Source organism: Candidatus Accumulibacter sp. ACC012, from assembly GCF_907163155.1.
Lineage (GTDB): Bacteria > Pseudomonadota > Gammaproteobacteria > Burkholderiales > Rhodocyclaceae > Accumulibacter > Accumulibacter delftensis.
In genome coordinates this window covers 113455-228797 of record NZ_CAJQUC010000022.1, presented here as the reverse complement: position 1 = coordinate 228797, position 115343 = coordinate 113455, and the positions used below count along the sequence as shown (strand labels likewise).

Sequence of the window (115343 nt, the reverse complement as noted above, 5' to 3'; positions counted from 1 at the left end):
TCGCATTTCGGTGGCACGGCCCAGGGCGTGGCCATGTCCTGGCCCGGCCATATCGGCGATCCGGGCGGCATCCGTCGCCAGTTCCACCACGTCATCGACATCGTTCCGACGATCCTCGAGGCGACCGGCATTCCGGCACCAGAGACGATCAAGGGCATCAAGCAGTTGCCGATTGAAGGCACGAGCATGGCCTACACCTGGAACCAGGCCAATGCCGGCGTGCCCACCCGGCACACGACGCAGTACTTCGAGATGCTCGGCAATCGCGCCATCTATCATGATGGCTGGGTTGCGGCCACCACCCCGGCGACGCGCCCCTGGGAGCTGAGCAGCGCGAAACCGCCGGATGTGATCACCGGCTACCGCTGGGAGCTGTACAACGTCATCGAGGATCCGACGCAGAACAACGACCTGGCGGCGACGATGCCCGATAAGCTCAAGCAGATGCAGGGCATCTTCTACGTCGAGGCGGCGAAGTACAACGTGCTGCCGCTCGACAACACGACGCTGACGCGCTGGAATACGCCGCGGCCGAGCCTGAAGGCAGGGCGCACTGAGTTCAGCTATGCGGGCGGCCTGACCGGCGTGCCGGCCAGCACTGCGCCGAGCATCATTGACAAGTCCTACACCATCACCGCCGAAGTCACCATTCCCGAGGGCGGCGCGGAAGGCATGATCGTCACCCAGGGCGGCCGCTTCGGCGGCTATGGCCTGTTCCTGAGCAAGGGTGACTTCGGCGTCGGCCGGGGCAAGGTGGTATTCCTCTACAACCTGCTCGATCTCAAGCGCACGACCTGGGAAGGACCCGAGCTGGCTGCCGGCAAGCACACCATCGTCTTCGACTTCAAGTCGGATGGTCCGGGCCTGGCCAAGGGCGGCACGGGTGTTCTCTCGGTGGACGGCAAGGAAGTGGCCAGGAATTCCATGGAACACACCGTCCCGATCACCTTCCCGGAGGACGAAACCTTCGACGTCGGCGAGGACACGCGCACGCCGCTGGCCCTCATCGAGTATCGCTACGACACGCCGTTCAAGTTCACCGGCACTATCGACAAGCTGACCGTCAAGCTCGAACCTTTCCCGCCGGAAGAGAGCGCAAAGCCCAGCGCGGCTGCTCAAGCCGCGCCTGCCGCGGTCGCGCCGGCGGCGGCAGCGGCAGCGGCGGCCGCACCGGCCAGCGATGCGCAGAAGCGCTAAGGATCGGCGCTTACGCAAAACGAGTCGCGTGAGCGAGCTGCGCAGCCAGGGCCAGGCCGGGCCATGAGATCGGCACTGGCCTTCGCCGCGGTGGGAGAAATCGCCACCGGCCTGGCCTTGCTGATCCTCCCATCGCTCGTTGGGCGCCTGTTATTGGGCGAGGAGCTGACGGGCATCGCCATACCCGTCGCCCGCGTCGCCGGCATTGCCCTGATCGCCCTTGGGCTCGCCTGCTGGCCCGGCCCGCCGCGGCTCGGCATGTTGGTCTACGGCGCAGCGGTCACGCTGTACCTCGCCTATCTTGGCTTCACCGGCATTTCGACGGGCATCCTGCTGTGGCCCGCGGTCGTCCTGCACGCCCTTCTGACCGCGCTGCTGATTCGGGAGCAGGCACTGGACAAGGTGAACGGCAGATAGGGACAACATCGGGCGAAAACGAGCCTGGCCTTTTTTTGTTTCGGTTTCCTTTTTCCGACCAGCGGCCAGCCGCGGGTAGCCCGCAGCACAGCCCGCACCAGTCCGCTGGATTTCAGGCAAGGCGCATCGATTGTGTTACGTATTGGCATAGACCTTGGCGGCAGCAAGATCGAGCTCATCGCGCTCGACGACGCCGGCCGCGTCTTGCTGCGGCGGCGCTGTCCGACGCCGCAGGGCGATTACCGGGGCACGCTCAGGACGGTCAGCGAGCTGATCGAAGCTGCGGAAAGCGAGCTTGGCGAGTCCGGCAGCGTCGGCATCGGCGTGCCTGGCGCGGAATCGACCGTTGATGGCCGCATAAAAAACGCCAACTCGACCTGCCTGATCGGCGAAGCGCTGCGCGAAGACCTGCAGGTGCTCTTACGGCGTGAAATACGCCTGGCCAACGACGCCAACTGCTTTGCTCTTTCGGAAGCCATCGACGGCGCCGGCGAAGGCGCGGAAGTCGTTTTCGGGGTGATTCTCGGCACCGGCGTCGGCGGCGGCATCGTCGTCAATCAAGGCGTGTTGAACGGAGCCAGCCGCATTGCCGGCGAATGGGGGCATAACCCCTTGCCGCTGCCGGAAGAAGAGAACCTGCCGCCGCCGCGCTGCTATTGCGGGCGCTCTGGCTGCGTGGAAACCTGGTTGTCGGGGCCGGCGCTTTGTGCCGACCACCAGCGACACGGTGGCGAAGCGCTTGCTGCCGAGCAAATCTGCGCGGCTGCCGCAGCCGGTGACCTGAGCTGCGAACAGACCCTGGCGCGCTACGAGCGTCGCCTGGCCAAGTCGCTGGCGCAGGTGGTCAACATCCTCGATCCGCAGGTCATCGTGCTCGGCGGCGGCCTTTCAAATATCCAGCGTCTGTATGACGCGGTGCCGCACCTGTGGGCCAGGCACATCTTTTCCGATGTCATTCGCACGCGGCTGTTGCGTAACGTGCATGGCGACTCTTCCGGCGTTCGCGGCGCCGCCTGGCTATGGAACGAGAGATGACGGAAATCGTGCTGTTCAGCGGCGGCTTGACGAGGATCGAGGAACACGGACAGTCGACCGGGATCTACAAGAAACCGGTCATTGGCCCGGTGGAGCTGAGCCTTGCAGGTCTGGCCGGAGACATCCAGGCCGACCGGCGGGTCCACGGCGGGCCAGAGAAAGCCCTGCATCAGTACGCCGTGGACAGCTATCGGCGTCTGGCCGAGCAGTTACCGGCGATTGCAGCGCAACTGCTCGTCGGCAGTATCGGCGAGAACATTTCGGCCGCCGCGGTCGACGAAAGCACGGTCTTCATCGGCGACATCTTCAGCCTCGGGCGCGCCCGGGTTCAGGTCAGCCAGCCGCGCAGCCCGTGCTGGAAGATCGACCATCGCTACGCTCACGATGGCGTCGCACGGCTGATCGCCGAGACCGGTCTGACTGGCTGGTACTACCGTGTGCTCGAAGGAGCGACGATCAGCAGCGGCGACCGGCTCGAATTGATCGAGCGTCTGCCGGGCGCAGTTTCTCTTGCCGAGCTATGGCAAATCTGGCGCGAACACCGACCCGATCCGGCGATCCTGGAACGTTTGTCAGCAGCGCCCGGCTTGACGCCCAGCTGGCAGAAGAAGCTGCAAGACCGCCTGAACTGGCTACGCGCCAACAGTGGCACGCCGGAAGTCGCACGGACGCTGTTTCATCCCCGCCAAGGCTGAAGCGAGTCACAGAGAGAAGCATTGCCGCAGCTTCCCGGCTGTTCTGGCCGGGCCAGTGCTCAGCGATACAGGGGTAGTGCGGCCACCCGCGCCTCGATGTCGGCGCTCACTTGCCGATAGGCAGGGTTATCCTGGCCACCGTAGCGGCGCTCGAACTGGGCTGCCGACAGATACTCGGGGAGCCCGCCCAGCGGCGGTGCCAGATCGCTGTCGCGCAGAGACCCGCGCAGGGCGGCGTTGACGCGCGCTGGGTCGTCCAGCAGCAATTCCCCGAAGCGGGTCCCGGCGCGATCGGCGGCCAGGTCGGCAAACGAGAATCCGCTGCCGCGGCGAGAGTCGTCGATTTCCTTGTACACGCCTATGGCGTTGGCCGCCGGTTCGCCGGCCCAGACCGCCAGAGCGGCCGAAATGGCGAAATGCTGCGCGCTGTCGTAGCGCCCCAGCAACTCGAGCTTCAGGCGCCGTGGACGCGGCCAGTCGCTGGCTTGTGGAAAAAGAGCGTCGAGGCTTTTTCCCGACTCATAGGCGGCCAGGACGAGCAGCGCCGCGCGTCGTTTCTGCAGCGTTTCTTCACCCTCAGGACCGGCCAGCAAGGGAGGCAGAACCTCGCTCAGGGGCACGCGGGCGTTGACCGGGTAGTTCATTAGCAGGCTGGCCAGCGCGCGCTGCGCGGCCTCGACACGCTGGTTATCGGCCGGAGTAAAGGCGAGGGCGCGGGCACGATCGAGCAGGCCCGGCTCCCAGACGTAGGTAAAAGCGACCGCGCTGCGCGCTGGCACGAAGTCGAGGCGACGAAAAGCTTTCCGCAACAGCTGCCACTGCTCGCCAAGACCGGCAATCTCGATCACCGAAACGCTCAGCCACTCGAACAGGCGCGGTGGTATCGACAGCGATCCCAGCGACGCGGATGCCAGCTGCGCTTGCCCACGCCCACCTCCGGCGTGAAAAACGGCGCGCAGATTCAGATAGCGAGCGCCGCTTAGACCGGGAAGCTGGACGGGAACGCAAAAGCGGAACTCACCCGTCTCGTCGACCAGGGCAAATGCGCCGCGTCCGTGCAGGCTGCGGGTGGCCAGATGGTTGAAGGCCTCGTCGATCAGCGCCACCGGAATCTGCGCCGTTCGTTGTTCGCCACGGCGCAGTCGGCGCGGGTCGTTGCTGAGCAAAAGCCCACGAGCTTCGGCGACCGACGCGGGAGAAATGCTTGCGCTGCGGCTGACCAGCGGCGCCGTCTCGAGGCCGGCCAGAAAAAGGACTGCGGCGGCGAGCAGCGGCAGGAGCAGGAAGATGCGTATCACCGGCGCGGCGCACGGATCGTCGGGCGGCCAGCACAAGGCCACTGCGCCGGCAACACCCCGGCAGCAAGCTGCCGCGGCACAGCGCTACGGCCCGGCTGGCTGTTCATGGCGCGGCCGGCGTGGCCGAGGTCGCTGGCGTCAGCTTGCTGTCGGGGCTACCCAGCCGCAAGGCGAAACCCGCCTTGCGCAGCAGGCGCGCTTCGTTTTGCAGGTCGGCGCGGGTCAGCGGATGCTCTTCAAGCCAGGCAGGCGGGAAGCGCAGCTCAAGCTGTCCCCGGTCGACGCGTAGCCCAATGGCCGGCAAGGGCACGCTGCTGCGGCTACGGTGCAGCACCACCGCCAGGCGCAGGAGGACGCACAGGCGCGGCGCCATGCGCGCCCAGTCGCTCGGCAAATGCGCGAAGGCCTTGCTCGGGAAAGAGCGGCGGTGGCGCCTGACCAGCGCCGACAACAGCAGTTGATCGTCGCGCGAATAGCCGGGCAAATCGGCATGTTCAAGCACGTAAGCGCCATGTTTGTGGTGCTGGTCGTGGGTCAGCAGGAGACCCGTTTCATGCAGGCGAGCGGCGCGTTCGAGCACCGGCGCCGCCGCTTCGTCGGCGAGCCGCCATTTGCTGCTGACCTGCCGCAGCAGAGCCTGTGCGGTCGCACAGACGCGGCCCGCCTGGCCTTCGTCCAGGTTGAAGCGGCTGATGACTTCGGCGATGGTTCGGTCGCGCACGTCCTCGTGGCGGATACGGCCCAGCAAGTCATAGATCAGGCCTTCGCGCAGGGCACCTTCGGAGACCTCGAGTTCCTCGATGGCGAGCGCCTCGCAGAGCCCGTGCAGGACAACGAAGCCGCCGACAAAGACCCGCGCCCGCGCCGGGTCGAGTTGCCAGCGGCCGGCAATCGCCGCCGTGTCGCGCATTTCAAGCAGCTCGGCACGCAGCCGGCGCAAGGCTTCGCAAGTGATTCCCTCGCGGCTCCAGCCTTCGCTGATGAGCACGTCCTGGATCGCCTTGATCGAGCCCGACGCGCCGGTGACCACGCCCCAGCCACGCGCCAGATATTCCTGGCGCACCGGCTCCAGGGTCAGTTGCACCAGAAGTTCGGCCTCGCGCAGGCGGCTCGCGGTCAAGCGCCCATCGCCAAAGCAGGCACGGCTCAAGCTGACGCAACCCATCTTCAAGCTGGCCAGGTGCAGGGGATCGAATTTTTCTCCGATGATCAGCTCGGTGCTGCCGCCGCCAATATCGATCACCAGGCGCTGCCCGGAGACATCGCCGACACTGTGCGCCACGCCCAGGTAGATCAGGCGTGCTTCTTCCTGGCCGCGGACGATCTCCACTTTGTGGCCGAGAACCTGTTCTGCGCGCGCCACGAACTCGGCACTGTTGCGTGCCTGGCGCAGGGTATTGGTACCGACAATGCGCAACTGCTCGGGCGGAATGTCACGCAGCCGTTGGCCAAAGCGTGCGAGGCATTCGAGGGCGCGTTTTTGCGATTCCTGCGACAGGCGGTTGCGCGCATCGAGACCGCCCGCCAACTGGACCATCTCGCGCAAACGGTCATGAACCTGCACCTGCCCATTGACCAGGCGGGCGACGATCATATGGAAGCTGTTAGACCCGAGGTCAATCGCCGCTACGAATTCGGAAGGCATGTCAGGACTCCTTGCCGCTACTGGGAAAAAAAGCGCCGACGGGGTAGTCCGCTGCGCGCTGTGTCTGCTTTCCGCTGGCAGCCCGTCACGCCCAGCACCTTGTTCGTCGTTTTCATCGCATTCATCATATTCATCATATTCATCATGTTCGACGGCGGCGGGCACACGGCAGCGCTTGGCGCCGGGAAACGGGCTCCGGCTGACTTTGACTGCCCCGCCAGCTGGCGGCAGGCGCAGTGGATGACAGCGCGCAACTCATTCCCCGGCAAACGGAAAGATAGCCGATGTGCTCGCTGACCGGCGTGACATGGATCACGCCACAGGACCGCTAACCGGCATGCAGGCAGAGTATCCCTGCCACTGTGGTCGTCGTCAATCAATCACCGCGGCGGTCATCACTGCGCCGCGCCGCTTGCAGCGAGTGCAACCCCCCTCTCCCCACAAGGGTGGAGGGGAGCAGGGCCTTGGCCAGCCATTTCATCTCCGCAAGAGCGGCGCGTGACAAATCCCGGCAAGCCATAGCCCATCCCCCGCATCAGAACTCCAGCGGATCGACTTCCAGGTGCCAGCGCAGCCGTGATGGCGCTTTGATTGCTTCCAGCTGCGGCAGCCAGTCGGCAAGAAAGCGCTGCAGCACTCGCCGTGCGGGCGACTCGACGAGCAACTGGCCACGTTCGAAACTGGCGCGGCGGGCCAGGCGCATCGGCACCGGGTCGTAGAAGGTCACCGAATGTTCGCTGCCCACGGCCGGGCAAGTACGCGCACTTTTCAGAAAACCGAGGGCGTCGGCCATCAGCGGCGCTTCGGCACGCAGCATGGCCTGGTGCGCATAGGGAGGGAAGCCGGCCTGTTGCCGCTCGCTGAGCTGTTCGGCGGCGAAGGCGGGAAAATCATGGTGGACGAGCGCGGCGTAGAGCGGATGCTCGGGGAACTGCGTCTGAATCAGAAACTCACCTGGACGTTCGGCGCGGCCGGCGCGGCCGGCGACCTGCATCAACTGCGCGAAGAGACGCTCGGGCGCGCGCCAGTCGGCGGCAAACAAGGCGGCATCGGGAGCAATGGCGCCGACCAGGGTGAGCTTGGGGAAATCGTGCCCTTTGGCGAGCATCTGGGTGCCGACCAGAATGTCGGCGTCGCCGCTGTAAATCCTCGCCACCAGCACTTCCCACTGCTTGCGGCTGCGCGCCACATCACGATCGACGCGCAGCACGCGAGCCTCGGGAAAGTGCTCGGCGAGCACCGCTTCCAGGCGTTGCGTGCCGCGCCCGAAGGCGCTCAGGTCCTGGTTGCCACAGGTCGGGCAGCCTTTCGGCAAGCGCGTTTCGAAGCCGCAGTGATGGCAGCGCAGGCGGCGGTCGACCAGATGCAGCACCAGATTGGCGGCGCAGCGATGGCAGTGCGAGGTCCAGCCGCAAGCGGCACAGGCCAGCACCGGTGCGTAGCCCCGGCGATTGAGGAAGAGCAGGCTTTGCTCGCCGCGCGCCAGGCACTCCTCGACGGCGCGTAACAAGACACGACTAAGCCCGTCCCGGGGCTTGTCGAGGCGGGTGTCGATACGCTGCACGCTCGGCAGTCGAGCACCTTCAACCGCCCGCTCACTCAGCCGCAGCAGGTGATAGCGACCGCGTCCAGCCTCGGCGGTGGCGTTGGCCCAGCTTTCGAGCGAAGGCGTCGCCGAACCGAGGATGATTTTTATGGCGCGCTGGCGGGCACGGAAGACAGCCAGGTCGCGCGCCGAATAGCGGATGCCGTCCTGCTGTTTGAAGGAGGGGTCGTGCTCCTCGTCGACGATGATCAAGCCAAGCTCGGGCAGCGGAGTGAAGATCGCCAGGCGGGTGCCGAGCACGATGCGCGCTTCGCCGGTCAAGGCGGCGCGCCAGTTGCGGCTACGCGCGGCCTCGCCGAGCTCGCTGTGCAGACTGACCAGCCCGGCGGCGGGAAAACGCGCTGCGACGCGAGCTTCAAGCTGTGGGGTCAGATTGATTTCCGGGACCAGCAGCAGCGACTGCTGTCCATCGGCCAGGGCCCGCTCAATGAGCCGGAGATAGATTTCGGTCTTGCCACTGCCGGTCACGCCGTGCAAAAGGTAGGCGTGGAAGCCGGCGCCAAGCTCGGCGATGGAGTCTAGCGCCGCCTGCTGCTCGCCAGTCAGTTCTGGCGCCGCCACGGCCGCGCCTGGCGAAGCCTGCCGCGGCGCTCTGGGCTTGACGGGCTTGAGGGCGCGCAAGCCGGCCGGCAAGGTCGACAGCATCACCTGGCCGAGCGCTACGTGATAGTAGGCAGCACAGAACTCGCTAAGGCGAAACCAGTCTGCGGGCAAAGGCGGCAAGTCGCGAAAGACCTCGCCAAGGACTTTGAGTTGCTCCAGCGGAAGATCGCTTGCCGCCGGCAGCTCGACCAGAATGCCGATTTTTTCGTTGCGACCGAAGGGCACACGTACGCGGTAGCCGATATCGCCCGCCGACAGCGACTCGCCATCGGCGACGCGGTAGTCGAAGAGGCGGCGCAGCGGAACATCAAGGGCGACGCGGGCAATCTGCGGCAAGGACATCAGGTCGGAGAGCCATTGACAGTCGGGAGGAGAAAACGATCGCTAGTTAGCAGCGGAAGCTCGCGCCACTTCTCGTAGTACGGCATAAGATCTTCTGTTACTTAAGGTTTCTAGCTCATTCACAGTTTCTGTGGATAACTCTGTGGATGAGGGTGCTGAGAAACCCCGCAAGAGCCCGTCCTGACAGGGTTTCAGAGCCGTTGCCGGAAAAACAGGCTACTAAAAACGTTTTATAAATCAGCAACTTATAACTACAAGTCTGATTTACAAGGAAGTTTCCACCGTGCCAGAAACTCGGAAGTCTGTTCTGTGAACAAGTCAAGCACTAATCGCAGACTCAACGCCCTTTTTGGCGCAGAATCCGACTGTGCTGGTGCACCGCATCAAGCAGCGCTTTGACATTGTCCGGCGGCGTGAACTGCGAGATGCCGTGGCCAAGGTTGAAAACGTGCCCGGTGTCCCCCGGGCCGTAGGCGTCGAGCACTTTCCTGGCCTCGCTGGCAATCGTTTCGGGTGCGGCAAAGAGTACCGCCGGGTCGATATTGCCCTGCAAGGAAACCTTGTCACCGACGCGTCGGCGGGCTTCGCCGATGTCGATCGTCCAGTCCAGGCCGACCGCGTCACAGCCGATCTCGGCGATCGCTTCCAGCCACAGGCCACCACCTTTTGTAAACACGATCGATGGCACGCGCTCGCCGTCCTTGTTCTTGATCAATTGGGCAACGATTCGCTGCATGTACGCAAGGGAGAACTCGCGATACGCTGCGGGCGACAGGGAGCCGCCCCAGGAATCAAAGATCATCACCGCCTGGGCACCGGATTCAATCTGCGCGTTGAGGTAGGCAACCACGGCGTCGGCAGTGACGGAAAGAATGCGATGCAAGAGGTCCGGTCGGTCGTAGAGCATGCCCTTGACACGGCGGTAATCGGTGCTCGAGGCGCCTTCGACCATGTAGCAGGCGAGGGTGTAAGGACTCCCGGAAAAGCCGATCAGCGGCACCGAGTTGTTCAGTGCGCGCCGGATTTCCACCACCGCATCCATCACATAACGCAGGTGATCCCAGGGATCGGGGGCGCTGAGGTCGCGAATCGCCCATTCTTCGCGCAGGGGACGTTCGAAGCGCGGCCCTTCGCCGTCGGTGAAATACAGTCCGAGGCCCATCGCGTCGGGGATGGTCAGGATGTCCGAGAAGAGAATCGCGGCGTCGAGATCGAAGCGCGCCAGGGGCTGCAGAGTCACCTCGCAAGCCAGGCCAGGGTTGGTACACAACTGCATGAAGCTGCCCGCGCGGGCACGCGTTTCACGATACTCGGGCAGGTAGCGACCAGCCTGACGCATCAACCAGACCGGCGTGTGCGTGGTCGGCTCCTTGAGCAGCGCGCGCAGAAAAGTATCGTTGGATGGGCGGGTCACGGCAAACTCCGGCGGCGAGCGAAAGGTGCTCGGAAAGCGCGATTATCCCCTTTCCACGCTACTTCCGCCAGAAAGCCGGTGTCATCACGACCAGCAGGGTGAAAATCTCGAGGCGGCCGAGGAGCATGGCGAAGGTGCACACCCAGATCTGAAAGTCGCTCAGTCCGGCGTAATTGCTGGCCGGCCCGACCTGGCCCAATCCCGGCCCGGTGTTGTTGATGCTGGCGACGACTGCCGAAAAGGCGGTGATGATCTCCAACCCGGACAAGGAAAGAAGCAGGGTCATGCCGGCGATGCAGACCATGTACACAAAGCCGAAAGCGAGCACGGCGAAGAGAATGTTGGATTGCACGATGTCACCGCCGACTTTTACCGGATGAACGGCGCTGGGGTGCATGGCACGGGTCAGTTCGCGATACACCTGCTTGTAGAGTACCAGCGCGCGAATCATCTTGATGCCGCCACCGGTCGAGCCGGCGCTGGTCGCAAAACTGCACAGAAACAACATCCACAGCGGCGCGAAGAACGGCCACAGCGCATAATCGGTGCTCGCGAAGCCGGTCGTCGTGGCAATGGAGACAACGTTGAAGGCGGCATCGCGCAGGGCTTCGTGGAAACTTGCATAGACATCGTGGAAGACGAGAAAGGCGGCGATGCCAACGACACTGCCGAGAGTCACCAGCAAAAACCAGCCGGCTTCCGGGTCGGAGACGTAGGGACGCAGCGAACGCCCGGAGAGAACAACGAAGTGGGTCGCGAAGTTCATCCCGGCGAAGAGCATGAAAACGATAGCCACCACTTCGATGGTCGGTGAGGCGAAATAGGCAAAGCTCGCGTCGTGACTCGAAAAACCGCCGAGTCCCATGGTGGCGAACATGTGCATGAGCGCATCCAGCCCACTCATTCCTGCCCAATAATAGGCCAGTGCGCAGCAGATGGAGGCCAGCGAATAGACGGTCCACAGGCCCTTCGCCGTTTCGGCGATGCGTGGCGTCATCTTGGTGTCCTTCATCGGCCCCGGCGTCTCGGCCTTGAACATCTGTCGGCCGCCGATCCCCAGCAAGGGCAGAATGGCCACCGCGAGAACGATCAGGCCCATGCCGCCAAGCCAGACCATCTGCGTTCGCCAGACGTTGATCGACACCGGTAGCTGGTCGAGGCCGGTGAGAACGGTCGCGCCAGTGGTCGTCAGCCCGGACACGGCTTCGAAATAGGCGTCGGTAAAACTGAGCTTAAGTTCGAGGACCAGCGGCAAGGCCGCGTAGATCGGCAGCAGGGTCCACACCAGCGCAACCATCAGAAAACCGTCACGAATCGTCAGATCGCGGGTTTCCTTGCGGGTGACGTACCACAGGCCGGCGCCAGTAGCGACGGTAAGCACAAACGCTTCGTCAAAGGACGCCAAAGCACCGTCGTCGAGAAACCACGAAACTGACAAGGGAAAGAGCATGGTCAACCCGAACATCAGGATCACCAGCGAGAGCACCCGGACCACGGGGTAGAAGCGTTTCATGCCTGCAGATCAAAAGAAGTGGAAGCCAACCGCGAATAGTTTCTCAACCTGCTTGACGACCTTCTTGTCGATGCAGAAGATGATCACGTGGTCACCAGTCTCGATGACGACGTCCTTGTGGGCGATGAGCACCTGCCCGGTCTGCTTCTTCGCTCCCAGGCGGAAGAAGTTGAAGTCTTCAGTTTCGCCGAGGTCGCGCACGATGGCGGCGATGAAGGCGCCGTGAATGACCGGCAATTCGCCGACGCGGCGGCCGACAGCACGTGAATTTTTCTTGTCGCCATGGGCGACGATCTCGAGTGCTTCGGCAGCGCCGCGACGCAGGCTGTGTACCTGCACCACGTCACCATGGCGAACGTAGGTCAGCAAGGTGCCGATCGACACCTGTGCCGGCGAAATGGCGATGTCGATGGGCCCGCCCTGTACCAGTTCAGCGTAGGCGCGCCGGTTGATCAAGGCCACCACGCGCTGACAACCCATGCGCTTGGCCAGCGACGCGCCCATGATGTTGTCTTCGTCGTCGTTGCTCAGGGCAAGGAAGAGTTCCATCTCTTCAATGCCCTCCTGTTGCAGCAACTCCTCGTCGGTGGCGTCACCATTGAGCACCAGCACCGATTTCAGCGAGTTGGCAACGAACTCGGCCCGGCGGCGATCGACCTCGATCAGTTTGACCTCGCACTTGCCCTCCAGAGCCTGTGCAACACGGTGGCCAATGTTGCCGCCGCCGGCAATCATCACGCGCCGCACCGGCTCCATCGAGCGGCGCAGCTCGCGCATGACGATGCGGATGTGTTCGTCGGCAGCGAGAACGAAGACCTCGTCGCCGTCGGCGATGATCGTCTCGCCGGTCGGCGTGATTGCTCCGCCATGGCGATAGATGGCAGCGATGCGCCCGTCGATCTCGGGTGGCAGGTGGTTGCGCATCTCGGAAATCGGGCTACCGACCAGCAAACCGCCGGCGTAAGCGCGCAGGCCGACCAGTGCCAGGCGTCCGCGAGCAAAACTGAGTACTTGCAGCGCTTCAGGAAAGTCGATCAGGCGCGCGATGTACTCGGTGATCACCTGTTCCGGGCACAAGGCGTAATCGACGGCGAAATTTTCGGGCAAGAGCAGTGTTTCGCTGTCCAGGAAATCACGCGCGCGCAACCTGGCAATGCGGGCGGGGACGTTGAAGACGCTGTGCGCCACTTTGCAGGCGACGAGATTGGTTTCGTCACTCTGCGTCACGGCGATCAGCAGGTCGGCATCTTCGAGGCCTGCATTGGCCAGTACGGAGGGGTAGGAGGCATTACCGATCACGGTCCGCAGGTCGAGGCGATCCTGCAGGAACGCCAGGCGCTCGTGATCGCTGTCGACAACGGTGATATCGTTATTCTCGGAGACGAGACTTTCCGCAACGCTGGCACCGACCTGGCCGGCGCCCAGAATGACGATCCTCATTTACTTTTCCCTCCCTCAGCAGCATGCGGCGAGAGTTTACTCGCGCTCGTCGCCGCGCCGGCCGATATTGAGACCAAGCTGCCTCAACTTTCGATACAGGTGGGTGCGTTCGAGGCCCGTTTTCTCGGCCAGACGCGTCATATTACCGCGTTCGCCAGCCAGATGATATTCGAAATACATTCGCTCGAAGGCTTCTCTGGCTTCACGCAGCGGTTGATCGAGAAAGAGCGCCGGCAGCGGCGAGGTCGCGCTGCCAGACTCGCTCCGCAAGAGGCGTTCGACGTCGTCAGCGGCGATTTCTTCGTCAAGCGCCGAGAGCGCGAGATTCTTTACAGCGGCCAGCAGTTCCGCCCATTCGCCCTGCCAATGATGCAGCCGCAGGGCATTACGCGCACCGCTCGAAAACACGCGCAGGGGCACTTCACCGCGCTCGGCAAGATGGGCGAGCAGCAAGGAGGCAATCTCGGGAACGTCGTCGGCGTGCCCGGAAATCTGCGGCAGCGCGACCCAGACTTCGCCGAGCCGATTGACCAGCAGAGGATCCCAGCCCGCGTCGACCAGAGCCGGCAGCAAGCGACTGGAAGCGGCGACCATTTGCAGATTGTGTCGCTCGAGACGTTCGAGCGCGAAAACAAGATTCATCTGCTGCAGCTTGCCGAGCTGCGCCAGGTCGGCGATGAAGACCAGGCCGCCGCTGGCGTTGTGCAGCATCTCCTGGGTCAGGGGCGTACTCGCCGTCGACAGATCCAGCCACGGCGTGCGGTGCGTCTGCAGGGTACGCGCGCAAATTTCCGCGATGCTGCCCGAGGCACTTTTCAGCAGCAGCACCGAGGTCTTGGCTGCGGCCTGTTCGAGACGTCTCTTGAGGTCCTTGAGCAGTGGCGAGCGTGCAAAGGCGTCGAGCGTCAGCGGCTTCTTCTGCAACACCGTTTCGTGCTTGAGCGCTTTCTTTACCGTGGCCAGCAGCTTCTGCAGAGCGATCGGCTTCTCGAGGAAGTCGGAGGCGCCGATGCGCGTGGCTTCGACCGCCGAATCGATCGTTCCATGTCCGGACATCATCACCACCGGCATGGTCAGCAGGCCGCTCGCCGCCCACTCCTTGAGCAGCGATATACCATCCGTATCGGGCATCCAGATGTCCAGGAGGACTAGATCGGGGCGCATATCGGCGCGTACCTTGCGCGCCGCGGCGGCATTTTCGGCGAGCGTGATCGAATGTCCTTCGTCGGCAAGAATTTCGGAAAGCAGCTCGCGAATGCCCATTTCGTCATCGACGATCAGTATTTGCGCCATGTCAGGCCTCGGAGGAAAGTTTGTGCGAGCGATGTCCGCTAGTCGGCAGCGCTGCCAGCGGCAGGGTAATGCTGACCATTGCGCCGACCGCCTGGCGGTTGTTGACCTTGATGCGGCCCTGGTGTTCGTCGACGATCTTCTTGACGATCGCCAGACCGAGGCCGGTGCCACGCGCCTTGGTGGTCACGTAGGGCTCCAGGACACGCGCCATGACTTCAGGCGGGAAGCCCGGCCCGCGGTCGCTGACCACGATCTCGGCCATGTTATCTAGGGGCAGGGTGCTGATCGTGATACGCGGCGAATCGACCATTTCCTGCGCATCCTCGGCGTTGCGCAAGAGATTGTGGATGACTTGCCGCAGCTGCGTGGCGTCACCCCAGACGGGCGGCAAGTCGCCCGCGAGCTTGAGCTTGATCGCCGCTCGCGAAGTCTCGTAGAGGCCAAGCACTTCGCGAATCAGCGCGTTGAGGTCCAGGGCGGCGAGCTCGGGAGCCGGCAGGCGCGCGTAGTCGCTGAAATCATTGACCATCCGCTTCATCGCCTCGACCTGTCTGATGATGGTTTGTGTCGAGCGAGCGAGCATGTCGGCGTCGGTGCCGAAGAGCCGGTCAGCCAGCTTCATCTGCAAGCGCTCGGCCGAGAGCTGGATCGGCGTCAGCGGATTCTTGATTTCGTGTGCCAATCGGCGTGCGACTTCGCCCCAGGCGGCACTGCGCTGAGCGGCAATCAGCCGCGTCACGTCGTCGAACACCACCACGTAGCCACCCAAGGATTCACCCGGCAATTTGGTGCCGCGCAGCAGCAGGATCTGCTGCGGCAAGCTGCCCAGCGCAGCGAGCTCGATCTGTTCCTGCCATTCGCTGCTGTCGTGTTCGGCAAAGGCATCGAGAATGGCCTCGCCGAGCGCCTGCTGGCGCGGCCAATCGGCTGCCGCGACGCCGAGCAGCACACTGAAGTCATCGGCCAGAATGGTCAGCGCACCTTCGTTGACGGTGCGCAAGACGAAGCGTGCATCGAAAACCAGCACCCCGGCGGAGAGGTTGGCGAGAATCGATTCCAGATAAGCGCGCGCCGCTTCCAGCTCGGCGCGTTGGCGCTCGTTATCACGACGAGCGTCGTTGAGTTGGCTGGTCATCTGCTTGAAGGAGCGCGTCAGCACGCCCAGCTCGTCGCCGCTGTAGACCTCCTGGCGAGGCGTGTAATCGCCAGCAGTGACCGCCTGCGTCCCCTCGGCGAGAATTGACAGCGGCGCCGACAAGCGACGGGCAAGCACGAAAGCCAGCGCGATCGCCGTGAACAACGCCAGGAGCACGGTCAGTGTCAGCGTCATGGCGTAGATCCGCGTCAGTCCCTCGCGACCCAGCGACAGCTCTTGATAGTCCGCATAGACGGTCTGTACGCTATCGGCGTTAAGCGCCAGGGCGGCCGGCACCGGGTCGCTCAACTGCAGGATGCGCGTCTCGCCGCCGAGGCCCGGCGGCGTCACCGCGACAAGAACCCGCAAGGACAGGTCTTTTTCGCCGTGGCTTTCGAGAAGCGCCAAGCGGCGCTCGCTAAGTACTCTGCGTAACTCGTCGCCTGCCGGCTTTTTCGGCAGCAGCGTCGCCAGTTCACCGGTGGCTGTCGCCAGCAATTCGCCGTTGGTCGCAAACAGCGCCGCCGATTGCAAGCCGTACTGCTCGCGCAAGCGATTGAGCTCCAGGCGACGCTGCGTTTCGGAACGTTCGCTGAGCTCCATGGCCATCGTCTGCGCCTTGGCTGCTAGATCTTCAAGCAGGGAATCGAGTGCGCTACGGCCAAGGTTCAGCCCTGCCTCCAGCGCCTTCTCGACGCGGACGTCGAACCAGGTTTCGATGCTCTTGGTGACGAACTGTACCGACACGGCGTAGATCAAGACGCCCGGCAGCACGGCCATCAGGCCGAACATCAACATCAGGCGCAGCTTCAGGCGGGAACCGAAGACCTTGGCCTGATGCTCCGCCCACAGCGAGCGCAACTGCCAGCTGATCAGCGCCAGAAGCGACAAGGCAACGATGACGTTCAATGCCAGCAGCCACGCGTAGTTGCTGGCAAAGAGCGCGGTATTGGCGCTCGCCGAGGCCAACAAGAAAAGCAGGATGGCGCCAAACGATGCGGCGGCGACGATCAGAATCTTCATTTGCCATCACCACTCGATGGCGCCGCCGGCAGGTGCGCGGGTGGCGCCACCGGCACGACCTGCGTGCCCGTTCCCCCCGGCTGCACGGCGTCGCCCGGCGTAAAGGTCCACCGAGCCCAGTCCGACGAGAGGTTCCAGTCCCGGTTGGCCAAGGCGTTGACCTGCAAGGTCTTCGGCATCTGGCTCAGGTCGAGGCGCATGCGCACCGCGGCAAGATAGGTTTGATCCGCTTCCACGACGCTGGCGTCGAAGACTAGCCAGTTGCGCAGGCGCGACAAGATGCGCAAGGCCTCTTCGAGCGAGGCAAAGCTCTGATGCAATGTGCCGCTGGACAAACGATACTGGCGGGTCAGGGCATGATAGGAAAGCTGTAGCGACTGGCTGCGGCTGGCAAGTTGTTCGTCGAGCCAGTACCAGCGCGAGCGGCTGAGCTCGAAATCGATGACGAAGTACAGCCCGACGCCCCTGGCAACGGCATCTTCGAGGCGCGCATTCAGACTGACGCTGAAGTCGGCAGACAGGACATAACCTTCATCAGCGAGCGCGAGCAAGGGATTGCGGGCGCTGATGTCTGTTGCCTGCACGCCGGCTGAGGCGAACAGCAGCCACAGCAAGAAAAAAGCCGCGCTAAGCCGCTTTCTGCAACAAGGCATAAAAGAACCCGTCATGTTCAGGCTGCGGCAGGAGTTCTTCTTCGGCCAGGCGCCGAGCCTCGGGCTGGCGAAAGACGAAGGCATCGATCTGCGCACGGTTCTCTTCCGGAAAAACGGAACAGGTGGCATAGAGCAGCCTGCCGCCCGGTCTTAATAGCGGCCAGAGGCGGTCCAGAATTTCCGCCTGAACGCGAACAAAGCCTCTGATGTCACTCTCCCGGCGCAAGTACTTGATATCCGGATGGCGACGAACGACGCCGGACGCGGAGCAGGGCACGTCGGCCAGAATCGCATCGAACAACTGGCCATCCCACCATCGCTCGGGAGCTCGGCAGTCAGCAGGCTTGACCGTCGCCGTCAGACCCAGTCGGCGCAGGTTGTCCTCGACGCGACGCGTACGACTGGCATCGATATCGATGGCCAGCAGATCGAGGTCGGCCGCTTCAAGCAGGTGCGCGGTCTTGCCGCCAGGCGCCGCGCAGGCGTCGAGCACGCGCTGGCCCGCAGTCGACGCCAGCAGCTCGGCAGCACGCTGGGCGCCAGCGTCCTGAATCGATACCAGTCCGTCGGCAAAGCCCGGCAAGCCATCGACCGGCATGGGTTTGTCGAGGAGCAAGGCCTGACCGCCAAGCGGGCGCGCGGACAAGCCCGCCGCCTGCAGGCGGGCAAGGTAGTCAGCGACAGTGATCCGGCGCTGATTGACGCGCAGAGTCATCGGCGGCTGCGCGTTGCCGGCAGCGACGATTGCCGGCCAGCGATCCGGATAAGCACGACGCAGGCGGGCCAACCACCAGCGCGGGTGCTGCTGCGTCGCTTCGTCGTCGTCGGCCATGGCCGCATGCAAGGCATGACTCTGCCGCTGGTAGTTGCGCAGTACGCCATTCACCAAGCCCTTGAAGGCCCCGCCCGCGAGCTCGGCAGCCGCCGCGACGGCCTGGTCGACGACCATGTACGCCGAATCAGGGCGGGTCTGCAAACGGTATAGGGCGCCCAGCAGCAGCGCTTCAATTTCGGGATGCGGCAAGGCGCGCGTCAGCAAGCGCCCGAGGAGAAACTCGCCACAAGCGTAGCGACGCAGGCTGCCGTAGGCGACGTCCTGAGCAGCAGCGCGCGCTTCCGAATGTTCGCTGCTGAGCGTGCTCAGTACCTGCGTCAGGCTTTGCCCGCCGCGAACCGCAGCGATTACCCGCGCCGCCAGCAAGAGGCTAAGTGCCAGCGAATCGGCCGCCAACGCCGAAGCGGCCGACGCGCTAGCGCGCCCGACCGCCGCCTGCTGCTCTTTGGCGGGCTTGCGTATGCGCACCGTACGCGCGGACGGCGATGGGGAGGGAGGTGAAGTGGACACGACGACGGATGCTTTTCTTTAGGGTGTGTGCCGAGTTTAGCACGATGCCTGGCGATGGCGGCCTGGTCGCCGGGGGGCGATAATAGCCACATGCCCTCGCCCTCGCCGTCGCCCTCCTTAAAACCCTACATCTGGCTTTCCATCGCCGCAGCACTGGTGACAATTGCTCTCAAAGCACTTGCCTGGCTGCTCACCGGCTCGGTCGGTCTGCTCTCCGATGCGCTCGAATCGCTGGTCAATCTGGCCGGCGCCTGCATGGCGCTGGCCATGCTCTCGATTGCCGAACGACCGGAGGACGCGGGGCATGGCTTTGGACACGGCAAGGCCGAGTACTTCTCGAGCGGCTTCGAAGGTCTGCTGATCCTTTTCGCCGCTATCGCCATGGCCATGGCTGCCGGCGAACGCCTGCTCAACCCACAGCCATTAGAGGCCGTTGGCGCCGGCCTCGCGGTGTCGGCAGTCGCCGCGCTGATCAATCTACTCGTCGGACGGGTCCTGCTGCTCACCGGGCGACGACAGCGCTCGATCACCCTGGAAGCGGATGCCCATCATCTGCTGACCGATGTGTGGACCTCGCTCGGGGTCATTATTGGCGTCGGCGCCGTCGCGCTGACCGGCTGGCTATGGCTGGACCCGATCCTGGCCCTGCTGGTCGCCAGCAACATCGTCTGGACCGGCTGGCGGCTGCTGCGCCGCTCAGCCAATGGGCTGATGGATGCTAGCCTGCCGCCCGAACAACAGGCTCAGATTCTCGAGGTCCTCAAGAGTTATCGCCGCCAGGGGATCGACTTCCATGCCTTGCGCAGCCGCGAGGCGGGTGCCCGCAGCTTCATTTCGCTACATGTTCTCGTCCCGGGCGCGTGGACCGTAATGCGAGCGCATCAACTCGTCGAAGAGCTCGAAAGCGAGCTGCGCCGGGAACTGCCGCACGCCAGCGTGTTCATCCACATCGAGCCGCTCGAAGACCCGGCCTCGCATCAGGACCTCGGCCTTGACCGCTAGGCCAGGTGCCGCGTCTGCGCGACGAGGCTTGCTGCTTCGGCCAGGGTTTGTGGCCACAGCCCTACTCCTGCTGCTACTGCTTGTCCCGTCACCGGCGTCCGCCTGGAACGCCGCTGGCCATCGCATCACCGCCTTGATCGCCTGGGAAAAACTAGATCAGCGCAGCAAATCTGCGCTGTCTGCCTTGCTGCGCAAGCACCCCGACTTCGAACGCTGGCAGGAACGCTCCAAAGACCCTGATGCGGACCGCGCAGCGTTTCTCGAAGCCTCGACCTGGCCGGACGACATTCGCCGCGACCGGCGCTTCTACACCGCCGGACGTGCGCAGCCAACGCCAACGCTGAAAGGCTTTCCGGACATGGAACGTCGACTCGGCTGGCACTATGTCGATCGCCCTTTGCATCCCAAGCGCAGGTCGTCGCGCTCATCGCCAGGAACGCTGGACCGCCAATTGACTGCGCTAGCGACGGTCCTGTGCGACGCGAGACGCAGCGACACTGAGCGCGCTTATGCGCTGCCCTGGCTGATCCATCTGGTCGGCGACGCGCATCAGCCACTGCACGCGGCCAGCCGCAATCGCCCGAACGGCAAAGATGATAGCGGTGGCAACGCGCAGCGGATTATCAACCCTTTCCAGCCGAAGCATCAGTTCACAAACCTGCACAACTATTGGGACGATCTCCCGGGCAAGCCATGGCTACGCGACAAGCGCCTGGAGAGCACCGTCAAGGCACTGACAAGTCTCTACCCAGAAGCGGCGCCAGCGGGAGAACCCGCGCAATGGCTCGAGGAAAGCTGGCAGCTCGCACAGCGGGCAGCCTACCCACCGGGCAACGACGCCGTACTCACGATCAGTGCCCAGTTCCACGCCAGCGCGCTGGAGATTGCCGGCCGCCGCCTTGTCGAAGCCGGCTATCGCCTGGCTGAGCAACTGCGGCGCCTGTTTGGAAAAGCAGGAGCACGGCAGTGTTCCACGTGAAACATTGCCGCCGAACCAGCCCCGCACTAGTCCATGGAATCAGCCGCAGAGCCGCTCAAGTGCGCGCCAAGGCGCGCAGACGCGCGACGCGTTCCTCGGTCGCCGGATGCGTGCTGAACAGGCCCTTGATACCACCGCCCGAGAGGGGATTGATGATCATCATCTGTGCCGTTTCAGGATGCGCGTCGGCTGGCGCCAGGTGAATGCCGCGCGCGTAAGCATCGATTTTGGTCAGTGCATCGGCCAAGGCATTCGCGTCGCCGGAAATCTCCGCACCACCACGATCAGCCTCGAACTCGCGTGCCCGCGAAATGGCCATCTGAATCAGGGAGGCGGCCAACGGCGCAAGCAGGGCGACCAGGATGCCCGCCACAGGATTTGAGCGGCCCTCCGAATCACGCCCACCAAAGAACATCGCGAAGTTGGCGAGTGCGGAGATTGCTCCGGCCATGGTCGCCGAGATCGTCGAAATGAGAATGTCGCGGTGCCGGACATGCGCCAGTTCGTGCGCCATCACGCCCCGGATTTCGCGTGCCGACAACAACTGCAGAATCCCGGTTGTCGCCGCAACCGCAGCATTGTCCGGATTGCGACCGGTGGCAAAGGCATTCGGCTGCGCTTCATCGATCAGATACACCTTCGGCATTGGTAACTCGGCCCGTTGCGCGAGCTCGCGAACCATGCCGTAGAACTGCGGCGCCGACGCCTCGTCAACCTCGCGCGCCTGATACATCTTGAGCACCATCTTGTCCGAGTACCAGTAGGCGAAGACATTCATCGCGCCGCCAAAAAGCAGCGCCAGCAACATCCCCGTCTGGCCACCGACCATCGCCCCAATGGCGCCAAACAGCGCCACAATGGCAGCCATCAGAAGCGAAGTTTTTACCCAATTACCGAACATTGCAGAAACCTCCGAGAAAACAGCAGTGCACCAAGCAGTTGGTAGGGCAACTCAGGTGGTGCCGAGCAGCGCAAATTTCAAGCACGCCACACCGCGCACGCGCGCGGGCTGTCGCCCTTGATCCAGTCTCGGACTGCGGGCACTCAGGTGGCGGGCAAAGCACACCGCGAACCCGCGACAACAGGTGTTCCCAACAGGAACTGAGCCGCCGGCAGACGCTTGCCGCCGGCTTTCTGAAGCTCCTCGAGCTGCAGAGCGCCGTCCCCACAAGCAACGACGACAACATCGCGGTCGGCAACGAGGATCTCGCCAGGCCAGCCATTGCCGGCGATCGCCCTGGCGCGCCAAACCTTGAGCAGAGTGCCGTCGACCACGCAAGAAGCTCCAGGAAAAGGGTTAAAGGCTCTGACACGGCGGGCCAGCTGCGCGGCCGGCAGACGCCAGTCGAGGGGCGCTTCGGCCTTGTCGATCTTGGCCGCGTAAGTGGCGCCCGTCTCGGCTTGCGCTTGCGGGGGCAGCGGCAGACGAGCCAGAGCATCGACGATCAAGCGAGCACCGAGCAAGGCGAGGCGGTCGGTGAGCGCCGCTGCCGTATCGTCGCCATTGATCGGCAAACGCTCGCAAAGCAGCACCGGGCCGCTATCCAGCCCGGCCTCCATCTGCATGATGCACACCCCGCTCTCCGCATCGCCAGCGAGAATCGCCCGCTGCACGGGTGCCGCACCGCGCCAGCGCGGCAAAAGCGACGCATGGATGTTGATGCAGCCAAAAGCGGGGATATCCAGCACCGCCTGCGGAAGAATCAGCCCATAGGCGGCGACAACCATTGCTTCGGCAGCAAACGCGCGTAGCTGTTCCTGCGTGGCAAGGGCCCTCAAGCTCGATGGCTGCAGGACCTCGATCCCGGACGCCAGGGCCAGCTGTTTGACGGGCGAAGCTCGCTGCGCCATGCCGCGCCCCGATGCACGGTCGGGCTGCGTCAGGACCACAGCCACCTCATGACCGGCCGCGATGATCGACTGCAAGGCAAGGCGTGCGAAGTCGGGGGTACCGGCGAAAATCAGCTTCACGCGGTGATTTTCGCCTGCTTGGCGAGCTTGTTCCTGATCCGCAACTGTTTGAGCGGCGAAAGGTGCTCGACAAAGACCTGCCCCTGCAGATGATCAATTTCGTGCTGCAGACAAACGGCCAGCAAACCCACGGCTTCGACAGTCTGCTCCTCGCCAGCAAGGTCAAGATAGCGGACCACGACGTGTTCGGCGCGCGCAACCTTGTCGTAAATCCCGGGCACCGACAAGCAACCTTCTTCGCAAACCTGCAGACCGTTCTGCTCGAGGATCACCGGGTTGATCAACGTCAGCAGTTGATCTCTCGTTTCCGAGGCATCAATGACGATCAACTGCTGGTGGATGTCCACCTGGGTCGCGGCGAGACCGATTCCCGGCGCTTCGTACATCGTCTCGGCCATGTCGCGCGCCAACCGGCGAAGCTTGTCATCGATGCATTCGACGCGCGCGGCGACCTGCTTCAGACGAGGATCGGGAAAGCGGAGTATCGGTAGTAGAGGCATAAAAGGCTTGATCGAAGAAATAACTACGTGCAGAATCTAATGTACTGTCTCGGGTATTCCGACGCTTGTTGCGCCGGGCGCAGGATGACTTCGGCCATACGCGACTTAAACAGCGAAACAGGGCGAACCCCGCAGCCGAAACGTGATGCGGCGACGCCGCTATCCCGCCCCACCGCCATGTACGAAGGCTCGTACGAGGATAACACGATGATCCGCATTATATCCGCGTTCATTCTGGCCATGGTCAGCGCGCTCAGTTTCGCTGCCGGGCAAGCTCTCCAACTGGCGGATAGCGCCCCCACACAGCACGTGGTCGTGCCCGGTGACACGCTCTGGGGAATCTCCGGAACCTTCCTCAAGGAACCCTGGCGCTGGCCGGAAATCTGGCGGATGAATCGGCAGGAAATCAGGAACCCACACTGGATCTATCCGGGTGACGTAATCGTCCTCGATCGCGACGCGCAAGGCAACGCCATGCTGCGTCTGCAGCGCGGCCGACTCAACCCACAGATTCATTCCGAAATGAACGAACAGGCTATCCCCGCGATTCCACCCAACGTCATCCGGCCTTTCCTCTCCGACCCGTTGGTCGTGGACGCGAATGCGCTCGACAACGTGGCGCGCATCGTCGCCACCCAGCTCGATCGGGTGTTCCTCGGCAACGGCGACCTGGCCTACGTTGCCAATGCCGATCCCGCGCCTCGTGACTGGCATATCTATCGCAACGGCAAGCCCTTGCGGGACCCCCAAAGCGACGACATCCTCGGCTATGAAGCCTTCTACCTGGGCACTGCGAAGCAGGTCGAAGCGGGCAATCCGGCCACCTTCGAGGTGCTCACAGCCACGCAGGAAGTCGGCTTTGGCGACCGCCTGCTGCCCGCCAACCCGCCCCCGCTGATCGCCTACGTTCCCCACAAACCGGACTTTGACGTCGATGGGCGCGTGGTTTCGGTTTATGGCGGCGTCGACGCGGCCGGCCGCGGCTCGATCATCTCGATCAACCGCGGCACAGCCGACGGGATCGAGATCGGACACGTCCTGGCCCTCGAGCGCAATCGCGTCATTCATGAACGCGACGAGCAGGGCCACAAGGCGGTGATCGACATTCCGCCCTCGCGCATCGGCCTACTCTTCGTCTTTCGTACCTTCGATCGGATTTCCTACGGCTTGGTCGTGCAGTCCGAAGGCACCGTAGACGTCAACGACTTCGTCCGTACACCCTAGAGATGGGCGCAGCGGAGTCGCTGGCTGCCTGGCTACGACTGACGCTGATTCCAGGGATTGGCGGCAAGACCCAACGTAAACTCCTTGAGGCCTTCGGACCTCCAGAGGCCATCTTCGCAGCTGGTCGCGCCACCATCGCCGGCGTCATCGGCAGCCAGGCGGCAAGCCTGCTGCTCGATACCGACAATCGCGCAGTCATTGCAAGAGCCCTGGCCTGGTCTGCAGCCCCAGGCCAACAGCTGCTCACTCTCGCCGACGCGGAGTACCCGCAGGCGCTGCTGCAAATTGCCGATCCGCCGACCCTGCTCTACGTCCGCGGTCGCCTCGACCTGCTCAATGAACCAGCGCTGGCTGTCGTTGGCAGTCGCAACCCGACTCCGCAAGGACTCAACAACGCCGAGCGCTTCGCCGCCGCCCTGGCTGAGGCTGGACTGACCATCGCCAGCGGCCTGGCCCTGGGCATCGACGCCGCCGCCCATCGCGGCGCCTTGCGAACTTCGTCAAACACCGTGGCTTTCATCGGCACCGGGATCGATCGCCTCTACCCGGCTGCCAACCAACAGCTGGCCCTGGATATAAGCGCCAGAGGGGCAATCGTTTCGGAGTTTCCCCTTGGCGTACCGCCCGCCGCCGCCAACTTCCCGCGCCGCAACCGCCTGATCTCGGGTTTCTCGCACGGCACCCTGGTCGTCGAGGCCAGCGTCGATAGCGGTTCGCTGATTACCGCGCGCCTCGCCGCCGAACAGGGACGCGAGGTTTTCGCCATTCCCGGATCGATTCATTCGCCGCATTCGCGCGGCTGCCACAAGTTGATCAAAGACGGTGCCAAGCTGGTAGAAACGGTTCAGGATGTCCTCGACGAACTCTCCTGCCCACTGCGGCCACTACTTTCGGCTGCGACGCCGGCGCAACCCGGTGACGCCCGTCCGCAAGACAACGGACTACTGCCGGCTATGGGATTCGATCCCTGCAGCCTGGACGAGCTCGTGCAGCGGAGCGGCTTGACGGCTGACGTCGTTTCGGTGATGCTCCTCCACTTGGAATTGGATGGTCAGGTCGCCACTTTGCCGGGCGGTCGCTATCAACGAATTTCCCAAGCCTGAGAGCCCTTTCTGATGATCGACATTCTGGTCTACCTTTTCGAGAACTATCACGACTTCAGCGCCCGCCCCAAGACCAAGACGCTCAAGCGGCGCTTGAGCGCCGTCGGCTTCGAGCAAGAGGCGATCAGTACCGCCCTGCGCTGGCTCGACGGTCTGAAAGCAACGCCCGTGATCGAGCATCCCTGCGATCAACGTGCGCTGCGCATCTACCTGCCGGAAGAACAGCGCAAGCTGGGCTTCGAGTGCCTCGCTTTCATCGCCTTTCTTGAGGCGGCTGACATGTTGGCACCCGCTTTGCGCGAACTGGTCGTCGAAGGTGCGATGCTGCTCGCTGACAACCCGGTGCCTCTGGCCAAGTTCAAGATCATCGTCTTGATGATTCTCTGGAGTCGCGATCAGGCACTTGAGCCCCTGATCGTCGAGGAACTCCTCGACGACGGCGACCATCGACTGCTGCACTGAGTATCGATCCCCTTCGCTGTCATGAGGCTGCCGGGACTCCGGCTACAGCAGGTCAGGCAACCCTTTCGGCGACTTTGCGAAAGCAATCCTGCTGCCCGCCTTGCTTGCCAAGCGCGGCAGAGTACTCTTATCATGGCCCGCCCAAGCCTGTAAGCTTGCGCCATCCCGCCAGCACTATTGTGCCCATTTTCCCGGACTGATGAAGACCCCATGAGCAAGAAACTGATCATCGCCGAGAAACCCTCCGTAGCCGCTGACCTTGCACGCGCGCTCGGCGGCTTCGTTCGGCACGAGGACTATTTCGAGAGTGACGACTACGTCCTCTCCTCAGCCGTCGGACATTTGCTTGAACTGGCCTGTCCAGAGGAGTACGAGGTCAAGCGCGGCAAGTGGTCTTTCGCCCACCTGCCGGTAATACCGCCGCACTTCGCGCTGCAGCCGATTCTGAAAACCGAGTCGCGCCTCAAATTGCTGGTCCGTCTGCTCAAACGCAAGGATGTCGTCAGCCTGGTCAACGCCTGCGACGCCGGCCGCGAGGGTGAGCTGATTTTCAACTACATCGTTCAGCACGCCAAGAATACGAAACCGGTCGAACGCCTGTGGCTGCAGTCGATGACCCAACAGGCGATCAGAGACGGCTTCTCGCGCCTGCGCAACGGCACCGATATGCACGGCCTTGGTGACGCTGCCGTCTGCCGCTCGGAGTCGGACTGGTTGGTCGGCATCAATGGTACGCGCGCGATGACTGCCTTCAACTCGAAAACGGGTGGCTTCCACCTGACCACCGTCGGCCGCGTCCAGACGCCAACGCTGGCGCTGATGGTCGACCGCGAAGACCGCATTCGCAAGTTCAAACCGCGCGCCTACTGGGAAGTCGAGGGGCTCTTCGTTTGTGCCGCCGGCGACTACCGCGGCAAGTGGTTCGATGAGAAGTACAAGGGCAAGGACCACGACGAGCACGCGCGCGCGGACCGCTTGTGGGACGAAGCGCGTGCCATCGCCCTGCAGCAGAAATGCGCCGGCAAGGACGGCGAAGTCAGCGAAGAGGCCAAACCCTCGACGCAGCTGTCGCCGCTGCTCTACGATCTGACCAGCCTGCAACGCGAAGCTAACGGCCGCTTCGGCTTCTCCGCGAAAGCAACGCTTGGCCTGGCGCAAGCGCTCTACGAAAAGCACAAGGTATTGACCTACCCACGGACCGATGCTCGCGCCCTGCCCGAGGATTACCGCGATACCGTACAAGCGACCTTGTCGATGCTCACCGGCGAAGGGGCGGCAAAAGGCACTGACGAAGCCACCCTGGCCCGCTATGCGCCTTTCGCCGCAAACATCCTGGCTCGTCAGTGGGTGGTACCCAATAAGCGCGTCTTCAACAACGCCAAGATCTCCGATCACTTCGCCATCATCCCGACGCTGCAGGCGCCCAAGCACCTGTCCGAACCGGAGATGAAACTCTACGACATGGTCGTCAAGCGTTTCCTCGCCGTCTTCTACCCAGCTGCCGAATCGCTGATCACAACGCGCATCACGCGCGTCGAGGGCGAGCCCTTCAAGACCGAAGGCAAAGTGCTGGTCAATCCCGGCTGGCTGGCGGTCTACGGCCGTGACGCACAGGAGGGCAGCGAGGGCAATCTGGTCGCCGTACAGCCCAAGGAAGTCGTGAATGCCGAGGAGGTGCTCCTCAACGCACATGAAACCAAGCCGCCACCGCGCTACTCGGAAGCAACGCTACTGACCGCCATGGAGGGCGCCGGCAAGACGATGGACGACGAGGAACTGCGCGCGGCGATGGCTGGACGTGGCCTCGGCACGCCGGCAACACGTGCGCAGATCATCGAGAACCTGATCGCCGAACAGTATCTTCACCGCGACGGCCGCGAACTGCAGCCGACCGCCAAGGCTTTCTCGCTGATGACCCTGCTCAACGGCCTGGGCATTCCGGAGCTGACGGCTCCGGAGTTGACCGGAGAATGGGAATGGAAGCTCGCGCGCATGGAACGTGGCGAGATGTCGCGCAAGGAATTCATGAGCGAGATCGCGGCGATGACCGAGCGCATCGTTGCTCGTGCCAAGAGCTACGATAGCGACACCATCCCCGGTGATTTCGGCGAACTGAAAACACCTTGTCCGAAGTGCGGCGGCCTGATCAAGGAAACCTACAAGAAGTTTCAGTGCCAGGCCTGCGATTTCTCCCTCTGGAAAATTGTCGCCGGCCGTCAGTTCGAAGACCGCGAGATTGATGAACTGCTCACCGAGCGTAAGATCGGACCACTGACCGGCTTCCGCAACAAGATGGGACGCCCCTTCAACGCGATCATCAAACTAAACGCCGACAACGCACCTGAGTTTGACTTTGGCCAGGGAAGTGCCGGCGACGCCGCCGAAGAAGTCGACTTCTCGCAGAGCGAAGCCCAGGGTGCCTGCCCGAAGTGCGCTGCCCGCGTATTCCCGCACGGCATGGCCTACGTTTGCGAGAAATCGCAAGGGCCCAACAAGAGCTGTGACTTCCGTTCGGGGACGATCATTCTCCAGCAGCCGATCGAGCCCGAACAGATGCAAAAGCTATTGAGTACCGGGCGGACCGACCTACTACGCGGCTTCGTTTCGGCGCGTACGCGCCGCAAGTTCTCCGCCTTTCTGGTACGCGGCAGCGATGGAAAAGTCGGCTTCGAGTTCGAGAAACGGGAACCAAAAGCCACCAGCAAAAAGCCAGCCGCCACCAAGACCGACACTGACACGCCAGAAACAGGAAAGAAACCCAGCCCTCGCAAAAAGGTGGCCAGCTAGTACCAGCAGCCGCTCACTCACGGGCAACCCCGCACGCTGCTGTTTCACGTGAAACAGCAGCGCGGCGCAGCGCCGCAAGCAGCACTCGTCAGCCCGCAAGCACGCCGGGCGGCGGGGCGTCCAGGATCGCCGCGCGCAAGACGTCAATCGCCTGCGGCCGCGGGAAACTCGCCCGCCAAGCGATCACCACCTTGCGCACCGGCACCGGATCACTGAACTCGCGAAACTCCAACAGCTCGTCGCGCGGCCACGCAGCCGCCGCCGAGGCCGGCACTACCGAGAGACCTGCGCCACTGGCAACCATGTAACGCACCGTCTCCAGCGAGCTTCCCTCAAGCGCGCCGTCGGTACCGCCCACTGCCGAAAGCTTGGGGCACGCCTGCACCACTTGATCACGGAAGCAGTTGCCGTTGCCGAGCAGCAGCAGATTCTCCGAAGCGACCTGATCCGGGTCGATCAGGGCCTGCCGCGTCAGCGGATGCCCGTTCGGCAAGACCATGCAAAACGGCTCTTCGTAAACCACCCGCGAAACGATGCCTGCCTCATCGAATGGCAAGGCGACAACAATCACATCCAGTTCGCCGCGACGCAACTGCGCACTCAGATTCACCGTGAAGTTCTCGTGCAGAAAGAGCGGCATCCGCGGCGCACGCGCATGCAGGGCGGGAATCAGACGCGGCAGCAAGTAGGGTGCGATGGTGTAGATGACCCCCAAGCGCAAGGGCCCCAACAAGGGATCTTTTCCCTGCTCGACGAGTTCCTTCAGTCTACCCGCCTCCTCCAGAACCCGTTCAGCCTGAACGGCCATCTGCTCACCCAGCATCGTCAAGCGCACCTCGGCAGACGATCGCTCGAAGAGAATCACGCCGTAGCGCTGCTCGAACTTCTTCAAGGCCACCGACAAGGTCGGTTGGCTGACGTGACATTTCTCCGCCGCCCGACCAAAATGCTTCTCACGAGCAAGCATCGCGATGTAGCGTAACTCGGTCAAGGTCATCGGCGATCCTCTCGTTTCAGAAGGTGCTGACCTTGTCGGCAGCGAGCAGCTCCAACTCCGGCGCCTCCAGCCACATCCACTTCCCCACCTCGAGCGATGCTGGCAACACGAAACCACCGATGCTGATCCGATGCAGCGCCTCCACCCGATTCCCGGCGGCGGCGAGCATGCGCTTGACCAGATGATAGCGACCCTCGGTCACCGTCAGGCACAGGCAGCGCGGACCGAGAAGGACACAGTCCTGCGCAGCAACCGGCCTGGGGTCGTCGTTTAGCACCACGCCAGCGAGCAGGGCGGCAATCTGTGGCGCGTCAACGACATGTCGCGTCGTCACCTCATAGACCTTGGGCACCGCTTTTTTCGGTGAGGTATAGCGATGTATGAACTGCCCGTCGTCGGTCAGCAGCAAGAGCCCGGTGCTGTCTTCGTCGAGCCGTCCAACTGCCTGCACACCGCGGGTCAGCAAGGGATCGGGAAGAAGCGAGTAGACACTGGGATGGTGTAACGGGCGTTGTGAGCATTCGTAGCCCGCCGGCTTGTGTAGTGCAAGATACGCGAAGCGCCGATACAGCCAGGCAACACCGTCCACCGTGAAGCTCAGGCCGTCCGCCTCGAAGCGTGCAAAGGGATTCTCGCAGAGCTGCCCGGCAACGCCGACGCTGCCCGAGCGAACCAGCGCCCGGCAGTCGGCTCTGCTGCCAAAGCCCTGCGATCGCAACAAACGTTCCAGCTCGATCATCATTGCTCCCCAGGAAAAGCGGTGAAACGCACGCAGCTACTCGGCGGCCGACAGTACTCTTGTTGCTCAAGGTTTGAACTCATCAGCGCAGTGTACACGACCTGCACCGCGAGCATTCGCAGGAAGCGCAGCGATTGCAACGCTTGCCCAGCGCCGGCTATTGTCCTCGGCTGCGCCAGCGACGACAATAGACAGCACCCTACTCAACGTCAAGGAAAGCCGAGCATGCTGGTCAAATTCAACTCGAGCACCTCCGGACAGATGATGATGTTCGCACCTGCCGCCCGCCAACTCCTCGAAATCCTTCACAAGGACTGCACTGCGCGCGGCGTGATTACCACCGAGCAACTACCCGAAGCCATCGAACGCCTGCGAACAGCCGTGGTCGGTGGCAGGCGCAGCGTCCCCGAAGCACTTCCCACGCCGTCCACCGCCCCCGAAAACAATAAAGGTAGCGACGGTGATCATCCAGAAGATGGCCCGCCCATCGGATTGGCTCAGCGCGCCTTCCCACTGATCGAACTCCTGGAGTGGACGCAGAAGGAGGACGGATTCATTCTCTGGGAAGCGGCCAAGGATTTCTAGAGTGCGTTGGACCCTATCCTGTCGCGGCGTCATCTATCAGCGCTTCGATTTCCGCAGCTTGACGACGATCGTCGTCAGCGGCGTCCTCGCCTTGCCAGCAAGCCCTGTCGACGCAAGCGAGGTAGCGGTCGACGCCGGTCACACGCTGGCTGCCCACGGCGCAAGCAGTGCGCGTGGTCGCCGTGAATTCGATTTCAACCGTGTGCTCGCGCAACGGGTGAGCCACGAACTCGGCTTACGCCACCTGGCCGTCCGACCCATCAACTTCGACGGCAAGATAGAAAGTCTGGCCGCCCGCCCCGAACAGGCCGCCGGGAGCGACTTCTTTATTTCAATCCACCATGATTCAGTGCACGCCGATCTACTGCAGAAATGGGATTGGCAGGGAATCCCGCAGACCTACAGCGATGACTACAGCGGCTTCGCGCTCTTCGTTTCACATGACAGCCCTGATCTGGCGACCAGCCTGCGCTGTGCGTCAGCAATCGGCGCCCGCCTGCGGCGGATGGGTTTCCTGCCGGCCCGCCATCATGCCAATCCGCCCTCCGGAACACCGCGCGAGGTGGCCGACGCAGCCAACGCGGTGCACTACTACGACAAGCTTGTCGTCCTCTACCGCACGACGCTACCGGCGGTACTCTTCGAAGCCGGAGTGATCAAGAACCGTGACGAGGAGTTGTCGCTGCTCGACGCCAAACGCCAGGCACGCATGGCCGACGGCATCGCCACCGGTATCGCCGCCTGCCTGTACGCTGGCCAGAGCGCGAACGGCAAGCCGCAGAAGGACACGCCAACAGCGGCCGCGCGCCCCTGAGCGGCAAGCAAGGCCCGCTGCCGGCGCTGAAGCCCCGCGTTCAGACCTTTCGATACACCTCTGCACCGGCCTTCACGAACTCGATCGCCTTCGCCTCCATCCCCTTGCTCAGCGCCTGTGCCTCACTGACTCCCTGTGCCGCGGCAAACTCGCGGACTTCCTGGGTGATCTTCATCGAACAGAAATGCGGGCCGCACATCGAGCAGAAGTGCGCCACCTTGGCCGACTCCTTGGGCAGGGTCTCATCGTGAAACTCGCGCGCCTTGTCGGGGTCCAGGCCGAGGTTGAACTGATCATCCCAGCGAAACTCGAAGCGCGCCTTCGACAGCGCGTTGTCGCGAATCTGCGCACCCGGGTGGCCTTTCGCCAGATCGGCAGCGTGTGCCGCCAATTTGTAGGTAATGATGCCCACTTTCACATCGTCCTTGTCCGGCAGCCCGAGGTGCTCTTTTGGCGTCACGTAGCAGAGCATGGCGGTACCGAACCAACCTATCATCGCCGCACCGATACCGCTGGTGATATGGTCGTAGCCGGGAGCGATATCGGTGGTCAAGGGGCCAAGGGTGTAAAACGGCGCTTCCTTGCATTGCTCGAGCTGCAGGTCCATGTTCTCCTTGATCATGTGCATCGGCACATGGCCCGGACCCTCGATCATCACCTGCACGTCGTGCTTCCAGGCGATGTCGGTCAGCTCGCCGAGCGTTGCCAGCTCGCCTAGTTGGGCGGCGTCGTTGGCATCGTAGATAGATCCCGGACGCAAGCCATCACCGAGGCTGAAAGCCACGTCGTAGGCTTTCATGATCGCGCAGATCTCTTCGAAGTGGGTGTATAGGAAACTCTCCTTGTGGTGCGCGAGACACCACTTGGCCATGATCGAACCACCGCGCGAGACGATGCCGGTCAGCCGGCTGGCAGTCAGCGGCACGTAACGCAACAACACGCCGGCGTGAATCGTGAAGTAGTCGACGCCCTGCTCGGCCTGCTCGATCAAGGTATCGCGGAAGATCTCCCAGGTCAGGTCTTCGGCCTTGCCATTGACCTTCTCGAGCGCCTGGTAGATCGGCACCGTGCCGATCGGCACCGGGCTGTTGCGAATGATCCACTCGCGCGTTTCGTGAATGTTCTTTCCGGTCGATAGATCCATCACTGTGTCGCCGCCCCAGCGGATCGACCAGGTCATCTTCTCGACCTCTTCCTGGATGCTTGAACCGAGCGCCGAATTGCCGATATTGGCGTTGATCTTGGTCAGGAAGTTACGACCGATGATCATCGGTTCGCTTTCCGGGTGATTAATATTGCAGGGAATGATCGCGCGCCCACGAGCGACTTCCGAGCGTACGAACTCCGGCGTGATCTCCTCCGGAATACTGGCGCCGAAGCTGTTGCCCGGATGCTGACGGCAGAGAATCTCGGCGAAGCGTTCGCCCTGGGGCCCCGAAGCATGCAGTTGCTCGATGTAGGCGCGGCGATTGTTGTTCTCGCGAATGGCGACGTATTCCATTTCCGGGGTGATCATGCCGCGCCGCGCGTAATGCATCTGGCTGACGTTGGCGCCGCTCCTGGCACGCAGCGGGCGGCGCTGCAGGCCGGGAAAACGCAAGTCATCGAGCGCCGCGTCGGCGGCGCGAACACGCCCGAAATCGGAACTCAGGCCGCCGAGTGCCTCGCTATCGCCACGCTCGGCAATCCACTGCGCGCGCAGCGCCGGCAAGCCCTGACGGATATCGATCGTCGCCTGCGGATCGGAGTACAGTCCCGAGCAGTCGTAAACGTAAATCGGCGGGTTTTTCTCGCCGCCAAAAGCGGTATCGGTATCGGCTTGAGAAATTTCGCGCATCGGCACGCGCAGATCAGCGCGGCTACCGGTGATGTAGATCTTGCGCGAATTCGGCAATGGCTGGATGGCAGCCTGGTCGACGTGAGCGTCAGCGGCGATGAACTTCTCGTTAGCGTTCATGGTGTTTCCTTGCAGAGGGGTAAGGCAAAAGCGCTACGCAAACGTGCAGCGTGCAAGGGGTCAGCAAGACGAGCGAGACGGAGTGAAGGCTATCACCCTGCGCACAAAGCAAACATGGTGCGCTCCGCTTCCCTACGACGGCATGACCCGTACAGGTTCGAAGGGACTCTCTCAGCCACACCCGAGCAGCGCGGCACCCCCAACGTGAGCACCCAAGTTACTGGAATCGCAGGACTTTAGCAAGAATATTGATATCTTTCGGCGGCGCTCGCTGCTACGGAAAGGCACTCCGCGGACACCGTCTATTTGGCGATCGTCGGACAACTGTCGAGTCAATGGCGACGCACTGACCATCGTAAGCTATGGATTTGGCACCAAAAACCGAGCACGCGATGGCTGCCCCGGTTTCCCGGTATGTGGCAAGCGAAGCCACGATCGTGCGCGGCGCCTGCAAGAACTGCAGTAGCGCTGGCGTCCCCACGGGGATTCGAACCCCGGTACCTACCGTGAAAGGGTAGTGTCCTAGGCCTCTAGACGATGGGGACCCGGAACTGACATCTTTCGACTCGCTGGTGGAGGTACGCGGGATCGAACCGCGGACCTCTTGCATGCCATGCAAGCGCTCTCCCAGCTGAGCTATACCCCCCGCGAAAGAAGCGCGCATTATAGGGTTCGAGGCCTGCCTTGTAAAGCGCCGTTCATAACCACCGAGTAATTCACCCAGTCGCTCTCTCCGTCGATGCCCTGCAAGCGGCGCAGGTTGCGCGCGCGTAGCTGCTTGCTCAGCGAGCGCGGCCCAATGCGCGCGTCGGAAATATCGATCAGCCCGAATTCCTGATCGGGCGTGTAAACCACGTTGCCGAGATGCAAGGAGCGAAAATACACCCCGGCTTCATGCAAACGAATGATGAAATCCGTGAACGCCGCTTTCAAGCCCGGCTCGATCGCCGGGTCGAGGCCCTCGCGCAGCATTTCACGCAGCGTCTTCCCGGCCAGCGGCTGGTAGTGCACAGCGTCACGCCCAAGCGAAGGAATTCGCCACACAGCGATGATCACCGGCGCCGGAATGTGGCGCTGGTGGAGAGCCTCGGCATGGTCGGCAAAGCGTTGTGCATAGGGCGACCAGGCTGCCGACGAGAACAGGCGCTTGCGGCGAAAAAGCTTGAGGATCGTCCCGTCAGCAAGCCGCAGGACCTTGTCGCCAAAACCGTCTGCCTCAAGAACGGCCGCCCCGGCGCGCATGGCAAGGTAGACGTCGTGCTCCAGTGTCTTCAAGCTGCCTCCGTACTCAAAAGACTCAGAGTCTACCTTTTTCGCCGAAGGCAAGGCAGGATCGCCGCCATCTGATCGAGTCGTGGCCGTTAGAATGCAGTTTTTCTTACCAGCGATGATCACCCGATGAACTTCATGCACGCCCTCAACGCCGCCTGGCAGGACCGCAATAGCCTGCTGTGCGTCGGCCTCGACCCCGACCCAGCGCGCTTCCCGGCCCACTTGCGCGGCCAGCCTGACGCCATTTTCACTTTCTGCAAAGCAATCGTCGACGCCACCGCCGATCTGGTCTGCTCCTTCAAGCCGCAGATCGCCTATTTCGCCGCACAACGCGCCGAAGAACAGCTGCAAGCACTGATCGCCCACATCCACAGCGCTCACCCGACGATACCGGTAATCCTCGATGCCAAGCGCGGCGACATTGGCAGTACCGCCGAGCAATACGCCATCGAAGCCTTCGAACGCTTCAAAGCGGACGCGCTGACGGTCAACCCCTACCTGGGGCGAGACTCCATCGAACCCTATCTGGCTTACGGCGACAAAGGGATTATCCTGCTCTGCCGAACCTCGAACCCCGGCGGCAGCGACCTGCAATTCCTCGACGTCGGTGGCGAAAAGCTCTACGAGCGCCTCGCCCGCATGGTCTGCGGCGACTGGAACCAGAGCGGCCAGTGCGCGCTCGTCGTCGGCGCCACCTTCCCGGGAGAAATCGCTCGCGTCCGCGAGCTCACCGGCAACATGCCCCTGCTCGTGCCGGGAATCGGTGCCCAGGGCGGCGACATCGAAGCCACCGTCCGCGCCGGTTGTACGGCAACTGGCAATGGCCTGCTGATCAACTCCTCGCGCGCCATCCTCTACGCCGGAAAAGGCGAAGACTTCGCCGACGCCGCGCGGCGCGTGGCGGTGGACACTCGCGACGCCATCAATGCCTGTCGCCACCCGGCTTAAAGGCGGCGAGCGGCATCCAAAGCTTCCTTCCTCGGGCGCGCCACGGCCTCCATGACCGGCCGCAAATCGAGCCACCATTGCTCCGTCGGCCGCCGATGCTGCAGATCGACCTCGTCGTGCATGCGCTTGATCGGGGAGATCGTCACTCTGCCTTCGACCAAGCCAATATAGGCCCCGGTCGCAGAACCCCGATCCAGTTCTCGGGTCAGGAAATCGATACAGTGTGCAGCCAGGCGAGTCGCCAGCACACGGTCAAACGGCGAGGGATTGCCGCCCTGCTGAACGTGACCCAGGATCGCCTGACGCACGTCGAAAAGGCCGTGGCCTTCTTCCTCGAACAGCCGGCACATGAAATCGGTGGTGTACTGCGCGTTTGCGCGCTCGTTGCGAATCGTGAGATAGAAACGCCGACCGCCCTGAAAGCCCTCGATCATCCGTTCCACATCGGCTTGCAGGTCCTTGAGGGAAACCCCTTCCTCGGGCAGATAGATGCGCTCAGCGCCGCTTCCAAGACCGCTCATCAGCGCCAGATAGCCGCAATAGCGGCCCATGACTTCGACCACGAAGCAACGCCGAGCGGCCATCGCCGACTGCTTGATCCGGTCGAGGGCCTCAACGATGGCATTGAGCGCGGTGTCGGCGCCTATGCTCAACTCGGAGCCGGGCAGGTTATTGTCGATACTCGCCGGCAGGCAAATGATCGGAATCTTGAAGGCCGGATAGCGCTCCCGCTCGCTGTACAGATTGTGGGCGACCCTGTAGGCCAGCCAGCCACCGATGATCAGCAAACCGTCTATCTGGTGCGTTTCCAGGGCGCGTGCGACTGCGTAGAGCTGTTCGACGGTCGGCGCCTGCCGCGTCGTCCCCAGTTCGGCGCCGCCCATCGCCGCCCACCCTTCGACGTCGCCCCAGCTCAACTCCTCGATCCGGCCGGCAAGCAGACCCTCGAAACTGCCACGTACTCCGAGCATGGTGTGGCCACGATCCAGTCCCAGCCGAACAGCGGCGCGAGCCGCGGTATTCATGCCTGGCGCAAGCCCGCCGCCGTGCAACACGGCGAGCCGGCGCGGGCGCGCCGGCGGTATGACACTCGGCGGCGCGCCGGCCATGGCCTTGAAGGTCTGAAACATCTCGCTGAAACTGCTGCCACGCAACTCCATCGCTTTCGCATAATCATGCTCAGCGATCCTGCGCGCCACGGCGTGAGTTTGCTCGACGCATTCCATCAACGGTGCGTGTCGTACCCGGTTATAGCGCATGCCGACCATCTGCGGTTCGCTGTCCACGGTGGCCGCCAACAGCTCCTGGACGGCGGCATGGCCGACCAGGGTGCTCATGCAACGGTCGAAGGCGCTCGGCTTGCCGCCGCGCTGCACGTGGCCGAGGATGGTCACGCGCGTGTCCTCCCCAAGCCGGTCTTGCAGCACCTGCCGCACCTGGTCGCTGCTGATCCCCTTGCCCTCCTTGTCGCAGGCCCCCTCAGCGACGACGACGATGCTATCGCGCCGACCCGCCGCCCGACCGCTGCGCAGACGCTCGCACATCTCCTGCTGCCAGTCTTCTGGCGGTGCGCTTTCCGGGATCAGGACGTAGTCCGCACCGCCGGCGATGGCGCTCATCAGCGCCAGATAGCCGCAGTGGCGGCCCATCACCTCGACCACGAAGGTGCGCTGGTGGCTGGCGGCGGTGCTGGTAATGGCGTCGATGGCCTCGACGATCCGGTGCAGCGCAGTATCGGCACCAATGGTCATGTCCGTGCCGACCATGTCGTTGTCGATCGAACCCACCAAACCGGTAATCATCAGCGCCGGGTGCCTTTGCGCGGTCAGCGCGTCAATATCGCCGCGCTCGACCAGCTCCGCCAGGAGGCTAGGCCACTCCTGGCGAAACAGGTTGGCACCGGTCAAGCTGCCATCGCCGCCGATCACCACCAGCCGGTCGATCCCGTGCTGGAGCAGGTTTCGGGCGGCAATCAGGCGACCTTCCCGCTCGCGAAACGCTGGGCAGCGGGCCGTCCCGATGATCGTTCCACCGCGGTTCAAAATGCTTCCGACATCATCCCAGGACAGGGAGCGAATGCGCTCACCGCCATCCACCATCCCCTGATAGCCCTCCAGAATGGCGTGCACGCCGACGCCCCGGTTCAGCGCCGAGCGAACCACCGCGCGCACTGCGGCGTTCATGCCTTGGGCATCACCGCCGCTAGTCAGTACGCCAATGGTGCTTGAGAGATTGCTGACCATCGATACGACCTTCCTTCAACTGTTGTTGTGAGAGTCGCCTGCGCGACTCCCCTATCTCGCTTCTCCCCAATGCGCGCGTTGGGGTCAGAGATTGGCCGAACGCCACCAGTTGCTGTGTTCCTTGCGCAGCACCTCGTGCGAGAGCATCGGATAATGGACGAGCTGCTCGCCAATACCCAGATAGAAACCTTCCTTGACCATTCGATAGGGGAACTGAAGCGAGTGCACGCGGTGTACGAGCTTGTTCTGCTTTGACCCTGGCTGCAGTTCCAGCAAGGCCTCGCGCAGGTGCAACAGGAAGGTATAGGGGAGATCGCCTTCCTGGCCGTTCTCCGGATCGCGAGCCAGCGGGCCGAGTCCGAGTTCGACGAAACACATCCCGGGAAAGCTAAAAAACTTCGATGGCTGGGTGGTCACGTCCGCGTAATACTTTGCCGGCTCGAGCACGCTGACCACCAGACTGTTGATCGGTGCCAGATCCTGGAACATGTGCCGTTCCTGGTCCGGCTGAGGCAGCCCGCCCGCACGCTTCAAACCCAGGGTCGCGCCCATCGCGGTGGTCAGGTAGAGCTTGCCGATGGCAGCCATCGATAGATGCTCCATGACCCGATACATCGAGATGTAGACGGAGTTCTTCGGCGTACCATCCGCTTTCGCCAAACAGCGTGCGAATGCGCCGTCGATATCGAAATATTCATGACGGAAGGACGGGTCGATCTCGAAGAACAAGGCCTGCCCCTTCGACTTGAACTTGTGGCCAGTCGCATAGTATTGCCCGAACTGCTCGGGTTCCAGCATCGATGCTATCAATGCTTCGGGAATCAGCGAAAAGTAGAGATGCATGGCCATATTTGAATCCTCCCTGAAATAGTCGAGCTTGTTCGACATTCTTGTTGAGCGCCACGTCGGTGCTACCCCGCGAAGCCCTCCTCCCTGGCCTCCCGCGTAGCACCCACGCGGTGTACGGCTAGGCGGCAGCCTTTTTGGCGAGGATGCGCATGCCGTAGAAGCTGCGAAAGACGAAAACGAGGTTAACAACCAGGAACAGGGCGGCCAGCGCAAATACTACTCCCTGCTGTCCCTGTGCCTGAAGCCCGACCGCCATCTCGACAGCCAGCAGACCAAAAAGCGTGGTGAACTTGATAATCGGGTTCATGGCCACCGAGGCGGTATCCTTGAATGGGTCGCCGACGGTGTCGCCAACCACCGACGCCGTGTGCAGATCAGTCCCCTTGGCGTGCATTTCGGTTTCGACGATCTTCTTGGCATTGTCCCAGGCACCCCCGGCGTTGGCCATGAAGACCGCCTGGTAGAGACCGATGATCGCCAGCGAGATCAGATAGCCAATGAAGAAGAACGGTTCGATGAAGGCGCAGGCCAGGGTCCCGAAAAACACCGCCATGAAAATGTTGAACATCCCCTTCTGGGCATAGATCGTACAGATTTCGACGACCTTCTTGCTGTCCTTGTGCGACGCCTTGACCACTGCATCGAGTCGGATGTGGGTGCTGATGAACTCCACGGCCCGGTAGGCACCGGTCGATACGGCCTGGGTGCTGGCACCGGAAAACCAGAAGATCGTTGCGCCACCAGCGACCAGGCCGAGCAGGAACGGTGGGTGCAACAAAGAGAGCTTGTCGAGGTTTTCCATCAAGCCACCAGTGAGCAGCATGACGATCGAAAAGACCATGGTCGTCGCGCCGACGACGGCGGTGCCGATCAACACCGGTTTTGCGGTGGCCTTGAAAGTGTTGCCAGCCCCATCGTTCTCCTCGAGCAGGAACTTCGCCGCAGCAAAGTCCACATCGACGCCGTAATCCTTCTTGATTTCAGCCGCGACACCGGGAACCTGCTCGATCATCGACAGCTCATAGACCGATTGCGCATTGTCGGTGACCGGACCGTAGCTATCGACAGCAATCGTCACCGGGCCCATTCCCAGGAAGCCGAAGGCGACCAATCCGAAAGAGAAGACCGCAGCCATCATCGCCGCCTTGGCGGAATCGGGATTGATCACCGCTGTCAGCTCGTGCTGCGAGAGAAGGTAGGAAGCGGACATCAGGCCGACGATGATCACGCCGATCCAGAATGCCGAGAAGTAGCCGGCGACAAGGCCGGAGAGGATATTGAGGCTGGCGCCTCCGGCCTCGGAGGCGGTCACCACTTCGCGAACGTGCTTGGAGTTGGTCGAGGTGAATACCTTCACCACCTCCGGAATGATCGCACCCGCCAGCGTGCCGAGGGTGATGATCAGCGAAAGCTGCCACCACAGGTCGGGGTAGGCGGTCCCGTTGGCGCTGAAGTTTCCAATCAGCAGATCGGACACAATGAAGGTGATGATCAGGGAAACTACCGATGTAATCCATACCAGCGAGGTCAGCGGTGCTTCGAAATTGAAGCGTTGTTTTTCGCCATACAGGCGCCGCGCGATCATCTGGTTGCCGACGTATGAAATGCCCGAGGCGACGATCATCATCACCCGCATGGCAAACAGCCACACCAGCAGCTGAACCTGAACGGCAGGTTCCGGCACGGCGAGCATGATGAAGGTGATCAGTGCCACACCGGTGACGCCGTAGGTCTCGAAGCCGTCGGCGGTCGGGCCAACCGAATCGCCGGCGTTGTCGCCGGCACAGTCCGCAATCACACCGGGGTTGCGCGCGTCGTCCTCCTGGATGCCGAATTCTATTTTCATCAAATCGGAACCAATGTCCGCGATCTTGGTGAAGATGCCGCCGGCGATGCGCAGTGCAGCGGCGCCCAGAGACTCACCGATGGCAAATCCGATGAAGCACTTGCCGGCCAGTGAAGCCGGGACGAAGAGCATGATACAAAGCATGATCAGCAACTCGGTCGAGATCAGCAGCATGCCGATGGAGATTCCCGAGGTGATCGGAATCGAATAAATCTGATAGGGCTTCGCCACCAGCGAGGCGAATGCCGTACGGCTGTTGGCTAGAGTATTGATGCGTATGCCGAACCAGGCCACGCCGAAAGAGCCGGCAATACCAATCACCGAAAACGCCAGGATCGTAGCGACGTCGGAAACCGGCAGTTGCTGGACGAAATAAAAATAGCCGATCATGATCACCGCGGTAAGGCCCTGCAAAATCAGCAGAAACTTGCCCTGAGTAATCATGTAAGTCTTGCAGGTTTCGTAGATCAGTTCGCTGATTTCAGCCATCGAGCGATGCACTGGCAGGCTACGAATCCGGCGGTAGATAACGGCACCGAAAAAAAGGCCGCCAATGGCGACCACGAGCCCGTAGGAAAGCAGTGTCGAGCCGGACATCCCACCGAGAAAGCTTACCAGCAAACTATCCGCAAGATCCGGCAGAACCAGGTTGACTTCGGAAACATGGCCCGCCGTGCTTGCGAGAGCTGGCAATGACGTCACGCCAAGAACCAGAAGTGAGGCCAGGACGAGGTAGCGTACGAAACTGGCGCACGGAGGCGGCAGCGGATTTTGCGCGAATGTCATAATTTTGGAGTCCAAATGGAGTAAATATCTTCTCGCTATATCCTTCCAAGTGTCCGATTGGCAGGGCAGGAGGACTCGAGATTCAATACCGCCGCGGCGAGTATCTTCGCCCGCATCAGCCGTGTCAAGCGCATGAAGCGGTGACTAGCGGAGCCTATTTTCGTGAGAAATGCTTGCTTCTGGAAGACAGGCTACGAGCGTCACCTAATTGTTACCACCAAGCTGTTTTCACTGACAAATCAAGGCAATGAGTGCCCTGCGTGGAGACCGGGGTACGCACCTGCTGCTAGTACAAGTGCATGTCGTCGCTCTGGTGAAGCGATTTTTCAGGTGACAATTTGGAATCCGTTTACGCCCCTTTAAAGCTCATCCAGCATATTCGCTGCCAATGCGTCGCCGGCTTGAGAATAGAGGGCTCAGGTGGCCATACTTGGCATGACCGATAGCGGAGCATAATCCATGAAAAATTCAATTCGCATTCTTTCGAATGGGAATCAACTATTTTTCTGTCTGCCAGAATTGCGTCTACCAAAGACGCCATGCATGCACGCTGCTGCGCTCCGGCAAGATCCGGAGAACGACGAAGGTGCTGCGAGAAGAGAGTGGCGAGGTCATCGGAAATTCGCCGTCATCAGGACATCCGTGCGTGACGCGCAGTGTGAGGCTGGCCACAAGCAGCAGCGCTAGACCAGCGGCGAGCTCGTCGCCTTTCCTCGCACCGACACGACAATCTGCAGTGCCGTGCTCCCCCGCCGACAGGCTAACCCAACCAATCGAGAGGCGTAGCTGCCGCTCGCGCCAAAAAAAAAGCCGGGACAGTCTTCCTCCCGGCTCCCTTAATTCCTCCTATCACCACCCACCCCTTCATCCGCAAGGAGAGACGAGAGTTTCGCGAGTCGCTTACGCGATCTTCACATCAACAGCAGCGCTTACAAATTGCAGGAGCGCCACCAGTGGCTGTGGTTCTGTCGCAAGGCCTCATGCGAAGGCATTTCGTAGAAGGCGAGATCAGGGCCGTTACCGACATAAATACCGTTCTTGATCATCCGGTACGGGAACTCAAGTGAGTGCACCCGGTGCACCAGCTTGCTTTGCTTGCCGCTGGGATCTACTTCCAGCAAGGCCTCGCGCAGGTGGTGCACAAACGAGTACGGGAGATCGCCGATGGCACCGGCACCGGGATCCGTCGCTAGTGCGCCCAGGCCCAATTCGACAAAACACAGCCCGGGAAAGCGAATGAACTTGTTCGGCTGGCTGGTAACTTTTTCATAGTAAGTCTGCGGGTCTTGCGCACTGACCACCAGGCTGTTGACCGGTGCCAGGTCCTGATACATGTGCAAACCCTTCCCTTTCTCTGGGAACGCATCGGTGCGGCTCAAGGCGAGGGTCTGGCCGTAGGCGGTGCTCAGGTAGAGCTTGCCAAGAGCGCTGACCGGAATGTGCTCCAGCACCCGGTAGACAGAGATATACACCGAGTTCTTGGGCGTGCCATCGGGGTGCGCAACACAGCGCTCCAAGCCCTCATCGATGTTGAAGAACTCATGACGGAAGTCTGCATCGACCTCGAAAAAAATCGCTTGTCCTTTGGACTTGTAGCTGTGGCCAGTTGAGTAGTATTGCCCGAACTCCTCCGGTTCCAGCATCGAGGCGATCAGGGCTTCGGGAACCAGCGAAAAGTAGAGATGTATCGTCATGATTGTGTACTTTCTCCAAGATGAGATTGTCTGGACAAGGTGCCATCGTCAACAAACCGACGACGCTTACCCTTAGACCAATGCGATTTTCATGCTGCGGCCACGACTCTTGTTTCGGAATTATACGAGGTGTGGCTTACGGCGCCTAGCCGCTTGAAGATACTTTGTTAGTTCGCCGGGTAAGTCTCGAGTCTTACCCATCCGACAATACTCAAACGTCAATATTTCTCGCCGCCAGAGCGTTTGACTCGATGAAGTTACGCCGCGGTTCGACCAACTCACCCATCAAGGTCGTGAAGATCTCGTCGGCACGAATCGCGTCCTCTATCTGAACTTTCAGCAAGCGCCGCACTTTCGGGTCCATGGTCGTTTCCCAAAGCTGATCAGGGTTCATTTCACCAAGCCCTTTGTAGCGCTGCTTGCTGACCGTACGCTCGACTTCATTGAGTAGCCACTTCATCGTTTCGGCAAAACTGCCGACTGCCTGCTGCTTTTCACCGCGGACCACGACGCCCCCAGGGCCAAACAGGCCAGCCAGGAGTTCGGCGGTCTTGCGCAGTTGCGTGTAATCGCCGCTGACCAGGAGATCCTCATCGATGACACCAACTCTGAGATTGCCATGCAGCACCTTTTCGAGGCGTAGTTGCCAGCGCTCCTCGGCGTCATCGTAACGCGCGTAGATCTTGATCCCCAGCTTGTCGCCGACGGCTGCCATCAGAGCCACTGCGGTCGCTGTTGCCGACGCCTCGTCGCTGACGTCAATCTTCAGATTGGCATCGATCAAAGCGTGCAGCACCTCGGGGTTTATCAGGTGCGACAGACGGTTGATGACCGCTTCGGCGAGCAGATACTCGCGCGCCAGCTCTTCCAGAGCAGCCCCGGAAATCTCCAGCGCAGCGCTCTTCGGTGTGAGCACGGAACCCTCCAGCGCCAGAGTAAGCAGAAACTGCTTGAGCGCTTGATCGTCCTTGATGTAGCGCTCGGTCTTGCCGTGCTTGACCTTGTACAGCGGTGGCTGCGCAATGTACATGTGCCCATTCTCGATCAACTCGGGCATCTGACGATAAAAGAAGGTCAGCAGCAGGGTACGAATGTGCGCACCATCGACATCAGCATCGGTCATGATGATCAGGCGGTGATAACGCAGCTTCTCCGGCTTGTACTCATCCTTGCCGATACCGGTGCCAAGCGCGGTTATCAGGGTGACGATCTCTTGCGAAGAAATAAGCTTGTCGAAGCGCGCTTTCTCGACGTTGAGGATCTTTCCCTTCAACGGCAGGATGGCCTGGAACTTTCGGTCGCGACCCTGTTTCGCAGAACCGCCAGCGGAATCTCCTTCGACCAGGTATAGCTCGCAAAGCGCCGGGTCTTTCTCCTGGCAATCGGCTAGCTTGCCGGGCAAGCCGACGCCGTCGAGCAAACCCTTGCGGCGCGTCATCTCCCTGGCTTTTCTGGCTGCGTCGCGAGCCCGCGCCGCTTCGACGATTTTGCCGGTAATCACCTTGGCGTCAAGCGGCCGCTCCTGAAGAAACTCGCTCAGCTTGGCCGCCACCACCTCTTCGACCGCCGGCCGCGCTTCCGATGAAACCAGTTTCATCTTCGTCTGCGAAGCAAACTTCGGATCGGGCATTTTCACCGACAGCACGCAGGCCAGGCCTTCACGCATATCGTCGCCGGCGATATCGACCTTGGCCTTCTTGGCAATCTCGTTTTCTTCGATATAGCGATTGATGACCCGCGTCATCGCCGCCCGCAGACCGGTCATGTGCGTTCCACCGTCAGCCTGCGGGATGTTGTTGGTGAAGCACAGAACCTGTTCGGCGTAGCTGTCGTTCCATTGCATGGCCACTTCGACGCTGATCGGGCCATTGGCACTCAGCGATTCCCCTTCGGCATGGAAAATATTCGGATGCAGTACCGACTTGCTGCGATTGATGTATTCGACGAAACCCTGAACACCGCCCAGAAAAGCAAAGTCTTCTTCCTTGCCGTTGCGCTGATCGATCAGGCGGATCTTCACGCCATTGTTGAGGAACGACAGCTCGCGCAAACGCTTGGCTATGATTTCGTAGTGAAACTCGACCTCGCCGAAGATCTCCTCGTCGGCCATGAAGTGCAGTTCGGTGCCACGTTTCTCTGTGTGGCCAAGGATCCTCGTCGGTGATACCTCCACTCCCCGTTGCATTTCGAGTGGACGGTCGACGACCTTGCCACGGTTGAACTCGATGAAATGCTTCTGACCATCTCGGCGGATGGTCAACCGCAGCCACTTGGACAAGGCGTTAACGCAGGAAACGCCAACTCCGTGCAAACCTCCAGAAACCTTGTACGAATTCTGGTTGAACTTGCCACCCGCGTGCAGCACGCACATCACGATCTCCGCGGCCGACCGCTTCGGCTCGTTACGGTCATCGAACTTGACACCGGTCGGGATTCCACGCCCGTTGTCGGTCACCGAAATCGAATTATCAGCATGAATGGTAATGACAATGTCGTCACAGTGACCGGCCAGCGCCTCGTCAATGGCATTATCGACGACCTCGAAAACCATGTGGTGCAAACCCGTCCCATCAGAGGTGTCACCGATGTACATCCCCGGGCGCTTGCGCACCGCCTCCAGGCCTTCCAGCTGCAGGATGCTCGTTTCGTCGTAGGCGGGTTGCTCGTTTTCTTCACTCATTCTTTGATCCAAACTATCTGTCGTCGGTTTAAGCACTGGTGTTGCTGTTCGGCCCGCGCATCCCCTCAGATGCGCATTGGCATAACCACGTAGCGGAATCGCGCGTTGCCAGGAATGGTCAACAGCGCACTTGAATTAGCGTCGTTGAAGCCCCATTCGATGGTTTCCTCCGAGCGGTTGTTCAACACGTCGAGCAGGTAGGCGACATTAAAACCGACGTCGAGTGCTTCTCCATCGTACTCGACTTCGATCTCTTCCAGCGCTTCTTCCTGCTCGGCGTTGGCAGCCATGATCTTGAGTGAGCCCTCCGCAAGCATCAGACGAACGCCGCGGAATTTCTCATTGGTCAGAATCGCCGCCCTGACCATCGACTGCAGCAAGAGCGTGCGACTGACCGAAACGACGTTCCTCAGGCTCGCCGGAATGACTCGCTCGTAGTCCGGGAAGCGACCGTCGATCAGCTTTGAGATCAAGCTAATATGGCCGAACTGGAAACGAATCTGGTTCGGCAGCATCTCGATCGAAAGCGCCTCGTCGCTATCAACGAGCAGTCTGTTCAGTTCGATCACCGTCTTGCGCGGCAGAATCAATTCCAGGCGCGCGGCACCTTCGGCCCGCAAGGCTTGGGGAGCGTCTTCGAGCGGCATGCTGGCGTAGGCCAGACGATGTCCATCCGTGGCCACGGCGCGCAGCTCGCTGCCATCAAAGAGCAGCAGAAGCCCGTTCAGGTAGTAGCGTACGTCCTGCGTCGCCATCGCGTACTGCGTTTGCGCCAGCAAGCTGCGGAACGCCTTCTGCTCGACAGTGAAACGCTTGACTTCGCCCTCGGCCACCGCCAGGCACGGAAAGTCATCAGCCGGCAAGGTCTGCAGACTGAACCGACTCTTGCCAGCCTTTACCTGCAGGCGCCGGTCATCCAGAACCAGGCTCACTTCGGCGGCTTCTGGCAAGGAACGCAGAATCTCCTGCAGCTTTCTCGCGCCGACCGTCACCGCGCCATCGCCATCACCGGTCGCATCGTTGCTCGAACTGGTGATCTGGATTTCTATATCGGTGGCCAGAAGGGTCAACACATCGCCCCGCTTTTCGAGCAAGACGTTCGACAGGATGGGCAAGGTGTGACGCTTCTCAACTATCCCCGAAACGGCCTGCAACGGTGCCAGCAGAGTGTCGCGTCTTGTTTTAATAAGAAGCATATATATAAATCCTATAAAGACTATAGTCGGAACAAGTCTGTTGATAGTTCGCTATTTACGCTTATATTCAGAGACTTGCGTCTATTTCTAGAGCTGAAAAAAGCCTGTCTTCGCCTGTGGGCCAAATCTAACAATTTATCCACAGGGTCCTTCTGTTCCCTTTATCCACTATCTGTCGGCATTTTTTCCACGAACTTCTACATCTCACTACATGCTTCGCCCTAGCTCTTGAGGACCTGCTGCAGCACGTGCACATCATGGTTGAGTTCGTTGTCCTTGGTGCGCAGATCATCGATCGTTCGTACCGCGTGCAGCACGGTGGTGTGGTCGCGACCGCCGAAGGCGCCACCGATGGCCGGGTAGCTCATCGTGGTCAGATTTTTGGCCAGCCACATGGCGATCTGCCGTGGTCGGACGATCACTCGTGTCCGCTTTTTTGAGAACAGGTCCGCCACCTTGATCTTGTAGTAGTCGGCAACCGTCTTCTGGATGTTGTCGACAGTGATCTGGCGGTTGACTGCGCCAATTACGTCCTTGAGCGCTTCCTTGGCTAGGTCCAGCGAGATCAGGAGGCCGTGGAACGCCGAGTAGGCGAGCACTTTTTTGAGTGCGCCCTCAAGCTCGCGGACGTTGGAGCGTAGATGTTTGGCTATGTAGAATGCCACCTCGTCGTCGAGGGCGACCCCATCCCCTTCCGCCTTCTTCTTGAGGATCGCCACCCGCATCTCCGTTTCCGGCGGCTCGATCTGTACGGTCAAGCCCCAATCGAAGCGTGTGATCAACCTATCCTCAAGGCCAGAAATGTTCTTCGGATAGGTGTCACAGCTGATCACGATCTGCTTGCGCGTTTCGCTCAGCGCGTTGTAAACGTAAAAGAATTCTTCCTGGGTCCGATTCTTGCCGTTGAAGAACTGGACATCGTCGAGCAGCAGTACATCAAGCGAGCGGTAGTAGCGTTTGAAGACGTCGAAGGACTTCTGCTGGTACGCGCGCACGACATCCGAATAATAGTCCTCGGCATGGACGTAACGAACGACGCTTTCGGGATAGTTATCGAGAATGTGATTGCCGATGGCGTGGATCAGGTGCGTCTTACCGAGACCGGCACCCCCATAAATGAAAAGCGGGTTGTAGGTTGTCTCGCCAGGGTTGATTGAAACCTGTCGCGAAGCGGCGCGCGCCAGATCGTTGGCTTTGCCGACGATCAGGTTCTCAAAGGTAAAGGTCTTGATCAAGCGCGTTTTTTCGTAGGCTGTACGGTCTCTCGCGGCGAGCGAGGTGCTGCTGATGGCGGCTGCCGTTCCTGCAGCCGTCGAGCGGCTATCAACCCGTGGCGAAGTGCTGTTTGTCCCCGGCGCTTGCTGCCGTGGCGGTGCGACGCGCTCACCGAGGCTCAAGACGATGTTGACCGGCATCGAAAAGTGCTCGCACGCCAACTCTTCGATCCGTGCCAGATAGCGTTCCTTGACCCACTTGAGAATAAAACCGTTGGGCGCCAGGAGCCGCAAGCCACGCGCGCAGTCATCCTCCCCTTGCATAACGAGGGGACGGATCCAGGTACTGAATTGCTGAGGCGGAAGTTCCTGCTCGAACTGGCTCAGACAGGCGGACCAGAAGCTAACCATCAATAGTCATGTACTGACATTCCGAAGTGTTGGGCCGACGCAGAAACGTAACGGCGACCGTTCGCCATGACAAGACAGCTTGGAAATCATCGAGATGGACCACAATCCCCGCCTGCTGCAGGCTATCCCCCTGGTGCTGGTAAGGAAGACCGGCTGCTGACCCTCTACGCTTCGCAATTGTTATCTTGTCACGAGCGTTCAAACGACAATTTTAACCCGTCAGACCGAAGTTATCCACAGCTTCATTGAAAATATGGCCTTGACAAGCTTTACCCTCAGGTTGTCTAATTACCCGTTCACTTCGCTATGACTTCAAGGGTTTAACCATGAAACGCACTTATCAACCGTCGGTGGTTCGTCGCAAGCGCACGCACGGCTTCCTCGTCCGCATGTCCACCCGTGGCGGTCGCGCCGTCATTCGTGCCCGTCGCGCCAAAGGTCGTCATCGTCTTGCCGTTTGAACGGCAGCGCTGATTCAGCTGATTCAGCTGATTCCGTCGGCAATCTTTCGTTTGCCGCCGCAGCTTTTCCAAAGCACTACCGCCTGTTGAAAACGGATGAGTACTCATCCGTTTTTGGTTTCCGGAAGGCGCTGAAAAGCCAGCATTTTCTGCTACATTACCGCCCTCGTGACGCAGACGACATAGCCGGAGCCAGGCTTGGCTTGGTCGTCGCCAAGCGCTTTCTGCGCCGATCGGTTGATCGCAATCTGGTCAAGCGACTGGCACGAGAGCATTTCCGCTTGCTGCGTGCCCGTCTTCGCTGCAACGATTTCGTGCTGCGCTTGGCGGCCAAGCCGAAAGCAGTTGAACGCCAAGCTTTGGCGCTGGAAATCCAGCGCCTGCTGAGCAAGATGACCTCACCTCGATGATGGGCCGATGAAACAGTTGTTGCTCGCGCTGATAGCCTTTTACCGTTACGCGATCAGTCCCTTTCTCGGGAGTCGTTGCCGCTTCTTCCCAAGCTGTTCCGAGTACGCGGCCGAAGCCCTTGAAAAACATGGCACCGGCAAGGGAGTACGCCTTGCCCTGCAGAGAATTTTCCGCTGTCATCCGTGGAATCCGGGTGGTTTTGACCCCGTACCCTGAACATCAATCGAATCGTATAGGCTTTCATGGATAACCGACGCCTGCTCCTGTTGCTGGTCTTCTCCTTTTCGCTGGTCATGCTCTGGGATGCGTGGCAGAAATACAATCAGCCTCCACCAGTCGCACCCATAGCGACAGCCGGGGCAGTGGCTCCCGGATCGACGGCAGACCCGGCAGCGCCGCAGCCATCGGCAAGCCTGCATTCGCCGGTGCCGACGGTACCCGGCGCCGCCGCCGTTCCGTTTATGCCAACGGGTGAGACGGTGACCATCAGGACCGACCTTTTTGTCGCCGAGATCTCGGCAGAGGGAGGTGATATCGTTCGCCTGACCCTGGACGAATACAAGGACACGGAGAGCAAGAGCAAGGATTTCGCTCTTTTCGACCGACGTCACCAGTATGCCGCGCAAAGTGGCTTGATCGGCGAAGGCTTGCCAAGCCACAAGACCGTCTTCTCGGTCGTCCCCGGTGACCGAGAACTCAGCGGCGAGGCCAAGACGCTGCAGCTGCGCCTCGAGGCAGCGCCCAGCAATGGTGTCAAGGTAACAAAAATCTATACTTTTACCCGCGGCAGCTATCTGATCGATGTCGGCTACGAAATCGACAATGGTGGCGAGAAGCAGGTCGCGGCGCACGCTTACTATCAACTCCAGCGCGATACGGCGCCACCTGAAGGCGAGAGCCGGATGGTGATGACCTTCACCGGGCCCGCCGTCTATACCGAGCAGGAGAAGTTCCAGAAAGTCGATTTCTCCGCTGTCGAAGCGGGCAAAGCCAAGTTTGTCACGCAGGCCGACAACGGCTGGATCGCCATGATCCAGCACTATTTTGTCGCTGCCTGGGTACCACCGGAGAAGCTCGCCCGCGAGTACTACATGCGCAAGCTGGACAGCGCCACTAGCCCGGCGATAACCGCTGGAGTGATTGTCCCGGTACCGGTCGCCGCGCCCGGCGCCAAGGTGGTTTTTTCTGTTCCGCTCTATGCGGGTCCGCAACTGCAAAGCAAGCTCGACCATCTGGCATTGCCCACGTCTGAAGGTGGAATTGGTGCACAGGGTTTGCCATTGGTCGTTGACTACGGCTGGCTGACGATCATCGCCGCGCCGATCTTCTGGTGTCTGCAGGCGATTCACAAAGTGGTCGGCAACTGGGGCTGGGCGATCGTCCTGCTTACCGTCGGTATCAAGTTGCTGTTCTTTCCGCTATCGGCAGCCAGCTACAAGTCGATGGCCAAGATGCGCAACGTGACACCGCTTCTGGTCAAGCTCAAGGAGCGCCACGCTGGTGATCGACAGAAGCTCAACCAGGAAATGATGGAGCTCTACAAACGCGAAAAAATAAATCCGCTCGGTGGCTGCCTGCCGATTGTGGTGCAGATCCCCGTCTTTATCGCTCTCTACTGGGCCCTACTGGGTGCCGTCGAAATTCGTGATGCGCCGTGGATCCTCTGGATCACCGACTTGTCGGCGAGCGATCCGTATTACGTCCTGCCGGTCATCATGGTCGTGACGATGCTCATCCAGACCCGGCTTAATCCGACGCCGCCGGATCCGATTCAAGCCAAAGTGATGATGATGATGCCGTTCATCTTCGGCGCCATGTTTTTCTTCTTTCCGGCCGGTCTGGTGCTCTATTGGGTGGTCAACAATACCCTGTCGATTGCCCAGCAATGGCAGATCACGCGGATGATGGCAGGTGGCGCGAAAGCCGCCAACGATCCAAAAGTCTGAGCCGGGAAAAACGGCAGCGACCATAGCCGCCATCGCGACCGCCCCTGGTCGTGGTGGAATCGGCATCGTCCGCGTCTCAGGAGCGAAGCTCCTCGACTTCGCCGCGGCACTCAGCGGCAAGCGGCCTGCCGCTCGCCTGGCGACGCTCGCTGCTTTCAGGGCCGGCGACGGCAGCGTCATCGACACTGGCCTGCTGCTCTACTTTCCCGGACCGAATTCCTTTACCGGCGAAGAAGTTCTCGAACTGCACGGCCACGGTGGGCCGGTGGTCATGCAGATGCTCCTGGCGCGCTGCCTCGAACTCGGCGCACTCCTGGCCGAGCCAGGCGAGTTCACTCGCCGCGCCTACCTCAATGGCAAGCTCGATCTGGCACAAGCTGAAGCGGTCATTGATCTGATCGACGCGGCAACCGCCGCTGCCGCGCGCAGCGCCGTGCGCTCGCTGCAGGGCGAGTTCTCGCACGAAATCAATTCCTTGCTGGAGCAGCTGATCGAACTGCGCGCGCTAGTCGAGGCGACCCTCGATTTTCCGGAAGAGGAAGTCGATTTCCTCGAAGCCGCCGATGCCTTCGGCCGTCTCGATCGCCTGCGACAGCGCCTGGCACTGGTCTTCAACCGTGCCCAGCAGGGTCGTCTGCTGCAGGGTGGTCTACACGTCGTCCTCGCCGGCCAGCCAAACGTTGGCAAGTCAAGCCTGCTCAATCGTCTTGCCGGCGACGACTTGGCGATCGTTACGGCTTTGCCGGGAACCACTCGCGATGTCGTGCGCGGCACCCTGCAGCTCGAAGGCATCCCGCTGCACGTGATTGATACTGCGGGCCTGCGTGAAACCGAAGACCCGATCGAGCAGATCGGTATCGAACGTAGTTGGCGCGAGATCGAACGCGCCGACGTCGTCGTCTTGCTGGTAGACGCGCGCAGCGGCGTTGCTGACGCCGACCGCGCCATTCTGGCGCAACTGCCCGGCCACCTTGCCCGGGTAACGGTGCATAACAAGATCGATCTTGCTGGCCGCGGCGCGGCCGCTATCGAAGACGCCGATGGTGTGGTCATTGCCCTTTCGGCCAAATCGGGCGAAGGCCTAGAACTCCTGCGCCGGGCCTTGCTGCACATTGCCGGCTGGCATCCGGCTGAAGACGTTTTCATCGCTCGCGAACGGCACTTGGGTGCCTTGAGCGAAACACGCTGGCGCATCGAGCAAGCGCAGGCGCAACTACCCCGGCTGGAGCTGTTCGCAGAAGAACTGCGTCTTGCACAACTGGCGCTGGCGACGATTACTGGCGAGTTCAGTGCCGACGACCTGCTCGGCGAGATCTTCGGGCGTTTCTGTATCGGCAAATAAGGGCGTTGCTGACCTTCCTGCCGTCGACTGCGCTGCTCACGTCACCACAAAGGATTTCAAGGAATGAATTGGGACCCCGAGCAATATCTCAAATTCGTCGAAGCACGGCGGCGACCGGCACTTGATCTGATCGCCCGGCTTGGCACCATCGGCCCCAAGAATGTCCTTGACCTCGGCTGCGGCGCCGGCAACATCACCCGCTTGCTCGCCGAACATTGGCCACAGGCCGTGATCGTCGGCGTGGACAAGGACGCGGCTATGCTCCGTAAAGCCGCATCGACCGCCTCGCCGATCGACTGGCAGCAGTGCGATATTGTCGACTGGCGGCCAAGGCTTGCGCCTGATCTTATTTTCTCGAACGCTGCGCTGCATTGGCTTGGCGATCATCCGCAGCTGCTGCCCGGGCTGATCGCGCAGCTCGCCGAGGGTGGCGTGCTGGCCGTGCAGATGCCCTCGAACTTTGCTGCACCGTCGCATCAGATTCTGCGCAAGCTGGCTGACGATGATCGCTGGCAACAGTCGCTAGCCGGCATAGCGCTGGGGAAGGTCCTTTCTCCGGCCGAATACCACCGCCTGTTGTCGCCGCTTTGTCGTCATCTGGAGATCTGGGAGACCATCTACTGGCAGGTGCTCAGCGGTGACGACGCAATCATCGAATGGATGAAGGGAACGACCTTGCTTCCCTATCTCGCGCGCCTCGACGCAGTCGCCAAAGAAGAGTTTTTGGCCGCCTATCGCGCACCGCTGGCGGTGGTCTATCCGCGCGGCAGTGATGGTCATACCCTGTTCCCCTTCAAGCGGCTCTTCTTCGTGGCGCAGCGCTGAATGGAATTCACCGCCGCCGAACTATCCATTTTTCTTGCCCTGGGGACGGCCGCGCTGTTTGCCGGCTTCATCGACGCGGTCGTTGGCGGGGGCGGCCTGATCCAGATTCCGGCGTTGTTCACCACCTTGCCGAATGAAATTCCTGCGACCTTGTTTGGCACCAACAAGTTCGCCAGCGTCTTCGGCACCAGCAATGCCGCCTGGCGCTACGCGCGCCGGGTCAACATGCCCTGGCGCACGACCCTGCCGGCGGCGCTGGCGGCGTTTGCTTTCTCCTATCTCGGCGCGGCGGCGGTCGCCTGGATGCCACCGGAACTGCTGCGGCCGTTGATCCTCTTGTTGCTCATCGGCGCGGCCGTCTATACCTTTGTGCGTAGCGACTTTGGTGCCATTCACCGGCCGCAACACACCGGTCGCCGTGAATTGATCTACGCGCTGATCGTTGGCGGCGCAATCGGCTTTTATGATGGCTTCTTCGGGCCGGGTACCGGCAGTTTCCTGATTTTTCTCTTTATTCGCTTCTTCGGTTTTGATTTCCTGCACGCTTCGGCGGCGTCGAAAGTGGTGAACGTCGCCACCAACCTCGCGGCGTTGGGCTACTTTCTCCCCAACGGCCATATACTGCTGGGTCTGGCGATTCTGATGGCCAGTTGCAACATCCTCGGTTCATTGATCGGCACCCATCTTGCGCTGCGGCACGGCAGTGGCTTCGTTCGGAAGGTGTTTTTGTGCGTTGTCAGCCTGTTTATCATCAAATTCGCCCACGATACCTTCGCTTGAGCTTGTCTTGCCGGTTGGTCCGGCGCTGGTCGCCGTACAGTTAGGCAGTCGCCATCCGACGACAGCTTCGTCTAAGTGCGGGGCTGCTCGGCCTGCTTGCGCGTCGCCGTCAAGGGGACGACGGCAATTCCGTACTTGCGTGAAACGCGCTCGTACATCTCTCGCGCCGAAATTACCTTGGGGTTGCGCAAGTCCTTTTCCTGGGCTGTGCGCAGGTAACCAAGGCCACGCTTGGCGAGCGCTGGATTCCATCCCTTGATTTCAAGCAGGGTAAAAATGGCTTTGCTGGCGTTGATCAGGAACTGCAGGTTGGGTACCCGTTCGGCAGCCTCCATGAGCAGCTTCACCGAGCCATCAAGATCGCCGCCGCGGGCGGCAAGGACGCCGCGGTTGTTGAGTTCGACGATTTCCCTGCCGACCTGCGCGAGTAGCGCCTTGCCCGCCTCTTCCTTGCCGGCCTTGGCGTAGATGCTTTCGATCTGGGCAATCATCGCGCGGTCCTGGTGGTTCTCGGCGGCAACCTTGCGCACCATCTCCTGGGCGATGGCTTCTTTGCCGGTGGCCAGGCAGGCATGCGCCAGATCGAGAGCCAGTTTGCTCGATACCAGGGTGTCTTTACCGTCCGCCTTCAAGCCATCATGCAAGACGAGCGCTTTCTCGATGGCCATCTGGGCTTTGGTCGGGTCACCCTCCTTGTTCGCACAGAGCCCGTCCATGACCAGTGCCGCCAGCTCGCCCTGCTTGCTGCCGCGCCAGTCGCGGCGGAGTTCGTCGGCAATTCGTTTGGCGCCTTCGACGTGCCCCAGATCGATCATCGCGCGCGCGAGATTGGAGTAGTCGTCAATGTTGTTCAGCGAGGACCCACGCCGGCGCTCGAGCACTTTTCCGTAGGCGCGTTCGGCAGCCTGGAAATCGTGGTTTCGTGCCGCCACATCACCGACCATCCGCTGCCGGGCCGTGTTGTTGGGCGAGATCATCGTCGCCGACTGCAGGGCTTCCTGTGCCTCGCGCAGCTTGCCCATTTCTTCGCGTACCTCGGCGACGAAGTCGTAGGCCGCCATGAATTCGGGGAAGTCTTCGATCAGCGCCTGGGCGACGGTTTCGGCTTCGCGCAAATGCTGTTGACTGCGCAGGGCGATGGCCAGACCCATGCGCGCCCAGGGGACCATGCGTTGTTGCAGGACCTCTTGGTAGACCGCTTGCGCCTCCGCCGGGCGCCCGAGCACATTGAGGATCTCGCCCTTGAAGCGCAGCAGGTCGAAGAGGAAGCCGCTATCCTGAGCGAGCAGGCGTTCACAGGCGTCCAATGCGTCGCTGAAAGCGCCGTTCTCGAGAGGCTCGTAGAGCGCTGCGAAGAACTGCTTTCTGTACAGTGCGCGCACCAGCCTGCCGTGCAGATCGTCGGCGGTGAACGGTTTGATCAGGTAGTCATCCGGGGCCAGCTCGGCGATCGACACGACGTTGTGATAGGCGCGTTCGCTGGTAATCAGCATGAAGACGGTCGCTAGCGCCACCAGGCGTTGCTGGCGCAGCTCTTCGAGCAGTTGCTGGCCATCGCGTCCGTCCTCGAGCTGGTAGTCCGAGAGGATGATGTCGAAATGGTGGCTGCGGACCTGACGGAGCACTTCAGCCGTGGTGCCGGCATTGTGCACTGACGTAACCCCCAGCGCTGAAAGCATGATGCGCAGCGAATTGCGTGCGTTGGGATAGCGATCGATCAACAAGGCTCGCTTGTGGGCCAGTTCCTTGCTCATCTTGTGGAGCATCTCGGCGGTGGTTTCGGCTCTCATCATGGCTGGCACATTACCCGACCGCGCCCAGGCGGGCAAGCAAGGAAACCAGGCCCCGGCGCGCGAGGGCAATGATGTGAAAGTCGCGCAAGCGACTCACAAACCTCCCTTCTTGCCGCGCGGGAGAAGGGTCGGGGATGAGACGGGGAATTCTGGGCGCAAGCGCCCAGCCCGTCGAACGATTCCGGCGTGCAAGCCGGAATCCGCACTGCAAGTGGAGGGAAAAACGGTCATGACTTTCATGATCTGGGGTGTCTCGATTGTCATGACCGTTAGCTGCGGATCAGATAATCGAAGGCGCTAAGCGCAGCTTTCGTGCCTTCGCCCATGGCGATAACTATTTGTTTGTAGGGCACGGTGGTCACGTCGCCGGCGGCAAAAACACCGGGCAGCGAAGTCGCACAGCGGGCGTCGATCTCGATCTCACCGTGCGCAGACAGTTCGAGTGTGCCCTTGAGCCACTCGCTGTTCGGTAGCAGGCCGATCTGTACGAAGATGCCGGCGAGGTCGATACGTCGCTTTTCACCGCTGGCGCGATCGGTGTACAGCAGGCCGTCGACTTTCTGGCCGTCCCCGGCTACTTCGGTGGTCAGCGCCTCGGTGATCACATCGACGTTGCCGAGACTGAAAAGCTTCTTCTGCAGCACGGCGTCGGCCCGCAGGCTGGCCTCGAATTCGAGCAAGGTGACGTGGCCAACGATACCGGCGAGGTCGATGGCCGCTTCCACGCCGGAGTTGCCGCCACCGATCACCGCCACTCGCTTGCCCTTGAACAGCGGCCCGTCGCAGTGCGGACAGTAGGCGACACCATGACCCCGATACTCCTTCTCGCCAGGAACGTTGATCTCGCGCCAGCGGGCACCGGTGGCGAGGATCACCGTCTTGCTGCGCAGGGTCGCACCACTGGCCAGGCGTAGTTCGGTCAGGCCGTCGACCGCCTGTGGCAGCAGCGCCTCGGTACGCTGCAGATCCATGATATCTACGTCGTACTCCTTGACGTGCTCTTCGAGCGCGACGGCGAGCTTCGGACCATCGGTTGCCTTCACCGAGACGAAGTTTTCAATGGCCAGGGTATCGAGGACCTGGCCACCGAAGCGCTCGCTGACCACGCCCGTGCGAATGCCTTTGCGTGCCGCGTAAATCGCCGCCGCGGCGCCAGCCGGGCCGCCACCGACGATGAGTACGTCGAAGGGCTCGCGAGCGTTGATTTTCTCTGCGCCGCGCTGCGCCGCGCCGGAATCGATCTTGGCGACGATCTCTTCCAGGGCCATGCGGCCCTGGCCGAACTGCTCGCCGTTGAGAAAGACCGTCGGCACACCCATGATCTGGCGCGCGCTGACCTCGTCCTGGAACAGTGCTCCGTCGATCATCTGGTGGCTGATGCCGGGGTTGCTGACGGCCATCAGGTTCAGCGCCTGCACCACGTCCGGGCAGTTGTGGCAGGAAAGCGAAATGAAGGTTTCGAAATGGAATTTGCCGGGAATGGCGCGAATTCCCTCGATCACACTGGCGTCGGCCTTCGGCGGATGACCCCCGACATGCAGCAGGGCTAGAACCAGCGACGTGAATTCGTGCCCCATCGGGATACCAGCAAAGCTGATGCGTGCTTCTTCGCCAGCCAGGCCGACCGCGAACGAGGGTTTGCGGGCCGCGTTGCCGTCTTCCCGGAGGCTCACCTGCTCGGACAGCGCGGCAATTTCCTGCAGCAGGGCCAGCATCTCGCGGGCGGATTGACTGCTGTCCAGCGAGGCGAGCAATTCGATCGGTCGCTGCAGTTTTTGCAGGTAGGCAGCGAGTTGAGTCTTGATGTTGGCGTCGAGCATGTAAGCGCTTCCTTGTCGAGTGGTTTGAAAAAGGGCCCCCAATGCAAAGGGGCCGCCAAGCATTGCTTCGCGGCCCCTTTGCATTGGGACCCGGGCTCGCGCTGCCTCGCAGTACAGGCAGCGCGAATGAGCAAAGGCTTCTAGATTTTGCCGACCAGGTCGAGTGACGGAGAGAGCGTCGCGTCGCCGGGTGTCCACTTGGCCGGGCAGACTTCACCCGGATGGCTGGCCACGTACTGGGCAGCCTGTACCTTGCGCAGCAGTTCTTTGGCGTCACGACCGATCCCCAGGTCGTGGATTTCACAGATCTTGATGACCCCTTCGGGGTTTATGACGAAAGTGCCGCGCAGCGCCAGGCCTTCCTCTTCGATCATTACTTCGAAGTTGCGGGTGATTGCCCCGGTGGGGTCCCCGACCATCGGGTAAGTGATTTTCTTGATGGTCTCGGAAGTGTCGTGCCACGCCTTGTGCGTGAAGTGCGTATCGGTGGACACCGCGTACACTTCGACGCCCAGCTTCTGAAACGATGCGTACTCATCGGCCAGGTCGCCGAGTTCGGTTGGACAGACGAAGGTAAAGTCAGCCGGGTAGAAGAAGACCACCGACCACTTGCCCTTCAGATCGGCGTCAGTGACGGGGCCAAACTTGCCGTTGTGAAAAGCCGTTGCTTTGAATGGTTTGATTTCGGTATTGATCAAGGACATCTTGAGCTCTCCTTCGGGTGGGGTGAAAAAACTGAATCGACGGGTTCATGGTAGAGGATTCGCCAGCATTGTTCCAATTGATTCTCGCAATGCGACTCATAGCCAAACGCTATATTCGCCCCGTGGCGAGCTCTCACGCAGCGCTGGAGAGTTTGTTGAAACCTGTTATTTTTCAGCGAACTGCAGTAGAATTCCGCTATTTTGCGCAGGCCTCTCTGCGAGGAAGATCCGACTGCCCATGCTCTTTCCTGACCGTTTCGAGGTGATTGTCGTCGGTGGCGGCCATGCCGGCACCGAGGCGGCGCTGGCCGCGGCGCGCATGGGAGTGAAGACTCTGCTGCTGACCCACAACCTCGACACCCTGGGCGCGATGAGCTGCAATCCGTCGATCGGCGGCATCGGCAAAGGGCATCTGGTCAAAGAGGTCGACGCCTTGGGCGGGGCGATGGCCGAGGCCACCGATGAGGCGGGTATCCAGTTTCGGACGCTGAATTCGAGCAAGGGTCCGGCGGTGCGTGCGACGCGCGCGCAGGCCGACCGCGTCCTCTACCGGCAGGCGATTCGTCGCCGCCTGGAGAATCAGCCGAATTTAACGATTTTCGCGCAGGCCTGTGACGATCTGATCGTCGAAGGCAATCGCGTGGCCGGAGTGGTGACCCAGCTCGGCGTGCGCTTTGCGGCGCCAGCGGTGGTCCTGACCACCGGCACTTTTCTTAACGGCCTGATTCACGTCGGCATGTCGAACATGGTTGGCGGCCGCATGGGTGACCCACCGGCGGTTTCGCTGGCGACACGGCTGCGCGAGCTGGAATTGCCGGTCGGGCGACTCAAGACCGGCACGCCGCCGCGGCTCGACGGGCGGAGCATCGATTTTTCGGTGATGGTCGAACAACATTCGGATCAGCCGCGGCCGGTTTTCTCCTTTCTTGGTGACGCGGCGCAGCACCCACAGCAACTGCCGTGCTGGATTACCAGCACCAATTCCGGCACGCACGACATCATCCGCGCCAATCTGGATCGCTCGCCGATGTACACCGGCGTCATCGAAGGTATTGGTCCGCGCTACTGTCCTTCGATCGAAGACAAGATTCATCGTTTCGCCGGTAAGGACAGCCACAACATCTTCCTCGAGCCGGAAGGCCTGCACACGCACGAAATCTATCCCAACGGGATCTCGACCAGTCTGCCCTTCGACGTGCAGTTGGCGATCGTGCGCTCGATCCGTGGCCTGGAGAGCGCGCATATCCTGCGCCCCGGCTATGCCATCGAATACGACTACTTCGATCCGCGCGCGCTCAAGGCCTCCCTGGAAACCAAGGCCATCGGCGGGTTGTTCTTCGCCGGCCAGATCAACGGCACCACCGGTTACGAGGAAGCCGCGGCGCAGGGCCTGTTGGCCGGCGCCAACGCCGCCCTGTTGGCACAGGAGGAGGCACCGTGGACGCCGCGTCGTGACGAAGCCTATCTCGGCGTCCTGGTCGACGACCTGATTACCCGCGGCGTCTCGGAACCCTACCGCATGTTCACCAGCCGTGCCGAGTACCGCTTGTCGCTGCGCGAGGACAACGCCGATATGCGCCTCACCGAACATGGTCGCCGCCTGGGACTGGTGGACGATCGGCGTTGGACGGCTTTTTGCAAAAAGCGCGACGCGATTGCCGGCGAGCAGGAGCGCTTGAAAGCGACCTGGGTACAACCGGGAAAGCTCGCCGACGGCGAGGCCTTGCGCGTCGTTGGCCGGGAACTTGAGCACGAGTACAGCCTGCACGATCTTTTGCGCCGCCCGGATGTGAGCTACCGGGCCTTGATGAGCCTGCGCCTTGGCGAGGTTTCGGCTGACGCTGGCTTGAGCGATCCGCAGGTCATCGAACAGGTCGAAATCCAGGCCAAATACCAGGGCTACATCGAACGTCAGCAGGAAGAAGTGGCCAGGAGCCTGGCCAATGAAGAGCGCTGTTTTCCGGCCAACTTCGATTTCAGCGACATCCCCGGCCTATCACGCGAGGTGCAGCAGAAGCTGTCCCTGCAGCGGCCGCAGACGCTTGGCCAGGCGTCGCGAATCCAGGGCATGACGCCGGCTGCGATCTCGATCCTGACGGTTTGTCTGAAACGCGGCGAGTTGGACGCGCAGCGCCAGCGTGCCGCCGCCGCCGGCAGCTGATGAGCGCCGCGGACCAACTCCAGCAGGGCTTGCAGGATCTCGGCGTCGAGCTGTCAACGCCTGCGCAGAACAAATTGCTGGCTTACACCGCGCTGCTAGAGAAATGGAACCGGACCTACCGCTTGACCGCGGTCCCGAATTCGGCGCTGACGGTCAGCCATCACCTGCTTGATTCGCTGGCGGTGCTCCCTTTCCTGCGTGGCGAGAGCCTGCTTGACGTTGGCAGTGGCGGTGGCATGCCCGGAATTCCACTGGCCATCGCCCGCCCCGAGCTGAGCGTCGTCCTGCTCGACAGCAATTCGAAGAAGGGCGCCTTTCTGCGCCAGGCGGCGATTGAGCTGGAACTGGCGAATATTGCCGTACACTGTGGGCGGGTCGAGGCCTATCGGCCGGCGATGGCGTTCGCGATGATCACCGCGCGCGCCTTTGCCGATCTCGCCGAGCTGATCAGGTTGTCGCGCCACCTGCTGCAAGCGGGTGGTCACTGGTTGGCCATGAAAGGCGTCTGCCCGCAGGCCGAGGTCGCGCGTTTGCCCGCCGACGTCGTGGTCGACGCGATACACCGTCTGGAAGTGCCGGGGGTCACCGGCGAGCGGCATCTGGTGCGGATCAGCAGTCGTGCCGCCGGGCATTGAGGGGGAGTCGATTTGGCAAGAATACTCGCGGTAACCAACCAGAAAGGTGGCGTTGGAAAAACCACGACCGCCGTTAACCTTTCGGCCTGTCTGGCCGAATGTGGGCAGCGCGTGCTGCTCATCGATCTCGATCCGCAGGGCAATGCGACCACCGGCTGCGGCGTCGTCAAGCGCGGTGCCATGCCCACCGTCTATCAGGTACTGATCGGTCGCTCGACGGCCGCGGAGACCCGCTTGAGCAGTGACTTCGGCTTCGACCTGCTACCGGCGAACCGCGAACTGGCCGGTGCCGAGATCGACCTGATTGATCTTGGGCAGCGCGAATATCGTTTACGCGACGCGCTCGCCAGCGTTCGCGCGGACTATGACTTCATTCTCATGGACTGCCCGCCGGCCTTGAATATGCTGACCGTCAATGGTTTGGTGGCCGCGGATACGGTGATGATTCCAATGCAGTGCGAGTATTACGCGCTGGAAGGCCTGACTGATCTCGTCGCGACGCTGAAGAAAATCCGCGCCAATCTCAATCCGAGGCTCGAGATCGAAGGGCTGCTACGGACCATGTTCGACCCACGCTCGACCTTGACGCAGCAGGTGTCGAACGAACTCGAAGAACACTTTGGCGAAAAAGTCTATCGCACCATCATCCCGCGCAACGTGCGCCTTGCCGAGGCGCCGTCCTACGGCAAGCCGGTAATTGCCTTCGACCGCAGTTCCAAGGGCGCGCAGGCCTATCTGCTGCTGGCGCAGGAGATTCTCGACCGCCGCGCCGGCACGGCGCGCGCCGGTGCAACGACCGCGGGACTGGGAGTCTAGTCATGAAACTGAAGGGTTTGGGCCGCGGTCTCGACGCTTTGCTGGCTGGTAACGATGCGCAGAACAAGGAGCAGCTGCGCAGCGTGCCTCTGGCTGACATCCAGCCCGGCAAGTATCAGCCGCGCACGCACATGGACAGCGCCTCGCTCGAAGAACTGGCCGCGTCGATCCGGATGCAGGGCTTGATGCAGCCGATCCTGGTCCGCCCGGTGAGCGACGAGCGCTACGAAATCATCGCTGGCGAGCGACGCTGGCGGGCGGCGCAGATGGCCGGCCTCAGCGAAGTGTCAGCCTTGATCCGGGAGATTCCCGATGAAGCGGCGCTGGCGATGGCCTTGATCGAGAACATCCAGCGCGAAAACCTCAACCCGCTGGAAGAAGCGCTCGGCCTGCAGCGACTGATCGACGAGTTTGCGATGACCCATCAGCAGGCGGCCGACGCCGTGGGTCGTTCGCGGCCGGCGGCATCAAACCTGCTGCGTCTGTTGCAACTGGCGCCACCCGTGCAGGAGCTTCTGATGCGCGGCGAAGTGGACATGGGGCATGCGCGCGCACTTCTCCCCCTGGCCGGCGCACTGCAGGTTCAGCTGGCGCAACGCGTGGTGCAGAAAGGACTATCGGTGCGCGAAACCGAGCGCCTCGTACAATACGCGCTGCGGCCGCCGAAAGAGCAGGAGCCGCCCAAGCCGGATCGTGATGTGCTGCGTTTGCAGGATGAGCTGGCCGATTTGCTCGGGGCGCAGGTGGCCATTCGCGCCAACCAGCGCGGCGCCGGCAAGGTGCTGATCGAGTTCGGCGACCTGGATCAGCTGGAAGGAATCCTGCAGCGGCTACGCCATTGATGCGGCGCAGCAAAGATGCATTATTGCAGCTCTCGGAACCTGCCTGCAAGGCAGAGTTTGCCAAGGAAAGGGAACTTTCTTGCACATGCGGTTTGATTCCTCTATAGGAGTCTGGTATCCTGCCTGTGTTTTGGAGGGGCTGGTCGTGCATCCTCAGGTTCGCTGGTTTTTCCGCTGTCAGGTGATCGTCACCCTGGTGGCTGCGGCGATAGCGGGCCTTGTTGCGGGGACTGATGCGGCCGTTTCTGCGGCGCTTGGTGGTGGCATTGCGATTGCCAGCGCCTTGGCTTATGTGTGGCGAGGTTTGCGGCCAGCGGGAACGGCAGCTGCTGATGCGAAAAAGGCGTTCAATTCTCAGGTTGCCGCCGAAGGGTATAAGTTTGCGGTCACCCTTCTACTGTTTGGCCTGGTTTTCAAAAGCTATGCACAGCTCGTCGCCTTGCCGCTCTTCCTGGCTTATGCCGCAACAATTGTTGTTTATTGGATGGCGCTGCTCAAGCAGCACTAGTCAAACAGGGGAAAAAACATGGCTTCAGGCGAAGCATTAACGACCAGTGCATACATCGTCCACCACCTGACCAACAACACGGTTGGTGAAGGCTTCTGGACGCTTCACCTGGATACCTTGTTCGTTTCCGGGATTATCGGACTGGTCGCTTTTCTCGGCATGGCCAAGGTCGCCAAGCAGGCGAGCTCCGGCGTTCCCGGCCCGCTGCAGAGTTTTATCGAAATTCTGGTGACTTTTGTTGATCAGCAGGTCAAGGATACTTATCACGGCAGAAGTCCGCTGGTCACGCCGCTGGCGATTACCATTTTCGTCTGGGTTTTCCTGATGAATGCCATGGACCTGATCCCGGTCGACTTCCTGCCCCTGATTCTCGGCGTCTTCGGCATTCACTACCTCAAGGTGGTGCCGACAACCGATCCGAATCTGACTTTCGCCATGTCCCTGAGCGTGTTTGCGATCATGATCGTCATGGGCATCAAGGTGAAAGGCGCGGGTGGCTTTTTCCACGAAGTCGTCGCCGTACCTTTTGGCATCAAACTGGCGCCTGTCAATATTCTCTTCCGCGTCATTGAAGACATCGCCAAGCCGATCTCTCTCTCGCTGCGTTTGTTCGGCAACATGTACGCTGGCGAGATGGTCTTCATCCTGATCGCCTTGCTCGGCGTCTGGCAGTTGCCGCTGGCACTGCCCTGGGCCTTGTTCCACATCCTGATCATCACCCTGCAGGCCTTCGTGTTCATGATGTTGACCATTGTTTATCTGTCGATGGCCAGCGAGTCCCACGGTTAGTGGGCGAACACCGGGTGTTTTGATGCGCTGTCCGCTTCACGTCGTCCTTGTTTAATCCATTTAGCATTTTTTGTTAGGAGAACCACCAATGGAAGCCGCTCTGTCAATGTTGCTTGGTAACACCGCCATCGCCGTCGCCATCCTGATCGGGGCAGGTGCCCTGGGTACCGCCATCGGGTTTGGTATTCTCGGTGGCCGCTTCCTCGAAGGAGCCGCTCGCCAGCCGGAAATGATCCCCACTCTGCAGGTCAAGATGTTCATCGTTGCCGGTCTGCTCGACGCGGTGACCATGATCGGCGTTGGTATCGCCCTATTCATGCTCTTTGCGAACCCTTTCATCGCCGTCGTCAAGGGCTGATCGCTTCTCCTTTCTGACTCACCCCTAAAAGGAGGTTAGCGTGAATATCAACGCAACGTTATTTGGCGAGGCGGTCTGGTTCGGCGTCTTCATCTGGATCACCATGAAGTACGTCTGGCCGCCGCTGCAAAAGGCGATTGCTGATCGCCAGGCACTGATTGCCGACGGGCTTGCCGCCGGTGAGCGTGGGAGGCATGAGCTCGAGCTGGCCTCGAAGCGTTCGGCCGATTCCCTGCGTGAAGCCAAGGTGAAGTCGGCTGAAATAGTCGTCGCCGCCGAAAAGCGCGCCTTGCAGGTGATTGAAGAGGCGAAGCTGGCTGCAAAAGTCGAAGCCGACAAGGTGGTCGCGTCCGCACAGGCGGAGATTGCTCAGCAGGTCGAGCAGGCCAGAGCCGAGCTGCGCGGCAAAGTTGCCGATCTCGCGGTTGCCGGTGCCGAGCGCATCCTGAAGCGCGAAGTCGACGCCAAGGGGCACGCCGACATGCTAGCCGCCCTGAAGCAGGAACTATAAGACCATGGCCGAACTCGCTACCATCGCGCGTCCCTACGCTGAGGCGGTTTTCCGCGTCGCGTTGGACGAAAACACGCTGCCAGCTTGGTCCGAGCGCTTGTCGCTGCTGTCCGCAATAGCCGGGGATAGTCAGATGCGTTCATGCATCGGCAACCCGGAACTGTCTGCCGCGCAGAAAAGCGAGCTCTTCAAGTCGCTGGCTGGCGAGGCGCTTGTGGGCAGCGAAGCCAATCTGATCGACGTTCTTGCTGCCAATGAGCGGCTTTCTGCCCTGCCGGAAATCGCGCACCTGTTCGAGAGCCTCAAGGCCAGCCAGGAGGGCGTCAAGGAAGCGACGATCTATAGCGCTTTTCCGGTCAACGAGAAGCAGCGCAAGGCGCTGATCGAGGACCTCGAAGCACGCTTCAAGACCCGGCTGACTGCCGACGTGGTCGTTGATCAATCATTGATCGGCGGCGTAAAGATTGTGGTTGGCGACCAGGTCCTCGACACTTCCGTGCGCGGAAAATTGGAGAGCCTGCGGTTGGCGCTCAAGAACTAGGAGAATTTCCATGCAGTTGAATCCTTCAGAAATCAGCGAACTGATCAAGAGCAAGATCGAGAATCTTGATATCAGCGCCGATCTGCGCACCCAGGGCACCGTTGTTTCGGTGACCGACGGCATCTGCCGTATCTATGGCCTTACCGACGTCATGCAGGGAGAAATGCTCGAATTTCCGGGCAATATCTTCGGCATGGCCCTGAACCTCGACCGCGACTCGGTTGGCGCGGTGGTCCTCGGTGAGTACGAGCAGATCAGTGAGGGCGACACGGTCAAGACCACCGGACGCATCCTCGAAGTGCCGGTCGGTCCCGAACTCCTTGGCCGGGTGGTGAACTCGCTTGGTCAGCCGATCGACGGCAAGGGCCCGATCAACAACAAGCTGACCGACAAGATCGAGAAAGTGGCGCCCGGGGTGATCTGGCGTAAATCGGTTTCGCAGCCGGTGCAGACCGGCCTGAAGTCGATCGATGCCATGGTTCCGGTTGGTCGCGGTCAGCGCGAGCTGATCATTGGTGACCGGCAAACCGGCAAGACCGCGGTAGCCATTGATACGATCATCAACCAGAAAGGCCAGAACCTTATCTGCATCTACGTTGCTGTCGGTCAGAAGGCCTCGACCGTCGCCACTGTCGTCCGCAAACTCGAAGAGAACGGAGCGATGGAGTACACCACTGTCGTTGCCGCCACAGCCTCGGAAACTGCCGCCCTGCAGTACATCGCACCGTACTCGGGGTGCACCATGGGCGAGTACTTCCGGGATCGTGGCCAGGATGCGCTGATCATTTACGACGACTTGACCAAGCAGGCCTGGGCCTATCGCCAGGTGTCATTGCTGCTGCGCCGCCCGCCAGGACGTGAAGCCTACCCGGGCGACGTGTTTTACCTGCACTCACGCTTGCTTGAGCGTGCGGCTCGCGTTTCCGAAGAATGGGTTGAGAAGTTTACCAACGGCGAAGTCACCGGCAAGACCGGCTCGCTTACCGCCCTGCCGATCATCGAGACCCAGGCCGGCGACGTTTCTGCCTTCGTTCCGACCAACGTCATCTCGATTACCGACGGACAGATCTTCCTTGACACCGACCTCTTCAATGCCGGTGTTCGCCCTGCCATGGATGCCGGTATCTCCGTCTCCCGCGTGGGTGGTGCTGCCCAGACCAAAGTCATCAAGAAGCTCGGTAGCCATATTCGTCTGGCCCTCGCTCAGTACCGCGAGCTCGCCGCCTTCTCGCAGTTCGCCTCTGACCTGGACGAAGCGACGCGCAAACAGCTCGATCGTGGACGTCTGGTGACCGAACTGATGAAGCAGCCTCAGTACTCGCCAATGTCGATTGCCCAGATGGCGGTGACCCTCCTGGCGGTGAACAAGGGCTTTTTCGATGATGTTGCGGTGAAGGACGCGCTGGCGGTCGAGAAGCAGATGCAGAGCTACATTGAGCAGAAACACGCTGACCTCATCAGCAAGATCGCCACAACACAGGACCTCGACGCTGACGCTGAGCAAAAGCTCACCAAGGCGATTGAGGCGTTCAAGGCCACCCTGGCCTGATGATCGATCGAGGAGGTTGCCATGGCTAGCGGCAAGGAAATCCGCAACAAGATCAAGAGTATCGAGAGCACGGCCAAGATTACCAAGGCCATGCAGATGGTCGCCGCATCAAAAATGCGCAAGGCGCAGGACAGGATGCGAGCGGCTCGCCCTTACGGCGAGAAAATTCGCCAGGTAGCGGGCAACCTCTCGCACGCCTTGACCGACTATCGCCATCCCTTCCTGACGGTCCGTGAGGATGTGAAAGCCATCGGCTTGATCACCATCACCTCCGACAAGGGACTGTGCGGCGGTCTGAACACCAACCTTTTGCGTCTTGCTCTCGGAAAGATGAAAGAGTGGAATGCCGAAGGCAAGAAACTGCGGGTAACGACGATCGGTAGCAAGGGTCTGGGTTTCATGCAGCGTGCTGGGGCCGACATCGTATCGCAGCTGACCGGGCTCGGCGACACGCCGCACCTGGAAAAACTCATTGGCCCGGTCAAGGTTCAGCTCGACGCCTACATCAAAGGCGAGATTGACGTCCTGTACATCGGTTGCACGCAGTTCATCAACACCATGAAACAGGAACCAATACTCTATCAGTTGCTGCCGCTGTCTGGCGACCTCGTCGGTGGTGGAGAGAATCGCTGGGATTATATCTACGAACCTGATGCCAAGACGGTCATTGACGACCTGCTGGTGCGTTATGTAGAGGCGATGATCTACCAGGCCGTTGCCGAGAACATGGCTTCCGAACAAAGTGCACGCATGGTGGCCATGAAGTCCGCTACGGATAACGCCAAGAACGTTATCGGTGAACTCAAGCTGGTGTACAACAAGGCTCGCCAGGCCGCAATTACGCAAGAGATATCAGAGATTTGCGCCGGCGCAGCGGCTGTCTGACGCCTGACCACGCGATAGTTAGTTTATTGATTAGGGATACAACCATGAATCAAGGAAACATTGTTCAGTGTATCGGCGCCGTGGTGGACGTCCAGTTCCCACGTGACGCCATGCCGCACATCTACAACGCCCTCCAGCTCGACAAGGCCGAAGAGTCGGAGATGTGCGAAGCCGACCTAGTGTTCGAAGTCCAGCAACAACTGGGTGACGGTATCGTGCGCACCATTGCCATGGGCTCTTCCGATGGACTCCGCCGTGGCATGAAGGTCAACGATACTGGTGCCGGCATTTCCGTGCCGGTCGGTGACGCCACGATCGGCCGCATCATGAACGTTCTCGGGCGGCCGATCGACGAAGCCGGGCCCATTGGCACCGACGAGCGGCGCGAGATTCACCAGTTGGCACCCAAGTTTGACGAATTGTCGCCATCCGTCGATCTGCTGGAAACCGGGATTAAGGTTATCGATCTCGTCTGTCCCTTTGCCAAGGGCGGTAAGGTTGGCCTGTTCGGGGGCGCCGGCGTCGGCAAGACCGTCAACATGATGGAACTGATCAACAACATCGCCAAGCAACATGCGGGCCTTTCCGTATTCGCCGGTGTCGGTGAACGGACTCGCGAGGGCAACGACTTCTACCATGAGATGAAGGAGTCCAATGTTCTTGACAAGGTGGCGATGGTGTTCGGCCAGATGAACGAGCCGCCGGGCAACCGCCTGCGCGTGGCTTTGACCGGGCTGACCATGGCCGAGCGCTTTCGCGACGATGGGCGCGATATTCTCTTCTTTGTCGATAACATCTACCGTTACACGCTGGCGGGTACCGAAGTGTCGGCGCTGCTCGGCCGGATGCCGTCTGCAGTCGGCTATCAGCCGACGCTGGCCGAAGAAATGGGCCGCCTCCAGGAACGTATCGCGTCGACAAAAGTGGGCTCGATCACCTCGATTCAGGCCGTCTATGTGCCCGCCGACGACCTGACCGACCCCTCTCCGGCGACGACCTTCCAGCACCTCGACTCAACAGTCGTTCTCTCGCGTGATATCGCATCGCTGGGTATCTACCCGGCCGTCGACCCGCTTGACTCGACTTCGCGTCAGCTCGATCCGCAGGTCGTTGGCGAAGAGCATTACAACGTTGCTCGCGCCGTGCAGATGACTCTCCAGAAATACAAGGAATTGCGTGACATCATCGCCATTCTCGGAATGGACGAATTGTCGCCGGAAGACAAGCTGGCCGTCCATCGGGCGCGCAAGATTCAACGCTTCCTGTCGCAACCGTTCAGTGTTGCCGAGGTCTTTACCGGCTCTCCGGGCAAGTATGTCCCGCTCAAGGACACCCTCAAGGGCTTCAAGATGATTGTCGACGGCGAATGCGACAACATCCCTGAGCAGGCATTTTACATGGTTGGCGGTATCGAAGAAGTGCTCGAGAAAGCCAAGACGCTCTAGAGCGGGCCAAGAGAACGTCGTTTTCGCGCTGCTTTCGGGTGCGAAAGCGACTCAGCAAGGGAAGAACATCATGTCACTCAGAGTACACGTCGACGTTGTCAGTGCGGAGGAGTTGATTTTTTCCGGCCAGACCGACTTCGCGGTATTTCCAGGCGAGTCCGGCGAACTCGGCATCTATCCGCGTCACACGCCGTTGCTGACGCGCATCAAGCCGGGCACCGTGCGCCTCAAGATTCCGGATCGCGAGGAATACGAACTGGTCTATGTGTCCGGCGGGATGCTCGAAGTGCAGCCGGCGCTGATTACCGTATTGGCCGACACCGCGGTGCGTGCCGCTGACCTCGATGAGGCCAAGGCGGTCGAAGCCAAGCGCCATGCCGAGGAACTGTTGCAGAATCATACCTCGGACGTTGGTCTGGCCGCAGCGGAAGCTGAACTGGCGCAGGCAGTTGCCCAGTTGGCGGCGATCAAGAGACTGCGGCCGCGCTGAAGCAGAGTTCATGCTGGCGCCGACATTCGCAAGGCAAAAAAAAGCAGCTCAGGCTGCTTTTTTTTTGGGGGGCGGGCTTAATTTCTGGGGCTCAACTCAGGGAGGTACGCCCGGGCTCGCGGCAACGCAGTTCGATCCGTCCAAGCCTCTTCTCGATGCGCGCGAAATCGTCGCGAAGCGCGTCGACCTCTGTACAGAAAGCTTCAAGCTCGCGGCGCGGGGCAATGGCTTTCTCTTCTTCGGTCAGGTACTCCGCCAGGCCAAATGCGAGATTCCTCGCGCCTCGAACCTGCCATTGCGCCAGTCCTCTTGCCAGCCGCACGGCTCTCCGGGCGACGATGTCGCCTAGCAGTTCTGACAAATCCTGCTCGACATCCCAACGCAGGTTCCGGAAAACGAAAGCGAGCGTCTCTGCCAGATCCACCGAGCCTGAAATGGTCACCGATGAAAACAGTGACGGGCGATCGGTCAGCGCCCTCAGCGGCGCGTCATCGGGCAGCCGAATGCTGACCGCCACGGGTGCCGACGTTTCGGCTACGGCCAACAAGCCGGACTCCAGTATCGTGAACTGCAGGAGCATGTTGGCGAATTGGACTCGCGCCGTCAGCCCGGCAAAGCGGGCCAGACGCGCACGCGCCCAGTCTTCACCCGTCAAAATGTGATTGAGGACCGCAAGCGGCGGCTTGCTCCACATGCTCTTCAGGAAACTTGCTGGATACCGGCAACCACCCAACCGCCAGATCCGTCGACCGGTTTGGACAGGTTCCACACTTCGTCGAACGCTACGGCTGCTGTATCGGCCTCCTCGCGAATCATGCCGTTCATACGCACGCTGGCTATATGGCGGGTTCCCTCGGTAACTAGCTCGAGCAGCTCGGCATCGACTGTCACCACGTCTGTCTGCTGGTTCGCCTCGTGCCGTTCACCCATCTGCAGCTTGATCTCGGCAAAAACTTCGGGGCTGACAAACTCGCGGATATCCTCCATATTTCCAGCGTCATTGGCCGCTTGCAGGCGAACGAAATTCAGCTTGGCGACGCGTAGAAAACCGGCCACGTCGAAATCCGCCGGAATATTCGTTGGTGCTTGCGCCGACAGCTTCTCGGCAGCGCCGAAACTCTGCCCCGGCTGGCCGCCGCCAGCGAGTTCCTGGCGCGCGTCAAAGCGCTGCGCGGGCGCGGGCACTTCCGTTGTAGCGCCTGCGCCTGCGTAGCCCAATGGTCGCTGGCCAGCACCAGCCGCCGACGCAGCCTTGCGACGAAACAGCAGCTTGAAGACGAAAAACGCCGCCATCGCCAGTAGCGCGATCATCAGCAAGTTGGCCATTCCTTCACCCAGACCAAAATGCGACAAGAGTGCCGCTATGCCCAAGCCGGCAGCGAGTCCAGCCAAGGGGCCCATCCAATTGCGCTTGGGTGCAGCGGCGGCGGGTGACGCTGCATTCGTCGGAGCTGGAGCGGCCTTCTGAGGCGTGGCCTGGCGCTGCATGCCCATCGAGCTGCCGCCTCCGAAGCGACGTGCCTCGGCGTCCTCGACCATCAGGCCGAAACTACAGGCGCACACAGCCAAAGCTAGAAACAATTTCTTCACGATTCTCTCCTCATCAGAACTTGAAACCACGATGCAGGGCAACAACGCCCAGCGCCAAATTGAAGTATTCGACACGTTCGAGCCCTGCCTGTTCCATCAAGCCTTTCAGGCCCTCCTGGTCAGGATGGACTCGAATCGATTCCGCAAGATAGCGGTAGCTCGCCTCGTCCCGAGTGATCAGCTGGCCGAGGCGTGGGATGACCTTAAACGAGTAGAAGTCATAGGCTGGCGCCAGCGGCTTCCAGACCTGCGAGAACTCCAGCACCAGCAGGCGACCGCCCGGTCGCAGGACGCGGCGCATTTCGCCCAGCGCGAGACCCTTGTGCGTCATATTGCGTAGGCCAAAGGCAACCGTCACGCAGTCGAAGTAGTCGTCGGGATACGGCAAGCTCTCGGCATCGCATTGAGTGACGCGGACCAGGGCGCCGCGATCATACAGACGGTCGCGGCCGCGCGTGAGCATGGCGTTGTTGATATCGGTCAGCCAGACCTCTCCGCTACCGCGCAGTTTTTTGGCGAAAGCCAGGGCCAAGTCGCCGGTGCCCCCGGCCACGTCGAGCACCCGGAAGTTTTCGCGGACGCCACTCTTGGCGATGGCAAAGGCTTTCCACAGGCGATGCAAGCCCCCCGACATGACATCATTCATCAGGTCGTACCGTTGTGCCACCGAGTCGAAAACATCCGCAACGCGCTGCGCCTTCTCGCCTTCGGCGACTTCCTCAAAGCCGAAATGGGTCGTGCTTCTATCGTCCATCGTTCCAACTCAAAGAAATAAGCTCACATGGATTAACGCTTGCCGCAGCTGCCCGTCGGGGCCTTGGCGGGCAGCGCAGGCGCTTGCCCCGGCTCCCGGCTGGCGCCAGCCGTCGCCAAGCGGGCCAGATAGTGCGCCCAGAGTTCTTCCTTTTGGCTGCCGAGTTGGTAGAGCACGTCCCAGGAATAGAGGCCACTGTCGTGACCGTCTGAGAAAATGGGTCGGATGGCGTAGTTGCCGACCGCCTCGATGCGCTCGATCCCGACTTCACGCTTGCCCACTTGCAGGACTTCCTGGCCCGGGCCGTGGCCACGCGCCTCGGCGGATGGGGTAAACACGCGCAGGAACTCGTAGCTGAGCTCGAAACGCTCGTCGTCGGGAAAAACAAGCTCCAGGATGCGGGACTTCTGATGCAGTTTGATTTCGGTCGGAATCTTCGTGGTCTCGTCCAAGCCAGCCATGGATGCCTCTACACACAGTCGGGCCAGCCATGATAGCGCAAAACTGCCGCAGGGAAGCGCTTGGCAGCAAGCCTTGCCGGCGCGGCGGCAGTGCGGCGAAGGACCCTTGTGCGCAGCAAGTTCCATGGCGACCCGGGGTGGGCGCCCCGGCAGCGTTCAGGTGACTGAAAAGCTCACTTGGTCAAAATCCTCGCCAGAGGTGATAACGCGGTCCAACTTCACTCGCCAAACGCCATCGAGGTGGATTTCCAGCTGCCGCCCGGAGTAGAACCACCCTCGTGGAATGACCAGGCTTTGCTCGGCAGCGATGGCGGCAACCGCCGGCAAAATGAAGGCGCGGCCATAAAGTTCGGCGTGTCCCGCCTCGCGCGCCAGCGGCCGTGCGGCCACTGCCTGGGGTTTGCCAGGAAGCGCAGAAATGCCGGCCATCAGGCCACCGTCTTGCTCCTGCATCAACCACACCACCCGTGCCAGCAAATGCGAGCCGCCGTCCTGTGGGCAAATCGACAGCAACTGATCGGGTGCCAAGCGGCGTCCAGCGGTCGAGCGTAGCAAACGGAAACCATTGGCACTCTCGTCAAGTAGCTCCCAATCGTCGGCCGCAAAGCCCAGCTGGGTCTTGCGAACTTCCAGCCGCTGCGTCGGGTCCAGCCCGTGACGGAAGGTGAACAGGCTGTCGAACTCCTCGCGAGAATAATGGTGCGCACTTTCGGGTTGGCTGAACTCTGTCCCCGAGATGGCATAGTGCACGCCGGCAAAGCCGGTGCACACCTTCGCCGTTCCTGAGCTCAGGTGGCGGCGGAAATGGCGCGCCGCGCGCAGGAAGGACCACGGCCTGGCCAGGTCCTTAAGCAGCTGCAGGCACTCGCTGGCGGTGCTGTCCTCCCCGAGACCGAGCTGTGACGGTGCAATCTTCTCCTGCAGTTGCTTCATGGTCTGCTTGACCTGCAGCGCCAGACGAGTGCTGTCGATACGACGGATGTTTTCTGGTTGCCGGCACTCACTGGTGGGCCGCAGGCCGGCATCCTTCATCAGGTCCACGGCCGTGGCTGGAAGGGTTTCCCCGGGCAGCACCGGATGGACGGTCAGCAGTGGCGCCCAGTTGCCCGCCCAGCGTCGAACCACGCCGAGTTGCCGCACACTGAGACTGTACGGGCCGGCAAGCTCGGTTAGTAGCTGAGTGGCGAATGCGGCGGTGCAGTGTGTGCTGCGCCCCAGCGGGTCCAGGGAGTCTGGCACCGCCAGCGTCGCCACCCCCCATTCCTCGGCACTGGCATAGAAGCCGTGCAGGTTCAACCATATCCCATGCGGCAGTTGCCGACGGGCGCGATGATGTTCGGTGATCGCCATCCCGGTGTAGTAGATGCAGCGATGCAGGATCAGTGCCAGCCGGTCGGCCTCGTTCTCGCCGTCGTCAGCGGCCTGCAACTGCGCGCAATGCGCGTAGGCGTGCGAGGCCTTGAGCCAGGTCGCGACCACCTGCCGAAAAGCGGCTTCCTCCAGGTCGTTCAGTGGCAAGGCCTTGCCGGTGTACTCGCGGGCCAGCTGTTCCTCGATGAAACACAGGGAAATCCGGGTCTGTTCGAGGAGTTGCAGGTAGACGTCGGCCGGTGGCGGTGCCTGCAGCATGCTATCCAGGAAGTTGTTGATCTCCAACTGAGCTTGATGTGAGTTGGCCAAAGGCAGGCGCGAGAGAATTCTGAAACCCGTTTGGAGGTCCGAAATTTTCATGGTGGCTCTGGTTGTGGTGAGAACTGCGCTCATGATGTTGCCTCTTTGCTGACTGCAAGCTGCGATCTAAGTGGTACGTAGGGCGGCGATGATCTGGTCGCCCAGCTGCCGGGCATTGACCTGCTGGCGCTGCGTGGCAGCTCTCGCCCGCTGTGTTGGCGCCCAGATGGGCTGTGGGAAATGCCGGTCGTCCTGCCAACGAGGAATCAGGTGCCAATGCACGTGTGGCGTCATATTGCCCAGGCTCGCCAGATTGACCTTGTCCGGCTGGTAAAGGCGGCGCATTGCGCTTTCGACGGCAAAAACCACCGTCATTAGCTGCATTCTTTCCTTGTGCGGCAGGTCGGTCATCTCGCGGAGATGGCGGTTCAGGATCACCCGGCAGAAACCTGGATAGTCCGCGTCTGCGACCATCACCACGCGACAGATACCGTTCTCCCAGATTATTTCCCCACCTGGTGAGTCGCATAGCTCGCATTTCTCCAGACCGCCTTCACTCACTTCCTGCCTCCTTGTTGACCGGTTGGCGCCAATGCGCCCCGTTGACCGAGACGATAGGCTTGTACGGTAGAACGCGAGAGGAAATAGGTCACGGAGCGCGAGACAAAGTCTCGGGAAACGCAGTTCGCTTCCGACAGCAGGAACGGGAGAATCGGCGCAGGAGGCCTACATCCCGGACGGTGGGCCACGCTCACCGCTGGCGTGAAGTGCGGCAAGTGACCGTGGGCAAGCCGGGGTAGCGTTGGTGCTACCGGCTTATCGTGCACCTCGCATCAGCGACTGACGAAACTCGCTTCTCGCCTCGCCGGGAGAAGCTTACAAACGTTCGACGCGCACCTTGGTGACGGTGCGCGCATCGGCTTCGATGACCGTGTAGCGATGGCCTCGCTCTTCGACACTGTCCCCGACCAGGGGAATGTGGCGCAGACGGCTGATCAGGAAACCGGCGAGGGTGTGCGCTTCGCCAACAGGCAGATTCAGCCGTAGCGAGTCGTTGAGTTCCGAGATCGGGGCTCGGCCGCCGACCAGATGTCGATCGTCGTTCTCCGACTCGATGACGACCCGTGGTGGCTTCATGTTGTCGAAGTCGTAGCCCGAGTCGACCGTTCCGACGACCTCTTCGAAAATGTCTTCCATGGTCAGGATGCCGACCGCCGAGCCGAACTCGTCCACGATGATCGCCATGTGGTCGTTGCGCCCCCGCAGCATGGGCAGGACCTGATCGATGGTCTGCTTCGGAGAGAGGTAGAGCGCCGGGCGAATGAAGTCACCCGTTGGACGCTTGTCAATGTCCGGCAGCAACAGGTCCCAGGTAGTCAGGGTCATCACGCCGGTGACGTTGGTGATGTTGCCGCGAAAGACGGGCAGACGATTGAAGCCGTGCTCCCAGACTCGACTGACCGCTTCGTCCATGCCGCGCCGCTCGCTGAAGCCAATGACTTCGGCCAGCGGCGTCATCACTTCACCGACCGTGGTGTCGGCGAAGCGAAAAATGCGCCGAATGCGCTGCTTATTGGTGGCTCCACCGCCGTCGGCGGGCGTTTCCGAGAGATCGAGCAAAACGCGCAACTCGTCCTTGGTGATAAAGCCAATTTGCCCAGATGATGCTCCGCCGAAAAGGCGCGCCGCAAAACGTGCGACGCGGCTGAAGACGAAGATCACCGGATAGAACACGAACGAGAAGAAGCGCAGCCCGTAAATGATCTTGGTGACGATCCAGTCGGACTTTTGCTGGCAGATACTCTTCGGAACGATCTCGCCAAAAATCAGCAGGAAGGGCGTGAACACCAGCACCGAGACCAGGTCACCGGACTCTCCCAGCAGGTCGATGAACATCAGTGTGCCCATGGTGGTGATGGTCACCGTGGCAATGTTGGTCCCGACCAGTGTCGTTCCGAGCATGACATCGGGTGTCCGAAACAGCTCCAGCACCAGCTTCGCTCCCGGGTCACCCAGGCGTGCCTGATGGCGAAGATGGATCTTGTCGGCATTGACCATTGCTAGCTCGGAACCCGAGAAAAACCCCTTCAGCAATAGAAAAAACAGGATGATCAGCAGTTGAAAGACTACGTCCATCGAAACCCCGTCCATTCTTCTTCTCCTCGCCTAGTTTGTCGCGGCCGTGGTTTGATCTACCGGCTTGTCGTTCTCCGCTGGCTGATCGTCAGCGGTCTCGGAATCCTCGTCTCTGGCTTCTCGCAACAACTCGTCCTCGTATTCGTCCAGCGACTCCTGTTCCTGATCGGCTGGTGATTCGTTCGACGTTGCATCGGCGAGGCTTTCCATGTCCAGCGGTTCTGCCGGAGCAGAGCTGCCATCTTCCTCCTGCGTACGTCCAAACGAGACGCGCACTTTGGTGATGCGCATGCCGCTCACTTCCTTCACCGTGAGCTCATAGTCGGCACTGAATATCTTCTCGCCGACCCGCGGCAGGCGGCCAAAAAGTACCAGTGCAACGCCACCGATGGTGTTCATCAGCGGGTCGTCGATGTCAAAGTTGGTGAGCGTGCGGAAATCGGCGAGGCGCATGTAGCCCGGGACGGTAAAGCTGTTGTTGCCTTCCTGCTGGTAATGCTCCTGTCCTCTCATCTTCCCGGAAATCTCGCCAAAGATGAAAGTCATTACGTCCTTGATGGTAACGATACCCAGGACCTCGCCGTACTCGCCAATGACCACCGCGGCGCGGGTGTTGAAGCGCTGGAAATATTCCAGCATCTCGTCGACTTTCTTGGTGGGCGGGACAAAATGCGCGGGCTTCAGAATCTCGGGCAGTTCGATCTTCGCGATATCGCCATCGACACGCACCCGGCGCAGCAGATCTTCGGCGTGCAGGAAACCGATCACGTTGTCCCAGTGGCCCCGGTAGACGGGAACGCGCGGATGGCGATAGCCACGGAAGCGCTCGATCAATTCCGCAATCGGCAGATCGGCGTCGAGAAAGCGGATGCGCGGTCCCGGCGTCATGATTCGCGCCACGTCGGTTTCCGCGGACTCGAGGACCTTGTCGATGAGCACTCGCTCAGAGGCTTCGATGACCCCGGTTTCCTCGCTGTCGGCCATCAGGGTGCGTAACTCGTCGGGCTTGAGGATGTTCTCGCGATCGACGTGTTCGCCGACGACGAAGGTGGTGACGCGGTCGGCAACCAGCCGCACCACGTCACGCAAGGGGGTGACAATGAAGATCCACTTGGGCAGAAAACGCGCTGACAGCTTGGTGGCGAACTTTACCGGCGCATTGACGGCGATGGTTTTCGGCGTCACCTCGCCGAAGAGCAGTAGCAGCGGCACCATGACAACGATGTTGATCCAGCCGGCATCCTTCTCGCCAAACACTGTGACCAGGATCATGGTCATGTTGGCGGCTGCCGAAATGTTGACCAACTCATTGCCGCAGAGCAGCGAGACGATCAGTCGCCGCGGCTCGTCGAGCATCGCATGAATGCTTTCGGAATGCGGGCTGCGCGAATTGCGCAATTTCTGCAGATCAATGCGACTAAGCGAGAAAAGTGCGGTCTCGGAGCCGGAGAAAAACGCCGAAAAGGAGAACAGAATGCACTGAATCAGAATTCGAATGGTCAGTTCCCAATCGATTTCCGACAGATTGATCAAGTCGACGGTTTCCCTCAACCAGTCCATGAAATGCCCCCGTCCCAGGATTTGTTGGCCAGCATAGATCGCCATTTGGCGCGCCGGATCGCAGTGCACTACCCTTCCACCGACCGACCGGCAGCCGAGACGATGCGGGGAACGCGCAAGCAGCAAGGATAGGCGCAATACGGCATTGAAACAAGCTTTTGCCGGGAAAACACTGCTTGTTCCGAGCTTTAGCGTCGTTTGGCGCGCCGCCGCCAGCAGTTTGCCAGCGTGTGACTGCACGCCGTCTCGTCGGCAGCGCCCCGCCGCCAAGCGTACGCATCTGGCGGGAAAAAAACGCACAAAAAACACGATATGTGGCAACAACCTATAGTATTCTTGCGTCTGCTTGGCCGCAGAGCGCCTACAAAAAGCATTCTCAGTGAAGCCTTCAGTTATTTATCAGTCGGGCGCTCGCCCGTGACCTATTGCCCCAGCAACTGCTGTCGAGGGGGCGGCGGCGGGGGCCGAAAGCTCGCGACGAGATGTCGGCTTGCTCGGCTTGCTCGGCTTTCTCGGTCTGAATTTCATTCGGCGACTGACTGCGCAAGTCAGTTTCCACCAGAAGAGGACTTTTTGCCGCATGACTGACAAGAAACACGATTCACACCCGCAGGACTCCGCCCAGGGGCCGATTCTCGTGCCTGTCGATTTCTCCTCGCATTCCGAGGCTGCGCTGCTGCTGGCCAGCGATTTTGCTGCTGGCCTGGGGGCCAGGCTCGTGGTTCTGCATGTGGTCCATGATCCACAGAACATGCCCGGCTACTACGCGCGCATGGCCAGCAAAAAGACGCTGACCAGAATCGCCGATATCGCTGCCGAGATGCTCGATGAGTTCATGGCCAACGTGCAGAAGAAGCACCCCGAGCGGAAAGCACTGCACAGCGCAGAAATCCTGCTGGTGACAGGTATTCCGGTGACGCGAATTCTCCAGGTCGTAGAGAAGGAGAAGGCCCGGATGATCGTCATGGGCAGCAAAGGCGCGACGGGCCTGCGGCACCTGCTGCTGGGATCCGTGGCCGAGCAGGTTCTTGGCCTTGCCAAGCTGCCGGTGACCATCGTCAAAGAGCAAGCAAAACACTGAGTCGTAACGACCGGAGGAGACTTAAGCTATGCTCGACGCTTGTCTGAAACAATCCCAGACAACTACCGGGGCGACGGTTGCGCTAGGCATCGTCGGCGCGCTGCTCGGCGTCATCGCCTGGCCGGCGCTGGCCGCGACGGCGAGCGATGCCGGCATGAACTGGGGCGGCATGACCATGGAGCTGCTCGGCGGCCTGGCGCTCTTCCTCTACGGCATGACGCAGATGGAAACAGGGCTGAAAGCGGTGGCCGGCGAGCGCATGAAGAGCATCCTCGCCAAGCTGACCGTCAATCGGTTCGCGGGCGTTGGAACCGGCGCCGTGGTGACGGCGGTGATCCAGTCGTCGTCGGTGACCACCGTACTCCTGGTCGGCTTCATTTCGGCAGGGCTGATGTCGTTGCCACAGTCGGTCGGAGTGATCATCGGTGCCAAGATCGGCACCACGATTACCGGACAGATTGTCGCCTTCAAGATCACCAAGGCGGCGTTGGCGATGGTCGCGATCGGCTTTGGCATGCTCTTTGTCTCCAAGAACGAGAAGATCAAGGCCTATGGCGGCATGCTCATGGGCCTCGGCCTGGTGTTCTTCGGCATGCACGTGATGGGTGAGGCAATGCACCCGCTGCGCAGCTACCAGCCCTTCCTCGACTTGATGCAGACGATGACCAACCCGCTTCTCGCGGTGCTCGTCTCGGCTATCTTTACCGGGATCATCCAGTCCTCTTCGGCAACCACGGCGATTATCATCGTCATGGCGTCGCAGGGCTTTATCAGCCTGGATGCCGGTGTCCCGCTGGTCATGGGTGCCAATATCGGCACCTGCGTGACGGCAATGCTGGCCGCCATCGGCAAGCCGCGGGAAGCCGTGCGCTGCGCCATCGTGCATACCGGTCTCGCGACTACCGGCGTCCTGATGTGGCTGCCGTTTGTCTCCGTTATCAGGGACGCGGCCGTCGCCATGTCGCCGGTCTATCCGGGGCTCAGCGGCATAGAGCTGCTCGCAGCGGAAACGCCGCGCCAGATCGCCAACGCACACACCTTCTTCAACGTCGCCAATGGCTGCATCTTCATCTGGTTCACCACCTATATCGCACGCGCGGCGGAGTGGCTGGTGCCTGACAAGCCGCTCGAGGAGGAGGCGATGATCGTACGCACCAAGTTCCTGCAGGAGGAGCTGCTGACCACGCCGACGCTGGCCCTGGACAGCGTGCGCATGGAAGTCATGCACATGGGCGAAACCGTCAACGCGATGTTGAAGGGGATCATGCCGGCGATCATCAAGGGCGATATCAAGGCGCTCGAGGAAATACGCCAGATGGACGACACGGTCGATATCCTGCACGCTGGCATCCTCGACTACCTGGCCAAGATCAGCCGGCAGCCGCTGCTTGAAGAACAGACCAAGGAGCTGATGCAACTGATGGAAGCGGTGAGTAACCTGGAGAACATCGGCGATATCGTCGAAACCAACCTGGTAGCGCTGGGGCATGACCGCATCAAGGACAAGATCCAGGTCAGCGAACAGACCCAGGGAGTGCTCAATGGCTTCCAGGCGGCAATCAGCAAGGCCGTTGCGGCAGCGGTGATGGCGGTTGCGCAGAGCAACGAGCGCTCCGCACAGATAGTCACCGGGATGAAGGACGAGATCAACCGAATCGCCGACTCCGCCGCCACTCACGAGGCTCGCCGGCTGGTGGCGGAGGAGCCCAATCGCATCCTGGCCTACACGCTGGAAGTGGAGATCATCGAGAAACAGAAGCGTATCTACTACTTCGCCAAGCGCATGGCCAAGACCGTGTTGCCGACGGTTCTGCAGCAACGCAACTAGTGCTCGTTGCTCGCAAAGCCCTTGCCCGTTTGTTGGGCAAGGGCTTTTTTTTTGTCCTCTGCTTACGCGTGCCGGCGAGCACTCATGAAACCGTGTCGGCCGGCCGCGGTAGAATGGCGCGATGCTGGTTCTTGGAATCGAATCCTCTTGCGACGAAACGGGTATGGCGCTGTACAGCACCTCTGCTGGCGGCGCCCTGCTCGCGCACGCCCTGCACTCGCAGGTACCCATGCACCAGGCCTACGGCGGGGTGGTGCCAGAACTCGCCTCGCGCGATCATATCCGGCGCGTCGTACCCTTGCTGCGCCAGGTTCTTGCCGACAGCGGCCGCTCGCTGACCGACATCGACGCCGTTGCCTACACTCAGGGACCGGGTCTGGCGGGCGCCTTGCTGGTCGGTGCGGCCTTTGCCGAAGCGCTGGCGACGGCGCTCGAGCGGCCAAGCGTGCCGGTCCACCATCTCGAGGGCCATCTGTTGTCGCCACTACTGTCGCGCAGGCCGCCGCGTTTTCCCTTTGTCGCTTTGCTGGTTTCTGGCGGCCACAGCCAATTGATGCGCGTTACCGCTGTCGGCGAGTACGAGTTGCTGGGAGAAACCCTCGACGACGCGGCTGGCGAGGCCTTCGACAAGACCGCCAAGCTGCTCGGCCTGGCTTACCCGGGGGGGCCGGCGCTGGCCGAGCTGGCCGAACGGGGTCGCCCGGATGTGGTGAAGTTGCCGCGCCCGATGCTCAAGTCCGCTGATCTGAATTTCAGCTTCAGCGGCTTGAAGACCGCGGTGCTGACCAAGGTCCGCGAGCTGGCGACGATCAGCGAGCAGCAGCGGGCGGATATTGCGCGTGGTTTCCAGGATGCGATCGTCGAAGTGCTGGTCAGCAAGGCGCTACGCGCGGTGGCCTTGAGCGGTCTCAAGCAATTGGTTGTCGCCGGCGGCGTCGGCGCCAACCGTGAACTGCGCCGCCAGCTCGACGCGCGCGCCGGGAAGGCCGGAATCGCGGTCTTTTACCCAGAACTCGAATTCTGTACCGACAACGGCGCGATGATCGCCCTGGCCGGCGCCTTGCGTTTGCAGAGCGCCAATTCCGACATGGCCGGAAAAGTGGCCGGCGCTTTTGCCGTGCGGCCACGCTGGCCGTTGCATGGCGTTTAGCGCCTAACGCGGGCTCTTTGATCGCGTTGGTTTCACTGGCTTCGCTGCTTTCACTGACGTGGTGTCGCTGGCCGGCGTTTGCGTCCTGCCGCCAATTTTTGGCTCGCTGCCAGCCATCAGGCGCTGCAGGTTCGGCCAGTGCTTGCCGATCAGCGTCATCGAAATGATGCCGATGGCCAGGACGATGCCATCCTTGCCCCAGGCGAGAATGGCGAAAACGGGTGCTGCCGCAGCCGCCATCAGCGCCGCCAGTGACGAGTAGCGCGAGATCAAGGCGACGAACAGCCAGGTGCCCAGCGTCGCCAGGCCCAGCCAGAGGTTGATCGCCAGCAGGACGCCGGCCGCCGTGGCGACGCCCTTGCCGCCCTTGAAGCTGAGGAAAACAGGGTACAGGTGACCAAAAAAAACCGCCAGCGCGACCACTCCAAGGGTGTAGTCGGGCAGACCATACTGCGCCGCATAGTGGCTGGCAAGAAACACTGCCAGCCAGCCCTTGCCGGCATCGCCGATCAGGGTGAATATCGCCGCACCCTTGTGGCCACTGCGCAGGACGTTCGTCGCACCGGGGTTCTTCGAGCCATAGCTGCGCGGGTCGGCGAGGCCGAACAGGCGACTGGCGACCAGTGCGAAGGAGATCGACCCCAGCAGATAGGCAGCCAGGACGGCAAGGGCGGTAAGCAGGGAGGGCGGCATAGGGGTAAAGTGGGTCGTCGGACGGTCGGTGGCGGCTTGGCTGCTCGCTTGCTCAGATGGTCGGCGTGGCTCTGGGTTAGAATGCGCACACTCCTCGTCGCGCGGCAGACTGCGCGACCAGCCCGGGATTCTACACCGACCTGACGCCACGCCGCATGGACATCATTTTCATTGACGCGCTTCGCGCTTCCACGCTCATCGGCATCTACCCGCGCGAAAAGGCGATGCCCCAGACGATAGAAATCTCGTTGCAGATCGGCACGTCGACGGCCAGCGCCGGCGCCAGCGACGATATTGGTGACACTATCGACTACGCGATGGTCGCCGAGCGCCTGCGCAGCGAGTTGGCAGCGCGCCACTTCAATCTCCTCGAACGGCTTGCCGAATATGTGGCAACGCTGTTGCTCGAAGACTTCGGCGCCACCTGGGTGCGCGTCTCGATCGCCAAACTGGGCATGATGAGCGGCGTGCAGCGCGTCGGCGTAATCATCGAGCGCGGCGCCGCCGCCTGATCGACCCACAGGTCCGTGCTGCGCGCGAGCCGACAACGGCCCGGCTCTTCGTGCTCAGAAGCTCAGGTTCATGCCGGCGTAGATTGAGCGTCCCATACCTGGCACGGTGGTCCCATAGAGCATTGGCCTTTGGCCAAGATAGGCGCCGCCGAGTGGCGAATCGTAGAACCTGTCGAACAGATTGTCGACGCCGAGATCGACGCGCAGCTGCTTCCACTCGTAGCTGCTGCGCAGGTTGAGCAAGCCGTAGCCGCTGGTCGCCACTTCGTTGCGAACCTGTGACACCAGCGTCTTGGCGGCGACGAATACCCCTTCGATGGTGTTGGTCCACGCGCCTGACTGCTGCACCAGAGCCAGCTTCGCGTTCATGGGCATGATGTGATAGAGATTGTCGTCAGTCTGCGAATTCCTTCCGCGCACATAGCTCAGCACACCGGTCATGCTGACATTGCCGAGCGCGCCACTTCGTAGCACAGGCACACGGGCGCTGGCGTCAGCTCCGTACAAGCGCGCCGTCTGATTGGCGAACTGCAGGTAAACGAAGTTGTCGGTGCGCGTCAGGTTGCTTCCCTGGCACGGTGACATGCCGCTGCCACCTGAACAGCGCACTGCGTCGACGTAATCCTGCACGTAGGTGTAGTACGGCGTGAGGCTGAAATTCCACTGCTCGCGCGCCGCGTCGTGCCAACTGGCCGTCGCGCTGAGCGTATGCGCGACTTCTGGATCCAGGTCAATGTCGCCGACGTAGCCGTTGCCGTCGCCGAACCAGTTGACCATGTTCATGGCCATCGGGTTGTTGCTGGACCAGGCGTAGCGTTCGTAGAGATTCGGCGAACGCGTCTTGCGCGCATAGCCCGCCTCGTAGGTTTCTTCGGCAGCGGGGGTGAAGCGCAGCAGGGCTGCGAGATCGATGTTGTGATCCGTCTTCTGGCGATCGCTGGCGTTGAAAGCGCCGGGAATCGACGCCGGATTCTCCGGATTGCCGTAGAACAGCGGGTTGTAGCCTTGCACGTCGCCGGTATCCATGCGCACCGTGCTGCTGCGCAGCCCGAGCTGCGACAGCCACTGCCGATCCCAACGTGCTTCCCATTCGCCATAGACGTCGAAGCGGTCGCGCTGGCCGTCGTTGATGTTCCAGAAAGTTGAGCCTTTCATGCCCGCCATCGGCATCGCCACGACCGGTGAGATCGGATCCCACCAGTCGTCGAGCCGGTAGCGCTGATACTCGGCGCCGACGCGGAACAAATCGCGCTCCGAGGAAACGATCTCCGCCTTGAGCTGTGCGCCGGTGGTTTTCCCGCGCGTGTCCATCGGCATGCCGGCCAGGTTCTGCATCGGACCGCTGGTTTCCAGCTTGTCCTCAAGGAAATTCATGGTGTGTCGTGTGTCTTGGTAATAGGCGCGCGCTTCCAGAGAACCCCAATCGTACTGACCCAGATAGCGGGCATTGACCTGATTGCTGGTGTTATCGGTCATGTCCATGCGCTGATTCGGGAAGCCCTGATACGGAATATGCTGGTAGCCATACTTGAGCTCGAAGAGATGTTCGGCGTAGCGTAGCGCCAGGCCGAGCAACTGATTCTCCGACTTGTACAAGGACGATCCCACTTCATCGCCGGAAAGCCATTCCGAGGTTCCAGCCGACAGTCCGGAAGGCTTGAACTTTCCCCCTGCCTGGTAGTTGTCGGCCTGCGTCGTCGAGCCGGAATAGTTGAGGCTGAGCATCTCGTTGGCGATCGTCGCCGAGAGATTGGCGCCGCGAGCGTTGCCGTTGCTGCGATAAAAAGCACCGGCCTGGCCTTTGTGCAGAGTGTCTTCGCCAGCTTTGGCAAACTCCGCAGGCGCCGAGTTGACCTGAATGGTTCCGGCAATGCTGTCGCCACCGGCGCTGACCGGCGTTACGCCGGCAAACAGCTTGATGTTATCGACGTTGGTGGGGTCGATATACGAAAGCGGTGCGTTCATGTGGTTAGCGCACGAGGAGATCAGGTCCATGCCATCAACCTGAATGCGGATGCGGTCGTCAGCCAGGCCGCGAATCACCGGCAGGCTGGAAACGCCACCGGCGCCGTAGCTGCTGACACCGGGCAGTGCGTCGAGCAGTCTTGCGCTATCGCTGGTCGATGCCCGGTAGGGTGCGATGCTCGCCGCGCCGAGCTGGCTGCTGTCGAGCGGCGCGCCGCCTTCGATGCGTGCTGCCGTGACCACTACTTCCGACATGACCGGCGTGGCCGCGTCTTCCTGCGCCACGGCGACCTGCCAGATGCCGGGCAGTGCCAGTGCTGCTGCGACCGCATTGGCGATCACTTTCCTGTCCCGCTTCATTAGCAACACTCCCTGAATGATTTTCTTGTGCGGGCATTCTAGGGAGTGATGTTGCAGCGCGGAATGTGGCAAATCGCCGCATAAGGCTGGAAAGTAGCGCAGCTCGGTTTGGCCGCCGCCAACCTGCGCGACGAATGCAGCTATATCTTCTTGGCAGCAGAACGACGCTCAGGGCAGCGTCATTCCGACAGTCCACATCATGCCTGCCGCGCCGAAAAGCACCACCTCCGAACAGAAGCGGTTATAGCAGTAACCCATCGACGGTATGATGGCAGGAGCATACCCGGAGCCGTTCATCGGGATCTTGTCCTGATACTCACCCCGATAACCATGTATGACGCCAGCGGTAAGCTTCAGGTAGAACGGTTGCACCGTCTCGACCGGCCGCCAGAGGAGGCCGCCGTAGGCATACCAGGTAGCTTGGCCAAAGGAGTTGTCGAAACTGGCTGCGCCGACCAGCACCTGACCCTTTAGCCACTGCTTGTCCAGGCGCCACTCGGGGTTGATCAGGGCCTGCGAATTGTCGTGCTCGTCGTCCGGGTCGAAGTGCACCGATGCGATGCTGGTCTGCAGGTAGAAACGGTCGGTTCGCCACGGCTCGGGCGCACTCCAGGCGGTCTTGGCGTCCGCCTCTGGCGGGGTCTGTGCGATGTGTTGCGCCATGACGGCGGGAACGGCCAGTGTCGTTGCCGCCAATGTGGCAATTGTTCGTTTCAAAAACGGCATCATCAGTCTCCCTGCACGCGTCGCGCGGCGGCATTAGTGGCTGGAACGGTGCGAATCGGTTCGATCGCGTAGAAAGTCAGTGCGCCGCCGCAAAAGCAACGCATTTTGCGAGGGTCGAGACGAAAAGGCAGAACGATAGCACGGCTTTCCCGGTTTTGTCAGGCTTGGCGGCGTCCGCAAGGTGCCGGCAGGCGGCACGCAGGCATTGGCGTGGCGCTTAGTCGCCGGCCTTTCGGCCGGCCGTGCTGACCGGCACTGGCTGCTCGATGATTGGCCAGACGCCGCGCGCGCGCGCGCGACTGCCCTCGAAGACCAGCCAGCTCTGGCTGCCGTAGTGCGGCAGTGGGCGCAGCAGGGCGCGCAGAGAGCCGGCGTCGCGTGCCGAAACGACGGCAATCGGCACCTCCGCCTGGCCAGCAATGGTCCATACCTGGGCGCTTCCCTGCTGCTCGAGCTGCTGCGGACGCGGCGGCAAGCCGGTTGCCGTCAACGCCGCATCAACGTCGGCATGCAGGCCGATCATCAATGCCGGGGTCGTCGTCTTGCGCAGATCGCCTGGCGGGATTTCCCGTGGCGCGGCTTCAAAGACCCGTGCGCCCAGCGCTGCTGCTGCCTCGCGCACCTCGGGAGGGTTCGAGACCTGCAGTAGCCGCGGCCCGCGGGCGACGATCCACTGGCGCAGGATCGGCGGCAGTTGCGCGGCGTCGAGCAATCGCCAGAGGCGCAGTTGCGGATCGAGGACGACACTCTGCGCCGGGCCGTCGACTGCCAGAGCGACTTTCTGCTGCAGGCCGTCGATGTCGACGGCACGGTTTTCGGAGCGCTGGCCATAGTTCACTTCGATGGGCAGACGCAGGGCGTAGGCGGGTGCGCTCTGTGTTACTTCGATGGTCAGGCCTGTGCCGCTGGCGAGCGTGCTGGTGCTGGCGCTCTGGATCTGCAGTTTGGGTGCGCCGTCGCGCTCCAGCCACTGCCTGAAGAAAATTGTCAGCGACTGTCCCGACGCCTGCTCGAAGGCTTGCCGCAGGTCGTCCCAGGCGGCGATGCGAAAGCGCTGCTGTTGCCAGAACAGCTGCAGGCCCGCGCGGAACTGTTGTTCGCCGAGCAGGTCGCGCAACATCACGAAGAGCATCGCCGCCTTGCCGTAACCGACCGCCGCCGCCGCGCCGTGCGTTCGCGAGCGGAAGGAAGCCAGGGTCTGCCGGCTGGCCGCCGGTAGCGCCGCGAAATCGCGTAGCCAGCCGAGGCGCATGGCGCGCGCGGCGTCAGCCGATTCGTTTTCCTTGTAAGCGTAATCGGCCATGAAAGTGGTCAAGCCTTCGGCCCAGTTACCTGTCGCATAATCGACGTAGACGCCGTTTCCCCACCAGTTATGGAGGATCTCGTGGCCCAGCGAGGTGGCCCGAATGAAAGGCAGCTTGAGCACTTCGGCACCGAGATAGGTCAGGGTCGGCATGCCGAAGCCGGTCGGCAGCGGACTGGCAACCACCGAAAAGCCACTGAACGGATAGGCGCCGATTTCCCGCCCATAGCGCTTGATATAGGCGCCCGTGTCCTCGAGGTAGGCGTCGGCCAGGCCAGCGATCTCGTCCAGCTCGCGCGTAAAATAAGTGCGCAGGCGCAAGGGTGCGGCGTAACTGGTCGGCATCATCCTCTCGCGAACGATCCACGGGCCGGCCATCAGGTCGATGCCGTCCGCCGGATGGACAAACTCGAAGCTGGCGCGATAGTGATCGCCGGCGGCCGCCGGTGATTCCTCTTCGAGCAGCCGGCCGGCGACCAGCGCGCGTTGCTCGCCGGGGACGCTCAGGCGAACGCGGTAGGTGAACAAAGCCGCTGGCTGTGGATACCAGCCGCTGCCGGCAGGTAGAAAACTACCTTCCACAGCCGCCATCGGCGGCAGTCGCCCGAGTACCTGGCGATGGTCCAGGTGCCCAGCGAGAGCCGGTAGTGTGCCCTGGTATTCGATGCGCAGCGTGGCATCGGCTGTCGGCAATCGTGCCTGCCAGGCGCGCAGATTTCCCTGCTGCCCGGCCGGCCGGAGCACGATCGCTTGCCCGTCGACCGACGCCGTCTCGATGTGCAGGGACTCGTGCAGTGCAAAGCGAAAATTTCGCTCGCCGGGGCTTACCGAGGCGACCACGGCGAGCTGGCGAGTGCCCGGATCGAGAGTGAGTTCGAGTGCCAGATGCGCCGCTGGCACGGGTGGTGCAGCGAGTGCCCAAGCAGGCATCGTCAGCGCCAGCAACGGCAGCAGCAGCGAGCGCAGCGCTTGCCAGCGACTCATCGTTCGGCCGGGAATTTGACGACGATTTCGATTTTTTCGTCGGCGCGCCCGATCTGCAGTGGCAACCAGGTTCCCGGCGGCTGCTGTCGTATCGAGTTCAGCAGCGACGTCAGGCCGGACAGCGGCTGGCCGGCGACGGCGAGGATCTGGTCACCATCCTGCAGACCGCTTTTCTCGGCCAGGCTAGCCTTGCTCACGCTGGCGACCAGTATTTTCCCGTCCTTGCTTTCGAGCGCCACGCCAAGGCGCGGCGGTGCGATCGGCACGAGCGGCGGCGTCGGCACCATGAAGACGGCGTCTGCGAGCCCCGGGTAAAGCTCCTCGCAAGGACTGCTCGCCGCCATCGGCAACAGCGTGCCGATCGAGCGCACGCCGAGATCGCGCAACTGGTGCGGCACACCATGCCCGAAGCGCAGGTGGCCGCTGCCCATGATCCCGACGATCAGCGCTTTGCCGCCGGCCGCCGTCGGCTTTGCCTGAGCGGCGAGCACTTCCGCCATCGCCCGATCCCAGGCCAGCTGCGAGTCTACGAAGTGGGCAAAAGCGGCGTCGCCGGGCTTTGCCTTGGTCGATTTACCGCGCATCGTCGCGTGCTGGCGATAAATCTCGAAGAGGAAGTCGCGGTAGGCGTCCGGCGGCGCGGCCGCCTGGCCGACGCCTTCGCGTTCGGCACGCGCTATTGCCTTCCAGCCCTGGTCGGCAATCTTGCGCGTCAGTTCCTGGTCGATGTTCAAGGCCAGCATCGGAATCCGGTTCAGGCGCGCGAACTCGAACAGTGGCAAATACAGTTCTGGCGGCGTGTTCCAGACTTTTTCCCACTCCGCCTGGCGCAGGAACTCCTTGACGCTCAGTTCGCCGGCTACCCAGCGATCGAGTACCGGCTGCAGGCGGCGGGGAAACATTTCGAAGCCGATGACCATGTCCGGACGCAGCGCGTGCAGCCCCGCGAGCACCTGCAACTGCCATTGGTGGTGATCGGCGTCGTCATGCTGTTCGCCGAGCAGCAGCACCTCGCGTCCGATCAAGTCGGCCAGGATCTGCTGCTTGCTGACCGTCTGCGGCTGTTGATCGGTCAACACCGCCCAGCTGGCTGGTGTCAGACAGGCTTGGGCCTGGGCTCTTGCGTTGCCTGCTGCGCTGCTGTCGGCGACCAGTGCGCCGAGCAGGGTGCTGCCAACAGCTGCAAGCAGGAGCAGCGCGAACTTCGATCGCGGACCGGATAGGGAAGCAAAACGGGCGGCAAAACGGCGAGAAGAGAGTGGCATCATGGCGGGTGGCTCTGCGGGTGGTCCTGGTCGGGAAAGAGGGCCTTGCCCCGCCCTGGGCATGGCGACGCATTGACTGCTGCGGCAGTTAGACCTGTACCGACATCATAGGACAGAAAGCGTTCGCATCGGCAGGCCGCACTTCCCGTCCGGGCATGCCACCGCAGCGGCCAGCGACCAGTCGGTTGGCGCCGCTGCCAGGCCATGGCAAAGGCTGCCGAAAAGCGGCGGAAGCTGCTATCTTCGAAGCATCGCCACCAGAACGGGTAAAGTGCCATGGTCTCGCCCCCCTCCACCCCTGCCGATACACACAGCGTCCGCGGCGCCTGTCCGCACGACTGCCCGGATACCTGCGCCCTCGAAGTGAGCGTCAGCGACGGTCGCGTCGTCAAGGTTGCCGGCGCTGCCGATCACGCGCCGACCGCTGGCGTGCTCTGTACCAAGGTCGCCTTTTACCCCGAGCGTATCTACCACCCGGAGCGCTTGCTCTATCCCTTGCGTCGGATCGGACCCAAAGGCCCTGGCGCGGCTTTCGAACGCATTTCGTGGCCGCAGGCGCTGGCGACGATCGCCGATCGCTATCGCCAGATCATCGCCAGCGACGGTGCCGAAGCGATCGTTCCCTACAGCTACGCCGGCAACTCCGGCCTGCTCGGCTACGCTTCGATGGATCGCCGCTTCTTTCACCGCCTCGGAGCGTCGCAGCTCGACCGCACGATCTGCGCCAGTGCTGGCGCAATGGGCTACCGCGCCAGTATCGGCGGCAGCTTCGGCTTCGACGTCGAGAACGTCGTCGATGCGCGCCTGATCATCATCTGGGGCAGCAACAGCGTCGTCTCCAACCTGCACTTCTGGCGGTTGGCGCAGGAAGCGAAACGACGCGGTGCACGCCTGATCGCCATCGACCCCTGCCGTACGGCGACCGCCGACAAGTGCGACCAGCACATCGCGCTGCTGCCGGGAACCGACAGCGCACTGGCACTTGGGCTGATGCACGTGCTGATCCGCGACGAGCTCCTTGATTACGACTATATCGCCCAGCATACGCTCGGCTTCGACGCCCTCAAGGAGCGCGCGCTGCACTACCCGCCGGCGCGGGTAGCGACGATTTGCGGCATTGACGCCAGCGAAGTCGAGCAACTGGCGCGCGAGTACGGCAGCACGACCCCGGCCGCGATTCGTACCAACTACGGCATCAACCGCACCGCCGGCGGCGGCATGGCGCTGCGCACACTGGCCTGCCTGCCGGCACTTACCGGTGCCTGGCGACACCCTGCCGGCGGCATCCTGCTTTCCAGCTCGGGCAACTACCCGGTCGATAGCGCCGCCCTCGAACGCCCTGATCTGATGCCCAGCCCGACGCCGCGAATGATCAATATGAGCACCATCGGCCAGGATCTGCTGCGCGCCCGGCCGCCGATCAAGGCGCTGTTCGTTTACAACAGCAATCCGGTGGCGATCGCACCGCAATCGGGCGAAGTCGTGCGTGGCTTTGCCCGTGACGACCTGTTCACCGTCGTCCATGATCTCTTCCAGACCGACACCGCCGACTACGCCGACATCCTCCTGCCGGCGACCAGCCACGTGGAACAGCTCGACATCCACAAGTCCTATGGGCACCTGCATATCCAGGTCAATCAGCCGGCGATCGCGCCACTTGGCGAAGCCGTGTCGAATACCGAACTTTTCCGTCGCCTGGCCGGCGCGATGGCTTTCAGCGAAGCGTGCTTTGCCGACTCCGACGAAGACCTCTGTCGTCAGGCCTTCGACTGGAAGGACCCGCGTCTGGCCGGCCTGTCGTGGGAGAAGCTCAAGGCCGACGGACATGCCCGGCTGAACCTGCCACGCGCTACCGCGCCCTTCGCCAATGGCGGCTTCCCAACGCCCTCAGGAAAATGCGAGTTCTACAGCACGGTTCTTGGCAGCGCCGGCGTCGACCCCTTGCCGGACTTCATCGCCCCGCGCGAATGGCGGCAGAGTCCGCTGGCCAGCGAGTTTCCGCTGGCCCTGATCACCCCGCCGGCGCGCAACTTCCTGAACACCAGCTTTGCCAACTCGGCACGTTTCCTGGCCCAGGAAAGGTCGCCGGCGATCCATCTGCATCCGGCCGACGCGGCGGCACGGGGCATCGCCGACGACAGCCTGGTACGCATCTTCAACCGCCGTGGCGAGTTCCAGGCCCGTGCCATCGTCAGCGACCGCGTTCGCCCCGGTGTCGCCATGGCCACCTCGATCTGGTGGCGCAAGCTTTCCCCCGACGGTCGCAACTGCAACGAAGTGACCAGCCAGGCACTCACCGATATCGGCGGCGGCGCCACTTTCTACGATTGTCTGGTCGAGGTTGCCGGCGTCCCGTCTGAAGCGCGACTCGCCGGCTAGCTTGTTGGCCGCCCGGGTCGGCGCTCGGCTGCGCAGAGACGGCCGTACGCTATATCGCGGCAAGTCGCGCGGTCCGCAAGTTTGAGCACGGCCACAAAAAGCTGCAGTAGTAATGTTCGCCGTGACCCCCTCCGTGTGCAGCAATGTGACGCCGTCCGCGGTTCTTGCCATAGCGGCCGCGAGCCTCGGCGTTCTAGCTCGCCAATGCCGTGCGATAGTCACGCGGCGCGGCACCGCTCCAGCGCTTGAAGGCGCGGGTGAACGCGCCTTGTTCCGAGAAGCCGAGCAGAAAGGTAATTTCCGTTACGCTCTTGGTCGATTCCTGAAGGTAGTTTTTGGCCAGTTCATAGCGTGTTTCTTCGAGAAGCTCATGGTAGCTGGTGCCCTGTTCCCGGAGTTTGCGCTGCAAAGTGCGTCGGCTCATGCTCAGGGTATTGACCAGATCGTCTACTCTGGGTTCACCCGAAGTCAGTTGTTTTAGCAGGAAGACCTGGCAGCGCGAAATGAAGTCCTCTTTGCTGTGCGCGGCCAGTTGTTCGGCAAGAATCGCGTCGAAGGCCGCTGCCAGTTCGCGGTTGGCCGTTCGCAAGGGCATTTCGGCGTCGGCAGTGGCGAGTACGAAAGCGTCCTCATCCGCCCCGAAGTGCACGTCGCAAGCGTAGAAATCCTGGTACGGGCGCGGGTCTGCCGGCGCAGGCCGGCGCAAAAAGATGCGCACCGGGTTGAGCTTGCGGGCGAAATTGCTGCGACACATGGCGACGATGAGTGCGAGAGAGTAGTCGCTCATGACGTGTCCGACGACCAGGTCGCTACGGTTGTGATCATAGACAAAACGCAGCCCGTTCGTCTCGTCGACGCAACGGCAGCCCCAACGGTCGCCGATAATGCGGGCATAGCGCTGCATGCGCTGCAATCCCTGCCGCAGCGTGCTGCTCGACAACCACGCATAGCCCAGCACTCCCAGGTTGGACGGATGCCAGCACTCGGCCGCTGCCAGTCCGAAAGCCGGATCGTCGATCACGGCGGCGGCGCGGGCAATGACGACATCGACCACCCAGCTGGGTATTCGCGCGCCGGGCTGTCGTGCCAGTTCCGGGTCCACGCCCAACTCGCGCAGCCACGTGTGAGCTTCGACGCCATGCGCTTCGAGGAGGCGAAAAAGAATCAGCCACGAGCTGGCGAGCGTGCTCTCCTTGGTCATTGATGGCAATCCGCAATGAAGTTGACGAGGGGTTGGCACAAATGGGGTTTAGGTCGTTTCCTGTGGAACGGGCAAGAACGGGGCGAAGGGCGAGGTGGGCAAATGAGTGAGCTTCCCAGCGATAAGGTAGGCCATGGCGATGAAGTTTTCGACGCGGCGATAGCCGCGCGCCCGTGCGCGCGCCTCCTGGAGCGATCGATTCATCGCTTCGACGCGGCCGTTGTGTTTGCCGGCGTTAAAACCGTTGAGTACGCCAGGAAGATGCTTGCTGATCGTCCTGCCGAGGCGCTTGAATGGTTCGAGTCGGCAGCGGCTGGCCCAGCTGAGCCAGCGCTTGAGCAGGGGCGTGGCCTCGTCAGGTGTCGTGGCGGTGGCGTAGATGGAGCGCAGCGCCTGCTTGATCCGCCAGGCCCGTGCGGTCTTGAGGTTCGAGCGCTGCAACCAGTGCATGGTCTCGGTTTGTTTGACGGTCCAGTCGGCGGGCTTCTTGTGCAGGCCCCAGCGGGTGCCCTTCAGTTCGGGTTCGCTCTTGACCTCTGCTCGTCGCACCTCGTCCAGCGCCGTGCTGCTCAGAGCAACGACGTGAAAGCGGTCAAAGCAGACCTCGGCTGCTGGAAAGTGCTCGGCGGCGCCGGCCTGGAACGAGCCGCTCATGTCCATGCTGACATGGGTGATCGCGGTCGGCTGACCACCATGCTCGGTAAGGTCGCTGGCGAACTTCCCGAGCGTGGCCTTGTCCCGTCCCGGCGTCGCAAACAGCAAGCGCTGTGCATCAAGATCATAAAAAACAGAGATGTACGTCTGGCCGCGCTTACTGGCGGTCTCATCGACGCCAATCACGCGAACCTCGGCATGACTTTCCTGCGCACGCGCTTGGCCCACATGATGATTGATCACGCGCCACAGTCTGCGACTGCGCACACGCAGCAGTCGGCCGGCCGCCAGGACCGACATGGTCGGCGCCAGCATCAGCGTCAAAGCCTCGAACAGCAGGGTGAAGCGACTGCCTTCTCGCGCCCAAGGCACGGCGATCTGCGTGACCTTGCCGCAACCGGCACAGGCCACTCGCGGCACCTCGGCATGCAGGTGGGCTTCGTACTGAAAGAAATCCATATGGCGCCAGGAACGCGCCAAGCGGTCATGCAGCGGCTGCGCTGCCGCACCGCAAGCCGGGCAAGCATGATTGGCCGCGCCAAATCGGACCTGGAAATCGATCCGTCCCGACTCTGGCTTGAAGATGACTTCAGCTACCTGCCAAGGAGCAACGAGGCCCAGAGCCTGGGTGAACAGCGTTTCAATCATGAGGAAGAGGCCGCGAGAGGAAAGGCCGCTATTGTCCTCCATGCCGAGGGCGGCAGACTGCCTTCCTCGGCCCGGAGGAAGCGTAAGCGAGCGGGCAGCGATGTAAAGGGTTCGGCTGCGCCCGGACTGCGTCCGCCCTTGACATCGCCGCCCCCTCAAACCGCCAAAACCAGCGCCCGTTCCACACGAAACGACATAGAGCCCACAAATGGTGAAACGAATGGCGCGCGCGGTCAAGGAGGAAGTGGTCGCCATGCCTACGCTGAAGCCTTTCGAATTAGCAGGCTTACCGCAGCTACCCCATTCCGATGCACGACAATCGTCCAGGCCGCGACCCCATCACCGGTTTTCTGAGCCGTTCCTCCGGCCTGCACGCGGCCGCGCGGGCGGTCACCGAGGCGGAGTCGACAGCTAGCCCATTGGCCGTATTGTGGATGGATATCGACCGTTTCCGGCAAATCAACGAATCCTTCGGTCATGCCGGTGGTGACCGTGTCATTGCGCTGGTGGCAGAGCGCTTGCGGCTGGCCTTGAGCGGCGACAGTATCCTTTTGCGCATGGGTAGCGACGAATTCGTAGCCCTGATTCCTTCGGCGGTCCTGCAGATGGCGGCAGAAATCGGGGCGATGTTGCTTGTCGAGATCGAACGTCCGCTGCTTATCGACAATCTGCTGATGCGTCCATCAATAAGCATGGGCATCGCGTTGCACGAAGCCGGTGAAGACTCGCTAAGATTGTTGGAACGGGCTGAGCGGGCAATGCTGGAAGCCAAGCGCCGCGGCGGTAAAAGAGTGGTCGTTTCAGGCGATGAACGGGTCACCGGTCGGCAGGGCGTGCAACTGGCTCGCGAAGAGCTGGCCGTCGAGGGGGATCTGCACCGGGCCCTGGAAAGCGGTGGTCTGTCGCTCGAGTACCAGCCGCTGGTGGGTGTCGACGGCCGTATCGAGGCCGTCGAAGCATTGATGCGCTGCAACCTGCCCCGACGACGCTTGATGCCCGGCAAATTCATCCCGGTTGCCGAGAAAACCGGGCTCATCGTCCGCCTTGGCGAATGGAGCCTGCTGCAAGGCGCGCAATTCGCCGCCCGGCTACGCGACGAAGGAGTAGCGACCAAGGTGGCGATCAACGTCTCGCGTGCCCAACTTACTTCGCGTAGCTTCGCGCCCGCGCTACAGGCGGCGCTGATTTGCGCCAACGTGGCGCCGGCACTCATCGAACTCGAATTCACCGAATCGCTGTTCCTCGATGTTTCGGAAACCGTGCAGAACAATTTGCGCAGCGTTCGCGCGGCTGGCGTCGGGATGGCGATCGACGATTTCGGCTGCGGCTACTCCAGCCTTTCCATCCTCAAGGATCTGCCGGCCAGCAAGCTCAAGCTCGACCGCTCGTTCATCAAGGTTCTGCCGGAGGACCGGCGCGCCTACGCGGTGGTGAAAGCCATGGCCATGCTCGGGCGTGAGCTGGGCATGACGGTGATCGCCGAAGGGGTTGAAACTGCCGAACAGCAGGCGGCTGTCGAGAGCGCCGCGGTGGATGCGGTGCAGGGCTACTTTCATGCCCGACCGATGCCGGAAGAAGCCATGCTGGCGTGGCTGAAGGAGAGAACGACACATGAGTTTTGACACGCAAGCGGGACAAGGCCGGCTCGCCGCGGTGCTCGAGCGAACGATCCGCGACATCGACATTCCTCCGCGACCGACGATCATCGATCGGATTTGCCACGAGATGCGCAAAGATATGCCCAATTTCACGCTCATCGGCCAACAGATCGGCGCCGATGTCAGCCTCGCCGCGGGCCTGATCAAGACCGTTAACTCGCCTTATTTTGGTTGTCGCAGCCGCTGCCGTTCGGTCCAGGAAGCACTGCTCATGCTCGGCCTTGACGCAAGCAGCCGAGCCATCGCCGCGATCAGCCTGCGCCAGGCGTTTCCCGGTTCCGCGCACTACGAGCGCTTCTGGCAGGCGTCGGCCCAGATTGCCGCCCTCTCCGGCTGGCTGGCCCAGACCGTCAGGAAATCGGGGCTGCGCGCTGACGATGCCTACACCTACGGCCTGTTCAGGGATTGCGGCATCGTCATTCTATTGCGCCGTTTTCCCGACTACATGAAGATGCTGGATCGCGCCAACCACGAGGCCGAACGCTCTTTTACCGACATCGAAGAGGATCTGCTGCCGACCAATCACAGCCTGGTCGGCTGTTTGCTGGCGCAGAACTGGTGGCTGCCGGAGGAAATCTGCCTGGCAATCCGCTACCATCACGACCGCGACGTGATCGACCATTTCGATTCCGGTCTACCAGGCGCCAGCCGCTATCTGGTGGCTGCCAGCCAGACCGCCGAGCACATCCTGCAGTACGTCACCGGCGGCAGTCACACCGAAGAATGGCAGAAACTTGGCCCGTCCTGCCTGCGTCTCCTCAACCTCGACGAAGGCAAGTTGACGGAGCTCTACGACGAGGGTGCGGCTCTGATCAAACGTAACGAGTAGCGATTCGAGATCGCTGCTGCGCTCGATCCAGGCCGGGCAGCGTTACGTTCGAGGCTCCAGCGCCAGACGAACAGACGAACACCCCGACCGAAGGGGGCGGCGCCCTTCGAGTAAAAAATGGCCACGCAGGGGCAACAGCCATTTCGCAGGACGTGCGCGCAGCTCTGCGTGTGAGCCAATATTGCCAAGCCGCAACAATGACTTGACCCCACACGTGGCCCCTTCTAAGGTAGAGGCGGTCCTGGATACTGCGGATACTGCGTGGTGGAGCGTCGAAAGCTAGCCACGGCGACAGTCGATAATCACGGAGAACAAAATGACAACGCCCTCGCGCCTGCTTATTCCCCCGCTGCTGTTTCTGGCGCCGGCTCCGACATGGGCCTCCGCAGGGGGGGGCGAGCGCCTTGACCTGACTGCACACTGGGTTGGTTTCGCAGCCCTGGCCATCTTTGGCTTCGCTTACGCACTGGTGATGGCGGAGGAATTCACCCAGCTACGCAAGTCCAAACCGGTGATCCTGGCCGCCGGCCTTATCTGGGCGCTGATCGGCATCGTCTATGCTGGCCACGGCATGAACTATGCCGCAGAAATGGCCGTGCGGCATAACCTGGTCGAATACGCCGAGCTGATGTTGTTCCTGCTGGTCGCGATGACCTACATCAATGCCATGAGCGAGCGCAATGTGTTCGAGGCCCTGCGCTCGTGGCTGATCGAGAAGGGCTACGGACTGCGCAAACTGTTCTGGATAACCGGCGTGCTGGCGTTCTTCATCTCCCCGGTGCCAGATAACCTGACCACCGCCCTGCTGATGTGTGCGGTGGTTATGGCGGTCGGCGGCGAAAACTCCAAGTTTGTTCTGCTTGCCTGCATAAATATCGTCGTGGCGGCAAACGCCGGTGGCGCCTTCAGCCCCTTTGGCGACATCACCACCCTGATGGTCTGGCAGAAAGGGATAGAGACGCCGCAGGGTGGGATCGGTTTCGGGTCCTTCTTTGCCCTGTTCATTCCCGCGCTGGTCAACTGGCTGTTGCCGGCCGCCATCATGTCGATGTCGGTCCCGAACGTACAACCGCGCGGGGGTGGTAAGGTCGTGGTGATGAAACGTGGCGCCAGGCGCATCATTGCGTTGTTCCTGCTGACCATCGCCACCGCCGTCGGCTACCACAACTTCATGTATCTGCCACCGGTCATCGGCATGCTGACCGGCCTGGCCTATCTGCAGTTCTTCGGCTATTACCTGAAGAAAACCGTGTACCGTGAGTACGGCATGACCAGCCGTCAATTCCGGACCGAGTGCAGTCACGACGAGCAGCTGGGCAGCCTGCCGGCGTTCGACGTATTCAACAAGATTGCCCGCGCCGAGTGGGATACCCTGCTCTTCTTCTACGGCGTGGTGCTATGCGTCGGCGGCCTCGGCTTCATTGGCTACCTGGCGAAGGCTTCCGAGCTGATGTATGGCGACTGGGGCGCGACCAATGCCAATATCGCGATCGGTATCCTGTCGGCGATCGTCGACAACATCCCGGTGATGTTTGCCGTGTTGACCATGATGCCCGACATGTCGACAGGGCAGTGGCTGCTGGTGACGCTCACCACCGGCGTGGGCGGTTCCCTGCTGTCCATCGGTTCGGCCGCGGGCGTGGGGCTGATGGGTCAGGCACGCGGCAAATACACCTTCTTCGGCCACCTTAAATGGACGCCGGTCATCGCCCTCGGCTACGCTGCCGGTATCGCTACGCACCTGTGGATCAATAGCGCGATGTTCTAAAGGGCGTTGCAGTTGCGGCCGCTCCAGTGGAAGCCCGCTTGGCACGCTCGCTCGGCGAAAGTGCTACTGTCGCCACTTCCCGGACCAGCAGTGTGGCAACGCGGGCGCGGCAGGACGATGGCGTCGCAGCCGACGAGCTGTTCGGCAACGTCGCCGATGTCGCCTGCCTTGCTCGCCAGGTCATCTGAAAGCGATGGGGAGCCCCTGGTCAGAACAGGTAATACAGAACCAGCCAGGCGAGCAGCATTATTGTCACCCACAGCGCCATGCTACCCGTGGGCCAGGTCCGTGCCAGGGCGCCGAGCGGGCCATGGTGTCGGCGCAGTTCTTCGCCGCCGCGACTTGCCAGTGCAGCGGCGAAGCGCTCAACTCCGCTGATCATGCCGGTAAATAGCGGCGTCAGCATTTCAGTGAGGCGGCGGGCGAAGACGCGATAGAACCAGTCGAAATCGAGCGAAATGGTCAGGGTGCGCTTCAGGTACTCGAGCATGACGAAGAACGCCAGGCCAGAGAACAGCAGCAATTGAAGTTGCGTCACGACGTGCGCACCACTGTACGGTTGGTAGTCCACCGCAAAGGGTAGCAGGGCGTAGAGTGGGCCGGGGACCAGTCCCAGGCCGATACACAGGGCGGCGAAGACGAGCATCGCCGTCTGCATGCTCGCCGGCGGATCGGCGGGGCGCAGCCCGGAATCCTTCTGGAAAAAGACGAACCAGGGAAACTTGATGCCGGCATGCAGGAAGACACCCGCCGAGGCCGCCGCCAGGCCCAGCCAGACAAAGGTCAGGTGCTGATCTCCGGCGGCCTGGGAGATCATCGACTTGCTGACGAAGCCCGAGGTCCATGGGAAAGAGGAAATGGCGAGCGCGCCGATGATGCCGCACACTGCGGTAACGGGCATGCTCTGGAACAGGCCGCCGAGGTCGGTACATTTGCGCAGCCCGGTGCGGTACATCACGGCACCGGCGGACATCAGCAGCAGCGCCTTGTAGATGATGTGCGCAAAGGCGTGCGCCGCGGCGCCGTTCAGCGCCATTTCGGTGCCGATACCGATGCCGACCACCATGAAGCCGACCTGATTGACGATCGAGTAGGCGAGGATGCGCCGCATGTCGTTTTCGAGCAAGGCGTAGACGATGCCGTAGAAGATCATGAACATGCCGACCCAGATCAGCAACTCGGTACCGGGGAAACCGCGCAGCAGGACGTAAACCGCCGTCTTGGTGGTGAAGGCCGAGAGGAACACGGTACCGCTCCACGAAGCCTCCGGATAGGCATCCGGCAGCCACGCGGAAAGTGGCGGTGCGCCGGCATTGATCAGTACGCCGGCGAGGATCAGCCACTGTGCCCACGATCCCGGCGCCATGGCCACGAAGGCCACCGAGCCGGTGGCGGCGACATGACCGGCGATGCCGGCCATCAGCACCACGCCGCCGAGCAGGTGGATCGCCATGTAGCGCATGCTGGCAGAATAGGCGCTGCGGTTGCCGGCGCTCCAGATGACGAGCGTCGAGCCAATGGCCATCAGCTCCCAGAAGATGAAGACGGTGATCAGGTCGCCGGCGAAGACGACGCCAATGGCCGAACCGGCGTAGAACATCGCCGCTGGTACTTCGAGGCGGCTCTCCTGCTGCAGCGAAAACAAACCGCCGACGGCGGCCATCAGCGAAAAAATCGTGGCGAACAGGCGCGTCAGCTTGTCGCCGGCCAGCGGCGTCAGCGTGTAATCAAGAAACTGTAGTTGCCAGACCGCGCCGTCCGGCACCTGCCAGACGGCCCATAGCGCGGCCAGGGGCAGTCCGATGACGGCCGCCTGACGTGTTGAGCGCGGCAGCCAGGGCAGGATCAGGGCGCCGAGGACGAGGATCAGCGCGGGGTGGACGATCATCGGTCCTCCCCGTAATAGGTGTCCGGTCGCTTGATCAGCAGGCCGAGGCCCTTGGCAAAGATGATCATCGCGGCACAGGTGAGGAAGCCGTACCAGGCATGGAAGCCGAACCAGCCGTCGAAGCCGAAATGCGGATGTAGATGGACGACGAGTTCGGCAGCGACGGTGAGTGTCAGCACGGCGATGAAAACGCGCCACAACAGCTTGATGGTTTTCGGGCGTACCAGCCAGTGCGTTTCAGTGCTCACCATCAGCCTCCGAGCATTTGCTGCGCCAGCGCCAGCGGCACGCCGGGAAAAAAGAAGAGAGCCAGCGTGGCAGCGGCCGTCGTTGTCAGCGCGACGACCATGAGCAGAGGCGCCTCGCCATGCGGGTGATGCTCATCCGCGGCCGACAGCGGGCGGAAAAAAGCTCGGTAGACGATGGGCACGAAATAGCCGGCATTGAGCAGAGTGCTGGCCAGCAGCACGACGACGACCGCCCACTGCTCGGTACTCATTGCGCCGGACAAAAGGTACCACTTCGAGACGAAGCCGGCCGCCGGCGGCAGGCCGATCATCGACAGGGCGCCGATGGCGAAAGCGCCCATGGTCCAGGGCATGCGCCGGCCGATGCCATCCAGTTCGGAGACATTGGTCTTGTGCGCCGCGGTGTAGATGGCGCCGGCGGCGAAGAACAGGGTGATCTTGCCGGCGGCGTGCGCCGCAATGTGCAAGGCCGCCGCAGCGAGCGAGAGCGGCGTCAGCAGTGCTGCCGCGAGGATGACATAAGACAGCTGGCCGATCGTTGAATAGGCCAGGCGGCGTTTCAGATTGTCGGCGCGCAGCGCAACGATCGAGGCAGCAATGATGGTGAAGCCGGCGATCGCCGTCAGCCAGTCCGCGCCGCCCTGGGCGACCAGTGTGTCGGCGCCGAAGACGTAGACGATGACCTTGACGACGCTGAATACCCCGGCCTTGACTACCGCCACCGCATGCAGCAGGGCGGAAACCGGGGTGGGCGCCACCATCGCCGCCGGCAGCCAGCGGTGGAAAGGCATCAGTGCGGCCTTGCCGATGCCGAACATGTACAGGGCGAGTAGTCCGCCGAGCGCGAAGTTGGACAACTTGCCGCCCAGGATGCCGCCCGGCGTGAAGTCGGTGGTGCCGGCGACGTACCAGGTGAACACCAGCGCCGGCAGCAGGAAGACGACCGAGGTGCCGATCAGGATTCCCAGGTAGGTGCGCCCGCCGGCCTTTGCCTTGTCGGTGCCGTGGTGGGTGACCAGAGGGTAGGTGACCAGCGTCAGCAGTTCGTAGAAGACGAAGAGCGTGAACACGTTGCCGGCAAAGGCGATACCGATTGCCGCAGCGATGGCCAGCGCGAAGCAGACGTAGAAACGCGTCTGCTTCTCTTCCTTGTTGCCGCGCATGTAGCCGATCGAATAGAGCGAGTTGACGATCCACAGGCCCGAGGCGACGAGGGCGAAGAGCATGCCCAGCGGCTCGATCGTGAAAGCGATCGGCAGTCCCGGCAGCATCTCGAAGAGCAGCAGGCTCGGCCGCTCGCCGGCGAGAACCATCGGCAGCAGTGGCGCCACGCAGGAGAGCAGCAGCGCGGCGGTGATCAGCGTCGCTGCCTCGCGCAGGTTTGGCTGTTTTCCACAAAGGGCGATCACGAGCGCGCCGACGATAGGCAGCGTGAGGCTGGCGAGGATCTGCGTCTCGGCGGAGATCATGGCGTCACCCCGAGCAGCATGCCCGCCGCCCTGGCGGCAGAGCCGACCGTGAGCGAAGTATCGACGCCGAACCAGATCGTCGCCGCCACCAGGATCCAGGCGGGAATCGCCAGGCCCAGGGAAGCCTCACGAGCCTGCAGGAGATCGGCGCGCGGCGCACGGAAGTAGGCAGCCTCGACGAAGCGCCAGACGTAGACCACGGCCAGCAGCGACGAAAGAACGATCAAGAACACCAGCCACCACTGACCTTTTTCCAGTGCTGCCAAGATCAGATACCACTTGCTGACGAAGCCTGCCGTGCCCGGAACGCCGATCAGGCTCAGTCCGCACAGCACAATGCCAAAAGTGGTCACCGGCATGACGCGCCCGATGCCCTGAACCCGTGCCAGAGTGACGCCGCCCATGCTGGCCATCACTGCGCCGAGGAGCAGGAAGATGCCTCCCTTGGTGACCGCGTGGTTGAGCAGATGCACGATGGTGGCGGTGAGCCCGGTGACCGAGTCGAAGGAGATGCCGAGGACGATGTAACCGATCTGGGCGACGCTGGAGTAGGCAAACAGGCGCTTGAGATTGTCCTGGAAAATGGCCACCGTCGAAGCGACAAACATTCCGGCCAGCGCCAGCACCAGCATCATGTCCTCCATCGGCAACCGTTTGAAGATCGCCGTTTCCCCGAACACCGAGAAGTAGAAGCGCAGCAGCGCGTACACCGACACCTTGGTCGCGGTGGCGGCAAGGAACGCCGATACCGCCGACGGCGCGTAGGCGTAGGCGTTGGGCAGCCACTGGTGGAGGGGGAAGAGCGCCAGCTTCAGCGAGATGCCGACGGTGAGAAACGCCAAGGCTGCCAGCACCGGTCGGTGACTGGTCATGTCCTGCAAGCGGACGCCCATGTCCGCCAGGTTGAGGGTGCCGGTCTTCAGGTACAGCAGGCCGACGCCAATGACGATGAAGGTGGCGCCGATGGTGCCCATGATCAGATACTGGTACGAGGCCACCAGCGCGCGGCGGTCCTTGCCGAGCGCGATCAGCACGTAGGAGGAGAGCGAGGAGATCTCGAGGAAGACGAAGAGGTTGAAGGCGTCGCCGGTGATGGTGATGCCGAGCAGGCCGGTCAGGCAGAGCGCGAACATCGCGTAGAACAGGTAGTGGGTGTCCGGGCGTATCTCGCGCACGATGCTGCTGCGGCAGTAGGGCAGAACCACCGCGCCGATACCGGAGACCAGCATCAACACCAGCGAGGAAAGTGCGTCGACGCGATACTCGATGCCCCAGGGCGCTGGCCAGCTACCGATGGCGTAGGAGATTGGCCCGGTCTCGCCGACTTGCAGCCACAACAGGATACTGATCGCGAAGGCGGCCCATGACGCCGCAAGGACCAGCAGGAAAGCCGCCAAACGATCGCGAAAAAGCACTGCCAGCGGGGCGCTGGCCAGCGGCAGGACGATCTGCAGCGCGGGGAGATGCTCGGCGTAGTTCATGTGGCCGACTCGTTCTACGTCGGCGCCGTGTCGCTGTGCAGGATCTCGTCTTCTTCGATGGTGCCGTACTCCTCACGGATGCGTATCGCCAAGGCCAGGCCCAGGGCCAGGGTCGCCACGCCGACGACGATCGCCGTCAGGATCAGCACGTGCGGCAGCGGGTTGGAGTACAGCGTGAAAGCAGTGTGCACAATCGGTGCCGTACCGCCGATGAGCTTGCCCGGGGCGAGGTAGAGCAGGTACACCGAGGTTTGCAGGATGGCCAGCCCAACCAGTTTCTTGATCAGATTGCCGCGGGCGATGACGATGAATAGCCCGGCCATGGCCAGGAAAAGCATCACCCAGTAGTCGTAGTGGCTGAAGAAGCTCATGCTCAGTCCGGGCCTCTTCGCGCGAAGAGGTAGAAAATCTTCAGCAGCACGCCACAGACGGTGATCGCCACGCCGAGCTCTATCCAGAAAATGCCGCGGTGCTGACCAACGACGGGGTCGGCATCGAGAACGAAATAATCGAGGAAGTTGCCGCCCAGCAAGAGGCCGGCGAAGCCGACACCCAGGTAGAGCAACACGCCGGCGGCGATCATCGCTTCGACGATCCAGTCGGGGAGCACGCGGCGGGCCGTGTTCAGGCCGTAGATGATGGCGTAGAAGACCATCGTCGCGGCGACGATGGTGCCGGCCTGGAAGCCGCCACCGGGTCCGAAATCGCCGTGAAACTGGACGTATAGCGCGAACATCAGAATGAAAGGGATGAGCAGCTTGCCGACGATGCGCAAGATCATGTCGTTTTTCACGTGTTCTTGTCCTCCCGCACGTGTCGGCGCCGGCGCAGCAGTGCGATGACACCAATGCCGGCGGTAAACACCACCGTCGTTTCGCCGAGGGTGTCGAAGCCGCGATAACTCGCCAGGACCGCGGTGACCACGTTCGGCACCCCGGTTTCACGCGGGCCATCCTGCAGATAGCGCGGTGCCACGTGCGTATGGATCGGTGCCTCGGGATCCCCAAATGCGGGCAGGTCCCAGGTGCCATAAACCAGGACCAGCCCGGTACCGATGGTGACTGCCAGCGGTAGCCAGGGCTTGTGGGCCGGCTTTTCTTCCTCGCTGCGGCATAGATGCAGGGCGCCGAGTAGCAGCACCGTCGACACGCCGGCTCCCACCGCCGCCTCGGTCATCGCCACATCGACGGCGTCCAGGGCGACCATCACCGTGGCTGTGAGGAAGCTGTACAGGCCAAAAAGGACAACCACCGCAAACAGATTGCGGACATGCGTCAGCGCCACCACAGCGACCATCATCTGGGTGAGCAGAACGTTGATGATCAGGGTTTCGATGGCGCTTCCTCCAGGCCGGGCGTCGGCAATTGCTCGTCGGTGGGCATGGGCTGCAAAGGCGATGCGGCGCTGGCGCTACGGTCCGTGTCGGCCAGCAGCGGCTTCAGGCCGCGGTTGAAGGCGGCCTTGGCCAGCGCATGCACGGCAACCGGGCCGGTGAAGAAGAGCAGCAGGCCGATCATTACCAGCTTGACGGCGACCAGCGTAAGTCCCGCCTGCAGGATCAGGCCGAGCAGAATCAGGCCGGCACCAACGCTGTCGGTGACGCTGGCCGCGTGCGTGCGGGTGTAGAAATCAGGCATGCGCAGCAGACCAACTGCGCCGATGCAGCAGAACACGCCGCCGGCGATCAGGCAGGCCCAGCTCAGACCGTCTATCAGCATGCCGATCACTGCCCGGCCTTTTCGCTATTGCCCGGATCGCCGAGGTTGCCCTGGCGAAAGAACTTCAGCACGGCAACGGTGCCGATCACGTTCAGCAGCCCGTACACCAAGGCCAGGTCGAGAAACTCCGGTCGTTCCGTGAGAAAGCCGATGACCGCCAGCAAGAGCACCGTGCAGGTGCCGATGGTGTTGGTCGCCAGGAGGCGATCGAAGACCGAGGGGCCGATCACTGCCCGCATCAGCGCCAGGCTGACCGTGAGCAACAGAAACAAGGTCGCCGTGGCAAACATCAGGAGGGTCTCTCGAGGGCGGCTATACGTCGGTCCATCTCGCTGCCGGCCAGGCCAGCCGCGCCCTCAGCGCTCAGCGCGTGAACCAGTAGTTCGCCCCTGGCCACTTCGACGGTGATCGTTCCCGGGGTCAGGGTGATCGAGTTGGCATGGATCACCAGACCCAGTTCGCTGTCCTGTGAGGGTTTGAAGCGGGTCATCGTCGGCGAGATTGGCAGGCGTGGATCAAGGATGCGCCGACTGACGTCCCAGGCCGAGAGAACGATCTCCTTGAGCAGCCACGGCCAGTACGAGAACAGGGCTCGCCAGCCGAGGTGCACCGGGTGACCTTCGTGATCGATGACGTCCATGCGGTGTGCGAAGAGCAGCACGCACAATGAGCCGGCGGCGCCAACAGCAATCAAGAAAGGCGTGAAGAAGCCCGACAGCAGCAGCCAAAAAGCAAACAGGCTCACGAAAGCACTCAAGGAATAGAACACGCGGACTCTCCACATCGCCGGATTCAATTGAGCGGCGAACCATAACCGACGGTGACTGGCGCCCAACTGAGCTTAATGATAAGCAGATAGGGTGTTCTTGAAAATACGGGCTAGCGCGTACGGAATTCAGGACACGGCAGGTTCTTGCCAAATTAGGTGAAGCAAGCCCCGGAGCGACCTCTTCTGAGGGACAATAAATGTTTCACGTAGGTAATTGTACGTAGTGTACACAGCCATTCGGCTGCTGCCGGCTGAACGCCTGCAGTAACGATCTGAAGGAGGCGATGATCGGCGCAATCCGACTGTCCTGGACCGATGCCCTGCTGTTGATTGCCGGCTACGTTGCGCTCGACTGGATGAGCTTCTTCCATCCGCTGCACGGCCAGTACATCACACCCTGGAATCCGGCGCCAGCGCTGGCCCTGGTGTTCATTCTGCGCTATGGCTGGCAGGCTGTGCTGCTGCTGGCGGTGGCGGTGTTGTTCGCCGAAATCGGCGTCCGAAGCCTGCCGGCGTCGCTGCCGGCATCGGTCGCCATTGCTCTCATGCTGGCGCTCGGCTACGGCGCCATCGGCGAGGCGCTACGCCGCCGGCTGCGTGGGCCGACCATCTTCCTTGATCGTTTCGGCCTGCTGCGCTGGGCGGGGATCGTTGTTGCCGGCACGCTGCTCACCAGTGTGGCCTTCGTCCTGGCCCTGGTGGCGCTCGATGTGGTGCCGTTGGCGGGTTGGAGTGAGGCGGTTGGCCGCTTCTGGATAGGCGATGGCGTCGGTATTCTGGTTTCGATGCCCTTGCTCTGGATGCTTTTCGACGAGAGCGGTCGGACACTGCTGCGGGTAACACTTTGGCGACCCGATACCCTGGGTTATGTGTTGGCGGCGGCGATGGCTTTGTGGGTGGCCGTCGGTCACGGCGCCGAATCGGACTTCCAGTATTTCTACCTGCTCTTTCTGCCGATTATCTGGGCCGCGTCTCGGCAAGGCCTGGCCGGCGCCGTGCTCAGCGCCGCGGTGATCCAGGTCGGCTTGATCGTCGTCGTCTACTGGCAAGGCTTTTCGGCCGGCTCGGTGCTGGAGATCCAGGCCGTGACCGTGGTGCTGGTGCTGGCTGGTTTCTTTATCGGCGTGGTGGTCGACGAGCAGCAGCGTATCAGCGCCGAGCTTCGCCAGACCCTGCGCCTCGCCGCCGCTGGCGAAATGGCCGGCGCCCTGGCGCATGAGCTGAACCAGCCGCTCACCGCCCTGTCCGCCTATGGAGCGGCCTGCGAAGAACTCCTCGCCCGCGGCGAGACCGGTGACCGCCTGACGGGCAGCATCCGCTTGATGGTCGCCGAAGCGTGTCGCGCCGCCGAGGTCGTGCGTCGACTGCGCGATTTTTTCCGTACCGGCACTACCAAGCTTGAAGTCGTTTCGCTGTGCGCCCTGCTGGCCGCTGCGGCAGCCCCATTCGCCAGACGCGCCGCCAAAGCCGGCGTCGAACTCACCCTCGAACCGGTCCCGGATGGCGTCCTGATGGCCGACAGGCCTCAGCTCGAAGTCGTGCTGCGCAATCTCTTCTCTAACGCTTTTGACGCCGTTTCCGAGCAGCCGCCCGGTGAGCGTAGGGTGCGCGTCTCTGCGCTCCCGGAGGACGGCGACCGGATCTGCATCCGCGTCGAGGATAGCGGCCCGGGCCTCACCGGTGAGGCCGTGAGCAGGCTCTTCGAGCCCTTCAGCTCCACCAAGTCAAGTGGCCTCGGGCTGGGCCTGGCGATCAGTCGGGCCATCGCCGAGGCGCATGGTGGCAAGCTCTGGGCTGAGATCGGGGCGCGTGGCGTGTTCCGCCTTCTGCTACCTTTCGAAAAGACTCCGGCACATGCTTGACTTGACGGTTTTCATCGTCGACGACGACTCCTCGGTACGCGATTCGCTCGGCCTGCTGCTCAGTCTGCGCGGCTACCGCACGGCTATCTTTTCCGATGCCGAGAGCTTTTTGCAGGCCGTGTCGCCGGATTGGCGAGGCTGCATCCTCCTCGATATCCGGATGCCCGGCATGGACGGGCTAGCTCTGCAGCGGCGCCTGCTCGAGCTCGGTAGCCGCTTGCCGGTGATCCTCATCACCGGCCACGGCGACGTGGAATCGGCCTGCAAGGCCTTCAAGGCCCAGGCCTGCGACTTTCTGGAAAAGCCCCTCGACCAGGCAAAACTTACGGCAGCGATCGACGATGCCCTATCGAAGTACCAGTCGAGCCGGCACGAAAGCGAGCAGAGCAGCGACTTTGCCGAGTTGCTGGCGACGCTGACGCCGCGCGAACGCCAAGTCATGGATTTGATCGTCACCGGTGGCCACAACCGCGATATCGCCGAAGAATTGGGCATCAGTCCGCGCACCGTGGAAGTGCATAAAGCGCGAGTGATGCAGAAGCTGAATGTCGATGGCGTCGCGCAACTGGTCAGGAACAGCTTGCGCAAGCGCTGACAATAGAGCCGCCACGAAGAGCTGTCCGTCACGCACCGAAAGTGGGCTGCGAGTTAGCAGCCTGTTCATTGCAGTCAAGAGGAAGGAAACGACTTATGTACCTGTCGCACCGCATGTTTTTGGCCATCATCGCCGCCTGTTTTCCCCTGGCTGCTCTCGCCTCTGAAGCAGTCCCGTCGTTGATGCTCGACCTGACCACTCACTGGGCCGGTTTCGCTGCGCTGGCCGTGTTCTTTCTCGCCTACGGGCTGGTCATTGCCGAAGAAACACTGCACCTGCGCAAGTCCAAACCGGTGATGGTTGCGGCAGGGATCATCTGGTTACTGGTGGCGATTGTCTATGCGCAGAACGGCGACACGCATACCGCCGAGATCGCCGTACGCCACAATCTGCTCGAGTTCGCCGAACTGTTCCTGTTCCTGCTGGCGGCAATGACCTACATCAACGCCATGGAGGAGCGTGGTGTCTTCGATCTGCTACGCGTCAAGCTGGTCACGCAGGGCTACTCATTGCGCACCATCTTCTGGATTACCGGCGGTCTGGCCTTCACCATCTCGCCGGTCGCCGACAATCTGACCACCGCCTTGCTGATGGCGACGGTGGCGAGCGCTGTCGGCGGGAGCAACAAGAAGTTTGTCGGCGTCGCTTGCATCAATATCGTCATTGCCGCCAACGCTGGCGGTGCCTTCTCGCCATTCGGAGACATCACGACGCTGATGGTCTGGCAGAAAGGCCTGGTGCAGTTTAGCGAGTTCTTCCGGCTGTTCCTTCCTGCCGTGGTGAATTGGCTGGTTCCTGCGGCAATCATGAGCCTGGCCATCGGCAATTCATCGCCTGATCCGGTCAAGGAACAGGCGGTACTGCAGCATGGTGCCTGGGTCATCGTCGCCCTCTTTCTGGGCACCATCGTCATGGCGGTCTGCGCCCACAACTTCCTGCACCTGCCACCGGTGATGGGCATGATGACCGGCCTGGGGGTGCTGAAATTCTACGGCTACTACCTCAAGCGGCGCGCACACTTCAGCGACCGCCCGGCAGGGGAGCACCTGGGCGACACGGCTCTGGCAATGGAGCCGGCGGTGTCGAGCGTGCCAGCGCATGGCAGTGCTGCTGGCCAGTACAACATTTTCAAGGCTCTGGAACGTGCCGAGTGGGATACGCTGATGTTCTTCTACGGCGTCATCCTCTGTGTCGGCGGCTTGGGTACCATGGGCTATCTGTCGCTGGGCTCGGAACTGATGTACGGCCAGCTCGGCGCAACGACAGCCAATATCCTGGTCGGATTCCTGTCCGCGGTGGTCGACAATATCCCGGTGATGTTCGCCGTGCTGGCCATGCAGCCAGACATGGACCTGGGTCAGTGGCTGCTGGTCACGATGACTGCCGGCGTCGGTGGCTCGCTGCTTTCGGTTGGTTCCGCTGCCGGAGTTGCGGTCATGGGACAGGCGCGCGGCGTCTACACCTTTTTCTCCCACCTCAAGTGGAGTTGGGCGATTCTGTTGGGCTACGCGGCCAGTATTTGGGTGCACTTCCTGGTAAATGCCAAGGCGTTTACCTGAATAGCCTGGTTTTTGGCCCTTCGCGCTGACAAGCGGCAAGCCCCCCCGCCGCCGCTTGTGCAGTTCTCGCCGTGTTCGCCTACCGTCGCGACAGCAGCTGAGCAGCAATCGACTCGACTTGCGGGGCCACCTCCTCAACGTGCTGGCGGCCGATGTCGATGGCTTCGCGGGCGCGATGGAAGTCCATTAACTGGAAGTCTGCGAGGTCCGGGCGCAGGACCAGGTCGGCGGGGTCCATGGCCAGGCGGCTGCGCGTGATCTGGTCCTGCATGATGTTCACGGCACCGCTCATGACTTCGAATAGGCCGGGATCGCTGCGCCTGCTGCGGAAGGACTCCACCAGGCCGTCCACCAGGCCGGCCCACTTGCCCAGAATGGCAATGCCCTCGGCGCTGGCTTCGGGGGTCGCCTGGACTGCGGCGTCACTTCCCGCTGCCATTTTCCGATCCTGACTGTCGCTAATGCCCTCGGCTGCGCGCATGGCCATCGTCGTGAGCGAGCGGCGCAGGTCTACCGCAATAACCAGATCGGCACCAAGGGCCCGGCATAGCGAGACCGGAACCGGATTCACCACGCCGCCGTCGATCAGCCAGCGCTGCTGGTGCCAGGTGGGCGCCAGGAGACCCGGCAGGCCACTGGAGGCACGCACGGCGGCCATGAACGAGCCCTCACGCAGCCAGATCTCCTCGCCCGTGTAGAGATCTGTCGCCACCGCGCCGAAGGCTATCGGCAAGCTTTCGATCGGCGCGTCGCCGATCTGCTTGGCGATGGTGTGCATCAGGCGATTGCCGGTCATCACGCCGCCGCCACGAAAAGTCGTGTCTACCAGGCGCCAGACGTCGCGCTGCGTGAGCGTGCACACCCAGCGTTCAAGGGCGTCGAGACGGCCGGCTGCGCACCCTGCGCCGACGAGTGCGCCGACCGAGGCGCCGGTAATCACGTCGGGCCTGAGCCCGCGCTCGGCGAGCGCGCCGAGAATTCCGATATGCGACCAGCCGCGCGCCGACCCGCTGCCGAGCGCAAGGCCGAGGCGTGGCCGGGTCATGGCCACCGTATCTGGCCGCTAAAGCACAGGCCGGACTGCTTGCGCGAGCTGCGCGGCGAGCTTGCCGCGAAGGTGACCCCTCTACCGACGCGGCGGGGCCAGACGACCAGGATCATGCCTTGTCCGCGAGTCGTGACGAGCACCAGCGAGGCAACAACGAAAAGCAGCCAGGAGGCTTCGGGCATGGCATGTTCCTTGCGGTGGTCGAGTGGTACTTGAGTGGCGAGTCTAACGGGCGACGAAAAGCTGGGGCAAGTTCTTCCTTCGTTTCGTCCGCTTTGCTGCTGATTCGTCGCGTATTGCTTTACAGCCGGGGTGCTGATCCCTATAATGCCGGCTTCTTTCGCGCGGGGGTATAGCTCAGCTGGGAGAGCGCTTGCATGGCATGCAAGAGGTCCGCGGTTCGATCCCGCGTACCTCCACCAACAAGCCGAAAGAAGTTCCGGGTCCCCATCGTCTAGAGGCCTAGGACACTACCCTTTCACGGTAGGTACCGGGGTTCGAATCCCCGTGGGGATGCCAGTAATTGCCCGCGTTGCACGAGCGGGCCGGTGTGATCCTAGCCTGGCGCTGCGCAGTTTTTGGCGACCAGCTGGCCGATCGATTGCCAAGTCGCTTCAAGCGGCCCGCGTGGCTCGTCGCCTCGATCACGGCAGAGGGTTCGCCGCTGCCGCGCGTGGTGTTTTGCCTTCTATCGCCACAGGTTTTTCTCGCTGCCGCGTCGGACGCCATTGCTGCGCGCTTCGCCGCGATGCCGTCAGCTCCCTTTTCCAGCGACTCGATTTGCCGAAGCAAGTTCGATCGGTCCCTTGTCTGGCTCAGCCTTCGAGCAATCGAAAAGCTGGCGCAATCCGTACCTTCCTTTCCGGCACTCGCCTAAGTTACTTTGGGGCCAGTGCTTGGCGCGTCAGGGCGAAAATCGGCGAGCCAGCGCCAGTAAGCTCGGCATGACGAAGACAGGCACGGAGGATGCAATATCCTGCGCGAGATCCGCCGCGTCTTGATGGGGAAATTTTGCCTGTTGGGGGTCGCTGCAACACTCGCTTTTCAAGCCCATGCAAATGCCAAGGTCGAAGCCGACGATGTCGCGCTGATCGCCCAATTTTGCTTGTTTCAGTGAGCGCACGGAGATACCTCTGGAATTGCAGGAAGCCCCTCTGAAATGTATGGCGTACCGGCGCGCGATTGCGATAATCTGGCTTTAGCTAAGGGCATGAACTTACACCCTCGCGGCGGAAGGCGTAGATATCAACCGAACGGAAGGGTGAGCCATGGAAAGATCACAGCAGGCAGGAAAAACGAAAGTTGTCATCGTCGGTGGTGTGGCGGGTGGTGCCTCGTGCGCCGCGCGGCTACGGCGCCTGGACGAAAACGCGGAAATCGTCATGGTGGAAAAGGGTCCCTACGTCTCCTATGCCAACTGCGGCTTGCCTTACCATGTTGGTGGGGTGATCGAGAAGGAATCGAGCCTCATGGTAGCGACGGCCGATACCTTTCGCAGACAGTTCGCCATCGATGTGCGTACCGCTTGCGAGGCAGTCAGCATCGACCCGGAGAGCAAGACCATCGCGCTGCGCGACGTGGCCAGCGGTGACGTGAGTACCGAGTCCTATGACAAGCTGGTACTCTCGCCAGGTGCGCTTTCCGTTCGCCCGCCCTTGCCGGGTATCGACCTGCCGGGAATTTTTCAGGTGCGGACCGTTCCCGATGCGCGCGCGATTCGCGAATGGATAGAGCGCGGCTCCATGTTCCTCGGTGGTATGGACAAGTATTCCGGTTTCCAGACGGTCAGGCCAAAAACCCGCGCGGTCGTTATCGGCGGCGGCTTCATCGGCTTGGAGACGGCGGAGAACCTGGTGCACCGAGGGTTTGACGTCACTCTCGTCGAGATGCTCGATCAGGTCCTGGCACCGCTCGATCTGGACATGGCCCGCATCGTCGAAGGCTACGTCGAACGTCACGGCATTCGCCTGGCGCTCAACGACGGGGTGGCCGGCTTCCAGCAGACGGGCGACGGCGCACTTGAGGTATTGACGAAATCCGGCAAAACCCATCCTGCCGACATCGTTATCCTCGCCTTGGGAGTTCGCCCGGATACGGCGCTGGCGAAAACGGCTGGCCTGGAAATCGGGCAGCGTGGCGGAATTCGCGTTGACGAACAGATGCGCACCAGCAAACCAGATATCTTCGCCGTCGGCGATGTCGTCGAGGTCAGGGATTTCGTGACCAGCGAATGGAGCCTGATCGCCCTTGCCGGGCCGGCCAACCGCCAGGGACGTATCGCGGCCGACGTGATCGCGGGACGTGAGTCGCGCTATCGGGGGACCCAGGGGACCTCGATTATCGGCCTGTTTGGTGCGGCGGCGGCCTGGGTCGGCGTCGGTGAAAAGACACTCAAGCGGCTTGGCGATAGCGATTACGAGAAGATCTACCTCTATCCGAATTCACATGCCGGCTACTACCCGGGCGCCCGGCCGATCGCCATGAAGGTTCTTTTCCGCAGGAGCGATGGGCGCCTTCTCGGCGCGCAGGCACTCGGCGAGGATGGCGTCGACAAGCGGGTCAGCGCGCTGGCGATGGCGTTGCAGATGGGGGCAACTATCTACGATCTCGAGGAAGCAGAACTCTGCTACGCGCCACAATTCGGTAGCGCCAAGGATCCGGTCAACTTCGCCGGGATGGTCGCCGCCGACATCCTGCGTGGTGATATGCCATCGGGTCACTGGGATGGCAGCGCTGCCGGCTTTCTCCTTGATGTGCGTGAAGCGACCGAACTGGCGGTGGAAAGTGTGTCCGGCGCGGTTAACATTCCGCTTGGACAGATCCGTGCCCGCCTTGGCGAGCTGCCGCGCGATCGGGAAATACAAGTCATCTGCCGCTCTGGCCAGCGCGCCTATTACGCGACCCGTGTCCTTCTGCAAAACGGCTTCAAGGCAAGGACGATCGCTGGCGGCATGCTTTCGCGCTTCCATACGCGTTTGCTGGAGGACTGAAGGGAAGCGCCCCTC

101 protein-coding genes, 4 tRNA genes and 1 riboswitch (1 of these 106 running past the window's edge) are annotated in these 115343 nt (G+C 61.8%); of the genes, 48 read left to right on the top strand and 57 right to left on the bottom strand.

Translation table 11 applies throughout. The annotated features are described in order from the left end of the window. The 4 genes from QZ648_RS21850 to QZ648_RS21835 form a co-directional block, all read left to right on the top strand. Positions 1–1197: the end of an arylsulfatase gene (locus QZ648_RS21850; protein ID WP_291998284.1), read on the top strand. The gene continues 1377 nt to the left of window position 1, outside the view; the window shows 1197 of its 2574 coding nt (coding positions 1378–2574); its start codon lies off the left edge, out of view; the stop codon is at positions 1195–1197. Positions 1198–1260: 63 nt separating this feature from the next. Next, positions 1261–1614 carry a hypothetical protein gene (locus tag QZ648_RS21845; RefSeq protein ID WP_291998283.1) on the top strand — a complete coding sequence of 118 codons (354 nt, stop codon included), beginning with the start codon at positions 1261–1263 and terminating at the stop codon, positions 1612–1614. Positions 1615–1743: 129 nt separating this feature from the next. After that, on the top strand, positions 1744–2649 hold the full coding sequence (locus QZ648_RS21840) for an ROK family protein (protein ID WP_291998407.1): 906 nt from the start codon (positions 1744–1746) through the stop codon (positions 2647–2649). Beyond that, on the top strand, positions 2646–3344 hold the full coding sequence (locus QZ648_RS21835) for an MOSC domain-containing protein (RefSeq protein WP_291998282.1): 699 nt from the start codon (positions 2646–2648) through the stop codon (positions 3342–3344). The genes QZ648_RS21840 and QZ648_RS21835 overlap by 4 nt, the downstream gene beginning before the upstream one ends. A gap of 59 nt (positions 3345–3403) precedes the next feature. On the opposite strand, the gene QZ648_RS21830 is transcribed toward QZ648_RS21835, so the two are convergent. The 10 genes from QZ648_RS21830 to rsmB form a co-directional block, all read right to left on the bottom strand. Next, positions 3404–4642, bottom strand: coding sequence for a hypothetical protein (locus QZ648_RS21830; protein WP_291998281.1), 1239 nt, complete (start codon positions 4640–4642; stop codon positions 3404–3406). A 103-nt stretch (positions 4643–4745) separates the two neighbouring features. After that, a complete protein-coding gene (locus tag QZ648_RS21825) occupies positions 4746–6287 on the bottom strand; it encodes an exopolyphosphatase (protein WP_169065036.1) in 1542 nt (513 codons plus the stop codon). Between the two features lie 535 nt (positions 6288–6822). After that, positions 6823–8838, bottom strand: coding sequence for a primosomal protein N' (locus QZ648_RS21820; protein ID WP_291998280.1), 2016 nt, complete (start codon positions 8836–8838; stop codon positions 6823–6825). A gap of 337 nt (positions 8839–9175) precedes the next feature. After that, positions 9176–10252 (bottom strand): uroporphyrinogen decarboxylase, encoded by a 1077-nt coding sequence (gene hemE / locus QZ648_RS21815; protein ID WP_291998279.1) that lies wholly within the window; start codon positions 10250–10252, stop codon positions 9176–9178. A 58-nt stretch (positions 10253–10310) separates the two neighbouring features. Beyond that, positions 10311–11765 carry a potassium transporter TrkG gene (locus QZ648_RS21810; RefSeq protein WP_169065033.1) on the bottom strand — a complete coding sequence of 485 codons (1455 nt, stop codon included), beginning with the start codon at positions 11763–11765 and terminating at the stop codon, positions 10311–10313. Positions 11766–11774: 9 nt separating this feature from the next. After that, positions 11775–13205, bottom strand: a complete 1431-nt coding sequence (trkA, locus tag QZ648_RS21805; RefSeq protein ID WP_291998278.1) for a Trk system potassium transporter TrkA — start codon at positions 13203–13205, stop codon at positions 11775–11777. A gap of 36 nt (positions 13206–13241) precedes the next feature. Continuing rightward, positions 13242–14498, bottom strand: coding sequence for a response regulator (locus QZ648_RS21800; protein WP_169065031.1), 1257 nt, complete (start codon positions 14496–14498; stop codon positions 13242–13244). Between the two features lies 1 nt (position 14499). After that, positions 14500–16656 carry an ATP-binding protein gene (locus QZ648_RS21795; RefSeq protein WP_291998277.1) on the bottom strand — a complete coding sequence of 719 codons (2157 nt, stop codon included), beginning with the start codon at positions 16654–16656 and terminating at the stop codon, positions 14500–14502. Then, positions 16653–17270, bottom strand: coding sequence for a DUF4390 domain-containing protein (locus QZ648_RS21790; protein WP_248595186.1), 618 nt, complete (start codon positions 17268–17270; stop codon positions 16653–16655). Before QZ648_RS21790 ends, QZ648_RS21795 begins: the two co-directional genes overlap by 4 nt. Positions 17271–17283: 13 nt before the next feature. Continuing rightward, a complete protein-coding gene (gene rsmB, locus QZ648_RS21785) occupies positions 17284–18540 on the bottom strand; it encodes a 16S rRNA (cytosine(967)-C(5))-methyltransferase RsmB (protein WP_211203591.1) in 1257 nt (418 codons plus the stop codon). 204 nt (positions 18541–18744) lie between these two features. Between rsmB and QZ648_RS21780 the strand changes: the two genes are divergently transcribed. Together QZ648_RS21780 and QZ648_RS21775 are read left to right on the top strand one after the other, a co-directional pair. Further along, positions 18745–19656 carry a cation diffusion facilitator family transporter gene (locus QZ648_RS21780; protein ID WP_211203586.1) on the top strand — a complete coding sequence of 304 codons (912 nt, stop codon included), beginning with the start codon at positions 18745–18747 and terminating at the stop codon, positions 19654–19656. Positions 19657–19705: 49 nt separating this feature from the next. Further along, complete coding sequence (locus QZ648_RS21775; protein ID WP_169065027.1) at positions 19706–20635, top strand: S1/P1 nuclease; 930 nt, start codon at positions 19706–19708, stop codon at positions 20633–20635. A gap of 55 nt (positions 20636–20690) precedes the next feature. Here the strand turns inward: QZ648_RS21775 and htpX are convergent, their stop codons facing one another. From htpX to def, 3 genes are all read right to left on the bottom strand, one after another. After that, on the bottom strand, positions 20691–21536 hold the full coding sequence (htpX, locus tag QZ648_RS21770) for a zinc metalloprotease HtpX (RefSeq protein ID WP_169065026.1): 846 nt from the start codon (positions 21534–21536) through the stop codon (positions 20691–20693). A gap of 143 nt (positions 21537–21679) precedes the next feature. Beyond that, positions 21680–22606 (bottom strand): methionyl-tRNA formyltransferase, encoded by a 927-nt coding sequence (fmt, locus tag QZ648_RS21765; RefSeq protein ID WP_169065025.1) that lies wholly within the window; start codon positions 22604–22606, stop codon positions 21680–21682. Continuing rightward, complete coding sequence (gene def, locus QZ648_RS21760; protein ID WP_169065024.1) at positions 22603–23106, bottom strand: peptide deformylase; 504 nt, start codon at positions 23104–23106, stop codon at positions 22603–22605. The genes fmt and def overlap by 4 nt, the downstream gene beginning before the upstream one ends. Positions 23107–23313: 207 nt before the next feature. On the opposite strand from def, the gene QZ648_RS21755 reads away from it, so the two are divergent. The 4 genes from QZ648_RS21755 (at position 23314) to QZ648_RS21740 (ending at position 28682) form a co-directional block, all read left to right on the top strand. Continuing rightward, the gene (locus tag QZ648_RS21755) at positions 23314–24330 is read left to right on the top strand and encodes a LysM peptidoglycan-binding domain-containing protein (protein ID WP_291998276.1); all 1017 of its coding nucleotides are present in this window, start codon (positions 23314–23316) and stop codon (positions 24328–24330) included. Positions 24331–24332: 2 nt separating this feature from the next. Then, positions 24333–25433 (top strand): DNA-processing protein DprA, encoded by a 1101-nt coding sequence (gene dprA / locus QZ648_RS21750; RefSeq protein ID WP_291998275.1) that lies wholly within the window; start codon positions 24333–24335, stop codon positions 25431–25433. A 12-nt stretch (positions 25434–25445) separates the two neighbouring features. Next, entirely contained in the window at positions 25446–25895 is a 450-nt protein-coding gene (locus QZ648_RS21745; RefSeq protein WP_169065021.1) for a DUF494 domain-containing protein, read from the top strand. Between the two features lie 210 nt (positions 25896–26105). Further along, complete coding sequence (locus QZ648_RS21740) at positions 26106–28682, top strand: DNA topoisomerase III (protein WP_291998274.1); 2577 nt, start codon at positions 26106–26108, stop codon at positions 28680–28682. A gap of 88 nt (positions 28683–28770) precedes the next feature. Here QZ648_RS21740 and QZ648_RS21735 read toward each other — a convergent pair whose 3' ends face one another. Next, positions 28771–29679, bottom strand: coding sequence for a hydrogen peroxide-inducible genes activator (locus QZ648_RS21735; RefSeq protein ID WP_169065019.1), 909 nt, complete (start codon positions 29677–29679; stop codon positions 28771–28773). A gap of 16 nt (positions 29680–29695) precedes the next feature. Further along, positions 29696–30421: a 16S rRNA pseudouridine(516) synthase gene (locus QZ648_RS21730; RefSeq protein ID WP_169065018.1), complete on the bottom strand. Its 726-nt coding sequence runs from the start codon at positions 30419–30421 to the stop codon at positions 29696–29698. A gap of 222 nt (positions 30422–30643) precedes the next feature. On the opposite strand from QZ648_RS21730, the gene QZ648_RS21725 reads away from it, so the two are divergent. Both QZ648_RS21725 and QZ648_RS21720 read left to right on the top strand, forming a co-directional pair. Further along, positions 30644–31003: a DUF1840 domain-containing protein gene (locus QZ648_RS21725; RefSeq protein WP_169065017.1), complete on the top strand. Its 360-nt coding sequence runs from the start codon at positions 30644–30646 to the stop codon at positions 31001–31003. A gap of 1 nt (position 31004) precedes the next feature. After that, positions 31005–31817: an N-acetylmuramoyl-L-alanine amidase gene (locus tag QZ648_RS21720; RefSeq protein WP_366144220.1), complete on the top strand. Its 813-nt coding sequence runs from the start codon at positions 31005–31007 to the stop codon at positions 31815–31817. A 40-nt stretch (positions 31818–31857) separates the two neighbouring features. Here the strand turns inward: QZ648_RS21720 and thiC are convergent, their stop codons facing one another. From thiC to QZ648_RS21700, 4 genes are all read right to left on the bottom strand, one after another. Beyond that, a complete protein-coding gene (gene thiC, locus QZ648_RS21715) occupies positions 31858–33774 on the bottom strand; it encodes a phosphomethylpyrimidine synthase ThiC (protein ID WP_291998273.1) in 1917 nt (638 codons plus the stop codon). Positions 33775–33886: 112 nt separating this feature from the next. Next, positions 33887–33985, bottom strand: a riboswitch (TPP riboswitch). Between the two features lie 258 nt (positions 33986–34243). Then, positions 34244–34319: transfer RNA gene (locus tag QZ648_RS21710), tRNA-Glu, on the bottom strand. Positions 34320–34344: 25 nt separating this feature from the next. Further along, positions 34345–34420 (bottom strand) — tRNA-Ala (locus tag QZ648_RS21705). A 17-nt stretch (positions 34421–34437) separates the two neighbouring features. Then, positions 34438–35049: a toluene tolerance protein gene (locus tag QZ648_RS21700; RefSeq protein WP_248595184.1), complete on the bottom strand. Its 612-nt coding sequence runs from the start codon at positions 35047–35049 to the stop codon at positions 34438–34440. A gap of 123 nt (positions 35050–35172) precedes the next feature. On the opposite strand from QZ648_RS21700, the gene pyrF reads away from it, so the two are divergent. After that, on the top strand, positions 35173–35994 hold the full coding sequence (gene pyrF / locus QZ648_RS21695; protein ID WP_291998272.1) for an orotidine-5'-phosphate decarboxylase: 822 nt from the start codon (positions 35173–35175) through the stop codon (positions 35992–35994). Here pyrF and QZ648_RS21690 read toward each other — a convergent pair. The 7 genes from QZ648_RS21690 to dnaA all read right to left on the bottom strand — a co-directional run bounded on the left by QZ648_RS21690 (position 35991) and on the right by dnaA (position 48913). Further along, on the bottom strand, positions 35991–38237 hold the full coding sequence (locus tag QZ648_RS21690; protein ID WP_291998271.1) for a 6-phosphofructokinase: 2247 nt from the start codon (positions 38235–38237) through the stop codon (positions 35991–35993). The genes pyrF and QZ648_RS21690 overlap by 4 nt on opposite strands. 84 nt (positions 38238–38321) lie before the next feature. After that, positions 38322–39086: a hypothetical protein gene (locus QZ648_RS21685; protein ID WP_291998270.1), complete on the bottom strand. Its 765-nt coding sequence runs from the start codon at positions 39084–39086 to the stop codon at positions 38322–38324. Positions 39087–39204: 118 nt separating this feature from the next. After that, a complete protein-coding gene (locus tag QZ648_RS21680; protein WP_291998269.1) occupies positions 39205–41718 on the bottom strand; it encodes a sodium-translocating pyrophosphatase in 2514 nt (837 codons plus the stop codon). Positions 41719–42647: 929 nt separating this feature from the next. Continuing rightward, positions 42648–43412 carry a hypothetical protein gene (locus tag QZ648_RS21675; protein ID WP_291998268.1) on the bottom strand — a complete coding sequence of 255 codons (765 nt, stop codon included), beginning with the start codon at positions 43410–43412 and terminating at the stop codon, positions 42648–42650. Between the two features lie 211 nt (positions 43413–43623). After that, positions 43624–46092 (bottom strand): DNA topoisomerase (ATP-hydrolyzing) subunit B, encoded by a 2469-nt coding sequence (gene gyrB / locus QZ648_RS21670; protein WP_169065012.1) that lies wholly within the window; start codon positions 46090–46092, stop codon positions 43624–43626. A 65-nt stretch (positions 46093–46157) separates the two neighbouring features. After that, a complete protein-coding gene (gene dnaN, locus QZ648_RS21665; protein WP_169065011.1) occupies positions 46158–47288 on the bottom strand; it encodes a DNA polymerase III subunit beta in 1131 nt (376 codons plus the stop codon). Positions 47289–47509: 221 nt separating this feature from the next. Then, positions 47510–48913 carry a chromosomal replication initiator protein DnaA gene (dnaA, locus tag QZ648_RS21660; RefSeq protein ID WP_291998267.1) on the bottom strand — a complete coding sequence of 468 codons (1404 nt, stop codon included), beginning with the start codon at positions 48911–48913 and terminating at the stop codon, positions 47510–47512. A 326-nt stretch (positions 48914–49239) separates the two neighbouring features. Here dnaA and rpmH point away from each other — a divergent pair, with 326 nt between their 5' ends. The 7 genes from rpmH to QZ648_RS21625 all read left to right on the top strand — a co-directional run bounded on the left by rpmH (position 49240) and on the right by QZ648_RS21625 (position 54678). Further along, positions 49240–49374 carry a 50S ribosomal protein L34 gene (gene rpmH, locus QZ648_RS21655; protein ID WP_081444259.1) on the top strand — a complete coding sequence of 45 codons (135 nt, stop codon included), beginning with the start codon at positions 49240–49242 and terminating at the stop codon, positions 49372–49374. Next, a complete protein-coding gene (gene rnpA / locus QZ648_RS21650) occupies positions 49371–49784 on the top strand; it encodes a ribonuclease P protein component (RefSeq protein WP_169065010.1) in 414 nt (137 codons plus the stop codon). Before rpmH ends, rnpA begins: the two co-directional genes overlap by 4 nt. A gap of 7 nt (positions 49785–49791) precedes the next feature. After that, on the top strand, positions 49792–50001 hold the full coding sequence (gene yidD, locus QZ648_RS21645; protein ID WP_169065009.1) for a membrane protein insertion efficiency factor YidD: 210 nt from the start codon (positions 49792–49794) through the stop codon (positions 49999–50001). Between the two features lie 26 nt (positions 50002–50027). Further along, positions 50028–51731, top strand: coding sequence for a membrane protein insertase YidC (yidC, locus tag QZ648_RS21640; RefSeq protein ID WP_169065008.1), 1704 nt, complete (start codon positions 50028–50030; stop codon positions 51729–51731). Continuing rightward, positions 51697–53073: a tRNA uridine-5-carboxymethylaminomethyl(34) synthesis GTPase MnmE gene (gene mnmE / locus QZ648_RS21635; protein ID WP_291998266.1), complete on the top strand. Its 1377-nt coding sequence runs from the start codon at positions 51697–51699 to the stop codon at positions 53071–53073. Before yidC ends, mnmE begins: the two co-directional genes overlap by 35 nt. Positions 53074–53136: 63 nt before the next feature. Further along, positions 53137–53898 carry a methyltransferase domain-containing protein gene (locus QZ648_RS21630; protein ID WP_169065006.1) on the top strand — a complete coding sequence of 254 codons (762 nt, stop codon included), beginning with the start codon at positions 53137–53139 and terminating at the stop codon, positions 53896–53898. Beyond that, entirely contained in the window at positions 53899–54678 is a 780-nt protein-coding gene (locus QZ648_RS21625; RefSeq protein ID WP_169065005.1) for a TSUP family transporter, read from the top strand. 71 nt (positions 54679–54749) lie between these two features. Here the strand turns inward: QZ648_RS21625 and QZ648_RS21620 are convergent, their stop codons facing one another. The 3 genes from QZ648_RS21620 to ahpC form a co-directional block, all read right to left on the bottom strand. Next, on the bottom strand, positions 54750–56471 hold the full coding sequence (locus QZ648_RS21620) for a response regulator (protein ID WP_169065004.1): 1722 nt from the start codon (positions 56469–56471) through the stop codon (positions 54750–54752). A 269-nt stretch (positions 56472–56740) separates the two neighbouring features. Then, on the bottom strand, positions 56741–58291 hold the full coding sequence (gene ahpF / locus QZ648_RS21615; RefSeq protein WP_169065003.1) for an alkyl hydroperoxide reductase subunit F: 1551 nt from the start codon (positions 58289–58291) through the stop codon (positions 56741–56743). Between the two features lie 140 nt (positions 58292–58431). Continuing rightward, complete coding sequence (ahpC, locus tag QZ648_RS21610) at positions 58432–58995, bottom strand: alkyl hydroperoxide reductase subunit C (protein WP_291998265.1); 564 nt, start codon at positions 58993–58995, stop codon at positions 58432–58434. A 238-nt stretch (positions 58996–59233) separates the two neighbouring features. Here ahpC and mnmG point away from each other — a divergent pair, with 238 nt between their 5' ends. From mnmG to QZ648_RS21545, 13 genes are all read left to right on the top strand, one after another. Beyond that, a complete protein-coding gene (mnmG, locus tag QZ648_RS21605; RefSeq protein ID WP_169065002.1) occupies positions 59234–61156 on the top strand; it encodes a tRNA uridine-5-carboxymethylaminomethyl(34) synthesis enzyme MnmG in 1923 nt (640 codons plus the stop codon). Further along, on the top strand, positions 61156–61791 hold the full coding sequence (rsmG, locus tag QZ648_RS21600; protein ID WP_169065001.1) for a 16S rRNA (guanine(527)-N(7))-methyltransferase RsmG: 636 nt from the start codon (positions 61156–61158) through the stop codon (positions 61789–61791). Before mnmG ends, rsmG begins: the two co-directional genes overlap by 1 nt. 12 nt (positions 61792–61803) lie before the next feature. Next, a complete protein-coding gene (locus QZ648_RS21595; RefSeq protein WP_169065000.1) occupies positions 61804–62607 on the top strand; it encodes a ParA family protein in 804 nt (267 codons plus the stop codon). Between the two features lie 2 nt (positions 62608–62609). Next, positions 62610–63449 (top strand): ParB/RepB/Spo0J family partition protein, encoded by an 840-nt coding sequence (locus tag QZ648_RS21590; protein WP_169064999.1) that lies wholly within the window; start codon positions 62610–62612, stop codon positions 63447–63449. An 85-nt stretch (positions 63450–63534) separates the two neighbouring features. Beyond that, complete coding sequence (locus QZ648_RS21585; protein ID WP_211203585.1) at positions 63535–63957, top strand: ATP synthase subunit I; 423 nt, start codon at positions 63535–63537, stop codon at positions 63955–63957. 18 nt (positions 63958–63975) lie between these two features. Further along, on the top strand, positions 63976–64746 hold the full coding sequence (atpB, locus tag QZ648_RS21580) for a F0F1 ATP synthase subunit A (protein WP_169064997.1): 771 nt from the start codon (positions 63976–63978) through the stop codon (positions 64744–64746). Positions 64747–64846: 100 nt separating this feature from the next. Continuing rightward, on the top strand, positions 64847–65104 hold the full coding sequence (gene atpE / locus QZ648_RS21575) for a F0F1 ATP synthase subunit C (protein ID WP_169065069.1): 258 nt from the start codon (positions 64847–64849) through the stop codon (positions 65102–65104). 40 nt (positions 65105–65144) lie between these two features. Beyond that, positions 65145–65615, top strand: a complete 471-nt coding sequence (locus QZ648_RS21570; RefSeq protein ID WP_169064996.1) for a F0F1 ATP synthase subunit B — start codon at positions 65145–65147, stop codon at positions 65613–65615. A gap of 4 nt (positions 65616–65619) precedes the next feature. Then, complete coding sequence (locus QZ648_RS21565) at positions 65620–66156, top strand: F0F1 ATP synthase subunit delta (RefSeq protein ID WP_169064995.1); 537 nt, start codon at positions 65620–65622, stop codon at positions 66154–66156. 10 nt (positions 66157–66166) lie between these two features. Then, positions 66167–67705, top strand: coding sequence for a F0F1 ATP synthase subunit alpha (gene atpA, locus QZ648_RS21560; protein WP_169064994.1), 1539 nt, complete (start codon positions 66167–66169; stop codon positions 67703–67705). Between the two features lie 21 nt (positions 67706–67726). Next, positions 67727–68590, top strand: coding sequence for a F0F1 ATP synthase subunit gamma (gene atpG, locus QZ648_RS21555; RefSeq protein WP_169064993.1), 864 nt, complete (start codon positions 67727–67729; stop codon positions 68588–68590). Positions 68591–68634: 44 nt separating this feature from the next. After that, the gene (gene atpD, locus QZ648_RS21550; protein ID WP_291998264.1) at positions 68635–70035 is read left to right on the top strand and encodes a F0F1 ATP synthase subunit beta; all 1401 of its coding nucleotides are present in this window, start codon (positions 68635–68637) and stop codon (positions 70033–70035) included. Between the two features lie 70 nt (positions 70036–70105). Further along, positions 70106–70525: a F0F1 ATP synthase subunit epsilon gene (locus tag QZ648_RS21545; RefSeq protein WP_169064992.1), complete on the top strand. Its 420-nt coding sequence runs from the start codon at positions 70106–70108 to the stop codon at positions 70523–70525. Between the two features lie 91 nt (positions 70526–70616). Here the strand turns inward: QZ648_RS21545 and QZ648_RS21540 are convergent, their stop codons facing one another. The 8 genes from QZ648_RS21540 to QZ648_RS21505 form a co-directional block, all read right to left on the bottom strand. Further along, positions 70617–71219, bottom strand: coding sequence for a hypothetical protein (locus tag QZ648_RS21540; protein WP_169064991.1), 603 nt, complete (start codon positions 71217–71219; stop codon positions 70617–70619). Between the two features lie 5 nt (positions 71220–71224). Then, a complete protein-coding gene (locus QZ648_RS21535) occupies positions 71225–72115 on the bottom strand; it encodes a Tim44-like domain-containing protein (RefSeq protein WP_291998263.1) in 891 nt (296 codons plus the stop codon). A gap of 13 nt (positions 72116–72128) precedes the next feature. Further along, positions 72129–72869: a bifunctional demethylmenaquinone methyltransferase/2-methoxy-6-polyprenyl-1,4-benzoquinol methylase UbiE gene (gene ubiE, locus QZ648_RS21530; protein WP_169064990.1), complete on the bottom strand. Its 741-nt coding sequence runs from the start codon at positions 72867–72869 to the stop codon at positions 72129–72131. A gap of 32 nt (positions 72870–72901) precedes the next feature. Then, complete coding sequence (locus QZ648_RS21525; protein WP_169064989.1) at positions 72902–73330, bottom strand: DUF971 domain-containing protein; 429 nt, start codon at positions 73328–73330, stop codon at positions 72902–72904. A gap of 156 nt (positions 73331–73486) precedes the next feature. Then, a complete protein-coding gene (locus QZ648_RS21520) occupies positions 73487–75061 on the bottom strand; it encodes a hypothetical protein (protein WP_291998262.1) in 1575 nt (524 codons plus the stop codon). Between the two features lie 66 nt (positions 75062–75127). Then, a complete protein-coding gene (locus QZ648_RS21515; RefSeq protein ID WP_291998261.1) occupies positions 75128–75562 on the bottom strand; it encodes an HIT family protein in 435 nt (144 codons plus the stop codon). A gap of 315 nt (positions 75563–75877) precedes the next feature. Further along, on the bottom strand, positions 75878–77152 hold the full coding sequence (locus tag QZ648_RS21510; protein WP_169064986.1) for a hemolysin family protein: 1275 nt from the start codon (positions 77150–77152) through the stop codon (positions 75878–75880). Positions 77153–77167: 15 nt separating this feature from the next. Continuing rightward, on the bottom strand, positions 77168–78742 hold the full coding sequence (locus tag QZ648_RS21505) for a hemolysin family protein (protein WP_291998260.1): 1575 nt from the start codon (positions 78740–78742) through the stop codon (positions 77168–77170). 535 nt (positions 78743–79277) lie between these two features. On the opposite strand from QZ648_RS21505, the gene QZ648_RS21500 reads away from it, so the two are divergent. The 3 genes from QZ648_RS21500 (at position 79278) to tsaD (ending at position 82756) form a co-directional block, all read left to right on the top strand. Beyond that, positions 79278–79778, top strand: a complete 501-nt coding sequence (locus tag QZ648_RS21500) for a universal stress protein (protein ID WP_291998259.1) — start codon at positions 79278–79280, stop codon at positions 79776–79778. A 28-nt stretch (positions 79779–79806) separates the two neighbouring features. Then, on the top strand, positions 79807–81606 hold the full coding sequence (locus QZ648_RS21495) for a Na/Pi cotransporter family protein (protein ID WP_291998258.1): 1800 nt from the start codon (positions 79807–79809) through the stop codon (positions 81604–81606). Between the two features lie 121 nt (positions 81607–81727). Continuing rightward, positions 81728–82756 (top strand): tRNA (adenosine(37)-N6)-threonylcarbamoyltransferase complex transferase subunit TsaD, encoded by a 1029-nt coding sequence (gene tsaD / locus QZ648_RS21490; protein ID WP_169064981.1) that lies wholly within the window; start codon positions 81728–81730, stop codon positions 82754–82756. Positions 82757–82759: 3 nt separating this feature from the next. On the opposite strand, the gene plsY is transcribed toward tsaD, so the two are convergent. After that, complete coding sequence (plsY, locus tag QZ648_RS21485; RefSeq protein ID WP_291998257.1) at positions 82760–83449, bottom strand: glycerol-3-phosphate 1-O-acyltransferase PlsY; 690 nt, start codon at positions 83447–83449, stop codon at positions 82760–82762. A gap of 155 nt (positions 83450–83604) precedes the next feature. On the opposite strand from plsY, the gene QZ648_RS21480 reads away from it, so the two are divergent. Next, positions 83605–83961 (top strand): dihydroneopterin aldolase, encoded by a 357-nt coding sequence (locus QZ648_RS21480; protein WP_169068009.1) that lies wholly within the window; start codon positions 83605–83607, stop codon positions 83959–83961. 54 nt (positions 83962–84015) lie between these two features. On the opposite strand, the gene QZ648_RS21475 is transcribed toward QZ648_RS21480, so the two are convergent. The 4 genes from QZ648_RS21475 to QZ648_RS21460 form a co-directional block, all read right to left on the bottom strand. Beyond that, positions 84016–86286 (bottom strand): TonB-dependent receptor plug domain-containing protein, encoded by a 2271-nt coding sequence (locus QZ648_RS21475; RefSeq protein WP_291998256.1) that lies wholly within the window; start codon positions 86284–86286, stop codon positions 84016–84018. A gap of 168 nt (positions 86287–86454) precedes the next feature. Further along, positions 86455–87012: a hypothetical protein gene (locus QZ648_RS21470; protein WP_248595573.1), complete on the bottom strand. Its 558-nt coding sequence runs from the start codon at positions 87010–87012 to the stop codon at positions 86455–86457. A gap of 217 nt (positions 87013–87229) precedes the next feature. Continuing rightward, positions 87230–89299: a M1 family aminopeptidase gene (locus tag QZ648_RS21465; RefSeq protein ID WP_291998255.1), complete on the bottom strand. Its 2070-nt coding sequence runs from the start codon at positions 89297–89299 to the stop codon at positions 87230–87232. Further along, complete coding sequence (locus QZ648_RS21460; protein ID WP_291998254.1) at positions 89296–90567, bottom strand: ChaN family lipoprotein; 1272 nt, start codon at positions 90565–90567, stop codon at positions 89296–89298. Before QZ648_RS21460 ends, QZ648_RS21465 begins: the two co-directional genes overlap by 4 nt. 273 nt (positions 90568–90840) lie before the next feature. Between QZ648_RS21460 and QZ648_RS21455 the strand changes: the two genes are divergently transcribed. Further along, complete coding sequence (locus tag QZ648_RS21455) at positions 90841–92943, top strand: molybdopterin oxidoreductase family protein (protein WP_291998253.1); 2103 nt, start codon at positions 90841–90843, stop codon at positions 92941–92943. Between the two features lie 193 nt (positions 92944–93136). Here the strand turns inward: QZ648_RS21455 and QZ648_RS21450 are convergent, their stop codons facing one another. Together QZ648_RS21450 and QZ648_RS21445 are read right to left on the bottom strand one after the other, a co-directional pair. Continuing rightward, positions 93137–94144 (bottom strand): AraC family transcriptional regulator, encoded by a 1008-nt coding sequence (locus tag QZ648_RS21450; RefSeq protein ID WP_291998252.1) that lies wholly within the window; start codon positions 94142–94144, stop codon positions 93137–93139. A 48-nt stretch (positions 94145–94192) separates the two neighbouring features. Next, positions 94193–95488: an ISL3 family transposase gene (locus QZ648_RS21445; RefSeq protein WP_291996295.1), complete on the bottom strand. Its 1296-nt coding sequence runs from the start codon at positions 95486–95488 to the stop codon at positions 94193–94195. A 266-nt stretch (positions 95489–95754) separates the two neighbouring features. Here QZ648_RS21445 and QZ648_RS21440 point away from each other — a divergent pair, with 266 nt between their 5' ends. From QZ648_RS21440 to QZ648_RS21425, 4 genes are all read left to right on the top strand, one after another. Next, a complete protein-coding gene (locus QZ648_RS21440) occupies positions 95755–97068 on the top strand; it encodes an EAL domain-containing protein (RefSeq protein WP_291998251.1) in 1314 nt (437 codons plus the stop codon). Continuing rightward, on the top strand, positions 97058–97933 hold the full coding sequence (locus QZ648_RS21435; RefSeq protein ID WP_169068014.1) for an HDOD domain-containing protein: 876 nt from the start codon (positions 97058–97060) through the stop codon (positions 97931–97933). Before QZ648_RS21440 ends, QZ648_RS21435 begins: the two co-directional genes overlap by 11 nt. Positions 97934–98249: 316 nt before the next feature. Beyond that, on the top strand, positions 98250–99701 hold the full coding sequence (nhaD, locus tag QZ648_RS21430; RefSeq protein ID WP_291998250.1) for a sodium:proton antiporter NhaD: 1452 nt from the start codon (positions 98250–98252) through the stop codon (positions 99699–99701). Between the two features lie 38 nt (positions 99702–99739). Next, positions 99740–99889 carry a hypothetical protein gene (locus tag QZ648_RS21425; protein ID WP_291998249.1) on the top strand — a complete coding sequence of 50 codons (150 nt, stop codon included), beginning with the start codon at positions 99740–99742 and terminating at the stop codon, positions 99887–99889. Between the two features lie 20 nt (positions 99890–99909). Here the strand turns inward: QZ648_RS21425 and QZ648_RS21420 are convergent, their stop codons facing one another. The 10 genes from QZ648_RS21420 to QZ648_RS21375 are packed head-to-tail and all read right to left on the bottom strand — an operon-like array spanning position 99910 to position 107274. Then, on the bottom strand, positions 99910–101589 hold the full coding sequence (locus QZ648_RS21420) for a Na(+)/H(+) antiporter subunit D (protein WP_291998248.1): 1680 nt from the start codon (positions 101587–101589) through the stop codon (positions 99910–99912). Then, positions 101586–101840, bottom strand: coding sequence for a hypothetical protein (locus tag QZ648_RS21415; protein ID WP_291998247.1), 255 nt, complete (start codon positions 101838–101840; stop codon positions 101586–101588). The genes QZ648_RS21420 and QZ648_RS21415 overlap by 4 nt, the downstream gene beginning before the upstream one ends. Beyond that, positions 101840–103306 carry a proton-conducting transporter membrane subunit gene (locus QZ648_RS21410; RefSeq protein ID WP_291998246.1) on the bottom strand — a complete coding sequence of 489 codons (1467 nt, stop codon included), beginning with the start codon at positions 103304–103306 and terminating at the stop codon, positions 101840–101842. Before QZ648_RS21410 ends, QZ648_RS21415 begins: the two co-directional genes overlap by 1 nt. Next, on the bottom strand, positions 103303–104787 hold the full coding sequence (locus QZ648_RS21405) for a monovalent cation/H+ antiporter subunit D family protein (protein ID WP_291998245.1): 1485 nt from the start codon (positions 104785–104787) through the stop codon (positions 103303–103305). Before QZ648_RS21405 ends, QZ648_RS21410 begins: the two co-directional genes overlap by 4 nt. A 14-nt stretch (positions 104788–104801) precedes the next feature. Continuing rightward, positions 104802–105158, bottom strand: coding sequence for a cation:proton antiporter subunit C (locus tag QZ648_RS21400; protein ID WP_291998244.1), 357 nt, complete (start codon positions 105156–105158; stop codon positions 104802–104804). Positions 105159–105160: 2 nt separating this feature from the next. Then, positions 105161–105580, bottom strand: a complete 420-nt coding sequence (locus QZ648_RS21395) for a Na(+)/H(+) antiporter subunit B (protein ID WP_291998243.1) — start codon at positions 105578–105580, stop codon at positions 105161–105163. Beyond that, positions 105577–106086 (bottom strand): DUF4040 domain-containing protein, encoded by a 510-nt coding sequence (locus QZ648_RS21390; protein ID WP_366144217.1) that lies wholly within the window; start codon positions 106084–106086, stop codon positions 105577–105579. Before QZ648_RS21390 ends, QZ648_RS21395 begins: the two co-directional genes overlap by 4 nt. Positions 106087–106109: 23 nt before the next feature. Then, positions 106110–106505: a monovalent cation/H(+) antiporter subunit G gene (gene mnhG, locus QZ648_RS21385; RefSeq protein WP_291998242.1), complete on the bottom strand. Its 396-nt coding sequence runs from the start codon at positions 106503–106505 to the stop codon at positions 106110–106112. 5 nt (positions 106506–106510) lie between these two features. After that, entirely contained in the window at positions 106511–106795 is a 285-nt protein-coding gene (locus QZ648_RS21380; RefSeq protein ID WP_291998241.1) for a monovalent cation/H+ antiporter complex subunit F, read from the bottom strand. Beyond that, complete coding sequence (locus tag QZ648_RS21375) at positions 106795–107274, bottom strand: Na+/H+ antiporter subunit E (RefSeq protein ID WP_291998240.1); 480 nt, start codon at positions 107272–107274, stop codon at positions 106795–106797. Before QZ648_RS21375 ends, QZ648_RS21380 begins: the two co-directional genes overlap by 1 nt. A 284-nt stretch (positions 107275–107558) precedes the next feature. Between QZ648_RS21375 and QZ648_RS21370 the strand changes: the two genes are divergently transcribed. The 3 genes from QZ648_RS21370 (at position 107559) to nhaD (QZ648_RS21360) (ending at position 111290) form a co-directional block, all read left to right on the top strand. Further along, a complete protein-coding gene (locus QZ648_RS21370) occupies positions 107559–109136 on the top strand; it encodes an ATP-binding protein (protein ID WP_291998239.1) in 1578 nt (525 codons plus the stop codon). Further along, positions 109129–109731, top strand: coding sequence for a response regulator (locus tag QZ648_RS21365; RefSeq protein WP_291998238.1), 603 nt, complete (start codon positions 109129–109131; stop codon positions 109729–109731). The genes QZ648_RS21370 and QZ648_RS21365 overlap by 8 nt, the downstream gene beginning before the upstream one ends. A gap of 95 nt (positions 109732–109826) precedes the next feature. Continuing rightward, entirely contained in the window at positions 109827–111290 is a 1464-nt protein-coding gene (nhaD, locus tag QZ648_RS21360; RefSeq protein ID WP_291998237.1) for a sodium:proton antiporter NhaD, read from the top strand. Between the two features lie 79 nt (positions 111291–111369). On the opposite strand, the gene QZ648_RS21355 is transcribed toward nhaD (QZ648_RS21360), so the two are convergent. Continuing rightward, the gene (locus QZ648_RS21355) at positions 111370–112335 is read right to left on the bottom strand and encodes a patatin-like phospholipase family protein (RefSeq protein WP_291998236.1); all 966 of its coding nucleotides are present in this window, start codon (positions 112333–112335) and stop codon (positions 111370–111372) included. Next, a complete protein-coding gene (locus QZ648_RS21350; RefSeq protein ID WP_291998235.1) occupies positions 112332–112520 on the bottom strand; it encodes a hypothetical protein in 189 nt (62 codons plus the stop codon). Before QZ648_RS21350 ends, QZ648_RS21355 begins: the two co-directional genes overlap by 4 nt. Before the next feature lie 164 nt (positions 112521–112684). Here QZ648_RS21350 and QZ648_RS21345 point away from each other — a divergent pair. Further along, positions 112685–112760: transfer RNA gene (locus QZ648_RS21345), tRNA-Ala, on the top strand. Between the two features lie 21 nt (positions 112761–112781). Further along, positions 112782–112857, top strand: a tRNA-Glu gene (locus QZ648_RS21340). Positions 112858–113242: 385 nt separating this feature from the next. On the opposite strand, the gene QZ648_RS21335 is transcribed toward QZ648_RS21340, so the two are convergent. Beyond that, positions 113243–113461 carry a hypothetical protein gene (locus tag QZ648_RS21335; protein WP_291998234.1) on the bottom strand — a complete coding sequence of 73 codons (219 nt, stop codon included), beginning with the start codon at positions 113459–113461 and terminating at the stop codon, positions 113243–113245. Between the two features lie 145 nt (positions 113462–113606). Between QZ648_RS21335 and QZ648_RS21330 the strand changes: the two genes are divergently transcribed. Next, the gene (locus QZ648_RS21330) at positions 113607–115328 is read left to right on the top strand and encodes an FAD-dependent oxidoreductase (protein ID WP_291998233.1); all 1722 of its coding nucleotides are present in this window, start codon (positions 113607–113609) and stop codon (positions 115326–115328) included. Positions 115329–115343 lie beyond the last annotated feature (15 nt).

Bases quoted from the DNA above. Each gene is read 5' to 3' on its own strand.
- QZ648_RS21845 (WP_291998283.1), top strand. From the start codon at position 1,261: ATGAGATCGGCACTGGCCTTCGCCGCGGTGGGAGAAATCGCCACCGGC.
- QZ648_RS21835 (WP_291998282.1), top strand. From the start codon at position 2,646: ATGACGGAAATCGTGCTGTTCAGCGGCGGCTTGACGAGGATCGAGGAA.
- QZ648_RS21825 (WP_169065036.1), bottom strand. From the start codon at position 6,287: ATGCCTTCCGAATTCGTAGCGGCGATTGACCTCGGGTCTAACAGCTTC.
- QZ648_RS21820 (WP_291998280.1), bottom strand. From the start codon at position 8,838: ATGTCCTTGCCGCAGATTGCCCGCGTCGCCCTTGATGTTCCGCTGCGC.
- QZ648_RS21810 (WP_169065033.1), bottom strand. From the start codon at position 11,765: ATGAAACGCTTCTACCCCGTGGTCCGGGTGCTCTCGCTGGTGATCCTG.
- trkA (WP_291998278.1), bottom strand. From the start codon at position 13,205: ATGAGGATCGTCATTCTGGGCGCCGGCCAGGTCGGTGCCAGCGTTGCG.
- QZ648_RS21800 (WP_169065031.1), bottom strand. From the start codon at position 14,498: ATGGCGCAAATACTGATCGTCGATGACGAAATGGGCATTCGCGAGCTG.
- QZ648_RS21795 (WP_291998277.1), bottom strand. From the start codon at position 16,656: ATGAAGATTCTGATCGTCGCCGCCGCATCGTTTGGCGCCATCCTGCTT.
- QZ648_RS21780 (WP_211203586.1), top strand. From the start codon at position 18,745: ATGCCCTCGCCCTCGCCGTCGCCCTCCTTAAAACCCTACATCTGGCTT.
- htpX (WP_169065026.1), bottom strand. From the start codon at position 21,536: ATGTTCGGTAATTGGGTAAAAACTTCGCTTCTGATGGCTGCCATTGTG.
- def (WP_169065024.1), bottom strand. From the start codon at position 23,106: ATGCCTCTACTACCGATACTCCGCTTTCCCGATCCTCGTCTGAAGCAG.
- QZ648_RS21755 (WP_291998276.1), top strand. From the start codon at position 23,314: ATGATCCGCATTATATCCGCGTTCATTCTGGCCATGGTCAGCGCGCTC.
- dprA (WP_291998275.1), top strand. From the start codon at position 24,333: ATGGGCGCAGCGGAGTCGCTGGCTGCCTGGCTACGACTGACGCTGATT.
- QZ648_RS21745 (WP_169065021.1), top strand. From the start codon at position 25,446: ATGATCGACATTCTGGTCTACCTTTTCGAGAACTATCACGACTTCAGC.
- QZ648_RS21740 (WP_291998274.1), top strand. From the start codon at position 26,106: ATGAGCAAGAAACTGATCATCGCCGAGAAACCCTCCGTAGCCGCTGAC.
- QZ648_RS21735 (WP_169065019.1), bottom strand. From the start codon at position 29,679: ATGACCTTGACCGAGTTACGCTACATCGCGATGCTTGCTCGTGAGAAG.
- QZ648_RS21730 (WP_169065018.1), bottom strand. From the start codon at position 30,421: ATGATGATCGAGCTGGAACGTTTGTTGCGATCGCAGGGCTTTGGCAGC.
- QZ648_RS21725 (WP_169065017.1), top strand. From the start codon at position 30,644: ATGCTGGTCAAATTCAACTCGAGCACCTCCGGACAGATGATGATGTTC.
- thiC (WP_291998273.1), bottom strand. From the start codon at position 33,774: ATGAACGCTAACGAGAAGTTCATCGCCGCTGACGCTCACGTCGACCAG.
- pyrF (WP_291998272.1), top strand. From the start codon at position 35,173: ATGAACTTCATGCACGCCCTCAACGCCGCCTGGCAGGACCGCAATAGC.
- QZ648_RS21690 (WP_291998271.1), bottom strand. From the start codon at position 38,237: ATGGTCAGCAATCTCTCAAGCACCATTGGCGTACTGACTAGCGGCGGT.
- QZ648_RS21685 (WP_291998270.1), bottom strand. From the start codon at position 39,086: ATGGCCATGCATCTCTACTTTTCGCTGATTCCCGAAGCATTGATAGCA.
- QZ648_RS21680 (WP_291998269.1), bottom strand. From the start codon at position 41,718: ATGACATTCGCGCAAAATCCGCTGCCGCCTCCGTGCGCCAGTTTCGTA.
- QZ648_RS21675 (WP_291998268.1), bottom strand. From the start codon at position 43,412: ATGACGATACATCTCTACTTTTCGCTGGTTCCCGAAGCCCTGATCGCC.
- gyrB (WP_169065012.1), bottom strand. From the start codon at position 46,092: ATGAGTGAAGAAAACGAGCAACCCGCCTACGACGAAACGAGCATCCTG.
- dnaN (WP_169065011.1), bottom strand. From the start codon at position 47,288: ATGCTTCTTATTAAAACAAGACGCGACACTCTGCTGGCACCGTTGCAG.
- dnaA (WP_291998267.1), bottom strand. From the start codon at position 48,913: ATGGTTAGCTTCTGGTCCGCCTGTCTGAGCCAGTTCGAGCAGGAACTT.
- rpmH (WP_081444259.1), top strand. From the start codon at position 49,240: ATGAAACGCACTTATCAACCGTCGGTGGTTCGTCGCAAGCGCACGCAC.
- yidD (WP_169065009.1), top strand. From the start codon at position 49,792: ATGAAACAGTTGTTGCTCGCGCTGATAGCCTTTTACCGTTACGCGATC.
- yidC (WP_169065008.1), top strand. From the start codon at position 50,028: ATGGATAACCGACGCCTGCTCCTGTTGCTGGTCTTCTCCTTTTCGCTG.
- QZ648_RS21630 (WP_169065006.1), top strand. From the start codon at position 53,137: ATGAATTGGGACCCCGAGCAATATCTCAAATTCGTCGAAGCACGGCGG.
- QZ648_RS21625 (WP_169065005.1), top strand. From the start codon at position 53,899: ATGGAATTCACCGCCGCCGAACTATCCATTTTTCTTGCCCTGGGGACG.
- QZ648_RS21620 (WP_169065004.1), bottom strand. From the start codon at position 56,471: ATGATGAGAGCCGAAACCACCGCCGAGATGCTCCACAAGATGAGCAAG.
- ahpF (WP_169065003.1), bottom strand. From the start codon at position 58,291: ATGCTCGACGCCAACATCAAGACTCAACTCGCTGCCTACCTGCAAAAA.
- ahpC (WP_291998265.1), bottom strand. From the start codon at position 58,995: ATGTCCTTGATCAATACCGAAATCAAACCATTCAAAGCAACGGCTTTT.
- mnmG (WP_169065002.1), top strand. From the start codon at position 59,234: ATGCTCTTTCCTGACCGTTTCGAGGTGATTGTCGTCGGTGGCGGCCAT.
- rsmG (WP_169065001.1), top strand. From the start codon at position 61,156: ATGAGCGCCGCGGACCAACTCCAGCAGGGCTTGCAGGATCTCGGCGTC.
- QZ648_RS21590 (WP_169064999.1), top strand. From the start codon at position 62,610: ATGAAACTGAAGGGTTTGGGCCGCGGTCTCGACGCTTTGCTGGCTGGT.
- QZ648_RS21585 (WP_211203585.1), top strand. From the start codon at position 63,535: ATGCGGTTTGATTCCTCTATAGGAGTCTGGTATCCTGCCTGTGTTTTG.
- atpB (WP_169064997.1), top strand. From the start codon at position 63,976: ATGGCTTCAGGCGAAGCATTAACGACCAGTGCATACATCGTCCACCAC.
- QZ648_RS21565 (WP_169064995.1), top strand. From the start codon at position 65,620: ATGGCCGAACTCGCTACCATCGCGCGTCCCTACGCTGAGGCGGTTTTC.
- atpA (WP_169064994.1), top strand. From the start codon at position 66,167: ATGCAGTTGAATCCTTCAGAAATCAGCGAACTGATCAAGAGCAAGATC.
- atpG (WP_169064993.1), top strand. From the start codon at position 67,727: ATGGCTAGCGGCAAGGAAATCCGCAACAAGATCAAGAGTATCGAGAGC.
- atpD (WP_291998264.1), top strand. From the start codon at position 68,635: ATGAATCAAGGAAACATTGTTCAGTGTATCGGCGCCGTGGTGGACGTC.
- QZ648_RS21545 (WP_169064992.1), top strand. From the start codon at position 70,106: ATGTCACTCAGAGTACACGTCGACGTTGTCAGTGCGGAGGAGTTGATT.
- QZ648_RS21540 (WP_169064991.1), bottom strand. From the start codon at position 71,219: ATGTGGAGCAAGCCGCCGCTTGCGGTCCTCAATCACATTTTGACGGGT.
- ubiE (WP_169064990.1), bottom strand. From the start codon at position 72,869: ATGGACGATAGAAGCACGACCCATTTCGGCTTTGAGGAAGTCGCCGAA.
- QZ648_RS21525 (WP_169064989.1), bottom strand. From the start codon at position 73,330: ATGGCTGGCTTGGACGAGACCACGAAGATTCCGACCGAAATCAAACTG.
- QZ648_RS21520 (WP_291998262.1), bottom strand. From the start codon at position 75,061: ATGAAAATTTCGGACCTCCAAACGGGTTTCAGAATTCTCTCGCGCCTG.
- QZ648_RS21510 (WP_169064986.1), bottom strand. From the start codon at position 77,152: ATGGACGGGGTTTCGATGGACGTAGTCTTTCAACTGCTGATCATCCTG.
- QZ648_RS21505 (WP_291998260.1), bottom strand. From the start codon at position 78,742: ATGGCGATCTATGCTGGCCAACAAATCCTGGGACGGGGGCATTTCATG.
- QZ648_RS21500 (WP_291998259.1), top strand. From the start codon at position 79,278: ATGACTGACAAGAAACACGATTCACACCCGCAGGACTCCGCCCAGGGG.
- QZ648_RS21495 (WP_291998258.1), top strand. From the start codon at position 79,807: ATGCTCGACGCTTGTCTGAAACAATCCCAGACAACTACCGGGGCGACG.
- tsaD (WP_169064981.1), top strand. From the start codon at position 81,728: ATGCTGGTTCTTGGAATCGAATCCTCTTGCGACGAAACGGGTATGGCG.
- plsY (WP_291998257.1), bottom strand. From the start codon at position 83,449: ATGCCGCCCTCCCTGCTTACCGCCCTTGCCGTCCTGGCTGCCTATCTG.
- QZ648_RS21480 (WP_169068009.1), top strand. From the start codon at position 83,605: ATGGACATCATTTTCATTGACGCGCTTCGCGCTTCCACGCTCATCGGC.
- QZ648_RS21475 (WP_291998256.1), bottom strand. From the start codon at position 86,286: ATGAAGCGGGACAGGAAAGTGATCGCCAATGCGGTCGCAGCAGCACTG.
- QZ648_RS21470 (WP_248595573.1), bottom strand. From the start codon at position 87,012: ATGCCGTTTTTGAAACGAACAATTGCCACATTGGCGGCAACGACACTG.
- QZ648_RS21465 (WP_291998255.1), bottom strand. From the start codon at position 89,299: ATGAGTCGCTGGCAAGCGCTGCGCTCGCTGCTGCTGCCGTTGCTGGCG.
- QZ648_RS21460 (WP_291998254.1), bottom strand. From the start codon at position 90,567: ATGATGCCACTCTCTTCTCGCCGTTTTGCCGCCCGTTTTGCTTCCCTA.
- QZ648_RS21455 (WP_291998253.1), top strand. From the start codon at position 90,841: ATGGTCTCGCCCCCCTCCACCCCTGCCGATACACACAGCGTCCGCGGC.
- QZ648_RS21450 (WP_291998252.1), bottom strand. From the start codon at position 94,144: ATGACCAAGGAGAGCACGCTCGCCAGCTCGTGGCTGATTCTTTTTCGC.
- QZ648_RS21445 (WP_291996295.1), bottom strand. From the start codon at position 95,488: ATGGAGGACAATAGCGGCCTTTCCTCTCGCGGCCTCTTCCTCATGATT.
- QZ648_RS21440 (WP_291998251.1), top strand. From the start codon at position 95,755: ATGCACGACAATCGTCCAGGCCGCGACCCCATCACCGGTTTTCTGAGC.
- QZ648_RS21435 (WP_169068014.1), top strand. From the start codon at position 97,058: ATGAGTTTTGACACGCAAGCGGGACAAGGCCGGCTCGCCGCGGTGCTC.
- nhaD (WP_291998250.1), top strand. From the start codon at position 98,250: ATGACAACGCCCTCGCGCCTGCTTATTCCCCCGCTGCTGTTTCTGGCG.
- QZ648_RS21420 (WP_291998248.1), bottom strand. From the start codon at position 101,589: ATGATCGTCCACCCCGCGCTGATCCTCGTCCTCGGCGCCCTGATCCTG.
- QZ648_RS21415 (WP_291998247.1), bottom strand. From the start codon at position 101,840: ATGGTGAGCACTGAAACGCACTGGCTGGTACGCCCGAAAACCATCAAG.
- QZ648_RS21410 (WP_291998246.1), bottom strand. From the start codon at position 103,306: ATGATCTCCGCCGAGACGCAGATCCTCGCCAGCCTCACGCTGCCTATC.
- QZ648_RS21405 (WP_291998245.1), bottom strand. From the start codon at position 104,787: ATGAACTACGCCGAGCATCTCCCCGCGCTGCAGATCGTCCTGCCGCTG.
- QZ648_RS21400 (WP_291998244.1), bottom strand. From the start codon at position 105,158: ATGAGCTTCTTCAGCCACTACGACTACTGGGTGATGCTTTTCCTGGCC.
- QZ648_RS21390 (WP_366144217.1), bottom strand. From the start codon at position 106,086: ATGATGGTCGCTGTGGTGGCGCTGACGCATGTCCGCAATCTGTTTGCG.
- mnhG (WP_291998242.1), bottom strand. From the start codon at position 106,505: ATGCTGATAGACGGTCTGAGCTGGGCCTGCCTGATCGCCGGCGGCGTG.
- QZ648_RS21380 (WP_291998241.1), bottom strand. From the start codon at position 106,795: ATGTTTGCCACGGCGACCTTGTTTCTGTTGCTCACGGTCAGCCTGGCG.
- QZ648_RS21370 (WP_291998239.1), top strand. From the start codon at position 107,559: ATGATCGGCGCAATCCGACTGTCCTGGACCGATGCCCTGCTGTTGATT.
- QZ648_RS21365 (WP_291998238.1), top strand. From the start codon at position 109,129: ATGCTTGACTTGACGGTTTTCATCGTCGACGACGACTCCTCGGTACGC.
- nhaD (WP_291998237.1), top strand. From the start codon at position 109,827: ATGTACCTGTCGCACCGCATGTTTTTGGCCATCATCGCCGCCTGTTTT.
- QZ648_RS21355 (WP_291998236.1), bottom strand. From the start codon at position 112,335: ATGACCCGGCCACGCCTCGGCCTTGCGCTCGGCAGCGGGTCGGCGCGC.
- QZ648_RS21350 (WP_291998235.1), bottom strand. From the start codon at position 112,520: ATGCCCGAAGCCTCCTGGCTGCTTTTCGTTGTTGCCTCGCTGGTGCTC.
- QZ648_RS21330 (WP_291998233.1), top strand. From the start codon at position 113,607: ATGGAAAGATCACAGCAGGCAGGAAAAACGAAAGTTGTCATCGTCGGT.